The 115,343-nt window shown below is 27.8% G+C and carries 103 protein-coding genes, 5 pseudogenes and 1 other annotated feature (1 of these 109 cut by a window edge); of the genes and pseudogenes, 82 read left to right on the top strand and 26 right to left on the bottom strand.

What is annotated here, in order from left to right; translation table 11 throughout:
- Together CLSA_RS16385 and CLSA_RS24385 are read left to right on the top strand one after the other, a co-directional pair.
- On the top strand, positions 1 to 710 hold the 3' portion of the coding sequence (locus tag CLSA_RS16385) for a leucine-rich repeat domain-containing protein (protein WP_022747516.1). It extends 322 nt beyond the left edge of the window; the window shows 710 of its 1,032 coding nt (coding positions 323-1,032); its start codon lies off the left edge, out of view; the stop codon is at positions 708 to 710.
- A gap of 62 nt (positions 711 to 772) precedes the next feature.
- The gene (locus CLSA_RS24385) at positions 773 to 904 is read left to right on the top strand and encodes a hypothetical protein (RefSeq protein WP_022747515.1); all 132 of its coding nucleotides are present in this window, start codon (positions 773 to 775) and stop codon (positions 902 to 904) included.
- 157 nt (positions 905 to 1,061) lie between these two features.
- On the opposite strand, the gene CLSA_RS16380 is transcribed toward CLSA_RS24385, so the two are convergent.
- Entirely contained in the window at positions 1,062 to 1,655 is a 594-nt protein-coding gene (locus CLSA_RS16380) for a hydrolase (RefSeq protein ID WP_022747514.1), read from the bottom strand.
- A 496-nt stretch (positions 1,656 to 2,151) separates the two neighbouring features.
- On the bottom strand, positions 2,152 to 3,372 hold the full coding sequence (locus CLSA_RS16375) for a multidrug efflux MFS transporter (protein WP_022747513.1): 1,221 nt from the start codon (positions 3,370 to 3,372) through the stop codon (positions 2,152 to 2,154).
- A gap of 357 nt (positions 3,373 to 3,729) precedes the next feature.
- Here CLSA_RS16375 and CLSA_RS16370 point away from each other — a divergent pair, with 357 nt between their 5' ends.
- On the top strand, positions 3,730 to 4,293 hold the full coding sequence (locus tag CLSA_RS16370; protein WP_022747512.1) for a TetR/AcrR family transcriptional regulator: 564 nt from the start codon (positions 3,730 to 3,732) through the stop codon (positions 4,291 to 4,293).
- 553 nt (positions 4,294 to 4,846) lie between these two features.
- Entirely contained in the window at positions 4,847 to 6,559 is a 1,713-nt protein-coding gene (locus tag CLSA_RS16365) for a methyl-accepting chemotaxis protein (protein ID WP_022747511.1), read from the top strand.
- Positions 6,560 to 7,430: 871 nt separating this feature from the next.
- On the opposite strand, the gene CLSA_RS16360 is transcribed toward CLSA_RS16365, so the two are convergent.
- Together CLSA_RS16360 and CLSA_RS16355 are read right to left on the bottom strand one after the other, a co-directional pair.
- Positions 7,431 to 7,610 carry a hypothetical protein gene (locus CLSA_RS16360; protein WP_022747510.1) on the bottom strand — a complete coding sequence of 60 codons (180 nt, stop codon included), beginning with the start codon at positions 7,608 to 7,610 and terminating at the stop codon, positions 7,431 to 7,433.
- Positions 7,611 to 8,224: 614 nt separating this feature from the next.
- Entirely contained in the window at positions 8,225 to 8,509 is a 285-nt protein-coding gene (locus CLSA_RS16355; RefSeq protein ID WP_022747509.1) for a YciI family protein, read from the bottom strand.
- Between the two features lie 104 nt (positions 8,510 to 8,613).
- Here CLSA_RS16355 and CLSA_RS16350 point away from each other — a divergent pair, with 104 nt between their 5' ends.
- Positions 8,614 to 9,207, top strand: a complete 594-nt coding sequence (locus CLSA_RS16350) for a TetR/AcrR family transcriptional regulator (RefSeq protein WP_022747508.1) — start codon at positions 8,614 to 8,616, stop codon at positions 9,205 to 9,207.
- Between the two features lie 393 nt (positions 9,208 to 9,600).
- Positions 9,601 to 10,539, top strand: a complete 939-nt coding sequence (locus CLSA_RS16345) for an AEC family transporter (RefSeq protein WP_022747507.1) — start codon at positions 9,601 to 9,603, stop codon at positions 10,537 to 10,539.
- A 421-nt stretch (positions 10,540 to 10,960) separates the two neighbouring features.
- Here the strand turns inward: CLSA_RS16345 and CLSA_RS16340 are convergent, their stop codons facing one another.
- Both CLSA_RS16340 and CLSA_RS16335 read right to left on the bottom strand, forming a co-directional pair.
- Entirely contained in the window at positions 10,961 to 12,388 is a 1,428-nt protein-coding gene (locus CLSA_RS16340; RefSeq protein WP_022747506.1) for an MFS transporter, read from the bottom strand.
- Between the two features lie 170 nt (positions 12,389 to 12,558).
- A complete protein-coding gene (locus tag CLSA_RS16335; RefSeq protein WP_022747505.1) occupies positions 12,559 to 12,858 on the bottom strand; it encodes a hypothetical protein in 300 nt (99 codons plus the stop codon).
- Positions 12,859 to 13,568: 710 nt separating this feature from the next.
- Between CLSA_RS16335 and CLSA_RS16330 the strand changes: the two genes are divergently transcribed.
- The 4 genes from CLSA_RS16330 (at position 13,569) to CLSA_RS16315 (ending at position 22,554) form a co-directional block, all read left to right on the top strand.
- Positions 13,569 to 14,717, top strand: coding sequence for a methyl-accepting chemotaxis protein (locus CLSA_RS16330; RefSeq protein ID WP_022747504.1), 1,149 nt, complete (start codon positions 13,569 to 13,571; stop codon positions 14,715 to 14,717).
- A 409-nt stretch (positions 14,718 to 15,126) separates the two neighbouring features.
- A complete protein-coding gene (locus CLSA_RS22205; protein WP_022747503.1) occupies positions 15,127 to 20,397 on the top strand; it encodes an Ig-like domain-containing protein in 5,271 nt (1,756 codons plus the stop codon).
- 87 nt (positions 20,398 to 20,484) lie between these two features.
- Positions 20,485 to 21,342, top strand: coding sequence for a hypothetical protein (locus CLSA_RS16320; protein WP_022747502.1), 858 nt, complete (start codon positions 20,485 to 20,487; stop codon positions 21,340 to 21,342).
- 309 nt (positions 21,343 to 21,651) lie between these two features.
- Positions 21,652 to 22,554 (top strand): TFIIB-type zinc ribbon-containing protein, encoded by a 903-nt coding sequence (locus CLSA_RS16315; RefSeq protein WP_022747501.1) that lies wholly within the window; start codon positions 21,652 to 21,654, stop codon positions 22,552 to 22,554.
- A 493-nt stretch (positions 22,555 to 23,047) separates the two neighbouring features.
- Here the strand turns inward: CLSA_RS16315 and CLSA_RS16310 are convergent, their stop codons facing one another.
- The 5 genes from CLSA_RS16310 to CLSA_RS16290 all read right to left on the bottom strand — a co-directional run bounded on the left by CLSA_RS16310 (position 23,048) and on the right by CLSA_RS16290 (position 28,341).
- A complete protein-coding gene (locus CLSA_RS16310) occupies positions 23,048 to 24,286 on the bottom strand; it encodes an IS256 family transposase (protein WP_022743471.1) in 1,239 nt (412 codons plus the stop codon).
- 453 nt (positions 24,287 to 24,739) lie between these two features.
- Positions 24,740 to 26,914, bottom strand: a complete 2,175-nt coding sequence (locus tag CLSA_RS16305; RefSeq protein ID WP_022747500.1) for an HAD-IC family P-type ATPase — start codon at positions 26,912 to 26,914, stop codon at positions 24,740 to 24,742.
- Positions 26,915 to 27,011: 97 nt separating this feature from the next.
- Positions 27,012 to 27,254, bottom strand: a complete 243-nt coding sequence (locus tag CLSA_RS16300) for a hypothetical protein (protein ID WP_022747499.1) — start codon at positions 27,252 to 27,254, stop codon at positions 27,012 to 27,014.
- Positions 27,255 to 27,420: 166 nt separating this feature from the next.
- Positions 27,421 to 27,669 carry a hypothetical protein gene (locus CLSA_RS16295; protein ID WP_022747498.1) on the bottom strand — a complete coding sequence of 83 codons (249 nt, stop codon included), beginning with the start codon at positions 27,667 to 27,669 and terminating at the stop codon, positions 27,421 to 27,423.
- 237 nt (positions 27,670 to 27,906) lie between these two features.
- The gene (locus CLSA_RS16290) at positions 27,907 to 28,341 is read right to left on the bottom strand and encodes a hypothetical protein (protein ID WP_022747497.1); all 435 of its coding nucleotides are present in this window, start codon (positions 28,339 to 28,341) and stop codon (positions 27,907 to 27,909) included.
- A gap of 254 nt (positions 28,342 to 28,595) precedes the next feature.
- Here CLSA_RS16290 and CLSA_RS16285 point away from each other — a divergent pair, with 254 nt between their 5' ends.
- The 13 genes and pseudogenes from CLSA_RS16285 (at position 28,596) to CLSA_RS16235 (ending at position 42,066) form a co-directional block, all read left to right on the top strand.
- Complete coding sequence (locus tag CLSA_RS16285) at positions 28,596 to 29,846, top strand: DUF445 domain-containing protein (RefSeq protein WP_022747496.1); 1,251 nt, start codon at positions 28,596 to 28,598, stop codon at positions 29,844 to 29,846.
- A 176-nt stretch (positions 29,847 to 30,022) separates the two neighbouring features.
- Entirely contained in the window at positions 30,023 to 32,995 is a 2,973-nt protein-coding gene (locus CLSA_RS16280; RefSeq protein ID WP_022747495.1) for a cation-translocating P-type ATPase, read from the top strand.
- A 720-nt stretch (positions 32,996 to 33,715) separates the two neighbouring features.
- Entirely contained in the window at positions 33,716 to 34,303 is a 588-nt protein-coding gene (locus CLSA_RS16275; RefSeq protein WP_022747493.1) for a hypothetical protein, read from the top strand.
- 50 nt (positions 34,304 to 34,353) lie between these two features.
- Positions 34,354 to 34,883, top strand: a pseudogene (locus CLSA_RS16270) (hotdog family protein).
- 545 nt (positions 34,884 to 35,428) lie between these two features.
- The gene (locus CLSA_RS16265; protein ID WP_022747491.1) at positions 35,429 to 35,977 is read left to right on the top strand and encodes a hypothetical protein; all 549 of its coding nucleotides are present in this window, start codon (positions 35,429 to 35,431) and stop codon (positions 35,975 to 35,977) included.
- A complete protein-coding gene (locus tag CLSA_RS16260) occupies positions 35,964 to 36,350 on the top strand; it encodes a GntR family transcriptional regulator (protein WP_022747490.1) in 387 nt (128 codons plus the stop codon). Before CLSA_RS16265 ends, CLSA_RS16260 begins: the two co-directional genes overlap by 14 nt.
- Positions 36,347 to 37,243, top strand: coding sequence for an ABC transporter ATP-binding protein (locus CLSA_RS16255; protein ID WP_022747489.1), 897 nt, complete (start codon positions 36,347 to 36,349; stop codon positions 37,241 to 37,243). Before CLSA_RS16260 ends, CLSA_RS16255 begins: the two co-directional genes overlap by 4 nt.
- Entirely contained in the window at positions 37,224 to 38,276 is a 1,053-nt protein-coding gene (locus CLSA_RS16250; RefSeq protein WP_022747488.1) for a hypothetical protein, read from the top strand. The genes CLSA_RS16255 and CLSA_RS16250 overlap by 20 nt, the downstream gene beginning before the upstream one ends.
- Before the next feature lie 337 nt (positions 38,277 to 38,613).
- Positions 38,614 to 38,766, top strand: a complete 153-nt coding sequence (locus CLSA_RS22905) for a hypothetical protein (RefSeq protein WP_022747487.1) — start codon at positions 38,614 to 38,616, stop codon at positions 38,764 to 38,766.
- 186 nt (positions 38,767 to 38,952) lie between these two features.
- On the top strand, positions 38,953 to 39,597 hold the full coding sequence (locus CLSA_RS16245) for a lipoprotein (RefSeq protein WP_022747486.1): 645 nt from the start codon (positions 38,953 to 38,955) through the stop codon (positions 39,595 to 39,597).
- A 118-nt stretch (positions 39,598 to 39,715) separates the two neighbouring features.
- A pseudogene (locus tag CLSA_RS24090) lies at positions 39,716 to 39,853 on the top strand (aldo/keto reductase); the annotation flags it as partial.
- Positions 39,854 to 40,110: 257 nt separating this feature from the next.
- Positions 40,111 to 40,770: a chloramphenicol acetyltransferase gene (locus CLSA_RS16240; protein WP_022747485.1), complete on the top strand. Its 660-nt coding sequence runs from the start codon at positions 40,111 to 40,113 to the stop codon at positions 40,768 to 40,770.
- Between the two features lie 315 nt (positions 40,771 to 41,085).
- On the top strand, positions 41,086 to 42,066 hold the full coding sequence (locus tag CLSA_RS16235; protein WP_022747484.1) for a D-isomer specific 2-hydroxyacid dehydrogenase family protein: 981 nt from the start codon (positions 41,086 to 41,088) through the stop codon (positions 42,064 to 42,066).
- A 246-nt stretch (positions 42,067 to 42,312) separates the two neighbouring features.
- Here the strand turns inward: CLSA_RS16235 and CLSA_RS16230 are convergent, their stop codons facing one another.
- Positions 42,313 to 42,996, bottom strand: coding sequence for a YjjG family noncanonical pyrimidine nucleotidase (locus tag CLSA_RS16230; RefSeq protein ID WP_022747483.1), 684 nt, complete (start codon positions 42,994 to 42,996; stop codon positions 42,313 to 42,315).
- Positions 42,997 to 43,141: 145 nt separating this feature from the next.
- On the opposite strand from CLSA_RS16230, the gene CLSA_RS16225 reads away from it, so the two are divergent.
- The 9 genes from CLSA_RS16225 (at position 43,142) to CLSA_RS22200 (ending at position 50,027) form a co-directional block, all read left to right on the top strand.
- Entirely contained in the window at positions 43,142 to 43,831 is a 690-nt protein-coding gene (locus CLSA_RS16225; protein WP_022747482.1) for a Crp/Fnr family transcriptional regulator, read from the top strand.
- A gap of 157 nt (positions 43,832 to 43,988) precedes the next feature.
- A complete protein-coding gene (locus tag CLSA_RS16220) occupies positions 43,989 to 46,166 on the top strand; it encodes an HD domain-containing phosphohydrolase (protein ID WP_022747481.1) in 2,178 nt (725 codons plus the stop codon).
- Between the two features lie 388 nt (positions 46,167 to 46,554).
- Positions 46,555 to 47,343, top strand: coding sequence for an alpha/beta hydrolase (locus CLSA_RS16215; RefSeq protein WP_022747480.1), 789 nt, complete (start codon positions 46,555 to 46,557; stop codon positions 47,341 to 47,343).
- A 195-nt stretch (positions 47,344 to 47,538) separates the two neighbouring features.
- A complete protein-coding gene (locus CLSA_RS16210; RefSeq protein WP_022747479.1) occupies positions 47,539 to 47,748 on the top strand; it encodes an alpha/beta-type small acid-soluble spore protein in 210 nt (69 codons plus the stop codon).
- A gap of 344 nt (positions 47,749 to 48,092) precedes the next feature.
- Positions 48,093 to 48,263, top strand: a complete 171-nt coding sequence (locus CLSA_RS16205; protein ID WP_022747478.1) for an aspartyl-phosphate phosphatase Spo0E family protein — start codon at positions 48,093 to 48,095, stop codon at positions 48,261 to 48,263.
- A 105-nt stretch (positions 48,264 to 48,368) separates the two neighbouring features.
- On the top strand, positions 48,369 to 48,602 hold the full coding sequence (locus tag CLSA_RS16200; RefSeq protein WP_022747477.1) for a hypothetical protein: 234 nt from the start codon (positions 48,369 to 48,371) through the stop codon (positions 48,600 to 48,602).
- 125 nt (positions 48,603 to 48,727) lie between these two features.
- Positions 48,728 to 49,147 carry a CGGC domain-containing protein gene (locus tag CLSA_RS16195; protein ID WP_022747476.1) on the top strand — a complete coding sequence of 140 codons (420 nt, stop codon included), beginning with the start codon at positions 48,728 to 48,730 and terminating at the stop codon, positions 49,145 to 49,147.
- A gap of 140 nt (positions 49,148 to 49,287) precedes the next feature.
- The gene (locus tag CLSA_RS16190; protein ID WP_022747475.1) at positions 49,288 to 49,476 is read left to right on the top strand and encodes a hypothetical protein; all 189 of its coding nucleotides are present in this window, start codon (positions 49,288 to 49,290) and stop codon (positions 49,474 to 49,476) included.
- An 83-nt stretch (positions 49,477 to 49,559) separates the two neighbouring features.
- Positions 49,560 to 50,027, top strand: a complete 468-nt coding sequence (locus CLSA_RS22200) for a hypothetical protein (protein ID WP_022747474.1) — start codon at positions 49,560 to 49,562, stop codon at positions 50,025 to 50,027.
- Between the two features lie 304 nt (positions 50,028 to 50,331).
- Here CLSA_RS22200 and CLSA_RS24085 read toward each other — a convergent pair whose 3' ends face one another.
- Positions 50,332 to 50,736, bottom strand: a complete 405-nt coding sequence (locus CLSA_RS24085; RefSeq protein WP_236903391.1) for a LysR family transcriptional regulator substrate-binding protein — start codon at positions 50,734 to 50,736, stop codon at positions 50,332 to 50,334.
- A 65-nt stretch (positions 50,737 to 50,801) separates the two neighbouring features.
- Complete coding sequence (locus CLSA_RS24080) at positions 50,802 to 50,969, bottom strand: helix-turn-helix domain-containing protein (protein WP_236903389.1); 168 nt, start codon at positions 50,967 to 50,969, stop codon at positions 50,802 to 50,804.
- Between the two features lie 299 nt (positions 50,970 to 51,268).
- On the opposite strand from CLSA_RS24080, the gene brnQ reads away from it, so the two are divergent.
- From brnQ to adc, 9 genes are all read left to right on the top strand, one after another.
- Positions 51,269 to 52,615, top strand: a complete 1,347-nt coding sequence (gene brnQ / locus CLSA_RS16175; protein WP_041716306.1) for a branched-chain amino acid transport system II carrier protein — start codon at positions 51,269 to 51,271, stop codon at positions 52,613 to 52,615.
- Between the two features lie 346 nt (positions 52,616 to 52,961).
- Entirely contained in the window at positions 52,962 to 53,648 is a 687-nt protein-coding gene (locus tag CLSA_RS16170) for a response regulator transcription factor (RefSeq protein WP_022747472.1), read from the top strand.
- Positions 53,649 to 53,652: 4 nt separating this feature from the next.
- Entirely contained in the window at positions 53,653 to 55,065 is a 1,413-nt protein-coding gene (locus tag CLSA_RS16165; protein WP_022747471.1) for a HAMP domain-containing sensor histidine kinase, read from the top strand.
- Positions 55,066 to 55,195: 130 nt separating this feature from the next.
- Complete coding sequence (locus tag CLSA_RS16160) at positions 55,196 to 56,422, top strand: hypothetical protein (protein ID WP_022747470.1); 1,227 nt, start codon at positions 55,196 to 55,198, stop codon at positions 56,420 to 56,422.
- 77 nt (positions 56,423 to 56,499) lie between these two features.
- The gene (locus CLSA_RS16155; RefSeq protein WP_022747469.1) at positions 56,500 to 57,774 is read left to right on the top strand and encodes a hypothetical protein; all 1,275 of its coding nucleotides are present in this window, start codon (positions 56,500 to 56,502) and stop codon (positions 57,772 to 57,774) included.
- A gap of 597 nt (positions 57,775 to 58,371) precedes the next feature.
- Positions 58,372 to 59,781: an aldehyde dehydrogenase family protein gene (locus CLSA_RS16150; RefSeq protein WP_022747467.1), complete on the top strand. Its 1,410-nt coding sequence runs from the start codon at positions 58,372 to 58,374 to the stop codon at positions 59,779 to 59,781.
- Positions 59,782 to 59,873: 92 nt separating this feature from the next.
- Complete coding sequence (gene ctfA / locus CLSA_RS16145; RefSeq protein WP_022747466.1) at positions 59,874 to 60,527, top strand: butyrate--acetoacetate CoA-transferase subunit A; 654 nt, start codon at positions 59,874 to 59,876, stop codon at positions 60,525 to 60,527.
- A complete protein-coding gene (gene ctfB / locus CLSA_RS16140; RefSeq protein ID WP_022747465.1) occupies positions 60,528 to 61,193 on the top strand; it encodes a butyrate--acetoacetate CoA-transferase subunit B in 666 nt (221 codons plus the stop codon).
- Positions 61,194 to 61,268: 75 nt separating this feature from the next.
- The gene (adc, locus tag CLSA_RS16135; protein WP_022747464.1) at positions 61,269 to 62,009 is read left to right on the top strand and encodes an acetoacetate decarboxylase; all 741 of its coding nucleotides are present in this window, start codon (positions 61,269 to 61,271) and stop codon (positions 62,007 to 62,009) included.
- A gap of 726 nt (positions 62,010 to 62,735) precedes the next feature.
- Here adc and CLSA_RS16130 read toward each other — a convergent pair.
- Positions 62,736 to 63,305 (bottom strand): 3D domain-containing protein, encoded by a 570-nt coding sequence (locus CLSA_RS16130; RefSeq protein WP_022747463.1) that lies wholly within the window; start codon positions 63,303 to 63,305, stop codon positions 62,736 to 62,738.
- 282 nt (positions 63,306 to 63,587) lie between these two features.
- Here CLSA_RS16130 and CLSA_RS16125 point away from each other — a divergent pair, with 282 nt between their 5' ends.
- Positions 63,588 to 64,169 (top strand): NAD(P)H-dependent oxidoreductase, encoded by a 582-nt coding sequence (locus CLSA_RS16125; RefSeq protein ID WP_022747462.1) that lies wholly within the window; start codon positions 63,588 to 63,590, stop codon positions 64,167 to 64,169.
- Between the two features lie 120 nt (positions 64,170 to 64,289).
- Here the strand turns inward: CLSA_RS16125 and CLSA_RS16120 are convergent, their stop codons facing one another.
- From CLSA_RS16120 to CLSA_RS16110, 3 genes are all read right to left on the bottom strand, one after another.
- Positions 64,290 to 65,060, bottom strand: coding sequence for a SagB/ThcOx family dehydrogenase (locus tag CLSA_RS16120; protein WP_022747461.1), 771 nt, complete (start codon positions 65,058 to 65,060; stop codon positions 64,290 to 64,292).
- A 300-nt stretch (positions 65,061 to 65,360) separates the two neighbouring features.
- Positions 65,361 to 65,678, bottom strand: coding sequence for a hypothetical protein (locus CLSA_RS16115; RefSeq protein ID WP_041716305.1), 318 nt, complete (start codon positions 65,676 to 65,678; stop codon positions 65,361 to 65,363).
- Between the two features lie 44 nt (positions 65,679 to 65,722).
- Entirely contained in the window at positions 65,723 to 66,040 is a 318-nt protein-coding gene (locus CLSA_RS16110; RefSeq protein ID WP_022747460.1) for a hypothetical protein, read from the bottom strand.
- Between the two features lie 164 nt (positions 66,041 to 66,204).
- Here CLSA_RS16110 and CLSA_RS24615 point away from each other — a divergent pair.
- The 4 genes and pseudogenes from CLSA_RS24615 to CLSA_RS16090 all read left to right on the top strand — a co-directional run.
- Positions 66,205 to 66,282: pseudogene (locus CLSA_RS24615) on the top strand (HD domain-containing protein); the annotation flags it as partial.
- A gap of 70 nt (positions 66,283 to 66,352) precedes the next feature.
- On the top strand, positions 66,353 to 66,688 hold the full coding sequence (locus CLSA_RS16105) for a YnfA family protein (RefSeq protein WP_022747459.1): 336 nt from the start codon (positions 66,353 to 66,355) through the stop codon (positions 66,686 to 66,688).
- 411 nt (positions 66,689 to 67,099) lie between these two features.
- Positions 67,100 to 67,744, top strand: coding sequence for a membrane protein insertase YidC (yidC, locus tag CLSA_RS16095; RefSeq protein WP_022747458.1), 645 nt, complete (start codon positions 67,100 to 67,102; stop codon positions 67,742 to 67,744).
- A 203-nt stretch (positions 67,745 to 67,947) separates the two neighbouring features.
- Positions 67,948 to 68,319 carry a hypothetical protein gene (locus tag CLSA_RS16090; RefSeq protein WP_022747457.1) on the top strand — a complete coding sequence of 124 codons (372 nt, stop codon included), beginning with the start codon at positions 67,948 to 67,950 and terminating at the stop codon, positions 68,317 to 68,319.
- Positions 68,320 to 68,545: 226 nt separating this feature from the next.
- On the opposite strand, the gene CLSA_RS16085 is transcribed toward CLSA_RS16090, so the two are convergent.
- Positions 68,546 to 69,949 (bottom strand): peptide MFS transporter, encoded by a 1,404-nt coding sequence (locus tag CLSA_RS16085; protein ID WP_022747456.1) that lies wholly within the window; start codon positions 69,947 to 69,949, stop codon positions 68,546 to 68,548.
- 721 nt (positions 69,950 to 70,670) lie between these two features.
- Here CLSA_RS16085 and CLSA_RS16080 point away from each other — a divergent pair.
- On the top strand, positions 70,671 to 71,792 hold the full coding sequence (locus CLSA_RS16080) for a glycoside hydrolase family 113 (protein ID WP_041716705.1): 1,122 nt from the start codon (positions 70,671 to 70,673) through the stop codon (positions 71,790 to 71,792).
- A gap of 373 nt (positions 71,793 to 72,165) precedes the next feature.
- Here the strand turns inward: CLSA_RS16080 and CLSA_RS16075 are convergent, their stop codons facing one another.
- Positions 72,166 to 72,780, bottom strand: coding sequence for a manganese efflux pump (locus tag CLSA_RS16075; RefSeq protein WP_022747454.1), 615 nt, complete (start codon positions 72,778 to 72,780; stop codon positions 72,166 to 72,168).
- 386 nt (positions 72,781 to 73,166) lie between these two features.
- Between CLSA_RS16075 and CLSA_RS16070 the strand changes: the two genes are divergently transcribed.
- The gene (locus CLSA_RS16070; RefSeq protein ID WP_022747453.1) at positions 73,167 to 73,694 is read left to right on the top strand and encodes a flavodoxin domain-containing protein; all 528 of its coding nucleotides are present in this window, start codon (positions 73,167 to 73,169) and stop codon (positions 73,692 to 73,694) included.
- A gap of 388 nt (positions 73,695 to 74,082) precedes the next feature.
- Entirely contained in the window at positions 74,083 to 75,066 is a 984-nt protein-coding gene (locus CLSA_RS16065; RefSeq protein WP_022747452.1) for a magnesium transporter CorA family protein, read from the top strand.
- Between the two features lie 710 nt (positions 75,067 to 75,776).
- Here the strand turns inward: CLSA_RS16065 and CLSA_RS16060 are convergent.
- Positions 75,777 to 76,496: an ABC transporter ATP-binding protein gene (locus CLSA_RS16060; protein WP_041716303.1), complete on the bottom strand. Its 720-nt coding sequence runs from the start codon at positions 76,494 to 76,496 to the stop codon at positions 75,777 to 75,779.
- 264 nt (positions 76,497 to 76,760) lie between these two features.
- Here CLSA_RS16060 and CLSA_RS16055 point away from each other — a divergent pair, with 264 nt between their 5' ends.
- Complete coding sequence (locus CLSA_RS16055) at positions 76,761 to 77,105, top strand: SdpI family protein (protein WP_022747450.1); 345 nt, start codon at positions 76,761 to 76,763, stop codon at positions 77,103 to 77,105.
- A 168-nt stretch (positions 77,106 to 77,273) separates the two neighbouring features.
- Here the strand turns inward: CLSA_RS16055 and CLSA_RS16050 are convergent, their stop codons facing one another.
- Complete coding sequence (locus CLSA_RS16050; protein ID WP_022747449.1) at positions 77,274 to 78,209, bottom strand: DMT family transporter; 936 nt, start codon at positions 78,207 to 78,209, stop codon at positions 77,274 to 77,276.
- Positions 78,210 to 78,345: 136 nt separating this feature from the next.
- Between CLSA_RS16050 and CLSA_RS16045 the strand changes: the two genes are divergently transcribed.
- From CLSA_RS16045 to CLSA_RS22195, 3 genes are all read left to right on the top strand, one after another.
- A complete protein-coding gene (locus CLSA_RS16045; protein WP_022747448.1) occupies positions 78,346 to 78,900 on the top strand; it encodes a helix-turn-helix domain-containing protein in 555 nt (184 codons plus the stop codon).
- Positions 78,901 to 79,215: 315 nt separating this feature from the next.
- The gene (locus tag CLSA_RS16040) at positions 79,216 to 79,776 is read left to right on the top strand and encodes a hypothetical protein (protein ID WP_022747447.1); all 561 of its coding nucleotides are present in this window, start codon (positions 79,216 to 79,218) and stop codon (positions 79,774 to 79,776) included.
- Positions 79,777 to 80,717: 941 nt separating this feature from the next.
- Complete coding sequence (locus CLSA_RS22195; RefSeq protein ID WP_022747446.1) at positions 80,718 to 81,308, top strand: hypothetical protein; 591 nt, start codon at positions 80,718 to 80,720, stop codon at positions 81,306 to 81,308.
- A gap of 86 nt (positions 81,309 to 81,394) precedes the next feature.
- On the opposite strand, the pseudogene CLSA_RS22610 reads toward CLSA_RS22195, so the two are convergent.
- Positions 81,395 to 81,610: pseudogene (locus CLSA_RS22610) on the bottom strand (FtsW/RodA/SpoVE family cell cycle protein); the annotation flags it as partial.
- Between the two features lie 313 nt (positions 81,611 to 81,923).
- On the opposite strand from CLSA_RS22610, the gene CLSA_RS16030 reads away from it, so the two are divergent.
- The 3 genes from CLSA_RS16030 (at position 81,924) to CLSA_RS16020 (ending at position 83,728) form a co-directional block, all read left to right on the top strand.
- Positions 81,924 to 82,106 carry a hypothetical protein gene (locus CLSA_RS16030; protein ID WP_022747444.1) on the top strand — a complete coding sequence of 61 codons (183 nt, stop codon included), beginning with the start codon at positions 81,924 to 81,926 and terminating at the stop codon, positions 82,104 to 82,106.
- Positions 82,107 to 82,658: 552 nt separating this feature from the next.
- Positions 82,659 to 83,216 (top strand): NUDIX hydrolase, encoded by a 558-nt coding sequence (locus CLSA_RS16025; RefSeq protein WP_022747443.1) that lies wholly within the window; start codon positions 82,659 to 82,661, stop codon positions 83,214 to 83,216.
- Between the two features lie 107 nt (positions 83,217 to 83,323).
- Positions 83,324 to 83,728, top strand: a complete 405-nt coding sequence (locus tag CLSA_RS16020) for a VOC family protein (protein WP_022747442.1) — start codon at positions 83,324 to 83,326, stop codon at positions 83,726 to 83,728.
- Between the two features lie 221 nt (positions 83,729 to 83,949).
- Here CLSA_RS16020 and CLSA_RS16015 read toward each other — a convergent pair whose 3' ends face one another.
- Positions 83,950 to 84,801, bottom strand: coding sequence for a PdaC/SigV domain-containing protein (locus tag CLSA_RS16015; RefSeq protein ID WP_022747441.1), 852 nt, complete (start codon positions 84,799 to 84,801; stop codon positions 83,950 to 83,952).
- A gap of 369 nt (positions 84,802 to 85,170) precedes the next feature.
- Here CLSA_RS16015 and CLSA_RS16010 point away from each other — a divergent pair, with 369 nt between their 5' ends.
- From CLSA_RS16010 to CLSA_RS15930, 17 genes and pseudogenes are all read left to right on the top strand, one after another.
- Positions 85,171 to 85,872: a DUF421 domain-containing protein gene (locus CLSA_RS16010; protein ID WP_022747440.1), complete on the top strand. Its 702-nt coding sequence runs from the start codon at positions 85,171 to 85,173 to the stop codon at positions 85,870 to 85,872.
- An 84-nt stretch (positions 85,873 to 85,956) separates the two neighbouring features.
- Entirely contained in the window at positions 85,957 to 86,466 is a 510-nt protein-coding gene (locus tag CLSA_RS16005; RefSeq protein ID WP_022747439.1) for a GNAT family N-acetyltransferase, read from the top strand.
- Positions 86,467 to 86,561: 95 nt separating this feature from the next.
- On the top strand, positions 86,562 to 86,939 hold the full coding sequence (locus CLSA_RS16000; RefSeq protein ID WP_022747438.1) for a BlaI/MecI/CopY family transcriptional regulator: 378 nt from the start codon (positions 86,562 to 86,564) through the stop codon (positions 86,937 to 86,939).
- Positions 86,940 to 86,958: 19 nt separating this feature from the next.
- Positions 86,959 to 88,737, top strand: coding sequence for a M56 family metallopeptidase (locus CLSA_RS15995; RefSeq protein ID WP_158380595.1), 1,779 nt, complete (start codon positions 86,959 to 86,961; stop codon positions 88,735 to 88,737).
- Between the two features lie 401 nt (positions 88,738 to 89,138).
- Positions 89,139 to 89,675: a histidine phosphatase family protein gene (locus CLSA_RS15990; RefSeq protein WP_022747436.1), complete on the top strand. Its 537-nt coding sequence runs from the start codon at positions 89,139 to 89,141 to the stop codon at positions 89,673 to 89,675.
- Positions 89,676 to 89,697: 22 nt separating this feature from the next.
- Positions 89,698 to 91,176 carry an oligosaccharide flippase family protein gene (locus tag CLSA_RS15985; protein WP_022747435.1) on the top strand — a complete coding sequence of 493 codons (1,479 nt, stop codon included), beginning with the start codon at positions 89,698 to 89,700 and terminating at the stop codon, positions 91,174 to 91,176.
- A gap of 127 nt (positions 91,177 to 91,303) precedes the next feature.
- On the top strand, positions 91,304 to 91,564 hold the full coding sequence (locus tag CLSA_RS15980; protein ID WP_022747434.1) for a hypothetical protein: 261 nt from the start codon (positions 91,304 to 91,306) through the stop codon (positions 91,562 to 91,564).
- A 635-nt stretch (positions 91,565 to 92,199) separates the two neighbouring features.
- Positions 92,200 to 93,369, top strand: coding sequence for an ABC transporter substrate-binding protein (locus CLSA_RS15975; protein WP_022747433.1), 1,170 nt, complete (start codon positions 92,200 to 92,202; stop codon positions 93,367 to 93,369).
- Between the two features lie 15 nt (positions 93,370 to 93,384).
- Positions 93,385 to 94,278, top strand: coding sequence for a branched-chain amino acid ABC transporter permease (locus CLSA_RS15970; protein ID WP_022747429.1), 894 nt, complete (start codon positions 93,385 to 93,387; stop codon positions 94,276 to 94,278).
- 2 nt (positions 94,279 to 94,280) lie between these two features.
- Positions 94,281 to 95,338: pseudogene (locus CLSA_RS15965) on the top strand (branched-chain amino acid ABC transporter permease).
- The gene (locus CLSA_RS15960) at positions 95,338 to 96,108 is read left to right on the top strand and encodes an ABC transporter ATP-binding protein (RefSeq protein ID WP_022747432.1); all 771 of its coding nucleotides are present in this window, start codon (positions 95,338 to 95,340) and stop codon (positions 96,106 to 96,108) included. The pseudogene CLSA_RS15965 and the gene CLSA_RS15960 overlap by 1 nt, the downstream one beginning before the upstream one ends.
- On the top strand, positions 96,101 to 96,811 hold the full coding sequence (locus CLSA_RS15955; RefSeq protein WP_022747431.1) for an ABC transporter ATP-binding protein: 711 nt from the start codon (positions 96,101 to 96,103) through the stop codon (positions 96,809 to 96,811). The genes CLSA_RS15960 and CLSA_RS15955 overlap by 8 nt, the downstream gene beginning before the upstream one ends.
- 626 nt (positions 96,812 to 97,437) lie before the next feature.
- A complete protein-coding gene (locus CLSA_RS15950; RefSeq protein WP_022747430.1) occupies positions 97,438 to 98,610 on the top strand; it encodes an ABC transporter substrate-binding protein in 1,173 nt (390 codons plus the stop codon).
- Positions 98,611 to 98,625: 15 nt separating this feature from the next.
- On the top strand, positions 98,626 to 99,519 hold the full coding sequence (locus CLSA_RS15945; RefSeq protein ID WP_022747429.1) for a branched-chain amino acid ABC transporter permease: 894 nt from the start codon (positions 98,626 to 98,628) through the stop codon (positions 99,517 to 99,519).
- A 2-nt stretch (positions 99,520 to 99,521) separates the two neighbouring features.
- Complete coding sequence (locus tag CLSA_RS15940) at positions 99,522 to 100,580, top strand: branched-chain amino acid ABC transporter permease (protein ID WP_022747428.1); 1,059 nt, start codon at positions 99,522 to 99,524, stop codon at positions 100,578 to 100,580.
- A complete protein-coding gene (locus tag CLSA_RS15935; protein WP_022747427.1) occupies positions 100,580 to 101,350 on the top strand; it encodes an ABC transporter ATP-binding protein in 771 nt (256 codons plus the stop codon). Before CLSA_RS15940 ends, CLSA_RS15935 begins: the two co-directional genes overlap by 1 nt.
- Entirely contained in the window at positions 101,343 to 102,053 is a 711-nt protein-coding gene (locus CLSA_RS15930; RefSeq protein ID WP_022747426.1) for an ABC transporter ATP-binding protein, read from the top strand. The genes CLSA_RS15935 and CLSA_RS15930 overlap by 8 nt, the downstream gene beginning before the upstream one ends.
- Before the next feature lie 251 nt (positions 102,054 to 102,304).
- Here the strand turns inward: CLSA_RS15930 and CLSA_RS15925 are convergent, their stop codons facing one another.
- Complete coding sequence (locus tag CLSA_RS15925; protein WP_022747425.1) at positions 102,305 to 102,643, bottom strand: P-II family nitrogen regulator; 339 nt, start codon at positions 102,641 to 102,643, stop codon at positions 102,305 to 102,307.
- A gap of 568 nt (positions 102,644 to 103,211) precedes the next feature.
- Between CLSA_RS15925 and CLSA_RS15920 the strand changes: the two genes are divergently transcribed.
- Both CLSA_RS15920 and nhaA read left to right on the top strand, forming a co-directional pair.
- Positions 103,212 to 104,528, top strand: a complete 1,317-nt coding sequence (locus tag CLSA_RS15920) for a hemolysin family protein (protein ID WP_022747424.1) — start codon at positions 103,212 to 103,214, stop codon at positions 104,526 to 104,528.
- Between the two features lie 88 nt (positions 104,529 to 104,616).
- Positions 104,617 to 104,674: a sequence feature (sodium ion sensor (DUF1646 type); this cis-regulatory element may regulate processes involved in with the transportation of sodium ions), on the top strand.
- A 116-nt stretch (positions 104,675 to 104,790) separates the two neighbouring features.
- Complete coding sequence (gene nhaA, locus CLSA_RS15915) at positions 104,791 to 105,990, top strand: Na+/H+ antiporter NhaA (RefSeq protein WP_022747423.1); 1,200 nt, start codon at positions 104,791 to 104,793, stop codon at positions 105,988 to 105,990.
- Positions 105,991 to 106,022: 32 nt separating this feature from the next.
- Here nhaA and CLSA_RS15910 read toward each other — a convergent pair whose 3' ends face one another.
- Entirely contained in the window at positions 106,023 to 107,321 is a 1,299-nt protein-coding gene (locus tag CLSA_RS15910; RefSeq protein WP_022747422.1) for an Nramp family divalent metal transporter, read from the bottom strand.
- Positions 107,322 to 107,516: 195 nt separating this feature from the next.
- On the opposite strand from CLSA_RS15910, the gene mntR reads away from it, so the two are divergent.
- The 7 genes from mntR (at position 107,517) to CLSA_RS15875 (ending at position 115,327) form a co-directional block, all read left to right on the top strand.
- Positions 107,517 to 107,981, top strand: coding sequence for a transcriptional regulator MntR (gene mntR / locus CLSA_RS15905; RefSeq protein WP_022747421.1), 465 nt, complete (start codon positions 107,517 to 107,519; stop codon positions 107,979 to 107,981).
- Positions 107,982 to 108,242: 261 nt separating this feature from the next.
- Positions 108,243 to 108,827: a phosphatase PAP2 family protein gene (locus CLSA_RS15900; RefSeq protein ID WP_022747420.1), complete on the top strand. Its 585-nt coding sequence runs from the start codon at positions 108,243 to 108,245 to the stop codon at positions 108,825 to 108,827.
- Between the two features lie 173 nt (positions 108,828 to 109,000).
- Positions 109,001 to 110,056: a DUF5050 domain-containing protein gene (locus CLSA_RS22605; RefSeq protein WP_140395313.1), complete on the top strand. Its 1,056-nt coding sequence runs from the start codon at positions 109,001 to 109,003 to the stop codon at positions 110,054 to 110,056.
- Positions 110,057 to 110,811: 755 nt separating this feature from the next.
- A complete protein-coding gene (locus tag CLSA_RS15890; protein WP_022747418.1) occupies positions 110,812 to 111,858 on the top strand; it encodes a galactose ABC transporter substrate-binding protein in 1,047 nt (348 codons plus the stop codon).
- A 415-nt stretch (positions 111,859 to 112,273) separates the two neighbouring features.
- Positions 112,274 to 112,687 carry a bacteriohemerythrin gene (locus CLSA_RS15885; RefSeq protein WP_022747417.1) on the top strand — a complete coding sequence of 138 codons (414 nt, stop codon included), beginning with the start codon at positions 112,274 to 112,276 and terminating at the stop codon, positions 112,685 to 112,687.
- 905 nt (positions 112,688 to 113,592) lie between these two features.
- Positions 113,593 to 114,453: a YitT family protein gene (locus CLSA_RS15880; protein WP_022747416.1), complete on the top strand. Its 861-nt coding sequence runs from the start codon at positions 113,593 to 113,595 to the stop codon at positions 114,451 to 114,453.
- A gap of 505 nt (positions 114,454 to 114,958) precedes the next feature.
- A complete protein-coding gene (locus CLSA_RS15875; protein ID WP_041716301.1) occupies positions 114,959 to 115,327 on the top strand; it encodes a hypothetical protein in 369 nt (122 codons plus the stop codon).
- Positions 115,328 to 115,343: the final 16 nt, after the last annotated feature.

Below are 115,343 nucleotides of genomic sequence, written 5' to 3'. Positions count from 1 at the left end.
AGGGATTTGATATTGATAAATCGACTGGTACAATAGCAAAATTTAGCCGAAAGGATGCTTTAGTAATTATACCAAGAGAAATTAATGGTATTAAGATAAAGTGTATAGGAGGTTATGCATTTAGAAACTGTAGGAATTTAAAAAGCATAACAATTCCAGACAGTGTAGAAATTATAAATAAATACGCATTTTCAAATTGTAAGAGTTTAACAAGTATAACACTTCCAAATAGTGTAGTAGAAATGGGGGATAATGTATTTGATGGATGCTCTAGTTTAACAAGCATAAAAATGCCGGATAGTCTAACCAAAATGGGAGTAAGTGAATTTTCAGCTTGTAGTAATTTAACAAGTATATCTATACCAAATGGTGTAAAGATAATAGATAAGTGGACATTTTATGCATGTCCGAACTTAACAAATGTAATAATTCCAAATAGTGTGACAACCATAGGACAGTCTGCATTTTTTCGTTGTACAAAGTTAACAAGCATAACAATTCCAAATAGTGTAACAAGTATAGATGACACTGTATTCTCTGGTTGCCACAATTTGACTAGTATAATAATTCCAGATAGTGTGAAGAGTATAGGACGTCAAGCATTTTATGGTTGCAATAATGCACTGTTTTATATTGATGGTGAAAATATAAAACAACAATTAATTAAACAGGGTATACCTACAAGTAGAATTATATTAAATGTTAAATAGCAAACAGTAATTAAATAGATGCATTTATATTTATAATACTTCATTTAAGTATTTCTTAACGAATGGGCAACGATGTTTGCTGTATGACAAGAGATAAAAAATATAAGGTAAAGAAAAAGCTTTATGAACTAGAAGAAAGACTAGAAAGTAAGTTGACTCTTTTGCGTAGCATTGCATTTAGAATATTTGTATAGGTATTTCTTAAGTAAAATTTGTTCCATTTTTGCTTGTCACCAGTTTGTCTGGGAGCATGCAGCAATGGAACAAATTTTATTGTTAGAAATCCATAGAAATATCCTATAGCAATCGAGCAAAAGAATGAACTTGCTTTCCGTTGATTACCACCTAACTTTATTTTAAAGATGAAATTACTTCTTCAGTTATTCTGATTTTACCTATTCTAGGGAAAATGTGGTCACAAACATAACTATGTTCTTGTTTAGTAGCAGCAGTCATTGCATCTTCAACAAAAATTTGATTATAACCATGTTGATAAGCTTCTCTTGCTGTAGTATCTACACCAATTCCAGTGGAAATACCGCATAGTATGATAGTATCAATTCCCCTACGTCTTAATTGTAAATCAAGGTCAGTACCGTAGAAAGCTCCCCATTGTCTTTTGGTTATAGTGTAAGCATTTGTGAATTTTTCTAATTCAGGTACATAGTTGTCCCAGCCTTTTGAAAAATGCATGGTATTACTTTGTAAATCAACACTTGGATGAACCATATCTTTTCCATCTAAAGAGGAAACTCTAACAAGAACTACAAAACCTCCTTTATCAGTAAATGTATCAATTAACTTGCACGAATTTTCAACAACTTGAGCGCCACTATGAGGAGCACGTTCACTATTTACAATTCCATTTTGTAGATCTATAACTACAAGTGCTGTTTTTTTTACATTGATAAATTCAGTTTCATTTATTAATTTTGAATCTTCCATTTTCTTTTCTCCCATTCCAATAAATTAGCTATTTTTTATTATTGTATCTCATTTACCATGTTTTGTCTTACATTACTTTACTTTGGGTTTTAAGTTAAATTACAGGTACAAAGTTGTCATGTATATTTTTCACAGGCAAATGGACTTGTTGTTTTTGGATTGTGTTTTATAATGATATTGGCTGTTAAATTTTATTTAATCATAATGTCCTATTTGTTTTTCAGTGACTTTATAGTTAACTATACTAATGCTTTGAAATATAGTGTACATTAGAAATAAGGGAAATTCTTTTGCGTAGTGTTGCGTTTATAATATAGCTGTAGCATTTCTTCATCATAGGTTGTTCAATTCCTGCATGTCATCAACTTGTTTGAGGAGCATGCAGGAATTGAACAACCTATGATGTTAGAAATTCACAGTTATATTATATAGCAACCGAGCAAAAGAATTCCCCTTATTTCGGTAAGTTACTACATAACGTAAGATCACAAGTTGCTTATTTTGCTAAATGTCCGACATGATTGCAATTGTCTAAATTAAGTTTTTTATAAACTTTGAAATAAACCCAAATTGCATTTAGAAATAATAATGCACTAGTAACAAAAAATACATATCTTATTCCAAAACATCCTGCTATTTGTCCACCTATGATTGAACCTGAAAAAGTTCCCAAATATGCAGCAGACATATTAACTCCAAAAATTCTGCCTGTAAGGTTATATGGTGTAATTTTCTTTATTAAAATATTAACAGATGGAGTAAGTCCGCCAGCAGTTAATCCTAATAAAAAGCGAAGTACCATTAGTTGCCAAGTGTTTTTAACAAAAGCTTGCGGTATAAAAGTTATTGCTGCCAATACAAGACATACAAATATAATTTTGTGTGCTCCTATTTTATCAGATAATTTTCCAAGTCTTGGAGCAGCAATTATATTTGCCAGTCCTGAAGCTGAGAATGTTATTCCAGCAAGTAATGAAATGTGAGCTGCATTGACGGAAAGCTGAGTAACATATACTGTTATAATTGGTTCTACTGAATACAATGCTAAATTTAATATGAAAAAAGTTACAAAAAGTGTGATTGTTAAATTTTTTTGAGGAATAGTATTCCATATATCTTTCATACTAAGTACTTCTTTATCTTCACGAGTGAAAGATTCCTTTACAAATAGACAGGTTGTAATAAATGCAATAAACATCATCGTTCCTGTTATGAAAAATACACTTTGCAAACCAAATGTTTCATCTAAAAAACCACCAATAGTTGGTCCAAGCAAAGAACCTGCAATGTTTGCTGTCGAAAGTGTTCCTAAAGCATATCCTGCATGTTCTTTGTCTGCTTGAGTTGCAATCAATGTAGTGCAGGCTGTACTATAACCACCAACAGTACCTTGCAATAATCTAAGTATTATTAATACATAGACATTTGGTGCAAAACCCATGCAGCCTATAATTATTGTCATACCAAGACTTGCTCTTAATAGCATTGGTTTTCGTCCAACTTTATCAGCAGCTTGTCCCCAAATGGGTGAAAAAATAGCTAAACTGATAAAAGTAATACCAAAAGCAATTCCAGAAAATTTTGAAATCAAATCTGTGTTTTCAACTCCAAGATGCTGTATAAAAAGGGGTAATACTGGAGCAATCTGGCTCATGCCGACACCTGTTACAAACATGCCAAACCAACACGCTATTAAATTTCTTTTCCACAATTTCATAATATAGTCCTTTCTTTTCTGATAAGTCAATTAAGGTATATCGCAAAGTGACAAATTAACATGCTAGTTTATTGTGCATAATATTTTGATTATTAAGCTCCTTTAATAGTCCACAATGATGTAAATATATAATTAAGTAAAATCAACATCGTACTCTGGACTTTTAAACTTTTTTATATACCTTAAACATAGAATTATATAAGAATAATATAAATCTTAATTTATTATTATAATATATGAATTTATAATATAAGAATAAACTATAAAATATAGTTTGTAAACTATAATATGTAGTTTGATAAAAATATTTTATCATGTTAAACTATTTTTATGAAATAAACTAATGGGGAGGATAAAATGGTTCAAAAACGAAATTTAACCAAGGAAAGGATTATTGAAGCTGCTTTTTTATTGGCTGATGAAATTGGGCTAAATCAAATTACATTTCAAAAGCTTGCAAAAGAATTGGACATAAAATATCCATCTTTATATAATCATTTCGCTAATATGGATGATCTTAAAATAAAAATGACTATATCTCTTTTAAACGATTTAAATTCGAATTTGATGCAAAGACTAATAGGTAAAAGTGGTGAAGATGCTATAAAGGAGTTTGCATATGCATATAGGGATTTTGCGTTTAAAAATAAGACTGGTTATGGACTTTATGTTAATGTTCCAAGCACAAAAGATGAGGAAGTAAAGAATTTATCAAAACAAACTAGCTCTATAATTCACAAGATTTTAGAGTATTATAGTACAGACAATACGTTTGTCATTCATAAAAGTAGAGCATTTAGGAGTTTATTACATGGATTTGTTTCGTTAAGTTCTCATGGATATTTTCAAAATCCAGTAAATTTAGAGGACAGTTTTAAATTTATGATAGATGATTTTATTTCATCTATTTCTAGAAATTAAATAGTATTTTATATACATAAACAATTGTAGAATATGATATCATTCAAAATATAAATTTCATTAGTACCGGATTTTGCTCATTCCGGGCTGGATAAGTATATGTAATTAAGTTACACATAAATTTAAATAAAATAAAGATCAACATGTAATAGGATTCGAATACATGTTGATCTTTATTTTATTGTTAAGGGGAAATATTTTATAAAAAACTTTTCTTAAATGTTTAAATTTATTATAGTATTTTCTTGTGTCAGAATTATGACATAAGATTTTTAATTTCGGCTGGGATTCACATAAGTTCTATTCTTATTGCAAATCACTATAATTACCTTTTATTATTAAATTTATGAAATCTTTTAGTATTACAATATATAAATAGAATTTTAAAATATAATTAAGCAATTGTTAAAAAAACAATTTTAAGCTGAGAAATATGTCGAATTTATAAAAAATATGTTATAATAATAATCAGATAAAGGAAGTGTATACCTTTTCTGAAAAATAATTTTAAAATGTAAAATACAATATTTTTGAAAATTCTAGGGGGAAAAATATGAAATGGTTCAGTAATTTAAAATTGAAATTAAAATTGGGACTCAGCTTTTTTATTGTATCCTTATTTATAATAGTGGTAGGTGTAGTGCTAACTTATGGTATGGATAAGATAAATTCTAATTCTAATGCTTTATATTCAGAAGATTTACAAGCATTAAGAAGTTTGCAAACATATAATGAAAATTCATTGCAATCACGTTTGCAAATACTTAATCTTGTTAATAGCAGGGATTCAAGTCAAGTTAATGAAACAAGAACAAAAATAAATGATTTGAGAAAACAAAATAATGAATTGTTAAAGAATTATGAACAAACTAATTTAACTGACGATGAAAAGAACATATACGAATCACTTAAAAGTGAATTAGCTGATTATAGAAATTCATCTGATAAAGTAATGGACTTAGTAGCTGATGGAAAATATGATGATGCGATGAATGTTAGTAAGGAAGGTACAATCATTAGAGAGAAACTAACAGATAATCTTGATAAATTAATTGAAATTATTGATAATGAAGCTGCACAAAGAAATGATTCTAATAATGCTGTGTTCAAAAAATTTAAATCTATAGGTAATGCTATAAGTGTTTTAGGATTCATTACAGCAATTTCATTTGGGCTTATTATAGCTAAGGCAATTTCTAAAAATTTCGAAAAAGTTGCTATTTTTGCTAGAAATTTAGAAAATGGTGATTTAACTCAATCAATAGACATAGATACAAAAGATGAAATAGGCGATATTGCGAAAGCATTAAATAATGCAAATACAGAAGTAAGAGAGTTAATAGAACAAATAGTAGATGGAGCTAATCATATAAGTTCATCAGGGCAGGAATTATCTGCTACTATACAAGAAGTTTCATCAAAGATGGAAGAAACAGACGAAGCAGTTGAACAAATATCAAAAGGTGCTCAAGATTTAAGCGCTATTACAGAAGAAGTAAGTGCATCATCTCAAGAAATTGGAGCGAGTACAAATGAACTTGCGAACAGAGCAAGTGGTGCTGCTGATTCAGTAAATGAAATAAAGAAACGTTCTCTTGAAATAAAGACAAAGGCTATAGAAAACATGAAGCAGTCAGAAATAATTCGTGAAGAAAAGAGAATTAATATTGAAAAGGCTATTGAAGATGGAAAAGTTGTACAAGAAGTTAAGTTAATGGCTGATGCAATAAGTGATATAGCATCACAAACTAATCTGCTTGCACTAAATGCAGCTATAGAAGCAGCAAGAGCTGGTGAACAAGGCAAAGGATTTGCTGTAGTTGCAGAGGAAGTAAGGATGCTTGCAGAACAAGCAGAACAGGCAGTTTCAAACATACATAAGATGGTAAAGCAAGTAGAAGCTGCATTTGAAAATTTGGCACAAAGTGGTGAAGAGGTACTAGAATTTATAGCTGAAAAAGTAACACCAAATTATGAATTTCTTATGAATACAGGAATTCAATATGAAAAAGATGCTGATTTTGTTAATGAGATAACCAGAGAATTTGCAGATTCAGCAAGCCAAGTTAATGAAGTAATAGAGCAGATAAATAAAGCAATGCAAAATGTTTCTGCAACAGCAGAAGAATCAGGTGCTAGTTCTGAAGAAGTATTCAATAATATCAACAAAATAACAGAATCGGTTAATAATATTGCACAATCAGCACATAATCAATCAGAACTGTCTCAAAAACTTAACGAAATGGTGAGAAAATTTAAAATATAGATATCCAAATCAAGACTTAGATTTATGTAATAACTAACTGAAATAGAGTTCATGCATTTGTTTCAGTTACTGAAAATTTTGATAGATGCTTCTAAGACTGCAAGTTGTACCCACAATGCTTGCTTCACAAACATGTTGTGAACAAGCACATGTGGAACAACTTACAATCTAAGAAGCATAGCTATCAAAATTTTTAACGTAACACTACACAAATACATGACCTCCATTTCTATTTTTGGATATATATTCAAAGCATAAGTTTAATTCTTAAATCTATGTAATAGCTACCCGAAATTCCATACATTTTTATTCCACAGGATTTATGCTATAAGTTACCAAAAGTAAGATGATTATTTTAATCGGTTGCTGGATAATTTAGTTGTGGATTTCTAACAGTAGAAGTTGTTCCATTCTCGCATGTTCCCAAGGCAAGCGCTCACTGAGAAAGTTCGAAGAACGAAATGTAAAATTTCTATTCTCACTTTTGTGACAAGCAAGAATAGAACAACTTTTGCTGAAGAAATACCTACAGCTTACAGTCAAATTATTAACGCAACACTAAGTAAAGTAATCCCCTTACTTTCTAGTATAGAATGCATTTTTTGAATTTTATGGTTAATATCTACACTAGAAATGAGAAATATTTTTGTGTAGTAAGCCTTTAAAAATGAGTTGGTAAGGCTTCTTAAGTAGTGAATCCAAATCTGTAGATTTGGAGTGAATCACTTATTCAGCGAACGAATGTGAATCGAGTTTCCTTTTTAGTTATCCACTTTATCCTGTCACACTGAACAGTGTTGATAATATAGCATATAATAATAGAACTCTTAAAAAGGAGTTCTATTAATTCATGATTTAAGAATATTGCTAATTACTTCTTTTGTTTCTTTTTAGTAGAATATATTAACGAATCAATCATTGTTCCTACTAACATACCTAAGCTCATACCAATATTTAAATTTCCAAGTATTTTTCCTAAAATCATTCCTGACGACATTCCTATTAGCATATAGAAAACTTTATATTGAACATCATTATTTTTTTCATCCATTAATTTAACCTCCTATCTTGTATAGTATAAATTACTATTTATATTATCATAATGATTTACTATTGGCTATTTGTTTAATTATATACTACATAACCACAAATATTCAAATATTTAGCATAACTATATATAAATCGATTCGCTAAATCTAAAGTCCTTTAATTTTATGTCGGAATGACATGTATGAGATTGTATTAATATGTTCAACATTGGATTAAATCACATGAGGTTATAATTTCACAAATAGAATATGATTTCTAGTTGAGATATTAACCAAAAGTAAGTTGAGTTCTTAAATTGAATATCTATAGAAAGATGTGATTAAACAAACTAAGAATTAGATTTAAACTTTGAAATATATTCTATTCCAGAAAGAAAGGGTACTATTTTAATGAGTGTTGCGTTTATAATTTAGCTGTAGGTATTTCTTCATCAGAAGTTGTTCTATTTCAGCTTGTCCTCAACTTGTTTGAGGAGCATGCTGAAATAGGGGCAACTTTTGATGTTAGAAATCCACAGCTAAATTATCTAGCAACCGAGTAAAATAGTACCCTTTCTTTTGCTGCGTTATATAATAAGTATTATTTATAGTTTAGATATCTATTTATACATGATATTTAACAAAAAGATTTAAAGTTATCATCATATTTTGTAGGTATAAATTCTGTAATTTCATAAGTAGCAACTTTTTCTTTGTAAAAAGGATCTTCCTTTATTATAGTATTAACTTCATCAATATTTTGGGCGTTACAAAGGATGATTCCTCCTGTACGTGGATTTTTTCTTCCTGAACAAATAAATTTTTCTTCTTTATAGTATTTTTCTAAGAAGCTTATATGAGTATCTAAATATTTTTCTACTTCGATAATAGGTTTGATATATGTAAGATTTAATATAAACATGTTGCATCTCTCCTTTAAATATAATATTATAATAATGACTGTGGTCGGTGACTATGGTCATTATTATATATTAATAATATAAGATAATCAAGGAAGGAATAAATATGTTAAGAAAAGAAAGAGCTATTTTGACTAAAAATAAAGTTTTTGAGACTGCTATTGAATTAATAAGAACAAAGGGATATGACAATGTTACAATAAGCGAAATATGTGAAAAAGCAGGAGTTGCAAAGGGTACTTTTTATGTTCATTATAAATCTAAAGAAGATATTATAAAAGAAAGCTACTATTCAGATATGAGTGAATTTGTTTTGAAAAATTATAAAAGATTAATTTCAGAAGACAATGATATGAGCATAAAAGATAAAATCGAAAAGTTTCTTATATCAGAATTTGAGTTTACCAATTATGTTGGATTTGAAATGACATGTCGTGCTTATATAACTAATTTAACTGAATGTATATCAAAAGAGACTAAACATTTTGAAAAACGAGATTTCACAAAAGAATTAAAAGATTTGATTTCAGAAGGAATTGATCAAAAAGTTTTTGATACAAACCAAACAAGTGAAGAAATATTTTTATATCTAGAAAGCTTTGTAAGGGGATTTATGGCTTCTTGGTGTTTTTCAAATTCAGAATTTGATATTGTTAAAGATGGAGAAAGATATATTAAAGAAATTTTAAGAAAATTGTAGTGATTAATTATGCAAAAAATTTTGCTGATAAATTTTGGACTATATGTAATAAAATAAAGTTTTACACTTAATTAACCAATAAATACAATGTCATAAACTTAAAATGTTTAAGTAAATTCATGTTTAATGTTTAGTAAATATAGTAAGAAGAGGATTTATCGATAAATGTTGCTTTGTAGGACTCTTTGATTAATGGTAAAATTAAGGACGCAGCTAGTAATGTGCTTGTATCTAAACGATCAAAAGAGATAACTAATTTGTATTACTTGAAAACTTCATTGCTACACATATAGGTGGTAATACAAAAGAATGTTTGAAACGAGTTGGAAACGCTGCAGTTGATAATCTTTTTGCTGTAATAGACAAAATAAAATAATTGTAAGGAGTTTTAATATGAATTTATTTTTACAGATGCTAAACTTACAATTTGCGATGTTCATTCTGATTATGATAGGTATAATTGCAAAGAAGTGTAAAATTGTTAATGGTGAATCACAAAAAAGCTTATCTAATTTATTAATTTATTTCATACTACCATGTAATATTATTGAATCATTCAAAGGAGAAATAACAACAGATTTAATTAGTAATTCTCTTTCAGCATTTTTAATTTCTGTTGTTATTCAAGTTGCTTCTATATTTTTAGGAAAACTTTTATTTGCACGTTTTTCAGACGAAATGAAACCTGTAATGAAATATGGACTTATATGCTCAAATTCTAGTTTTATTGGTTTACCAGTTATTAATAACATCTACGATTCAATTGGTGTTCTTTATGCGTCTATCGCTCAGATACCAATTAGAATTACTATGTGGACTTCTGGGTTAAGTGAATTTGCTGGCAAAGTGGATGAAAATGGTAAGAAGCAGCATGCTTTTACAAAGGAAACAATAAAAAGCTTAATTATACATCCGTGTATTGTTGCTGTATTCATAGGACTTTTAATTATGGCTTTTAATATACAGCTTCCTAATTGTATAGATAGAAGTATTGTTTTTATGAGTCAGTGTACAATTCCAGTATCTATGATAGTGATAGGATGCATATTGTCAGAGTGCAAAGTGAGCCAGCTTTTTGATAAAGCTATATTATATTTTACTTTTATTCGCTTGTTAGCGTTTCCTTTACTTGTTTTTGTTTTATTAAAGTTATTGAAAATAGATTCTCTTATAATAGGGGTATCTGTCTTGTTAACTGGAATGCCAGCAGGAACAACAACGGCAATACTTGCTGATAAATACGGTTGCGATGCTGCCTTCGGCTCAAGGGTTATATTTATTTCAACTATGTTTTCTATTATTACCATACCAATTTTATGTGCATTATTTTAATAGCAACTTTATATTTTATAATTGAAATGTATATTATGATAGGCAATGACTTACTTTTATGTATATAGAACGGTGTGATTAAACAAAGTTTTACAGGTGACAAATCGTTATAAATCAATATGTTAAGTAGTTATTTCTTACATAATTTGTTGCATAAAATATATTCTATTCCAGAAAGAAAGGGTACTATTTTACGGAGTGTTGCGTTGATAATTTAGCTGTAGGTATTTCTTCATCAGAAGTTGTTCTATTTAAGCTTGTCCTCAACTTGCTTGAGGAGCATGCTTAAATAGGGGCAACTTTTGATGTTAGAAATCCACAGCTAAATTATCTAGCAACCGAGTAAAATAGTACCCTTTCTTTCGGTTGATTATAACATAAGTCTAAATTCAAAGTTTCTTATATATATTGTATCCAAAATTTATTTTGAGATAGCACTATTTTTTTCAGAATGAGGAAGCATAAATACTAAAATGAGTGCTATTACTAAAATTAGAATTCCAAAGTAATAGGTATCCCTTTGTGCAAGAAGATAAGTACCATTACTATTTAAAGTAGTGTTTTGAGTATAAACTAGTTGACGTGAAGTTAGAATTACACTGCTGAATGCAACTCCTAATGTTTGTCCAAGATTACGCATAGTTGCAAGCATACCAGAAGCAATACCAGCATGATTTCTTGGAACTGAATTTAAAATTGCTGTATTTATGGAAGAAACACTTAGTCCATTTCCTATTCCCGTGCCTAGAAGTATAGCAATTATTATAGGGTAACTTGAAGATTCTTTTAAGGAGCTCATAAGAAGGCAGCTTATGCATATGAAGATTAATCCAATACATGATGGTAAACGTGTTCCGTGTTTATCAGTCATGCTTCCTCCAATAGGTGACATTATCATCATTGCAAGTGGAGAAGCAAGCATGACAAGTCCAGATGCATCAGATGGCATTAAGAGTATGTCTATTAAATAAAATGGCATGAGATAAATAAAAAGCTGTTGAACTAAATATGAAAGCATACATACGACATTTGCCATAGAAAATGTTTTGTTTTTAAAAAATTGTAAAAACATTAGTGGTATTTTTATGCGTTTTTCATGATTGATGAATATATATAATCCCAATATGGTTAAAATCATACATCCTATAAAGTAGAAGGATTTTAATCCCCAGTTACTGCTGAAATTAATAGCTATAGAAAAAGAACCTACTGATATTGCGAATAGTATAGCACCAATCCAATCCATATGTTTATTTTTAAAATCATCTGCTTTATCATCAGGCATAACAAAACAAGTTGAAATAAATCCTAAAAGACACAACGGAACATTAAAATAAAAAATAGAATGCCATGTAAAATGAGTTAATAGAAAACCACCAATTGTAGGGCCAGCAGCGAGTCCAATGGAAATAAATATGGAATTAATGCCTAGAGCCTTACCACGTTCATTTGAATTAAAAGTACGGCTGACTATTGCCTGGGTAATAGAAATCATAATACTATATCCTAATCCTTGCAAACAGCGGAAAAAAATCAATGTTCCTAAGTTTACTGATAATAAAGGAGCTGCTAAACACACTGCACCAAAAAATAAAAAACCAATCTTAAATTGCCGCTTGTACCCATAAAGTTCAGCTGTACGTCCTAGAATGAGTAGAGTACAGCATGGTATAAGTGAATATACAAGTGGCAGCCAGCTAACACTATTTTGATTTACACCAAATTCTTTTGCTAGAGTTGGAAGAGCAAGATTCAAGCTGTTTATAGAAAATGATGCTACTAGGTTTGCCATACTCGTAACTGCGAAAATCATCCATTTACTATAATTACTTTGACATATTTTATTCATTTTAAAAGATCTCCTTTGTATGAATATATTATCTCTCCTTATTGATTATATGTAATAGATATCTAAAAGTTTTAAAGAAATAGTAAGTTGCGTATTCAATCAGAGAATATTATAGCGAGCTATTTTTATTCAAAACAACTCGCAGTTTTTATAAAAAATATATAGTTATATTAAATATGCTTATTAGTTAATTGAGCATCATCAACAACTTTTTTGCTTAAACATATACTTAATCCCAAGATTACTGAAGCTGCTATGGAAGTAAACATATTTAGCATGGATCCAGTTAACCATAGGGCTATTATAAAACCTAATATAAATATAATTGTTGATAATAAATATGATTTCCATCCCTTAGTTATATTTAATTTAGAATTTATTTTGTAAGTAACTTTGAAATTTTCATCAATTTGAAGATAAATATAAATAGTTATTAATACTATCATTATTCTTAAAATTCTATTATACATTTACTTGGCTCCTTTATAATTTATTTATTCTGTAATCTAATGAGAAGAGTATATTTTTCATGTATAAATTAAAAATATTTTAATAATACATTCACCTCCTAATCACATGATTATAGTTAGCGATGGAATTATTATAACATAATTTACAAAATATGTTATAAGAAAAATTGATTAAGAATGAGGATACATAAGTAATAATTTAGGAAGCTTAAATAGCTTATAATAATTAAAAGAGTAATTAATTTAAGATAAATATTAAAAAAACAGTATAATAATAAAAAATAGAGGTGTATCAAATAGAAGTTATTTTCTATTTGATACATTTCTATTTTATTGGTATATAAACAAATTAAAATTATTAATTGTAATGTAACTAATAAAAATTAGAAATATGTTTGGTTACGTATATGGTATAGAGAATAAAGTATAATAATGTCGATATACTTTTGAAATCAAGTCTTATTGAAATAGAAAAATAACTATACTTGTGGAAAAAAATAATATTTTGAATAACTTTTTTAAAAAATGCTATTATTCACAAGAAAATTTTGCTATAATTTCGTATATAATTTAATGTTAAGAATACACAAATAAATTAATTTTACCCAAGCAGAATATGAATTTAACTAATTATGTGATTGTTATTGATTATATATTATTTAATAATTTAAATTGTAATCTTAAATATGGGTAGAAAAAAGGAGCAAGATATGATTTCTATAAAAGCATTAGAATATTTAAAAGGATTAGCTGAAATACAGGCAGATAGTATATCTGGAGGAATTTTATATTTATTTATCAAGAATGATGCAGTAATTTGGAGAAAACAATCAAAAGATTTTAAATTAAATATATTTAATATTGGTGATAGTGTAAGTGTCAATGGAGTAACAGCAAGAGCAGAAAAAGAGAAAAGAACAGTAATTGAAAATGTACCACGTTCTCTTTATGGAATGAGGCTTAGAATTATAGCAGAACCAATGGTTGATGATTCAGGAGAAATTGTTGGGGTATTTTCTATGGTATTTCCTAGAATTCATCCTGTAGGAAGTGCATTTAAAGATTTTGCACCGATATTAGCTTCAATGTTTTCGGAAGGTGTATTTATATATACTACTGATTTAGAAAAAATTATTAATATACAATCTTCAAAGAAATTTGATATACCTGAATTAGCTTTTGAAGCGAAATTTAATGAAGATTTTATTGCGTATAAGGCAATAAAAGAAAAAAAAGTTATTTCAGAGAAATTACATGAATCAAAATATGGAGTAGAAACTTTAATGATAAATTCACCATTATTTGATGAAGAGACAGGAACAGTTGTAGCTACCTTAGGATTAGCTGTACCAAAGGGAACTGCAGCAAATTTACGATCTATGTCAGAGAATCTTGATAGAGGGCTTACACAAGTAGCAGCAGCTATAGAAGAATTAACAGCATCAGCATCTACTATACATACCAACGAACAAAAACTTAATGATGAGATTAATGAAATAATTATTCTTTCAGAAGAAATTAATAAAATATCATCATATATAAAAGAAATTGCAGATAAAACAAAGATGCTTGGATTAAATGCAGCAATTGAATGTGCTAGAGCTGGAGAGGCAGGAAAGGGATTTGGTGTTGTTGCAAATGAAATAAGAAAATTATCAGAGCAATCCAAGAGTACAGTTCCAGAAATTAATAGATTAACTGATATTATTAAGCAAAAAGTAATGGAGGCAAGTGAAATGAGTAAAAGCTCATTGTCTTCAAGCGAAGAACAAGCAGCAGCTTCAGAAGAAATTACAGCAAGTGTAGAAGAAATATCAACATCAGCGGAAGAATTGAATAATATTGCACAAAATTTATAAAGAAAACATGGAGTTGTTGCGTTTTGCAACAACTTTTTTTAATATCTAGGAAAGTATAAAATTTTGAAAGTCAGTTATATCAATATGTTGAGCAGTATCAAATGGGAAAACGTGTTACCACTAAGGGGAATAGTTCAGATGCTTTTTATTAATTCATTTATATATTCTTGTAAGAGTTTTGTAAGAAGTTAATTGTATAATAACAAAATTGGGATGAGTTAAAAATTTAGGAGAAATAGAAATTTTAAATTTAGACTTATAATTTTAAGTTAATAATATTTTACACAAGAGATGTTTAATCAAAAATAAGAAAAATAGTGTATAGATAAATATCTCATATTTATTAATAAAGTGTAAAAATAAAATTGATATATCTAAAAATTCAATTAAGGAAAGGATTATATATTTTATGAAAAGTAAAAAACTAAAGAAAATTATAGCTATTGCTATAGTAAGTTCAATTACATCAACTCTTATGCCAGTAGCAGCATCTGCAGAATGGTTACAAAATTCAACTAGCAATTGGAGTTGGACAGAAAGTGGTGAAAAAACAACAGGGTGGAAACAAGTTGAAGGAACTTGGTATTATTTTGATAATAATGGAGATATGAAAACTGGTTGGGTTCAATCAGCTGATTCTAAATGGTATTATCTAAATTCTAATGGTGCAATGAAAACAGGATGGTTACAAGAATTAGATGGGAAATGGTATAAATTAGGATCTGATGGAGCAATGAGGACAGGTTGGGTTCAAGAATCAGATGGAAACTGGTATAAACTATCAACTAGCGGAGCAATGCAAACAGGTTGGATACAAGATTCAGATAATAAATGGTATTTTGCAAGTTCATCAGGAGAAATGCAAACAGGAGTAATTCAAGTAGATGGAAAGCCGTATGTACTCTCACAAACTGGAGATATGTTAGTTGGGACAAATGTCTCAACCGAAGGAAATATATATACAACAGATGCTAATGGTGTAATTATACAAGGAAATTCATCAAATAGAGGTATAGAATTTAATAAAAAAGGTGACCCTTTAGCACAAGGTCAAGGATCAGGTGATGGAAAACAATCTACAACAACATCAAATACACAATCAAGTAATACAGATACAACAACTACTAAAAATAACGATAATAACTCAAGACATCATAATTCATCAATTAACATAACAAAAATAAATGAATTAAATGATATTAATGTTGCTAACGGAACAGAATTAAGTAAAATTAATTTGCCAAGTAATGTTACTGTAAAATTAGATAATGATAAAGAAATTAGTGTGCCGGTAATCTGGAATGAAGGAAATTCAAATTATAACAAAAATATAAGTGGAACATATACATTTAGTGGAACGCTAAAATTACCAAGTGGAATAAAAAATTCTTCTAATTTAAAAGCGACTATAAATGTAAATGTAGGTGCAGCTGGAGTGACTAAGAAATCATTAGCGAGCATACGTTCATTGCCAGATGCAAATGTAAATAATGGAACATCATTACATGAACTTAGTTTACCAAGAAATGTACGTATAACATTAAGTGATAATACAACAACAAGTGCAGCAGTAACATGGGATGAAGGAACACCAACTTATGATGGAAGTGTATCAGGAACATATACGTTTATTGGGCAATTGGCATTGCCAGATGATATAACAAATCCTAATAATTTAACAGCAACTGTAAATGTTAATGTGGCGTCAGCTAATACTGGTGATAGAGAAGTGCTTAGAGTACGTCCAGTATCAGATATAAATGTAAATAATGGGATTTCATTAGAAGATCTAGACTTACCAAATAGAGTTCATTTAACATTAGGTGATAATACGACAACAAGTGCATCAGTAACATGGGATGAAGGAACACCAACATATGACGGAAGTGTAGCAGGAACATACATATTTAGTGGAGAATTAACATTACCAGAAGGAATAACAAATCCTAATAACTTAAAAGCAATTGCACAAGTAAATGTGGCATCTGCTGAAATGGAAAAATCAGTAATTGGTATAAATCCAATACAAGATGTAAATGTAAGTAATGGAACATCATTAGATGCAGCAAACTTACCAAGTGATGTTATTGTGAGATTAGATGATAATACAACAACAAGTGCAGCAGTAACATGGGATGAAGGAACACCAACATATGATGAAAGTGTAGCGGGAACATACATATTTAGTGGAGAATTAACACTGCCAGAAGGAATAACGAATCCTAATAATTTAAAAGCAATTGTACAAGTAAATGTAGCAGCTGCTGATACACAAAGATCTGTAGTAAGTGTGGATACAATACCAAATATAACTGTAAATAATGGAACATCATTAGATGCAGCAAACTTACCAAGTGATGTTATTGTGAGATTAGATGATAATACAACAACAAGTGCAGCGGTAACTTGGAATGAAGGAACACCAACATATGATGGAGAAGCAGCAGGAACATATAGATTTGATGGAACATTAACGTTGCCAGAAGGAATAACGAATCCTAATAATTTAAAAGCAACAGCAAATGTAATAGTAGCAAATCCGATGATAGCTACAGGAATGACAGTAATTGTTGAACCAAAAACAACTCCAGAAGATGGTAGATTAATGTTAACTGTAACTCCAGAAGCTGAAGATGCAAATCATAAAGTATACTACAGAATTTTAGATGGACAACCAACTCCAATGAATGTTGGAGCAGTAATAAATCCAACAGATTGGACAGAATTATCTGATACGCTTCCACATGAAATCAGTGCAGAAAATGGTATGTATGTAGAAGTAGTAGAAGTAACAACAGATGATAATAAAGTTACTAAATGGGGAAAATCATCAGAAACAAATGATGGATATGTTGCACCAACAGTACCAACAGCAAAAGTAAGTAACTTAGCATTTACAGATACTGATGTTAATGCAAATGAAATGGGTGGAACGCTAACATGGACAGCACCAACAGATGAATCAAATGTGACAAGCTATGCAGTTTATTCATCAACAGATGGAACTACAAAAGGTGAACAAATAGGAAGAGATGTAGCAGTAGGAACAAATCAATTAGTAATTCCAGCAGATACAGAATATACACCATATGTAATAGTAGTAGCAAAAAATGCAGTAGGTGAAGCAGAATGTGCTAATTACTCTAGTGTTAGAGTAACAGATGTTGCTCTAACAGCACCAACAGTGACTGTGTGGGACTTAACATTTACGGATGCTGATACTGATACAAACCAAATAGGTGGAATATTAAGATGGACAGAACCAACAGATGTATCAAATGTGACAAGTTATGCAGTTTATACATCAGTAGATGGAAGAACAAAAGGTGGGCAAATAGGAGAAGATGTCCCAGTAGGAACAAATCAATTAGTAATTCCAGAAAATACATTATATACACCACATATAATAGTAGTGACAAAAAATGCAGCGGGAGAATCAAGGTTCTTTACCGGTATATTAGTAAGGGATTTAGCACCAACAGTACCGACAGCAAAAGTAAGTAATTTAGCATTTACAGATACAGATAATGATTCAAGACAAATGGGTGGAACATTAACATGGAATGCACCAACAGATGAGTCAAATGTAACAGGATATGCAGTTTATGCATCAACAGATGGAACTACAAAAGGAGCACAAATAGGATCAGATGTATCAAAAGGAACAAACCAATTAGTAATTTCAGCAGATACAGAATATACACCATATATAATAGTGGTTGCAAAAAATGCAATTGGCGAAGCAGTATCATCTAATTATGCTAAAATTGGGGTAACGGATGTTATGCCGACAGCAGTAAAAGTTAGTAATGATTCAGTAACAGGAGCAACTGCTGGGGATGCAAAAATAACAGGCTTAATTTCAGGAAGAGCGTACAAAATAACAGATAATTCAACTGGAATATCGGAATATACAAAAGCAGATGGAACATTGACAGCAGATGTATCACAAGAATCAGCTTTAGGAGAAGGTATAACAGAAATAACTGGATTGACTAATGGAACGACTTATAAAGTAGAAGAGATAAAAGTAAATAGCGTAGCACAATTAAATGACATAACTGTAGTAAACGGAACTCAATTAGACTCATTGGAATTACCAAATAAAGTAAGTATAACATTAAGTGAGAATAGAGTAATAGATGCAGGAATAACATGGGATATAGCAAGTGCAAACTATTATGGAGATATAGATGGAACATATACATTTAATGGAACAATAGCATTACCTATAGGAGTGATAAATCCAAGTAATTTCAATACAAAAGTGAATGTAATAGTAAGTAAAAATATAACACTTAATAAAACTGCTACAGCAAATTCATGGAATCTTCAAGTTGAGGAAGCACCATCAAAGGCATTTGATGGATATACAAATACTAAGTGGTGTTCAACTAAACCAGGAGATAATTGGTTAGAATTAGATTTAGGTAAATCTTATGAAATAGGAAGATGGGTTGTAAAACATGCACATGCAGGAAACGAACCTGCTACTTGGAATACAAGCGACTTTAAATTACAAAAAAGAAGTGATGATGGATTAAGTTGGATAGATGTTGATAGTGTAACCGGTAATACAGCTGATATTACTGATAGAAATGTAAACCCATTCACTGCTAGATATGTGAGATTATATGTAACAAATCCAGTTCAACCTGGAGAATGGGCAGTAGCAAGAATAGATGAATTTGAATTGTACAAAGATCAAAATCCAACAGTACCAACAGTGAAAGTAAGTAATTTAGCATTTACAGACACAGATAATGATTCAAGACAAATAGGTGGAACATTAACATGGAATGCACCAACAGATGAGTCAAATGTAACAAGTTATGCAGTTTATGCATCAACAGATGGAACTACAAAAGGAGTACAAATAGGATCAGATGTATTAAAAGGAACAAATCAATTAGTAATTCCACAAAATACAGCATATACAACAAATATGATAGTGGTAGCAAAAAATGCAACTGGTGAAGCAGCACAAGCTAATTATGCTAATATTAGGGTAATGGATGTTGCACCAACATTAACGGCACCAACATTAGTAGCTCAAAGTAATGCAAATGTTGATAATGATATTGAGATTACATTCACAGATAATGAAGCATGGCGTAATGCGGTTACAGATGTACAAATAGATGGTCAGTCTGTCGGAACAGGAAACTGGACATTATCCGCAGGAAAATTAACTTTAACTACGCATAAAGCAGGAAATAAAAAAATTAAAGTCATTGCAACAGGATATACGGATGCAATAATTACACAATATATAGCTTTTGATAATTTAAGTATTGATAAAAGTACAGTGAAAGTTGTTCCAAATGATCAATTACCAAATGGCGAGGTATTAGCAGCAGGTCATACTTCAACTGTTACTATTACTGCAAAAGATAAATATGATAATCCAATATCAAATAAGCAATTTAAATTAGATATGAATGTTACAAATAAAAATTCTTCTACACGTGAAGCCTATACTATAAACAATATTTTATTAAATGGGTTTCAAGCTTCGTATTCCGCTAGACTTGGTTTAGACTCAACAAACGATGATGGTGAGTCAAGTTTTGAAATTTCTATACCTAATCAAGTTGATGCTGAGGATGGATTTACTATTGATATTAAGGATAAGGATACTAACTCTCAAATTGGTCAAAGAATAAGTTTTTTTGATTAACCAGGTTAATATAAGTAGGAAGAGGAGGCAATTTTGCCCTTTCTTAAATTTATCAATACAAAATATTTTTGTAGGAGGTATTAAATATTGATCAGCGAAATTATTATAGATGAGAATAGACATGATTATAGAGAATTAATTCCTAAGGAGTTTTTTGATATAAATAAAGAAAAATATATTATAATAGGAACAAAATCTAAAAACGAACCATTAGGGATACTTATATGCGAATTAATAGATAAAAATGGAGTTATATTATTTTCAAAAATAGATAAATCAGTTCATAGCAGATATGAAGAAATTGCAAATTCTTTATTTCAGGCATTAGAAAGATTGCTTTTTGAAAAAGGTATACAATATGTTTTTTGTTTTCATAATGAGAAAATCAAAGATAATTATTTTAAAGAAGTTCTTGAAAGCAGAGAGTGGTTGACATCAGAAGATCAATATGAATATTTAATAAATCCTAAAAAAATTACGATGTCATCAGTACAACCTAAGTTAGATAAAAAATTTCAGTTACTTAATTTAGGAAAAATGAACATAGATAATTTAGAATTACTAATTAATCAAATTAATAAAACAGTTAATAGTAGTGAATTAATACCATCCTTAGAGTTAATTGATTTATCCAAAAGTTATTTTTTAATATATGAGAATAAAGCAGTTGGCTGGTTTATTGTTAATAAAAATGAAGATGAATTAGAAGAAAGATTACTTATATCTCGTTTTTATGTTATTAATAAATTTAGAGAATTCAAAGTATCCAATTCTTTTGTAAAATATGCTATGTATCAAGTATATTCGAGTTATAAATATAAATATCTTGCTCTAAATGTCTTAAAAAATGACAGTAAGCTAAATGATATTATTAAAAAAGGCTTTTTAGGAAAAGTGGAAGAGAAAAAAACTATATTAAGATCTTTTAAGAAGTTAAATAAATAATACTAATTACAAGAGTAGTAATATTAATAAAATATACAAATTAAAATTAATTAAACGTAAGTTTATACATTTATTAATAATTAAAATATTAAGAGCAAACAATTAAAAAGATTATTTTACAATGAAATAAATCACAATATATTATTAAGGAGTTTACTAACAATGTAGGCTCCTTAATTCGTTTATTATTTTGAATATAATTTAATTTTAGATTTAAATATTAAGATAGTAGTTATTTCTTTTATTGCCAAGATTATTATACATACTGTAAAATATTATATACAAAAGAATAACAGGAGGAATAATTACATGTACTGTGAGAAATGTGGACAAAAGAGTGAAGAAGGAGATTTATACTGCAGTAAGTGTGGTAATAAACTTAATGAATCAATATATAATAGCCACAACATTATTAAAAGAAAACCAAATGCAAAAATTTTTGTAGGAGTAATAGTTTTAATTATTATTGGAATTGGTTCAACTATATTTTTTACTAATAAATTTAAGATGAGTGAAAACAAAACATTAAGCAAAACAAATAGTGGAGTTACGCAACCAAGTGCAGATGATACATCATCCGATTCTAAAACACAAACTAATACAGAAAATGAATCATCATCTTCAACAAGTACACAAAATTCTAAGAATGATGAAAGAGCATCTAAACAAAAAAATGCCAAAGATGCTAAAGAAAAATTTGCATCTTTATTACAAGATACAACATGGCTTACTAACAATGCAGAATATAAAAACAGTGGTTCTGTTAAATTCTTAATTTTAGATATTAATCAAGATGGAGTTCCAGAAATGTTATTATCTAATCAATCAGGTTCTTTAGCAAGCTGGGCAATATATGTTGTTACATATAACAATAACAATAACAATAATAATGTAAATGTCCAAAAAATAAATACAAGTCATGGAGGATTTGCTGGATATTTAAGTGATGAGAAAGTATTTTTAATAAATGGAGAACAGATGGGATATGGCTGGGGAACAGCATATAAATTAGATAATGATCAATGTGTACAAGTATATAAATGGGCAGATAATGCTGGAACTGGAAAAGAATTAGAAGGTAAAATAAATGATGCTAGCGTATCTCAAGCAGAATACAAAGAATTTACTAAGAAATTTCAAAATGCAGATTCTAACTATAAAGAATTTTATGATATAAATACAGAAAACATTAATAAATATTTACGCAATTAACTAGATAACAAGTTATGTGGTAATCAACCGAAAGAAGCTGTATTCTTTCTAGTGTAGAAAATATCTTAAGATATAAATATATAAGTACTTTAGAAAAAATACTTTTTTACAAACAGTTTGAAAGTTAAAAGAATATGAAGAGAAGACTGTTATAAGTTTGTTTATCCAGTGATTACATAAAATTGAAATATGTCGATAAATAAATTACTAATGAGGTAACTGAAAAATACGGCTGAATAGGTATATATGTATATTTTTGAAGGTCATTTATGTATAAGAAATTGTTACAAGACTATTAGAAGTATTACTGTCACCGGGACTCTAGATAATTTTGTGTTATTAGTATATTTGTTATTTAAATATTACTGGAAATTTTATGGTCCAGTAATATTTTTTTATTTTTAGTAAATGCTAAAAATATGTTTTATATCCATTTATAGTATTAGTGAAAAATCAGATATTATACATAAAGTTTAGCAAAAAGTACAAGCTATTAAGCTAATTCATCATTTAATTGTTCTTCAAATACTATTGATAATTCTGCTAAAGTACGACCCCAATTTGGTGTTGGTTGAGTCCACTTTTCTATAATTTCCATAGTAGCTAGATAAACACATTTACTTAAAGATTCATCGGTTGGAAATACAGTTCTTGATTTAGTATACTTACGTATTTGTCTGTTAAATCCTTCAAGCGTATTAGTTGTATATATCATTTTTCTTATTTCAGGAGAGAAAGTGAAGAATGTTGATAGGTGACTCCAATTGTTATACCACGAATCTATTACAATAGCATATTTATCTCCCCACTTATCCTTTAAATTATCGAGCTGCGCTAGCGCAAGTTCCTCAGTTGAAGCCTTATAAACACATTTTAAATCTTTAATAAATTCTTTCTTATCTTTTGATGCTATATACTTAACTGAGTTTCTTATTTGGTGAACAATACATGTTTGAATGTTAACTGATGGAAATACAGTTTTAATGGCTTCTGGTAACCCCTTTAATCCGTCCATACATGCTATAAGGATTTCTCGTACGCCTCTATTTTTAAGATCAGTGCATATCTTTAACCAAAACTTAGCACCCTCAGCTTCATCTACCCAACTTCCTAAAATTTCTTTGTATCCTTGCATGTTGTATCCTAAGCATATATAAACAGCTTTATTCATAATCTTTCCATTGCTTCGCACCTTGAAATACATAGCATCCAAATACACTATTGGATAAACTTTATCTAGTGATCTATTTTGCCACTCAACAGCACTTTCCATAACTTTATCTGTAATTCTAGATACCATAGAAGGTGATATTGTTATTCCATATAAGTCCTCTATTTCTGCTTGAATATCACTTGTGGTCATTCCTTTTGCGTAAAGAGAAATCACCTTTTTATCTAATTCTGTACACACAGTTTCGTATTTCTTTATAATTTGTGGCTCAAATTCAGCATTCCTATCTCTTGGTACGTCTAAATCGACGTCACCGAAGGAACTTCTAAGATTTTTGGTACTATATCCATTTCGATAATTCTTTTTTGTAGAATCATTAGTTTCTGCTCTTTGATATTTATTTCTTCCAAGGTGTTCTTCCATTTCACCTTCTAAAATATTTTCTAACACATCTTTAACTAATCTTTGAATTAAACCATTTTTACCCATGACATCATCGATAGTCTTACATTTCTTTACCTCAGCTTTGTAATCAAAGTCATCATCAATTGGTTTTGACATACATATTCCTCCTTTATTCTTTATGTATATTATTCCAAAACTACCAACTGATTATGTAAAAAAACAGTAGATAGTTTTGTTTTTTACACAAAACTATCTACTGTCCCCTGTCACCTGATTTGTTTGTCTAAACTATTTATAAAAAATATAAGGACTTTCTCAGCAGGCTCATTACTAACTAAATTTATGCATTGAAATATATTCTGAACTAGAAAGAAATGGTGCTCTTTTGTGAAGTGTTACATGGAGAAAAGGACTGTAGGATTTTTTTGGCAAAAGTTGTTCCATTCTTGCATGTCATTAACTTGTTTAAGGAGCATGCTGGAATGGAACAACTTTTGCTGTTAGAAATCCACAGACATTTTCTCTAGTAACCGAAACAACAGAGCACCATTCCTTTCGGTTAGTCATCACATAACTTCAAACTTCAAGATATCCATAAATCAAACGTATTTAATTTAGCAGTTTTATAGGATTATCATTTTGTTTTAAGTAGAATCTGTCATCTATTTTGCTTGGTTTTATATATCTAATTCTTTGGTTAAGTAATAATACTAATAATGAGTTCAGTGTATTTAGAGATTTTGCTGTAAATACATTGAGGTTTCCACAAAAAGCAATTAAACCAAGAACTACATTATACAAATTTGAAAACAAAATAGTTCGAGTAATAGCACTATAAGATTTCTGAGACAAAGATATTAAATCTGCGATTTTTGTTAAATCATTATCGTATATAATACAATCAGAATGCAGTTTTACTTTGTTGCAAGAACTATTAGCAAAACTTATACTAATATCTGCAGCTTTCATAGCTAAAACATCATTAATGCCATCACCAATCATCATAACTGTATTGTGAGTACTTTTATGTTTAACTATGTCAGCTTTTTCAAAGTAATTTACATTACTATATATTTTAGTTATACCTAATTGATTACCTATTTGTTTCGCTTTAACATTGGAATCACCTGTTATTATGGATAAATCATTTATATTATTATATTTTAATCTATTAATTAAATCTTTAGAGTCATTTCTTAAAATATCATCCAAAACTATAATACCTACAAGTTTTTGGTTTATAGCTATGAATATAGGTATTAAAAATTTGTTTTGGTAATTTATATATTGTTCATTTCCTTTTGAAAGATCTATGTTATTGTTCTCCATCAACTTTTTATTTCCAATTAAAACTTCATTGCTATTGTAATTTGCTTTAACACCTTCAGATGGTATAAGTACAGAACTATCAATTTTGTTAATATCAATATTTTTACATGCATCTTTTAAAGTTACAGAAATAGGGTGAAAGTTCTCATATTCACAAGTAGCACATATTTTAAGAAGTTCCATTTCTGAATAATTATCATCAAATGAATCTATAGATATAATCTTCATCTTACCATATGTTAAAGTTCCAGTTTTATCAAACATAATTTTATTTACATTTAATATATTTTCAAAAGTATTTGGATTTCTAAGATAAATATGATTCTTATTTAATAATGATATATAATTTTTAATTCCTGAATTTAATGCTACAGAACTAGCTTTAGGGCTCAATGCAAGTAATGTAGAAAATGCGCTTAATATAGTGTTTGTAAATATTGAACTTAGGCTAGAAGCTATTAATGCAACAGGAGTCATTTTATCTTGAAATCCTTTAGTTCTATTGTGAATATAAAGTTTTTCAGGTGAAATATCAACTTTTTCTGTTAACTGTGGTAGTGTAGTAATTTTAATTTTTAAATAACCAGAAATTATTGCAGTGCCTTCATAAATTTTAAGACCCTTTTTAGAATGGAAAATTGTTGATTGTCCAGTGAAATATAAAGTATTTATTAAAGCATTACCGTCTTCTATAATTCCTTCGGCAGGTACAACTTCGCCCTTATAAACATAAATATAATCTCCGATTTTTAATGAATCCAATGAAATTAAAATATTATTATCATTGTTTGATTTGACCCAAGCCATCCTATAATTGTATCCAGAAGAATCTAACAAGGCTTTTCTGCTTTCAACTTCAGATGAAAATTTAATATAATCATTTAAAGCTTTAAACATAAGAACCAAAACGCCTCTAGAGCTTTCTCTCAAAATTGTAAAAGATAAAGCAGTGAGTTCTAATAAAATATCTTCATCTGTTGGTATACTTTTAGCAAGTTTTTTATATAGTTTTTTTAATAGAGGATATCCTCCAATAATAGTTACTAAAGAAGCAACTTTTAGTACATTTAAATTTCTACTTGCTGAAAATTTCCCATAAATAGAACTTTTAATTTTAAGTACAAGGTAAAATGTAGACCAAAATAGGAATTTTATTTTTGCTGCTTTTCTGTTTTTCATGGAATGAAAATATTCATCAAAATTTTTTAATCTAGCATCATCTTTAGCTAAGGGACATGAAAGAGCATTTTCTATATTTTCTTTAAGTATTTGTAAGGTAGTTTTATGTATATCGTATAAAATTAATATTGATCCAGTATTTTTGGTTACTTTTGTATATTTTACTCCGTAGAGACTGTTTGTGTATTTTTCTATGTATTCCGAAAAATCTGTATTGTAGTATATATCTAATGATTTAAATCTGACTCTTCCTGGCAAATTACTTAAACACTCCAATATAAATCACCTCTTTAATAATAAAATTACGTACATAGAAAAAATAATATCTTACAATTAAATATATTGTTCAGGTGATTTAAGCAAAATATTATTTTTAAAATTGCGTCTTAAATTTATTTAATTTATCTTCTAGTGTATTTGTTTGTTTTTTTAATTGTTGTACTGAAGTCATTACACTATCATCTTCATCATTATTAATATCTATCATATTATAAGGATAATTTGATTCATTAATAGATTCAGCCTTTTTTCTATAATTTTTTATAGAGCTATATAATGAAGTTCCGATTGATCCAAAAATTACTCCAAGAAACAAAGTTTTTTTATTTAATTTCATTTAAAAATACCTCCATCTAAAATACGAATATATTTTTGAATTATTTCCAGTAAAGTGTAATTTATTCATTAAGTTATTTATTATATATATTGAAAGTTGAAATCTATATTAAAACTAAGTACTATCTCACTAAATCCATGAATAAATCATTTTGCAATATATATAATCAAAGTTTTTTAAACATAGCATATTTCATTACACTTTTGCCTACATGTTCAGTACCAGTTTTTTCTGTTTCATTAAAAAAGTAAGTATTTATTTGAGCAGATGTATTCATAAACATTTTAATGATATCTTTTTCAAAGGAAGGATTAGATTTTATACTTTCTAAACCAAAAGATATAGCTTCATTAACTCTTATTTCTATATCTGATAATTTTGTTTCAAGTGTCACTAAAGTCTCTTTTTCCTTCATAATGATGATTTCCTCCTTGGTATCATATAAGATTTTATGCTGAAAAATAACACGGAAGCTATAGCTTATTTATAAAGCTAAAAGCTTCCGTGATAACATTTTTTAAAAATAGTTTCTCGGAAGAGGATTTTGTTTATATATAGAAAATTATAATGCAGTCAAATCTGTGCATAACTTTTTGAAGTAAGTGAAGTTCAAGTATGCGAAGCAGATTATTTTATTTATAATTCCAATGTTTTAGGAGTGACTGTTTGACATTACAGTAGCTCTTTTTTTCTTACTTTCATATTGAGCTTCAGCAACAATATCTTCTAGGCTTTCTTTTGCATAAGACATTTTTTCAGAAGCATAATCAGCCATAGTAAAGACTGTACCTATAGTTTTAATAGTAAACTTTTTCATAGGAGATGCAATTCTATCCTTAAAGGAAAAGTCACTTTTATTAGAATTATTAAACATCTTATTTGCTTCTTTATCTTCAACCATTGAATTGATTTTTTCCATAAGTTCTTTCATTGTATTATTTATAGTTTCAAAATTATTTTGAGTTTGTTTAATATAAACTTCTTTATTTTGATTTTCTTTTTCAATAGTATCTAATTTTTGTATTATAGAATCATATTTTTGTTTCAATTCATTTATTTCTTGACTCATTTGTTCTATGTTTTCCATTAATAATACCTCCATGTTTACATTGTTTTATATTATCTTAAATAATAAAATTATCGATAAAAAACTAACTATAAAAAGTTAACTCATAAGATTATTTATTCCAAATAATACATGTAAATATACATCATACTTTATTTCATATTTACAATTCACTATTTTTATAATTATTTTAGTATTAAGTGTAACCAATTTACTAAAATTTATAAATAAAAACTAAATTACATATAATATACTCACTACAAAGGAGGGATAAAATGAAAATAAAAACAAATCATAAAGCTTTAATATCATTAGTTATTATGTTAATTGGATATATGTACACGTTATTTTCAAGGAATAGTATAATGATAATGCTTTTGCAAAGTGGATTTGAAGCAGGACTAGTTGGTGGCCTTGCAGATTGGTTTGCAGTGTATGCACTTTTTCGTTATCCATTTGGTATTTCAATACCTCATACAGCATTACTGCCAAACAATCGTGATAGAATAACTGCATCATTAGTTTCAATGGTTGAAAATAATTTGCTTAATAAATCAAGTATTATAAATAAAATTCATGAATTAAATGTTGTAAAAAAATTTTTGGAATTATGTAAAGATAAAATGTATTCTAATGAAGTTCAATCAGGAATAAATTACATAACTAAGAGTGTTATATATTCCTTTTCAACAAATGAAATTTCTGAATATATACATAAGACAATAATTAGGTATTTAAATGGATTGGAATCTAGAAAAGTTACACATGTATTAACTAATTTATATTTAAAGCATAATTATGAAGATAAAATTCTTGATTTTTTGCTAAATAAACTTGAAGAAGTAGTAAATAGAGAAGATATAGAGAATAAAATTTCAAAGGCAGCATTTACAGCTATAAAAAATTTCAAAGCGGATGGAATACTTGAGCATATGTTAAAAAAAGGTTTAAGTGTTGCTGGTGAAGAAAAAGTGGGAAGTATAATTAAAGAATTTATCATTTTAATTATAAATGAATTAAAAGATGTAGACAATTCTAATAGAGTGATGATTATTGAATGGATACGTGAGAATATAGATAAGATCAGTAATAACGAAAATATCATGCAAAAGATAGATGAGTATAAAGAAAATCTAATTAGCAGTGATTATTTATATGACTACATAAATAAAATTGTAAATAAAGTTCAGAGTTTATTATTAGACTATATTGATAATGGAAGTTATATAGAAGAAACAATATTACCATTATTAGATAATTTGATAGATAATATTTTAAAAGACCCTGTGCTTATTACTAAGTTAGAACTATATGTTCAAGGTCAGGTATCAGATTGCATTAATAATAATCATCAGAAAATAGGAAAGCTTGTTAAAGAGAATGTAGAGAAGTTAGATAATGAAATGCTTATAGATTTGATTGAAGATAAAGTTGGAGATGATTTGCAGTGGATAAGGGTAAATGGAGCAATTTGTGGATTTTTGATTGGATTGGTACTAGGATTTATTAGGATAATATCGTTGTAGAATTGTAAATATGAATAAATATTTCATGGTAGGAAATAATTTAATTATGTTTTAGAAATACAAAAGAAAATAATAAGGCACATGAAAGACAATAACAAGTCCCAAATAGGCTTGGCAGATGGACCTGTTATTTCCTTGAATGTACCTAAGACAAAAACGAATGGTAGGGTGATAGAATGTCTTTAATGTGTAGCGCAACGGATAGTGATGTGACATATAAAAGAATAAGAGTATATATACAATCTATTTATAAAAATTTAGAAAATGCCTTAGAGCTAGAAAGATTATCTAGCAGAATAACAGGTGTAAAATATTGCAAGGCAAATCCGATTACAGGAAGATTATTAATTGTATATGATGATGAAATAACAGATGAGCGCTTGATGAAAAGAGAAATTTATAAGTTTGTTTCGCAAAAAATAAATTCAAACATGATTAAAGATATTCAAATAGAAAACTCATCAATGAATCAAAAAAATGTTAAAGCTCAGAATATAGAAAAAATAAAAAATAAGAGAAGACCTATCTCAATTTCTAATAACAATGTAAGTTATGGAAGTGCATATCATTCTATTAAAATATGTGATATTGAAAAAAATTTGAACACTGATTTTATAACGGGTTTATCTAAAACACAAGTAGATAAAAAACTAAATGAATTTGGATTAAATGTGATTTCAGAAGGCAAAAGGAAATCAATAATTGCAATATTTTTTAAAAATCTTAATATATTCTCTACTAAATTGCTAGTAGGAGCAGGAGTTGTATCGCTTATATTTGGGCAATTTGCAGATGCAGCAGCTATTTTAAGTATTACTGCAATTGAGACAATACTAAGTACAGTTCAGCAGTATAAAGCGGAGAAGTCCTTATACTCACTTAAGGAAATGATCGTGAAAAGTGCAACTGTAATAAGGAATGGAAAACAACAGATAATTGATGCAAAATGTCTTGTCCCAGGAGATATAATTATAGTAGAATCTGGGCAAAAAGTGCCTGCTGATGCTAGGCTGATAGAGTGTTATGAATTAAAAACTTCAGAATCAACTCTTACTGGAGAAAGTACACCGGTTTGTAAGGATTTAGAGATTTGTGATAAGAATACAGAATTGGCTAATAGATATAATATAATTTATATGGGAACTAATATATTATATGGAAGAGGTAAGGCTGTAGTTATAAATACTGGCATAAATACAGAGATAGGTAAGATAGCATATATGCTTCAAAATATTAATAATCAATCTGCACCTATTGAAAAAAAGATAAGAAAGTTTACAAATAAAATTACAAAGATGTCCTTTGCACTTTGCATAGGAATAAGTGCTTTAGGATTTTTTAGAGGTGCATCTTTGGCTCAAGTATTTATTTTGGGAATCAGTTTTGCAATGGGAGCAATACCTGAAAGCTTACCAGCTGTGGTTACAGCAATAATGGCGTTTTCAGTTCAAAGGATGACAGCAAAAAATGCAATTGTAAGAAAGTTGCCAGCAGTTGAGACTCTAGGATCTGCAAATGTAATATGTTGTGATAAAACAGGAACTCTTACTATGAATGAGATGACTGTAAAAGAAATTTATATTGATAACAATTTGTATGAAGTTACAGGGTCAGGATATAATTCTAAAGGAGATATAATACTTAAATCTGGAGAAGTACATAAAAAGGAATGTTTAGATAAAATAATTAAAGCAGGTGTTTTGTGCAATAATTCAAATATTTCAAAATGCGATGGAAGATGGCAGATTCATGGAGACCCAACTGAAGCAGCATTGTTAACTGTTGCATATAAAAATAATACAAATGTAGATGATATAATAAATGAGCATGAGAGAATAAAGGAAATACCTTTTGATAGTTCAACTAGATATATGACAGTATTGGTTGATAATAAAGAAGAAGTGGAATCTTATTGTAAAGGCTCATTAAGTAAAGTTTTAGATAAATGTACGAGAATTTATGAAAATGGTGAGGAAAGATTAATTACTTCCGCAGATAAAGAAAATCTTCATTACAAATGCGAAGAAATGGGAAGAAAAGCATTAAGAGTTTTAGCATTTGCTTATAAAAGGGCGTGCAAAGATAATATAAGTATAGATAATAATTTTGTATTTTTAGGATTGGTTGGTATGGAAGATCCTCCAAGAGAAGGAGTACAAGATTGTATTAAAAGATGTATATGTGCAGGTGTAAAAGTTGTAATGATAACAGGGGATAATAAAACTACTGCATCAGCCATAGGAAGAAAGATAGGACTTTTAAATGATGGTATGATATTGTGTGGAAATGAATTAGAAGAGATGAGTGATGACGATTTAACTGCTATAATTAATAAAATAGAAGTTTTTGCAAGAACATCTCCAGAGCAGAAGTATAAAATAGTAAAAGCTTTCAAGAGAGCAGGAAATGTAGTCGCAATGACAGGTGATGGAGTAAATGATGCGCCTGCTATTAAGGAAGCAGATATAGGAATAGCTATGGGAGGGAATGGAAGTGATGTTGCTAGAGACACAGCAGATATAATTCTTACAGATGATAATTTTGCAACAATAGTTGCAGCGATTGAAGAGGGAAGAAATGTTAATCTGAAGATAAAAAGCTGTGTTAGATATTTACTTTCAGGTAGTTTAAGTGAAGTGTTATCTATTTTATTAGCATGTATTATTACTAAAATGCCATTGTTATTATCACTACAAGTATTATGGGTAAATGCTGTAGCTGAAACAATATTAGGTTCGTCATTAACGCTGGAAAAGCCATCAAAGAACATGATGAATTATTTACCTGTATCAAAAGAAAAAAGTCTTGTTGACATAGAACTTAAGAAAAAAATAATAAGAAGAGGAGTAGTAACAGGGATGTTAACCTTTGGCATATTCCAAGGTTCATTAATGATGGGATATGGATTGAAAAAGGCAAGAACATTAGCATTTACTAATTTAATTCTTTCACAAATAGTAAATGTATATGATTGTAAATCAAATAAGAAGTGCAAAAATAGATATATGAATGCTGCATCTGTTGTTTGCTTAATAATGCAGGGAGGAATATTGTATTTTTCACCGATTAGATCATTTTTTAAAACAACTCGATTAAATATTTTAGATTTATTAATTCTTTCTGGAACAACCACATTATCAAAGATTTAAAAAAATGATGTCATGAAGTATAACTTTTTGACATCATTTTTATTTCTATATTTATTGAAAAGAGTTCCTTAAATAAAATAGCTTTTTAAATATTTTTTATTCTTTAGGAAATTATCATAGAGTCAAATCTGTAAATAAATTTGGGAGTATTGTAATTACAACGGTAGTAAAGGTAATTTAAATATAAATAAAATGTTAACACAGAAAAGCATAGTCTGCAAAGCAGATTTTCTTATTAATTTTTGCGATATAGTCTATTCTTTTTGCACATTATTTTGATATTTAGTACAACATATTTTATTAATTATTTGAAATGTAAAAATATGGATGATATAATAAGAATTATGTATATAATATCTGTTGCAACAGATATAGGGTTACGCAATGAGAATAGAGATTAGGGAAATACCAGCCGAAATTAGATACATATTTGTTCTATAGAACTATGAAAATTTCGCTGAAGGGTTCTAAAAGATATTGTTACTCAAACCTGAATTGCTACTTTTATAAATGTTCAATTAGTAAGATTACTAATTATAGATATCTAAATCAAAACTTAGATTTATGGAATAGCTAACTTAAATAGAGGGTGCTCTTTTCTCTAGTAACCGAAACAACAAAGCACCCTTTCTTTGGGTTAGTTACTACATAAGTCTAAATTTAAAGATAATTATCTATGTAAATATATAGTCAAAAATTATCAATGTAGGTGATTTAATATTGAAAAAGATAGTTAAAACAATTATAATACTCTTTATACTTTGGATTATAATACTCTTTATATGCATTTCAAGGAAAAATATATGGGAAGCTGGTATAGCTGGAGCAATTACTCCATTGCTTGGTGCTTTGATATTTTCTTTACCATCGTATTTATGCTGGGAATCAATGCATAATATTAAAAATAAAAATATTAATGCTTTTAGAAATGTTTATGAAAGAAACAATAGAATAAATGGATATAAAAAAGACAATGGAAATGAAACGATAGGTAATATAACAATAAAATACAAATTTCCTAGAATAGTAGCTGGAATTTTACTTTCTTTTGTGTGTGTTGAATTATTATGTGTATTTTTTATTGAATCATCGACTATTATAACTAATAAGTTTAAAACTACAACAGGAATAGTACAAGATGTGGAATACCATATTCATACATTAAAAGGCAGACAGTATGTTACTTGCAAGGTAAATGGAATAGAATTTGATAAGCCATTTGACTGGCATAATGGAGATGATGTAGAAATAACTTATCTACCAGTATCAAAAGAGATTATTAAGTATTGTAAAAAGTCAGAAACATAAATCACGTGAAAATAAATAACAAGTCCAATGTGATTAAAAAGGAGAATAGAATGATAGATTTATTTAGAGCATTTGCTACAAAAGAAGATTTTTTTATGATGGTGCATTTATTGCTAAGGTAAAGTATCAACGATTTAAACCAAAATCAAATAATGAAACTTATAAAAATGAAATTGTAAAAAGTAACAAAAGACTTTGTGTAATAAATTGTAATGGATATGTCGGCAATGAAATTGTAGAAACATTGACAGTTTATTTAATGATGAATGTAACAGTAAAAGAATCAGCAGCAGAAATTATCAAAGAAGAGGGAACTTTATGGCGTAATTTTTCAAAACAAGAGATTGCAGATTTTAGTCATTTAACTGGTGATACGAATTCTATTCATCTTACAGAAAATCCAGTTGTACAAGGGTTACTTATTCTTAAAGAACTTTGTGATACTACTAAAAGTAATAATATAGAAGTTAAATATGTTCATCCTGTTTATGGAGAAAATCCGGTTTATATAAAGCGTGATGGAAACACTATAATTGGATATAGTGGTCAAGCATTGTGCTTTCAAGCAGCATTACTTTAGATATATTAATTTTTTGTAAGATTTAAAGAAGTAATTTATAAATTGAAAATAAGGCACATGAAAATAAATAACAAGTCCAAATTTGCCATGGATATTTTTCATCAGGCAAGGAGACAAATTGACCTCATAGTGGACCTATTAGGGAAATTTGCCGACGCAGCATGATGGAAAATAGATTGACAAATGGACTTGTTATTTTTTTTATTTTGCATTGAGTAAAATTTTTAGGTGCATGAGAGAAAATAACAAGTTCAAAATGTTATGATTATTTTTCATAAGACAAGAAAGCAGATTTATCTCGGGGGGAGATATTACAGGAATCTGCTAATTCAGCATTATTAAAAATTGGCTTGGCAGATGAGCTTATTATTTTCTTTCATGAGCATTGTAATAATTTTAGTTAAATATATTATGTTTTAAATGGCAAGTTTCTTGAAAAAATATTTAACCATGGAAAATTATTCTTGACTTATGGAAAAATATGTGCGTATAATATTGGTGTACTAGTGATACTAGTACACCTAGTACGGATAGGAGGATATAATATGAAAAAATCAATTATAGCAGCTGGAGTTGGAGCTTTTGTTGTAGTTACAGTAATGCTTTGTACAAATTCAAATGGAAAAATGTATCAAAAGCAAAAGCATTTTGACACTGTTAATGATGTGCTTACTCAAATGGAAGATAATAAAATTGTAGTGTTTGATGAGTATGGAATGGGAAAAGAAACAGGTGAATTTAAGGAATGTCTTTCAAAAAGAAAAAGACTAACTGACTCACAATTGAATTTTAATAAAATAGAAATAGAGAAAGTAGAGGAACTTGATGATAAACAAAAGGAGTTAATTATAGATGATTATAATAAAGCTCAACAAAGATTATCGCTACCTTATAAACCTACGAAGATTCAACCAGTAAGGTTACAAATTAAATCAACTCCTCCGGAGCAATATATTGACAATGATAATGAAACAAGTGAATGCACTCTTGATTTAGTAATGGTTGATGAGGGTGAAGGAATGGTAATTGACTATTGTGTTGCGCAGTTTAATGAAGATAATGACAACGGGGCAAGAAGACATGTTAAAGGTTGATCCTAGGAGTAGTACTCCTATTTATGAACAAATAGAATTAGGTATTAAGGAACTAATACTAAAGGGAGCTTTGCAAGGGGGAGATAAAATACCTTCAGTAAGGGAAATGGCAGGAATTCTTACAATAAATCCAAATACAATAAGCAAAGCTTATGGAGAGCTTGAAAGAGACGGAATAATTGAAACTTTAAGAGGTAAAGGAACTTTTGTAGTAGATAATTTTAAAAGTAAGGTGGATGAAAATAAGATGCAGCATATTTCAGAAGAATTAAAAAAGATAATACTAGAAGCAAGTTACAATGGAATGAATAAAGATTCATTTGTTGAATTAGCACTTAAGATATTTTCTGAATTAGGAGTTGATAATAAATGATTGAGGTGAATAATTTATCCTTTGAAATAGACGGAAAACAAATTTTAAAGGAAGTCAATTTAAAAATAAATAAAGGTACTATATTTGGAATAATTGGACCAAATGGTGTTGGTAAAACTACTTTACTTAGATGTTTAACTGGAATATATAAGCCTACGTGCGGAAATATAAATTATGATGGGAAAGAAGTTTATGATAACGGAGAGGTTAAAAGTCAAATAGGATATGTAGCGGATGAAAACATCATGCAGACAAAATTCAAGGTTAAAGAAGTATTGAAGTATTACCAATATACTTATGATAATTTTGATGAAAAGAAGTTTAATGAATTAAATGAGATTTTTAAAATACCAACAAATAAGTTTATTTTTCAATTATCCAAAGGAATGAAAATGAGGCTTTCTATAATGCTTGCATTTTCAATTCATGCTAAATATTTAGTACTAGATGAACCAACATCAGGCTTGGATGCAATACTTAAAAATAAATTATTAAAGATATTCCTAGATGAAGTTTTTGAAAATGGTACAACAATAGTTATAAGTTCACATCATTTAGGTGAATTAGAGAGAATATGTGATGAAGTAGCTATTTTTGATGAAGGCGTTATATCTTATGAAAACTCGGTGGAAAATATGAAAAATAAGATTAAAAAAATTCAAGTTGCTTTTGATAAGCCAGTCAGTGAAGAGGATTTGAGACTAAAAGGAACATTTAAGATATCTAAACTTGGTAGAGTATTTACAATTGTAACAGATGAATATGATGAGCAATTAATAAAAGAATTAGAAAAATTAAATCCATTATTTATAGAGGAGATAGATTTAAGCTTAGAAGACATATTTATTTACAAAGTGGACAAGGAGGATAATAATGAGAAAATATTTGAATAAAGGATTGCTTTATGAATGGTTTAATGCCAGTAAAGTACCTATTGTGATTGGACTTATAACATGGGGATTTATTGCACATATGATTTTAAAAGATAATATAAGAGATATATGTCAGGCTATTGGAACGGCAGAATCAAATAATTATGAAGTTAATAATTTGGATGCATATGTAATATTAGTATTTATATTCCTGGCAATATACATCTTTGCTAATGGGGCTAATAAAAGAAATACGATGATGTTTTTGTGTAGTGGACCGTATACTAAAAAACAAATAAAAGTTAATGAATTAATATGTTTACTTATGACTCTTGGGCTATTTGTAATAATGTATATATATATGGCTGTTACGATGTATGTACAAAATTATGAATTTATATCGATTGTAAATGGATATACTCAAGTTATTTTTATAGAGATCCTTAGATTATTGCTATTTGGTACGATTGGAATACTTTTATTGATTGAAATAGATTTATTATTTTCAAATTCAATAATAGCTTATTTTGGAATGATAGCATTACTATTATCAACAATGGTTATTTGGCTAAAGCTTAGAATAATCATGAGTTATCTTCATATACTTACGCCTATAATGAATGCGATTTTTAGATATCCAGTGCGTAGATACAATGATCATGCTAATATGTTATTTTATGGAAGGCCTTATTATAGTGGCGAATGGGCAAAAACATTTAAAGGAATTGCAGTTTTAATAGTTATAATAGCAATTATGCTAGTAATATTTAATATATTTGAAAAGAAATATAAATTAGAAGCGTCAAGCAAGATATTTTCATGTAAAGCTAATGAAAATATGATAGTTACTTATATATCTTTAGCAATAGGTTCATTTGCAGATTTATTAATTGTGGATGAAGTACTTTCTAATAGATTATTTAGAAATGCAAGAATGCAACCATATGTGAGCTTTGAATCATTTGAGATGTTAGCAACTGATTTAATTATAATAGGTGTAGTAACTTTTATTTCATATAAGATAATTAAGAAAATTTTGAAAGCAATAGGTTAATTAAGTCATATGAAAGAAAATAACAAGTCCCCAATAATCTTGGTAGAAGGATTTGTTATTTTTTAAAAAAGAGAAATCTTTCAAAAATGAAATGTTCATGAAAGATAAATCAATATTAAATTTTCAATTTTTAACTTAAAATGGTATTATGGAAATACAAAATATAACTAGATTTGCAATATCAGTGATATTATGCTTTGCTGTATGCAAAATATACATTGAATCTTTGGTTTATCACTTATTTCATGTATTTAATTTGACAATTATTTAAGTTATAGTACACGATTAAATAGAAAATTTAACTATAAGGATTTAAAGAAGAAGGGGGTAAATAAAAATGGGGAGCACATTTATTAGGGAGTACAAATATTCTATTTTAATGATTATTGTAGGAATCATTTTAATTTTGATAGGCATAGATAGATCAGGAAACTACCTTGTATTAAGTAAAGCAGTGGCGATTTCTTTGCATTATATTGGAATAGGATGAAAGATACTGGTAGCATTTTTTTGTAAGTCGTTTTATTGAATTAAATAATTTGTGTGGTAGATTTTGATAAGATATTATCCAAGGATTTTTGTACTATCATAGCTATATATAATGATTTAGAGGTTTATGGTATAATAAGTATAATATTTACATTATATATATTCACAATAGAAAAGGAGAATAGAATTGAAGCGTATACAAATTATTTTATCAGTAGCAGTTATGCTAATAACATTAAGTGGTTGTGGGAATCAAAAAGTACAAAGTAATGATAGTACAAAAGATACGGCTATTACAACTGATAATCAAGAAAACACTACTACTGATATAAAGGATAATAATGTTGCTGCACAAAAAGATAGTGACAATACAAATAGTAATAAAAAAGATAGTACAAACACAAATACTAATAAAACAGAAAAGAGCACAAATAATAATACCAGTTCACAAAATACTTCTAAAGAAAGTAACAAAGATCAAAAATCATTTTATGGTAACTGGGAATTAAAAAAAGTAGCTGGGTATGCAAAGGTATCGGCTGGTGCTGATGACTCATTAATAGGGGAGAAAATGAGCTTTTCTAGTCAAGTAGCAACTGTTGGGGATGTGTCTTATAATAACCCAAAATATACAACGACTAATCAAACACAAAACACTATAGTCAGTGATTATCATACTAATCTTTCAAAAATAGGTGTTGATACTGATTCTATTACTGAATTAGATATATCGAACCAAAATGGTGAAGGAGCTACTTTATTTATTAAAGATAACGATACTTTGCTTTATTTTGTTGAAGGCGTATTTTATGAGGTAAAAAGAATATCGTAATGATATACAAATAAAAAAGTAACTTACGAAATAAAATGTACCTTTTGTCAAGGTCAGTTAAAAAAAGTTTAGGTAACGTTAAGAAGATGATTTCTGTATTGAACAGGAGTCATTTTTTTCAATTTCACAAATAGTATTAAGATGGGATTTGCAAATGGGGGTTACCACTATTCCTAAATCAACAACATTATCAAGAATAAAAGAAAATATGGATATATTTAATTTTATGATTTGTAATATAGAGATAAATAATTAAAAATATGATGATAAGAAGTGCTGAAGATGGTACTTCTTATTTTTATTAAAAAAATTGATTATGTACACTCCGTGATAAATTAACATTTTTATCACTATAAAAAATATTAGAACATTTTTAAATTTTTATAATTCCACTTATAATTTAATATTTAATGGTATTTTAGTTTAATTAAATAGATAAAATGAATAGAGAGATAAGTTTTAGGCACATGAAATTGTTATTTTTTTATGTGCCTTAAGGAGGAAGTTTAGTTTATGTTTCATGTAGTTAATCTTGAAAAATGGGAAAGAAGGGAACATTTTAAATACTATATAGAACAGCTTAAATGTGGTTATAGTATTACTGCAAATCTTGATGTTACTGTATTTAAAAAGTTATTGGAAAATAATAATTTAAAATTTTATCCTTCATTTATTTATTGTGTTACTTATAACATAAATTTGATGCCAGAATTTCGTATGAGGTATGGAGAAGATGATAAATTAATAATATATGATATGGTTCATCCTAGTTATACAATTTTTCATAAAGATGATAATACTTTTTCAGATCTTTGGTCATTGTATGATAACGATTTCTATAAATTTTATGATAACTATAAATGTGATATTGAAAAGTATTCAAATATTAAAGGCGTAAAAATAAAAGATAATCAGCCTAAAAATTTTTATTGTATATCTTGTGTTCCATGGCTTAGTTATACAGGATATTCAACATATACTAATGATTCTAGTCCATCATTAATGCCAATAATAACGTATGGAAAATATCATGAAGAGAATGGAAAATGGATTATGCCATTTACTGTGACAATATCACATGCAGTAGCTGATGGATATCATGTAAGTAAGCTTATAAATAGCATTCAAATGACAATAGACAAATTTGATACAATGTTATTAAAAAAATTATAAAATCTATAGATAAATAGTTTGAAATTTAGAGTTATGTTTACTGAAATTAGGGATATGTTTTTGTTGCGGTTTCTAAGGAATCATAACCATAAAAATTCCTAACGAAACGCTTCACAAAAACATATCCCTAATTTCTAGTTTTACTATAAATTCAATGTATAAATTTAAGCACTAATTTGTTTGTTTCCATAGGGTTTTTCATTGAAATTCAAAGTTGTTTATCTATAGTAGTGTTAAAATGAGATTGAATTTATATTCAAAGTAGTATAATATGATTTTAAATAATTGGAAATACCAAATAAAGGAGATTTAGTAATGAAGATTGTAGTTTATAGTGTACTGGATATGGAAAAGCCTTATTATGAAGGACTTGAAGAAAAACATGGAATAGAGATTGTATTTACTAATGAACCACCAAAAATGGAGAATATAAAATTGGCTCATAATGCAGATGCAGTGTGTATAATTACAACTCCAGTTAAATCGGATTTGATAGATGCTTTTTATAAAGAGGGTGTTAGATATATCTCCACTAGGACAATTGGTTATGATCATATTGATATAGAAAGAGCGAAGGAGATAGGTATGGGTGTAGGAAATTCAGAATATTCGCCAGATAGTGTTGCGGAGTATACAGTTATGCTTATGCTCATGGCAGAAAGAAATATTAAAACAATTATTAATTCTTATCAGAATCAAGATTTTTCGTTAAATAATGTACAAGGATGTCTTTTAAAGAACTTAACAGTAGGGATTATTGGAACAGGAAAGATTGGAATGCAGGTTGCAAAGATGCTTCAGGTATTTGGCTGTAGAATTATTGCATATAGTAGACGTGAAAAAGAAGAAATGAAAGGAATTTTAAATTATGTATCTTTAAATGAACTATATGCTGAAAGTGATATAATTTCGTTGCACATGCCGGCTACAGACGAAAGCTTTCATATGATTGACAAAGATGTTATCAATTCTATGAAAGACAGAGCAATCATTATAAATACAGCTAGAGGTAGCTTAATTGATACAGATGCTTTAATTGAAGCAATTGAAAATGGAAAAATTGGAGGAGCTGCTTTGGATGTAATAGAGGATGAAACGGAATATTACTATAAAGAATTCAAGAATAAAGTTATACCCCATAGAAATATGGCGATACTTAGATCGATGCCAAACGTAATACTTACGCCGCATACAGCTTTTCATACAAGACAAGCTCTAGATGAAATGGTTAAAAACTCAATTGCTAGCTGTGTTGCTGAATTAAGTGGAGATAAGAATCTATGGAAAATTGTGTAGAGGATGAATTTAAAAGTAAATGATTAAATAATTTTTATAATAAGGCACAATTAAAAAATAATTGACTAGTATGAATGCAGATTTAAGTCAGATTGAGTTAGTATACTAATAGACTTAGTATGAGCAAAATTTGCTTCATTGTCTAATACGAAATATGCAATTCATCTTTGTTTTGTTATTTTTTATGTGCCTAATTGAAATAAAAAGAACACTATTTTTTCTCTTAGTTAACACATAACTTTAATTCTAAATTATATCTATGAGATTCATTAGATTAGAAATCTCATAAGTAGGATTTAGTTCACTTTTATTTTGTATATTATTTGGATTATACCAGCATGTATCTATACCGAAATTTATTCCACCTTGTATATCAGAAGTTAAACTATCTCCTACCATTAATATTTTGCTTTTATTTGTATAATTTATATTCCTTAAAGCATGTTCAAATATTTTTGAATCTGGCTTTGATATCCCAACTTCTTCAGATACGACTATACATCGGAAGTATTTGGCGATAACGGAATTTCTTATTCTATTGTCTTGTACATCCTTAAGGCCATTTGTAATTATAATAAGTTTATGGTTATTATAAAGACTTTTTACAAGTTCCATACTATCTTCATATAAAAAGGATGCATTAGCTAAATGTTTTATATAGCTTTTTGCGAATTTATTTTCATCAAATTTAATATCTAGCTTGTCTGACAATCTTTTAAATCTATCTACTTTTAATTTTTTTTGCGTGATAAGTCCATTCTCAAATTCTTTCCAAATAGCTGTGTTTATTTCTTGATATATTTTTAAGTGATAATTCTCATTATAGTCTATATTAAATTCAATCATAGTATTTTTTATTGCATCTTTTTCAGATCTTTTGAAATCAAATAAAGTTTCATCAGCATCGAATAGTATAATTTCGTATTCCATAGTTTTCCTCCGTATAAGTTATTAAATTTTTTATTAAAAATATTATATTTTTAATAATTAATTATTTTTACTTTACAATTCCTTATAAATAAAATATTATATTTGCAAGAGTTTGAACATGACATATGTCATGTTGGGAGGGATAATGAAAAGAATTTTAAATATTAATCTTTTAAATCATTATATTTCAAAACATAATATAGAAAATATATTTGATGCAGATTTAATTAATCATATGGAGCTTCACTTTTATGAAAAAGGGGAGTATATATTAAAAGCACAAACTAATTTAGAATATTATTATATTCTTGTAGATGGAAAAATTAAAGTTACATATCTTTTTGAAAATGGTAAGTCAATGCTGTTAAAGTTTTATAAAGATTTTAATTCTATAGGAGATTTAGAACTTTTAAAGAATTTGCCTATAGCTTGTGATATTGATGCAGTAGAAGATAGCTATTTAATAGCGATATCTTCAAATTTGCTAAGAAAATTATATTTGGATAATCCTAAGTTTTTGCGTCATTTGATAGATTCATTAAGTGAAAAACTTTATGTAACTGTTAATAATACTTCATATAATTTTGTATATCCACTTATAAATAGATTAGCTAGTTATTTAGTTGAGAATTTAACCGAGAAAAACTATATAGTTTTAGACTCGTCATTCTCAGAAATTGCTCAATTTTTAGGAACAACTTATAGGCATTTAAATAGGACTTTAAAAGAGCTTGAAGAAAAATCAATTATAAAATGTGATAATAAAACAGTATCCATATTGGATGAAAATAAACTGAGAGAATTATCTAAAAATTTGTATATAAAATCATTATAATTTATAAAAATAAAATTTATATTATAAAAGTTATAGTGAATTGAAGATAATTTAAATTAATTTTAATGAAAAATACATAGCTTTTTAATATTTATGAGATTAAATATATAGCTTTAAGGAAAATTCTATTAAAAATAATTAATAGTGAGGGATTAAAATGAGTGACTCAAATAAACTTGACATCATAATTAAATTGTTATTGAACTTAATAAAAGATAAAGAAATTGAACCATACCCATCTAAAGAGTTGTTGGAGGTTGAAGGATTTGAATCTCTTTATAATACTATACTTGAAATTCGAAATGCTGTTAATTTCATTAGTCGTGGAGAAGTGGGATTCGAAATTAAAGAAACTGGATATTTGCCTGATGTAGCTAAAAACTTACAAGTTTCTATGAAAAACTTAGCATGCTATATAAAAGCAGTATCTTTAGGAGATTTTTCTAAAAAAATTGATTCAAAAGGAGAAATTGCTGATTCTTTTAATCAAATGACAAAGCAGTTAGAATTAATTTTTAATGAAATATCTGACCTTGAAAGTGAAGCAACCGAAGCTAAGAAACATTTCGAACAAATATTTAGCACAAGTCCAGAGACAACAGTAATAACTAGATTAAATGATGGGTTGATTGTAAATGTAAATCAAGTTTTTTGTGAAACATTTGGCTATGAAATGAAGGATGTTATCGGAAAATGTCCAGAAGAGATAGGTATTTACAAAGATTCTTCAGATAGACAAAAACTCATTAATGAGATAAAAACAAAAGGCTACTGCAAGAATTTAAAAGTGATTTTAACAAAAAAAGGTGGAGAACCAATAGTTGCTCTTATTTCTGCTAAGATAATAAAACTTAAAGGAATATCACATTTAATTCTTGTAGTTCGTGATATTACATTTAGAAATAAGCTTGTAGATGCATTAAATCAAAGTGAAAAAAAGTACCGATTATTATTTGAAAATGCTATGGAAATGATTATGGTTTTTCAAAAAGGAAAAATAAAAATTTGCAATCCAATAGCAGAAAAAGTTACTGGTTATTACAGAAGTGAATTGATTTCACGTCAAGCTAGTTATTTTATTCACCCAGATGATAAAGAACGTATTATTAATGATCATACAAAACTATTGAAAGGTGAAGCAGTTGAAGATGGTAGCAATATTTTTAGAATTGTTAAGAAAGATAACACCATTCGATGGATTGAGATGAAATCAATTAGGATTGAATGGGAAAATGAAGATGCAACATTAAATTTATTATCTGATATAACAGAGCGAAAATTGGCAGAAGAGGAAATTGAATTTTTAAGTTATCATGATCAGCTTACAGGTTTATATAATAGAAGATTTTATGAAAAAGAAATTGAAAGATTAAATATGGATAAGAAATATTATCCTTTAAGTATTATTATGGCAGATGTAAATGGATTAAAGTTAACTAATGATGCCTTTGGACATATAGCAGGAGATAGGCTTTTAGTAAGTATATCAAAAATTTTAAAGAGAAAATGTCGTAAAAATGACATTGTTGCACGAATTGGTGGAGATGAGTTTGTTATTTTACTACCTAATACTGATGCTGAAGATGCAAGGAGCATCATTAATCGTATCGACGAAGCAATTACGAATGAGGATACAGAAAATATTGTTTTATCAGTTTCAATGGGTCTTGCTGTAAAAAAAGACGTTTTTGATGATATTCACGATGTTTTCAAGAAAGCAGAAGATAATATGTATAAATATAAACTTTCAAAAAGTGAAAATATGAAGAAGAAGACTATAGATCGTGCAATTGAGAAGCTGTACAAAAATAAGATAGAAGCACAGCATTCTAAGAATGTTAGTATAATATGTGGAGCTATAGCATATGAATTAAAATTAAATCCAGATCAAATTAAGAATATTAAAATTGCAGGATTAATGCATGATATTGGTAAAATTACAATTGATGAGGATATAATTAATAAGCCTGGTGAGCTAAGTAAAGATGAATGGGATATTGTAAAACGTCATCCGGAAATTGGTTATCATATTTTAAATACTGTAGATAAATTTTCACAAATAAGTAGATTTGTATTAGAGCATCATGAACAATGGGATGGTAGCGGTTATCCGAAAGGTTTGAAAGGAAATGAAATCTCATTGCAATCAAGGATTATTGCTATTGCAGATTCGTTCGATGATATGACTATTGAACGACCTTATAAAAAAGCTTCAACCGTAGAAGAAGCTATAAATGAAATAAAACAAAATGCAGGAATAAAGTTTGATCCATTTATTGTGAAAGTATTTATAGATAAAGTTGTGAAGAAGATACAAAGAACATATGATAATTAAATATTTTTATTATTTAAGGCCGTTGAAAGAATAATATTTATAAATGAAAAAACCATGCATTTACAGAATTTAATTTTCTAATTTATGCATGGTTATTAATTTTATAGAGGTATTTATGAATTTTGCAGCACCCATATATATGTGCACAAATAATACAGAAGTATTTATGACTAACTATATTTTTTATTAGTATGATATTATTTTAGCAATGAAACTTTTATCTTAAACTTAGACTTATAATTTAGCTAGCTTAGATAAGGAATATTTTGTATGATTAATAATATATGATTGTTAATAGTTAATTTAAAGAATTCAACTTTAAATTAACGCAGCTTAGTACTATTTAAATGCAATTAAAGCAATTTTATATAATATTTGGAGGATGGATATGATATTACGAGGAAATGTTTTTTCAAAAATACTTGAAATGCAAACAGGAATAACAATAGTAACCCCTAATGAGTTAAAAGCTGATGGCAGCTATAAAGTGGCTTATTTATTACATGGATTATGTGGTAGTAATGGTGATTGGGCCGACTTTACTATGCTGCCAGTATACTCTGATAATTATGATGTTATCTTTATTATGCCAGAAGTTTTTAGAAGTTTTTATACAGATATGAAATATGGTGCAAAATTCTTTACTTATATTACAGAAGAATTACCACTTATATGCAAAAGCTTTTTTAACATATCATCAAAAAGAGAAGATACAATGGTGATTGGTGGTTCTATGGGAGGATATGGAGCATTAAAATGTGCATTGTCAAAACCTGAACAATACGGAGTTTGTGGTGCATTTTCTTCAGCTTGTTTATTTTTAAAAGAAGGATTAGAGATCCAAAGATATGATGAAAATACAGAAGAATTTAAAAAAACAAAGAAGATATTTGGGGAACAGATTTTAAACGATTTTAAAGCAATTTTTGGTGATAATTTAGAATGGAATCCTGATTATGAAATATTAGAATTAGCTAAGAAATCAAATGAGAAACCACATAAACCTAAGATATATACTTCATGTGGGAGTCAGGATTATTTTCGTAAGGATAATATGAGATTTAGTAACGAAATGAAAAAACTTGATTTTGATTTTACATATGAAGAATGGAATGGTGTTCATGACTGGTATTTCTTTAATGAAGCATTAAAGAAATTTTTAGAAAGATGTGTGTAATTTCAATAAAAATGGATTTTATATTGCAATTGCAGTGATTTTTTTATTTAATAATAAAATATATATAAATAGCTAAAGTTATCTAATACAAGGTATCCATGCTACATTTACTAACATTTTTGTAGGTTATAATTTATTAGAGTGGTTAATATATTAATGCCGGCAAAATATTATAACTAATGGAGGTAGATAGATATGGCTTCAAATAATAGTGGAAGAAATAGAACTTTAGTTCCAGAGGCAAAACAAGGATTGAATAGATTAAAAACTGAGGTAGCATCAGAAGTAGGATTAAGTGATTATGAAAATGTAGATAAGGGAAACCTTTCATCAAGACAAAACGGAAGTGTTGGTGGATATATGGTTAAACATATGATAGAAAGCTACGAACAAGGTCTTAAATAATAAATAAATAAGAGGATGCACTAAGTTATATTCTTAGTGCATCCTTATGTATTAAGCGGAACTTCCAATTAAAAAGTTAATTTGCCATAACATTTATTTTAATAAGATATTAACTAATAAATTTCGAATAATATATAATTTTTGATTTTAATAAAATTTAACTATGAAAATAAAAAGTAAGATAATGTTTGAAAAGTTCTCAACTCAATGAGAGCTTTTTTTATATGAAAAAATAAGAAATTACATAATTATATGTGCTTTTTACAAACTGTGTTACATAAAGTTACAAATTAAGAATAATACTCGTCTTTTTAGTTATAATAAATAGCGAAAGGAGGTATATTATGGAAAAAATTAAAGAAATAAACAAAAGGATTTGCCAAATGAGACAGTCATTGCAGGATTTAATTAATGAAAAAACTAATTTATTAGATCCAGAAGTAATAACTGCAAGCCAAGAACTTGATAAAGCATTGAACGAATACAATAATTTAATTAGTAGAGTAGACAAGTAGTTGAGTTCGGGGAGGAATTTTTTATTCCTCCTTCATGTATTTGTAATATTTGGGAGGATTATTTTTATTTTTCTAGAATTTAATTTTTAGAAAGGTGGGGGAGATATGACAAGTAAAGAAATAGAATTTATAGATATAACTAATAAACAATATGAATCATTAATAAAAATGCAAATGCAATCATATAAGGAAATATTAAATTGCTGTAAAGAGAATATAAATGATTTAGAAAAAATACAAATGCTTGAGGAGTACATATCACAAATAAACGAGAACGTAATAACCGAACTTGAAGGAATAAAAGTTTATAATAAAATTTTTATGGAGTCAGTTAAATAAATTGATAGATCTTCATCTTTAGAGCATTAATATTTTTATAAAATACTTGACCATTACCTTGGGTGGGAGTGTAAACTAATATTAGATCGTATTTTAAAATTAATTAATCTAGAGGAGGACTAAATATGAACGCTAAATATGTTGTTATTATTCAGTGTGATATTGCACATAGAAGGTGCAGTGGATTTGCATGCACAAATGCTTTTTATAATAAGGACGAAGTTTTTAAAGATTATGATGACAATACAAGATATATTTCTTTTACTTGCGGGGGATGCTGTGGAAAGGGAATTGCATCTAAATTAGAACATTTCTCTAATAAGGCATATAAAAAGAACAATATTAGGAAAGATGAAGTAGTTGTTCATTTATCATCTTGTATGGTAACTGATAATCATCATTATGATAAATGTCCACATTTAGACTATATTAAGAGTATAGTTTTAAAGAAAGGTTATAATAATATAATTGAGGGTTCTTACATAAGTATAAATGCAAAAAAGAAAAGAGAACAAGGCCTATACAATTGTTATGGGCAAGAGTAATTTTAAACTTTAAATTGACACAAAACTTTTATTAAACTGTGACAAAATTGTGACACAACGGATTTATTATGTATTCATACCAATAAAAACTTGTAGATATAAAAAATTCAAAAACAATAAAAGTAATGGAGTTGATTGATATGAATAGAAAAATGATAATCAATAAAATAATAACAGCAACAATAGTTGGTGGTGTATTAATTTCAACTGGAACTGCGGCCTTTGCTGTAACAAATAGTGATAGCAATTCAACAAGTACAGCTAGATATGAATGTAGAATGGGAAGAGGAATTTCAACAGATAGAATTAAATCAGAGCTGATAAATTAGCCACTGTTGGAACTATTACTGAATCTCAAGAAACTTCTATAGTAAGCAAAGTAAGTGAAGAACAAACAGAAAAACAAGCTGAAATGGACAAGATTAAAAATATGACAGATTCTGAACGTCAAGCTTATTTTCAAAGTCAAAAGAATACAGAGAAAGGTAATTTCCTAAGTGCTCTTGTGACTGACGGTACTTTAACTCAAGCCCAAGCTGATGAAGTAAAGAGTGAAATGGCTCAAGATAATATTGGAAAGGGTAATAGAAAGGATTGGGGCTTATCTTCTGAAAAAATGAAAACTAAGCTTGATGCTTTAGTTACATCTGGAACTATTACTCAAGATGATGAAACTAAAATTATAAATTACTTAACACAAAAACAAAATGATAGAAAAGCTGAGATGGAAAAAGTTAAGAATATCAGTAAAAGTGATCGTAAAGCTTACTTTGAAAGCAATAAGACTACAGGAAGAACTGATATATTTAGAGACATTGTAACTTCTGGAATTATAACTCAAGATAAGGCAGATGCAATTAAAGCTTCTATGCATGCTTAAAAAAATCATACTCAATCTCAAGATACAACAAATAATCAATAATTAAGAATCAGTTGCAAAATGCATTCCCTTACTTTCGGTAATTTATAGCATAAGCCTAAATTAAAAGTTGTTTATCTATAGTAAAATGATTTGTTAAAATTCATTTAATCATATTTTGGATAATTATAATTTATTATGAATTCATACATTTTCTTTACAGCGGGTGACATAGATTCTGGGTTCAATGCGGATATACCAATAATTCTACTTGCAGCGGGTTTAATTGGATAGGTTTTTACAGGATATGAAATGTCTTGCATAACTAACTTAGGATTAAACAGATTCCAAATCCATGACTTACCAAAGATACTGTTGATAAATCATCCATAACATGATAATCTGATTTTATTTTTAGATGATGAGTTGAAAAATAGTTTTGAATATCAGAATCGCAGCTTGTATGCTGAATTACGAATGCTTCATTTTTTATTTCATCAAGTGATATATAATCTGAATGAGAAACTGGAAAGTTTTTTGGAATAACACAAACAAGTGTATCGTTATATAAAGAATGAATAGGAAGTTTTCCTGCACTTGAAACAGATAAAAAACCAAGATCAACAATGCCAAGTTTAATCCATTCAATTATATCAATATAAGTACCTTGAAAAATTTCAATCGAAATATTGGGATAAAGTGAGTTGAAATCTCGAGTTAAAGATGGAATCCAGTTAGTACAGACACTATTAAAGCAGCCTATTTTTACACTGCCTCTTTCTAATCCATTAACTTCTAAACTTGCTTCAAAGATTCATTACTATTTACAACATTTCGAAAGGCGGGAAGTGAATTTTTACCATAAGATGTTAGTGTAACTCCATTTTTGTTTCTAATGAATAGAGAAAAGCCTAATTCTTCTTCTATCTTGGAGATTGCATGGCTTACTGCAGAAGGTGTCATATGCAACAATTCTGATTCTTTTTGAAAACTTTTCTGTTCATAAACAGTTATAATAATTTTGTATGAAATCAATTGCATGTGCATTTTTCCCTTTAATTGAATAAAGTTCATGTATAGTATGAAAAAAATGAATTTTACTAATTTATATAAGTATATTATAATAGAAAAATGAATCAGTTATTATCAAAAGTTGGAAAGAGAAACAGTAAGGCACATAGACTTATTATTTTTTGAATGTGTCTAAAGTAAAAACGATGAAAATTTTTGGTAATATAAAAACAGAAGAGGGGGATTATTCCATGAAAGAAAAACTAAGTTTTAATCAAAACTTATTGATAGGTTCATTATTATTCGGACTATTTTTTGGTGCAGGTAACCTTATTTTTCCTGTACAAATGGGGCAACAAGCTGGAAATCATACTTTTGCAGCGACTATTGGATTTTTAATTACAGGTGTAGGATTACCAATGGTAGGGATTGTTGCATCAGCACTTTCAAAAAGTGAAAGTTTATTTGATATGGCGAGGCCAATCAGTTCTCGTTATGCAAGCATATTCACTTGCCTATTATATTTAACAATTGGGCCATTATTTGCAATTCCACGTACTGCTACAGTTGCATTTGAGGTTGGGATTCATCCATTTATTGCTGATGAAAATTTAAAATTGGGACTAATTATTTTCTCATTGATATTTTTTCTTTTTACACTTTATTTTTCCTTAAAACCAGGACAAATTTTGGATTGGGTAGGTAAATATCTTACGCCTATTTTTTTAGTACTTTTATCTATTTTATTAATTGCAACATTTATAAACCCAATGGGACAAGTAAGCGAATATGCGGCTCAAGGAAATTATGCTGCACAGCCATTATTTACGGGTTTATTGGATGGATATAATACGATGGATGCTTTAGCTTCTGTAGCTTTTGCTGTTATTATAATTTCTAATATACAAAAGTTAGGTATTAAAGATTCTCGTTTAATTGCTGTTGAAACATGTAAATCAGGTTTAGTTAGTGTTGTTGCTATGGCTGTTATTTATTCAGCATTAGCTTATATGGGAGCTACAAGCTTAGGAAGTGTAAGTCGTGCTGATAATGGTGGAAGTATTTTATCAATGGTAAGTAATTATTATTTTGGAGTACCAGGAAAATTATTATTAGCGGCTATTATAGGAATTGCGTGTGTAAAAACAGCAATTGGTTTAATTACTTCATGTTCTGAAATGTTCAGCGAAATGTTTCCAAAATCACTTTCATATAAGAAATATGCTATTGTATTTACTGTTTTTTCTTTTGTGATTGCAAACTTTGGATTAAGTAACATTATTCAGTTATCTATACCAGTACTTATGTTTTTATATCCATTAGTAATTACTTTAATAGTATTATCTTTATTAACTCCAATTATTAATAAACAAAGTGATATTTATAAATGGACAACAGGATTGACAATTATTGCAGCTTTCTTTGATTTATGTAAAGCGCTTCCAGAATTCATGCAAGAAAATTCTGCAGTTAAGCAAGTTGTTAATTTTGCACATTTATATTTACCAGGATTTGATTATGGATTCGGTTGGATATTACCAGCAGTTTGTGGATTTATAATAGGACTAATTATTTGGATTTTTCGTGGGAAAAAATAATGTATTGTAGATGACATTTTCAATGATATTTGAATTAAGTAGTACATATATTCATAAACTTAAAATTAATTTTTATTATAGCAATTTTAATATTATTTTATTTTGATTAAATAGGGAGTAGCTTTTATGCACTCCTTATTTTTGTTGCATGAAAATAATATTTTCTCGTTACAAACTTATAGTTCAATTATTTAGCAATAGAAGAATACAGCATCTTTCGGTAAGCTATCACATGCTCCTAAAGTCTAAATTATTTAATCATAATTTATTACATAAGGCAACATCTTTGTAACAAATAAATGTTAAAATGGTAATATGAGACACAATCAAAACTTGAGGTGAAGATATGGAGAATAACAAGATATTAGTAGTAGAAGATGATAAAAGTATAAGAGAAATGCTTACTTTTGCTCTTGAAACAGAAGGATTTAAAGTTGAGAGTGAGAAAAATGGAGCAGAGGCGTTGAAGCGAAATAACGAATTTAAACCTAATTTAGTTCTACTAGATTTGATGCTTCCTGATATAAATGGATTTGAAGTATGCAAAAAAATTCAACAGGAAAGAGATATTCCAGTGATTATGGTTACTGCTAAAAATGATATTGTAGATAAGGTATTGGGCTTAGAAATAGGTGCTGATGATTATATTACTAAGCCTTTTCATATTAAAGAAGTAATAGCTAGAGTTAATAAGTCACTTCAAAGAATAGAGAAATCTATAAAATTAGAAAAAGAGAAAAACTTAATAGAGATAGGAAAAGAATCTTATATAGATGAGGATGGAAGAATTGTAATTAAGAATGGAGAAGAAATAAGTTTAAGACCTAAGGAATTTGATCTATTGCATTTATTAGCAGTTAATAAGGGGAGAGTATTCTCTAGAGAAGAACTTTTGGACAAGATATGGAGTTATGATTATTTTGGAGAACTCAGAACTGTAGATGTACATATTAGAAGGATAAGAGCAAAGATTGAAGATAGTGAAAATAAATACATAGAGACAGTATTTGGCGTTGGATATAAGTTGAGGTAACTATATGAAAAATAGAAAGCTAAGAACTAAAATAACAATGAGGGTTGGAATTTTATTAATTTTAGGTGGTGTTATTTTAAATATAGTTGTAAAAAATATTATAGATTATAGCAGTAATAATACTATAAAAAATGATATGACTATTCAGCAAAATAATTCTACAGAGTTCATTAATCAATACTTTATGATAAATGGAAAAGCTTTAGATAAACAAACTTTTATAAGTAATTCTCCTATGATAGCAATGAAATTATCAGAGTATGATAATTCAACTATAGGCATTTATGATGTTAATGGAGAACTTCAATATCAAAGTGTAAATGGTGAAGTGAATAAAAGTATAAATACACATATAGAACAAGCTAAGAATAATAAAGCATACATATATTTTACACAAGAAAATAATGAGTACAAAGGATATTTTGCATATCCATTTTACTTTAATGAAGAATTTTTAGGAATAGTTGAAATTGTTAGAGATTATAAAGAGATTGTTACTAATAATAGAAATATATATTTACTCTTTACATTAGTAGAGAGCTTTTTCTTTTTAATAATTCTGATTTTAACTTATCTTATAATGAGAAAATCCACAAGGCCTATTGAAAATTTATTAAATGGTGTTAGGGAAATTTCTAAAGGTAATTATGGATATGAGGTATTAGAACACACAAATAGGGATGAAATAAGTGATTTAGCTTATGAGTACAATAAAATGAGAAAAAAGATCAAAAAGCAAATAGAATTAACACATCATTTAGAGAAAAATAGGAGAGACTTTTTTTGCAATATTACTCATGAATTAAAGACACCTTTAACTTCAATATCTGGATATGCAGAACTTTTGCAGTCTAATTTTGATAATGAAAAGTTTAGGAAACAGGCAATAAGCTCAATCGAAGAAGAGAGTGCTAAACTAAATAGTATGATTTCTAGTATATTAGAGGTTTCAAGAGGGCAGATTTTGAGTAAAGAAAAAAGTGAATTTAATATTGGAAAAATGTTAAATGAAGTTTCAGAAGAAATGAAAATTAGAAATAACAATAGTATAAAAGTTAAATTGAATATTGAAACATGCAATATTATTGGAATATATGATGAAATAAAAAGTCTTTTATTGAATTTACTTGAAAATGCTTATAAGTATTCAATTGAATATGGAGAGATAGAGATTATAGGACAAAAAGAAAAAGGAAATTACAATATAGCAATATCTAATAAAAGCAGCAATTTAACTGCAGACTTTAAAGAAAAAGCTTTTGAACCATTTATGAGAGGGGAAAATGCAGAAGATTCAGATGGTAATGGGTTAGGGCTATATATATGTAAGTTAATTGTAGAGGAACATAATGGAGACATAATAATAGATATTACAGATAATGTTGTAAAAGTTGATGTAAAGTTAACATGTTTGTAACAACTTGCACAATTTTTGAAACATGTAAAAGGTAATATGTATTTGTAAGGAAGATTTGAAAATGAATTTACATAATTCTAATCAAAAGAAATCAACTGAAAGTTCTTAATTTCATTAGGGGGAAGTTAAATTGAAGTATGTAACTAAAACAATCCTAATAGGATGTATTGCAATAGCAACTTTATTAAATGGATGTTCTGAGACAAAAGTAATTAAAATATCAGATGATGTTAAAAAGGAAGTCTTTGCAAAATCAGAGGATAGTAAAATCAGAAGCGAACCAGTATTGAAAAAGAAATTGAGTGGATTGGATAATCAAGAAATATTATTCTGGATTGATGATGAGAATATTTTAACAAGAAGTCGACCTACACCTTTTGAAGAGGAAGAGGAAAAGGTGATTTTGTACAGTTATAACTTGGAAAGTGGGGAGAGCATAGAAATATTAAATGACAGTAATATAACTAGAATATATGATTATTGGAATGGACAAGGACTTATATTATTAGGAAATAAGAAACAAGCATTTGTATATAATCCAAAAGAAAGAAAGCTTGAAGAAGTGTTAGATATTGATAAGGAATTTAAAGATGGTATACCAGGTTGTAAAACTCCAAAGGAGAAACAAGATTTATTTATTAATTATAAAGTAAAGTTTATTGATTTCAATTATATTTCTTATGAAAGCAAAATAGTATCGAGAGATGAAATGGGCATGGCAGATAGAGCAGAATACACAGTACTAAATTATAAAGATAATAAAAAATATACTGTAGAATCACGTGACTCTATGGCGGCGCTGAGTTCGAAACTTGATTTAACAGAAAGAAATATTTATATACAAGAATTAGATAAAATAACTAAATTAAATTTAGAAACAGGGGAAAAATCATCTATGAAATTAAGTGTACCTCGTATTACAAATGTATTTGAAGATGGAACTTTATTTGTTGAGTGCACAGAAGAAAATGAAAAAGGCATTAATAAAGAGAAGTGGTATAAAGTAGATTTTGATAAAAAAGAAGTAATTAAATATGAAGAAAGTTTTGGAGGAAAAGACTTATCAATTAATGGGATTGATTTTAAAAATAAATTTGTTGTATATGGATATCTTGAAAAAAGGAATAATATAGAGCAAAGTGTAACTATGTATGGAAAGTTAGAGGGGGATAAATTCATTGTAAAAGATAAATTATTTAAAAATAATGAAGAAAATGGAAGCGACATGTCAAAGGAAATTATTTTTAGTCCTAATCATAATAAATTTATTGCTGGAGTGATAGAAACAAGCAAAGAAAATTCGTCACAAGGCCAACAAATATTGAAGGATGATGAATATCTCTTTGAATTAGAATAGATTTTATTATGACTAAAGTGCCACGACAAGGGGCGTATAATACCTTGTACACAATATGTAAAAGGGAGAAAATTAAAATGATAAAAAATTTCAAAAAAGACTCACGTAAAATTTCTAAAAAAGCTATATTGAGTTGTGTAGTAATCACAGCTATGGTAGCTACAAGTACTTCTGTAGTTAAGGCCGCAGAAATTAACAATGGGATGGCAACAGTTTCTAGTAATGAAGAAACTACAAATGGAAAATATAACTTTATTATTGATGAACCTTCAAAATATTATGATAATATAAAAAAGGTGGAAGAAATTGCAGGATTTAAATTTAAGGTACCAGACTTTGTTCCAGCTGGAAATAGTTTAGAATGTTTTCATATGAGAAAGCTTTCAAATAATGATAATGGAATACAAATATTCTTTAATAATTCAAATAGTAAAGTATCAGGTATTAAATTTTATGCATTAAAAAAAGATCCTGTAAATGGATTAAAGGAAATAGAAGTATCAAAAATGAACAGTTCAAAAGATCCACAAGTAGATGTGGAAGAACAAACTATGAAATTAGGAGAAATAAATGGGACAAGTTTAACAATGTCAATTACTAGACCATCTGAAAAATTATCAAATGGTCTAGCAGTAGGAGAATTTAAAGAAACTAACAAGTATTTTATTTGGGAAAATGATGGATTATATTATTGTATATCATACAATTTAGTAACTAAGAGTGAAGATAAGGATAGTAAGGAAAGATTGAATCTTTCGGAAGATACAATAGAAAAAATATCAGAATCTATAAAATATCCAGAAGAAGTAAAGAATGTAGACTATTCAGTACCAAATCGTGAGCTTTCAACTGAAGTTGGAGTTATGAAGATTTATGATAATGAAGATTTAGAAAAAGCTAAAAGCCTTCTTGGATTTAATCCGAAGCTTCCACTAAAGATTAATGATGATATAAGTATAAATGATTCAGTAGTTGGAATTTCAGGTGATTCTGATATTGAAAATAATAAAATTAATTATGAACTTAACAGCTTTTATTCTAATTCAAATGGTTCAATAACTTTTAATGCAAGCAAAAGCTCAAAAGAATATGATGATATAGAGAAGAATGGATATTTTAATAGAGAAAATTGGAAAACTAAAGAACTTATGCAAGTTAAAGCTGAAAAATTAAATATTAGCAATAAAGAAGTTCTCAAATATGAAGAAAAAGGAATAGAACCAGAACAAGGATCAGATGTAAGTTATCTTTGGAAAGAAGATGGGGTTTATTATGATGTTATATTCTTTAAGAATATTGAAAACTCTGATGAAATAATTAAAAATTTTATTAATTCCAAATGTATAGATTAGTACATTTATATTGAAGAAAATGATAAATTGAATTATAAATATTATTATAAGAAGCTATTTTCTTTAACATATAGATATTGTGAATATCGTAATATTCAGAAATGAATTTACGATATTTTTTTTGATAAATTGTAAAATACAAAATTATTATTTAAGTATTTAGTCCTAAATTTAATTTATTATTTTATTAAATTAATTTAATATTAAAAAGATTATAGAAGGATGACAGTATTAAGAAATTTAATGTTTAACTTAGAAATGAACAATAACATTTCTAAGCATATTATGTTAATTATACTTAGAGATAGGAATGGAATGAACCGAAAAACACGTTTATCACAGAATATATAAACGTTAAATCATTTCGAAATAAATCGATACAATTTGTTTTAGATTTATAGGACTAAAATAGATTGCCCAATTATGGCTTGGCAACGTTTTATTTGATTGTGTTTAATTATTTTGAATAAAAAGGTTGAAAAACCATTTGTTGGTGATAATATACTTCATATAGGGATTAAAAAACAATTTAATATCTATAACATTTTATAAAATAACAAATTGTCAATTAATTTTTAAATTTAAGGAGGAGAAACTATGAATAATAATCTATTCGTGTCACCAGAAACTAAAGATTTAAAATTAAGAACAAATGTTGAAAATTTAAAATTTAAGGGTTGTGAAGGTGGCAGCACATATATAGGGGTTTTTGAAAATGCTGAAACTGCTATTGATGAAGCTGTCAATGCACAAAAAAGATTATCTCTTTATTATACAAAAGAACAAAGAGAAAAAATTATAACTGAAATAAGAAAAGTTACATTAAAAAATAAAGAAATTTTAGCCCAAATGATTTTAGAAGAAACACATATGGGAAGATATGAAGATAAAATATTAAAACATGAATTAGTAGCTAAATATACTCCAGGAACAGAGGATTTAGCTACTACAGCTTGGTCTGGAGATAATGGACTTACAGTAGTGGAAATGTCACCTTATGGTGTTATAGGAGCAATAACTCCATCAACAAATCCAACTGAAACTATTATATGTAATAGTATAGGTATGATAGCTTCTGGAAATGCTGTAGTATTTAATGGACATCCAGGTGCAAAAAAATGTGTTGCTTTTGCTGTAGATATGATAAATAGAGCAATTATTTCATGTGGAGGTCCACGAAATCTAGTAACAGCTATAAAAAATCCAACTATGGAATCTTTAGATGCAATTATAAAACATCCAGCAATAAAACTTTTGTGCGGAACAGGTGGACCAGGAATGGTAAAAACACTTTTAAGTTCTGGTAAAAAGTCTATAGGCGCAGGTGCAGGAAATCCTCCTGTTATTGTAGATGATACTGCTGATATAGAAAAGGCAGGAAAGAGCATCATAGAAGGTTGTTCTTTTGATAATAACTTGCCATGTATTGCAGAAAAAGAAGTGTTTGTTTTTGAAAATGTAGCAGACGATTTAATTAAAAATATGCTTAAAAATAATGCTGTGATTATAAATAAAGATCAGGTATCAAGATTAGTAAATCTAGTATTACAAAAAAATAATGAAACTTCAGAGTATACTATAAATAAAAAATGGGTAGGAAAAGATGCAAAACTATTTTTAGATGAAATAGATGTTGAATCTTCTTCAGATGTTAGATGTATAATCTGTGAAGTAGATGCAGATCATCCTTTTGTAATGACAGAGTTAATGATGCCAATACTTCCAATTGTGAGAGTTAAAGATATTGATGAAGCTATAAAATATGCAAAGATAGCAGAGCAGAATAGAAAGCATAGTGCTTATATATACTCAAAAAATATTGAGAACTTAAATAGATTTGAAAAAGAAATAGATACAACTATTTTTGTAAAAAATGCAAAGTCTTTTGCAGGTGTAGGTTATGGTGCAGAAGGATTCACAACATTTACAATTGCTGGATGCACAGGTGAGGGAATAACTTCAGCAAGAAATTTCACAAGACAAAGAAGATGTGTGTTCGTAGGCTAATATATTTACAAACTTAATGCATAAGACTGCATTAAGTTAATTTATAAAATTCCTGTAAAATATTTAATGATATTTAGAGAGGAGAAATAAATTTGAATAAAATAGTTAAATTAGAAGATTTGAAACATGTTTTTAAAGATGGTATGACAATTATGGTTGGCGGATTTTTAGATTGTGGAACACCTGAAAATATTATTGATATGTTAGTAGATTTAAATATTAAGAATTTGACTATTATTAGCAATGATACAGCATTTCCAGACAAAGGTATAGGAAAATTGATTGTTAATGGGCAAGTATCAAAAATAATTGCTTCTCATATTGGAACTAATCCTGAAACTGGTAAAAAGATGAATAATGGTGAAATAGAAGTTGAACTTTCTCCACAAGGAACATTAATTGAGAGAATTCGTGCAGCTGGATCTGGATTAGGAGGTGTATTAACACCAACTGGATTGGGAACTATTGTAGAGGAAGGTAAAAGAAAAGTTACAATTGGTGGTAAAGAATATTTATTAGAACTCCCACTATGCGCGGATGTTTCAATTGTAAAAGGTAGTGTTGTAGATGAGTTTGGAAATATTTGCTATAGAGCTACTACAAAAAACTTTAATCCTTACATGGCTATGGCTGGAAAGATAGTAATAGTAGAAGCTGAAAATTTAGTGAAATGTGAACAATTAAAAAGAGAAAATATAATGACTCCGGGTGTATTAGTAAATTATATAGTGAAGGAGGCTGCTTAATTGATTCAAGATAAGACTATCGCAAAAAAAATTATAGCTAAGAGAGTTGCTAAAGAATTAAAGGAAGGACAGCTTGTAAATCTAGGAATAGGTCTTCCAAGTTTAGTCGCAAATTATGTACCAAATGAAATGAATATAACGTTTCAATCAGAAAATGGTATAGTTGGTATGGGGAAGATAGCAGAACGAGATAAGGAAGATGAGGATATAATAAATGCTGGTGGACAATGTACGACATTACTTCCACATGGTGCATTTCTTGATAGTTCAATGTCTTTTTCATTAATTAGAGGTGGACATGTGGATGTTGCTGTTCTTGGAGCGCTAGAAGTAGATGAAAAAGGAAATCTGGCTAATTGGATAGTTCCTAATAAAATTGTTCCTGGAATGGGTGGCGCTATGGATTTAGCAATAGGTGCAAAAAGGATAATTGTAGCAATGCAACATACTGGTAAAGGAAAACCTAAGATATTGAAAAAATGTAATCTTCCACTTACTGCGAAATCTCAAGTAGATTTAATAGTTACAGAACTTGGTGTAATTAAAGTAATAAGTGATGGTTTACTTTTAAAAGAAATTAATAAAGATACAACAATTGATGAAATTAAATCTTTAACAGAAGCTGATTTAATTATTCCGCCTGATATAAAGACTATGGATGTATAAAAACTTATTATTCAAAGTATGTAATTGAAAGCTTTTGTATTAAATCTAAAATAGAGAAAAGAGAGTGAAGATTTTATGTTAGAAAGTGAAGTATCTAAACAAATTACAACACCACTTATCGGTCCAGCATTTCCTAGAGGTCCATATAAATTTCATAATAGAGAATATTTAAATATTATTTATCGTACTGATTTAGAAGCGTTGAGAAAGATAGTTCCAGAACCACTTGAATTAGTTGGACCATATGTTAAATTTGAAATGATGGCCATGCCTGATACTACGGGATTAGGTTCATATACTGAATGTGGGCAAGCTATTCCGGTAAAGTTTAATGGTGTTGAAGGAGATTACCTTCATATGATGTATCTGGATAATGAACCAGCTATTGCAGTTGGAAGAGAAAGCAGTGCTTATCCCAAAAAACTTGGCAAACCAAAGTTGTTTGTTGATTCAGATACTTTAGTTGGGACTTTAAAATATGGTAAGTTACCAGTTGCAACAGCAACAATGGGATATAAACATAGCCAACTTGATCTAAAAGAAGCCTACAATCAAATTGCCCGTCCTAATTTCATGTTGAAAATTATTCAAGGTTATGATGGAAAGCCAAGAATATGTGAGCTCATTCGTGCAGAAAATACAGATATAAAAATTCATGGCGCTTGGACTGGATGTGCGCGTTTACAATTATTTAGCCATGCATTAGCTCCTTTAGCAGATCTGCCAGTATTAGAAGTTGTATCTGCATCGCATATTCTTACAGATTTGACACTTGGAACACCTCATATTGTATATGATTATCTTTCAAAAAATTAGAAATGATATTTATCAAATATTTTAGATAAATCAATAGCCATTCTGAATAAAAACTATATTCATTCAGAATGGCTATTTGTAGTACTATCTTGGATATTAACTAGATAGCTTTTGCTTCCATACAGAGATTTATCTAGTCTGTAAGACTAATATTTGCATTCTAACATAATTAACTAATCCATATGTTTTTTATTCATCTACATATATAAAATTGTTTATATCTGTATTTATTTGAATTTCTTCAATAAAAAAATATAATAGTAAAAAGTATATTACTATTATTGTAAAATTAAGATAAATAGGTGTATTAAATAAACAAAGTTGAGAATTTTTTTGATATATTTGAGAGTTTTTACGTTATAATAATTGCAAATTATGTTTTATATCTGATGTTTTTCATAATTAAGATATGTATATAAGAAAGATGAGAATAATAATTTTTATTCAATTATAGTATCATTTAAATTAAGTGTAATAAAAAAACTAATGGATGTATAAAACTGTATTAAACAATTTAAGATAGATGAAATCTAAGTTTTTTGCTTATTATAATTGTAAAAATTATGAATGTGCCTTAAATTTGGGTATAAGAAATTAATAGTTTTAAATAAAAACCTTATAATTAAAATTTATATTATATTTATTTTAAAAATTCAATATAAAATAGTAAATAAGCTATGTGAAATTTAGAAATCTTTTTGCGCGCAATAATTAAGATATTCTATATTATTTAACTATATAACCCTTAACTTTTTGTATTCCATAATTGCTTACTCTTTTTTTATATTGTGAATCACTTTCTCCAGGTGCTCTTTCAACAAAAACATCTAATCTATTACCTACGCTAAAATATTTATCAGAGCCCTTATCATTAACAGTAACTTGTCCATAACCGTCTAAATATAGTTGTGTATTTTGGGGTATTACATTGTTAGCAACGCCGCCACGTGATAACGGTTTGTTTTGACAAGTGACTGGACCAGCACTACTATTTTCTGATTCAAGTGATGTATAAAACGTGAGTATAAACTCTTGCCATTCAGGTTCATTTTTTTTCTTTTCGTTTTCTATTTCCTGCTCCCTTTGTCGTTCTAATTCTTCTTGTTTAATTCTTTCAACTTCAACTTCAATTGGTTTCTTTATCAATCCAATTTTATTCTTAGGTACTGCAGCTATATTTTTATCTTCTACAACCTCTGTTGCTAAAGAGTGAAATGGTGTTACTGTGCTCATATCAAAAATGTTAAAGAATATTAGGCAACTTGATAAGCACATTAGCCTCTTTACTTTTAGCATTCGACCACTCCTTTGTTGATATATTTAATGCAACATAATAAGCTCTATTTATAAATTATATCATAAATGGCATTAAATGGAAAATATATTTTTTAAAATCAGTAAAATATAATGCACATAATTGCGAAAATGAATAGGAATAATCATGGATTCAGCAGAAAAAAATTAAAAAGTTTTTAATACAATTTTTGCAGAGATGATAAGACAATCAATGAATAGATTACTATAGTAAATGCTCATAATAAATTAAATAGTAAATATTATAGAAAGAAGGAACTAATTATGAATAACTTAATAGTTTTAGCACATCCAAATCCAAAAAGTTTTGGAAAGGCAATAGCAGATACTGTAGTTGAAGCATCTAAAGAAAAGGGAGCTAATGTGAGAGTTAGAGATTTATATGAAATTGGATTTGATCCAATACTTAAACCTTCAGATTTTGAAGCATTAAAAAGAGGAACTGTATCTGAAGATGTAAAAGTAGAACAGGAACATATTACATGGGCAGATGTTATTACCTTTGTTTATCCAGTTTGGTGGGTTTCTGTTCCAGCTATATTAAAAGGATATGTGGATAGAGTATTTTCATATGGTTTTGCTTATGAGTATGAAGATGGGGTTCAAAATGGATTATTAAAAGGCAGGAAAGGTTTAGTATTTTGTACTACAGGAGCATCAAATGATATGTATTCTGAAAATGGAATGCATAATTCAATGAGACAGATTATGGGTGAAGGAGTATTTAATTTTAGTGGTATTGAGAAAGTACAGCATACATTCTTTGGAGGAGTTCCATATGTTACAGATAAAATACGTCAAGATTATTTAAATGAAGTATCAAAGATAGTAAAAGAAACATTATAGAATAAATTTTACCGCATAATTCAGAAAAATGAATTTGCGGTATTTATAGTATAGTTTCTAGTGAAGTAACCGAAACAAATGCATGACATTTATTTCGGTTAGTTGAACGATAAGTGAAATCTATATACTTGTATCGATTTTACCTACTGCTGCTAAATAAATTACAAATTCATTTTCACCATCAAGATCTAGCATGTTATCTATCAATTTTTGATCATATATTCCTATTGCACAAGTGCCACATTTAATTGCTTCACTAGCAATGTAAAGATTTTGGCAAACATGACCAACATCGATTAATATTTTCTTATGAGCCGTTATATCGAATTTCCATTCAGCTCTGTAGGGGATAGTACTCCAGGCAAATACAACAGCACTTTTTGATGCAAAATTAGGTACAAAAGGTTGTTTAGGAGTTGCTTGATTAACTTTTTTGTCTATATTTTTTACTTCATACATGAATACTAAACTATGTTCTAATGGTAAATATCTATATATTCCTTCATTAAGGTTTTCTACATTTTTTATAATCAAATATGTTTCAAAAGTGTGAGATGCACCACCTGATGGAACAGTTCTAAAAGCAGTATGATTATCTCCCATAACTTTTTGTATTCCTTGTGTAGACCATAGTAAGAAAGAAAGTTCATCTAATGATATGCTTTCATTGGAATATTTTCTAATACTTCGTCTGTCATTTATACAATCGAATATATTAGATTTTAACAACATATCTTTATTAACTTTAGGAAGTTCTATAATTTGAGAATTATCTTCATAATGCTTTTGAATAGATGGTTTAGGAACTTTCTTTTGTGCATCTGTTTTTATTTCATCTAATATTTGAAAATTAGCTTTTAAAAATTCTCTATTTTCTTTATATTTTTCCATTTAAGTACTCCTTTTTCATAAGTTTTATAAAACAATTATCTAAAAATGTTTGCGCTATTATTTAATTTTTATGTTTGTATAGTTCATAAATAATTTCGTATAAATTGTAGCATGTATTTTTTATAAAATATGTAACAAGTGTTACTGCAAATTTTACGTAGAAGGTAAGCTTAGAATTTAAGGATAGATAATTTTTGAAAAGTTTACTTTTGATTTATTTATAAATTTATACTGTGTATTGACTCGCGAAATTATTGTAAAAACAAATAAAGTAACAAAAAGGCACCTTAAGGGTACCTTTTAATAAATGGTTATTTCACCTTCACCGATTACAACTATTGTATAGTCGGGATGGAGTGGTTTTAAATTATATGTTTTTGATTGTGGTCTTAATCGTATTGCTTGTATAAAATTTGGTTTAGAGTCAAATACAAGTATGTAGATACGTTCGTTAAAAGAATTATTTTCAACAGTATATTTGGTATTTGGGGATAAGTTTAAATCAGCTAAGGTATAAACACCTTCTTTAATAACTCGAGGTTGAGCTAAGGAAGGGACTATGTTTATGTTAAATGATAAGCATAAGAAAAACAAAAATATAAAAATAAATTTCTTCATATAAATATAGCCACCTTTCTATTTATTAATTAAGTAAAGATTATTTATGATATAATGACTTCATCTTTACCAACTATAATTAGTACATATCCAGCAAGTAAAGGCTCTAAATTGTATTTATCAGACATAGGCTCTAATTGTATAAGTTGTTGAATAATTTGGTTTGAATCTAAAAGTATTACAAAGGCATATTCGCTTGGAGAATTGTTTTGTATAGTATGAGAAGTATCTGGATGCAAATCTAAACTCTTTTCTGTATAAATTCCCTGCCTATAGGATTTTGGCTGAGCGACAGAAGTGATTGTAGTGATAATAGATGATAAAAATAAAGTAATGCAAAATATAATGAAATATTTTTTCATTAGATTAACCACCTTTGATAATTCTAATATTTTTTATTTAAATTACTTAATTGTATTATTCGAAAATGAAAGAAATATATTCAAAATATTTAGTAAAGTATCAAAAGGGTAAAATACTATTGTACAATAATAATATATTGGTTATTAAAAATAATTTATAGCATAGGTTGGATACAATTGGAGCTATTGGTATTGCAAGAACATTTGCATATGGAGAAAGTAAAAATAGAGCTATGTATATTTATTTAACTATTGTTTTTAATATTTTAAAATTGTGCGGTTAAAAAAATGAGTATTAAGGAGTATAAGTATATGGAAATCATAAAATCTATGTTTTATTTTATATTAGCAGGAATATTTGAAATCGGAGGCGGATACCTTATATGGATATGGTTACGTGATGGAAAAAGTTTTTTATATGGAATTGTAGGAGCAATAGTATTGATTTTATATGGTATAATTCCTACATTTCAACCTGCAAATTCGAATTTTGGTAAAGTGTATGCGCCATATGGTGGAATATTTATTGTATTATCAATTTTATGGGGATGGAAAATTGATAATGTAACACCTGATAAATTTGATTTGATTGGAGGAGCTGTAGCATTAATAGGTGTTATTATAATTATGTATGCACCTAGAAGTTAGAAGTTCTTATAGATATTCAAACTGCAAATCTAATATATAACTAATTTAAGGTATTTAAGTTAATATAATATTTTATATATAATTGCAAATGATACATAATATAGTATAATATACACATATATAACTTGTGAGGTAACTTTATGAAATCAGAATTAATAAATATTATACAAATACTTTTTGTTTTAATGTTTTTTATAGGTGTTATTACTTATGTGATTACATATTTTAAAAGCTGTATAAAAAAGTTTGAATATAAATATATAAAGAAGATTTATACTAAATTTTTAGAGTATTCAAGGCTCATGATAATAAGAGATTATATTTCTTTTCAGAAATATGATATTTGGCGGTATTGTACGCAGTTTAAGATGAAATGATGTTTTTTATATCTTAAATTTTAGGAGGAAAAATATGAACATCATTTTTAATATATTTAATAATTCACTTAATTATTTTTTTAATATTACAGGAGATTTAGGGATAGCAATCATATTGCTAACAATATCAGTAAAGTTTTTACTTGTTCCACTTTCATTTAAACAAAAGCTTAGGATGAAAGAGCAGCAGGAAGTATCTAAGGATCTAGAAAGAATAAAAGAAAAGTATAAAAATAATAAAGAAAAATTAGATGTTGAAACTAGAAAATTCTATGAGCAAAGTGCAAAAGGAATGATAGGCTCATTAACAAGTTTACTTCAAATACCTATATTTTTTACTTTATATAATGTAGTTTCAAAGATGCCCATGCAGGTTGGAAGTATGATTGTACCATGGGTGATGAATTTGAAGGCGACAGATAATTTGTTTATTGTACCTATAATATATATGATTTCTGTTCTAAGTCCAAACATATTATCATATATGCCTTTTTTAAGAATAGCAACTCAATCTAAATTAAGTAAAGTTAATATTATAATACCTGGTATTATGAGTGCTTTAATAACATTTAAAGCGCCTGTTGCATTAGGTATATATTTAATAACATCTAGTTTGTTTTCATTTATTGAAGAAGTAGCATTTAGGGTGTATGTTAGAAGAAAAGAATTATATGTATAAAGAAGTTTAAATAAAAAGCTTATCATGTTGGAGAAGATTTCTTATTTTTAAGTGAAATATAGTGTGAATTCAATTCAATAATATGAGATAAAAAATAAATATTATAAAAAATACCACATGATTTAACACGTGTGGTATTTTTTGCTGTGGTCTATTTGTCAAAAAATTATAAAGAGTATTAATATGAGTAAGAAGGTGTTTATTTGAAAAAAACTAGAGTAGTGATTTGGGTTATAATATTAATCATATTAGGAACAGTTATATATAAAGAATCAGACTTTTCTGAGTTAGCTGTAGTAAAAGATAATATTACATCAAGGCAGTCAAATATATTAAGTGGAAGTTTTAATGTAAAAAAGTCTAATAGGTTAAAAGTGAATTATAGTTCAAATATTAAAGATGGGGTCTTAAAATTAAGTTTAATTGATTCGAACAAAAAAGTAATACAAGAATTTGCTGTTAACTCAAAATCTTCTCAGGAATTAACTGTAGATAAAGATGAGGAGTATACCATTTTAGCAAACTATAATGATTTTGTTGGAGATTACAAATTAAGTGTGAGTAAGGTAAATTAATGATTTGTAAGAGATTAATTTTATTCATATTCAATTGAAATGATAGTGAACGAGAGAAGTAGAAGAAAATTAAATGGAAGGTTGTTTTACATTAGCTTGTCCTAATGATTATTTTGACAAACTAATGTATGAGCAACCTTCCATTTTTTGTTTTATATTTAAGTTTTCTTAAGTACGATGAAATAAATGCATATTTAAATTTATTTCATTAAAACATAAGTCAAGATTATTCCATCATTTTTACTAATGTTTTATTTAAAGCTAATAGGATTAATCCTATTAATATTGAAACAACAGCTATTCCACCGAATATTTCTAAGTGCCCTAGAGTTTCTGTGTATGAAGCGATAACTCCTGCTAATTCATTAGCAATAAAACTACTTAATAACCATACACCCATTAGGAATGATGCAATCTTAGCTGGAGCTAATTTGCTTACCATTGAAAGTCCTACTGGTGAAAGACAAAGTTCTCCCATAGTATGAAGATAATAAGCACCTACAAGCCATAGCATGTTAGCTTTTATTGCAGTATCTTGTACATTTCCGCCTCTTTGCATTACAGCGCCTACCATTAGTATGAAACCGATACCTAGCATTATCATACCGATTGCCATTTTTGTAGGAATGCTTAAATCACCTTTTTTTCTGTTAGCTAATTTAAGCCATAATTTTGACACAGGGATTCCAAATAGTACTATAAATAATGGGTTTAATGATTGGAACCATGAAACTGGAACTTCCCATCCACCAACGTTTCTGTTTACATATTGTTGAGTATAAATGGTAAGTGAACTTCCAGCTTGTTCAAAGCCTGTCCAGAATACTACAACAAAAGCTGTTAATATACATATAACAATAGTTCTATTCTTTTCTTGTTTAGTTAAAGGTTTGTTTGCATCATTTTTATCTGAAGACTTATTAGCTTTAACTACTGGGGTTTTACCAATATCTCCAAGATATTTATTTGATAATAGATTAAATATTACTTGTCCTATAACCATACCGATACCAGCAGCTAAGAAACCATATCTAAAACCATAATGTATAATTTCTCCTGCTTGTTTTGTTGCCATTAAATTTTCTGCTAAAGTACCACATACAAGTGGAGCAAAGAATGATCCTAAGTTTATTCCCATATAGAAAATAGTGAAAGCGGCATCCTTTCTTTTATCTCCTTCTGGATATAAATCTCCGATTAATGTTGAAATATTTGGTTTAAAGAAACCATTACCAATTATAAGTAAAAATAATCCGATATATAATGCTGTCATACTTTGATGTGAGAACAATGTAAATTGTCCTAAAGCCATTATTATTCCACCGATGGTGATAGCTTTTCTATGTCCTATATATCTATCTGATATATATCCACCAGCTAGTGGAGTAAGATATACAAGTGATGTAAATATACCATACATCTTTACTGCGGTAACTTTATCAATACCAAGTCCACCGCTTACAAATTCGGTAGTTAGATACATTACAAGTAAAGCTCTCATACCATAGTAACTAAATCTTTCCCACATTTCAGTACAAAATAACATATACAAACCAGGTGGGTGTTTCATTTTGCTTGTTTTATGATCTGAAACTTTATTCGTAGTCTCATTTGATTGTTTAAGTTCCATAATTAATCTCTTCTTTCCTAGTTTTTTCTAATATATACATGTAATTTTATCAATTAATTTGACATTTTGCAAGTATAAAGTTGCATTTTCGTGAATACATAAATAATTTCTTGCAATTTTTTTAGGTATAAATTTATACAAATATGAAATTTTATTAGCATATATATTATAAAAATATCTAAAAAAACGCGATTTATATTATAAATAGTTATCTACTGTATATTTTGAATAAGTAAGCTTTATGAATAAATTTGAAGTATTTCTTGCAAATTCATTGTTGTTAATAATTCGAAAAAATGAAATATATAGATGCAGATTCTCATGATTTACACAGAAAAAATAATTATTTATCATAAATGTCATTGGATAAGTATTAAATTATTAAAAAGCTTTATTTGAAAAAATGATGTAATAGGTGATGCTGTAGGTGATGTGGAACAAAAAAAGAATTATGCTTTATCATTACAAAAGGTGATATTTATTATAAAAATTAACAAAAACAAGCATGTTTTTAACATTTTATTAATTGTATATTTTTAAATATGCTATAATGTCAATGTATTTATAAAGTTTAAGATACAAATTTAATAAGTTAAAATAAAAAAATAATAGGTCAGAATGATTGGTTATTATATATATTTTGCGTTACTAAATTTGGATAAGTTTAATTTTTATAATTGAATTTATAGATAATTTTTATAATACAAAGGAGGTAGAAATGATTAATAAGAGGAAGTGGGTAATTGCAATAGTTATTATCTTAAGCATATTTTCACTTGCGTTTTATGCTTATAAAATTAATGTCAATTCAAGAGGATATATTAATACGATGATAAACAAAATAGAAGGCAAAACATTAGATTCAAAATTTCAAACAAAGATTAAATCAGGAAATTTATCTACAGACTATAATATTGATCAAGTGCTTCAAGATATAGATAAACTTCAGCTAAATACTTTAAATGTTCCAGTAGTAATAAATATTGATAATAGAACTTCTAGTAATATGGCAATAGATAGTGGAAGTGAGAAGCGTGCTATAGAATTAATTAAAAAATTGAGATTTAAGAAGATAAATATAATATTAGAGCCTTATCCATGGATAGAAAATGGAAGTGTAGGGGAAACGGAATGGAAACCAGATGATTTAAATAACTTTTTTTATAATTGGAAAAATAATGTTTTGGCAAATTTAATCAAAGATGTAGCTGTACCGTATAATGTAGATGCATTAAACATGGGTACAAGTTTTGTATATATGGAGCAGGATGAAGACAGAATGTGTGATTTAGTTGATTATGTTCGAGCACATTATAAAGGACTAGTTACATATAGAACGAATTTTTGGATTACTGCACAAGATTTTGCACCCGAATTAACAAAGAAATATGAAGACAAATTGAATAATAAGATATTTTCAAAAGTAGATTTTATATCTGTAGCAGCATATTTTCAATTAACTAATAATGATACTAATACAGTAGATAATTTAGTAAGTGCATTACAAAGTACAGAAATATATAATAGAAAACAAAATGTAGAACAACAAATAAAGAATTTTTATGATAAATGGAATAAACCAATTTTCTTTGGAGAATTAGGATTCCCAAGAACTAATAAAGCATCAGTTGAGCCATATAATCCCTTAGTTTCTAATGTTGTTAATAATATGGAACAAGCAAACTGCTTTGAAGCATATAGAAGAGTGTTTGAAGATAAGCCATGGAATCTTGGCTTTTCTGTATTTGCTATAGGAGAAACTAGTTCTGATAAGATGTATTATCCTAGTGAAGAAAGTACGCAAATCATTAGGAATTGGTATTCTAATACAAATGTCCAATAGATTTATGTAGTAGCTAACTGGAATAGAGGTAACACTACACAAATGAATCACCTATATTTCTACTTTTGGATATATATTCAAAGCATAAGTGTGAGGTATAAATTGGATATCTATATAGAATTCCTCATTGAGAATTTAATATATAACAAACAGAGAAATATGTATCTAATTTGGGCTTAGATTCACATAAGCTCTATTCACATTGTAAAACTCTATGTAGATAAATAACTTTGAATTTAGACTTATATGATAACTTGCAGAGAGAAGCTGTATTCTTTTTATCAGTTGCTATAAATGCAACACTACGAAAAAGAATACAGCTTCTTTCTAGTTGAGATATATTATAATGCATAAGTCTAAATCTCTATAAAAATTAGTTAATTAATTCAACGATACCAAGTATTATGAGTAGTAGACCTGAAAATAATGCTGCATATTTTCCACAAAGTTTTCCGAGAACATGATTACCTAGGGATTCCCCAAATAAAAGTATAAAAAGACTCAATATAAATGTAGATACTACGGTAAGTTCAATACTAACACCTGTTATGCTTGCAGCTAGCCCAGTACCCATGTTATTAAAAGTCAGACCAATTGCTACAAAAAAAGCTTCTTTAATACTTATACTTCCAGAGTTATCTAAGTCAGATTTTTCTGCATATTCAATCATATCTGTAACATCTTTTAAAGCGAGCTCTTTTGAATTATTGTTATTTCTAAGTTTTAGTATACTTTCAATTGAAAAATATGCTCCTAATATAATAATAATTGTAGCACCTATTATATTAGCAAAATAGAGTGGTAAAAATGTTGTTATATAAGCTCCTATTAACATAGATAAAAGTGTTCCGATAGAAGTTACAACTGCAATTACAAGATTGGCAATCATTCCTATTTTTATTTTTTTTATTCCGTAAGCTATTCCCACAACTAAATTATCTAAATTAGATGAAAAACTATATAGTAATGCTGATAAAAATAATATCATATATGTTCCTCCTTTTACATCCATACTTTAATATATGGAGGTAAATTAATAAGGTGATTGAGAAGCTTTAGATAAATAAGATGGAATTTAGAGCTCTGTGATAGCAAACTGAAAGAAGGAGAGATGTTTTAATTATTTAAGATAAAAGATAATTGACATTATTTGGTGATTCAGTTGTAAGGTGTGTTATAATTTAGAAAAATATGTAATTGATGTTTTTTAGGCAATAATTAATGGATTTATAATTTAGATTATTAAATTAATATATTATTAAGTTATTAAAATTATAAAACTTTATTATATTGTAAGTGTATAAGGATTTGAATAGGGCAGATTTAATAAAATATCTTAGGGCAATTAATCATTCAATTTAGAAGGTGAAAATAATGAAAATTGTAGTAATATATAAGTCAAAAACAGGTTTTACGAAGAAATATGCAGAATGGATATCTAAAGAGTTGAAAGCAGATATATTTAAATCATCAAAAGCAACCAGGGAAATGCTTAATGAGTACGATACCATAATTTATGGTGGAAGCTTATATGCTTCAGGTGTTATTGGTATAAAACTAATAACAAAAAACTTTGATAAGCTTAAGAATAAAAAGATAATAGTTTTTGCAACAGGGGCATCATCATCGAAAGAAAATGTAATAAATGAAGTTAAAGATAAAAATTTTACACCAGAGCAGCAAAAACACATCAAGTTTTTCTATTTTAGAGGTGGATTTAACTATAATGAATTAAATTCTTTTGATAAATTTCTTATGACACTTATGAAGAATAAGATAAAGAGCAAAAAGAAGGAAGACTTAACAGATGAGGAAAAAGAGATGCTTGATGCATATGATAATCCTGTAGATTTTACAAATAAGAAGTATATAGAGAAATTAATAGATTATGTAAATTCGTAAAATTAAAATTATTTAAATATAAATTGCTTCTTGATTGCATGTATTTTGGTACCAGAATGAGAATAATTGAATAAAATAAATGAGATGAGTAATTTTATTTTGTTTTTTATAAATTTTGGGAGTTTAATATTTTATGATTAAAAATCAAAATACATCAAAATTTTGAATTATATTATTATACTTTAAAAGGCGTATTTAAAATCAATAAATATATGAAAACTATAAAAATATTTTTATTTATTTAAATAAAAAGGGTGGGTGAATTTGAGTGGATGACTATCTGTCCCAAAAAAATTATAAAAATTTAATATTAAAAAAGGGAAGATTAAGTCCTAATACTCGTCTAACCTGATTTAATAATCTTCCCTAAAAATGGAGGGAGATTATTATGTTTACATTGCCATTTAAAAGTGATAAAAAGAATGATGTTACTTTGATGAAACTAAATTCAGAAGTAAAGATTATTGAATTCAATGGACTTAAATGGATTGATATTATAAGACCTACCGAAAAAGAGATTACAATGCTTGAAGACATGTATGACTTCCATGAACTTCTTTTGGAGGATTGTATGACTGAACATCAAAGATCAAAGATAGATTCTTATGAGGACTATAGTTTTATTGTTCTTCATCTTCCAAGATATAAAAAAGAACTTTTCAGACTTGATTCTGAGGAAATAGATATATTTATAGGTCATGATTATCTTGTAACCCTTCATGAAGGAGAGCTTAAACCGTTGGTTAAGCTAGCACGAAAATGTCAATTAGAAGAATCTGTGCGAAAAGAGTACATGGAAGAAGGGTCAGCTTTATTACTCTATGGAATAACTAAAACGTTATTTGATTATTGTTTTCCTATGCTTGATAAGATTGGAAATAACGTCAATGAAATTAACAGACAAGTCTTTTCTAATCGTTCAAAATCAATGCTTGAAACAATATCTAGAACTAAAATGCAAATAATAAATTATAGAAGTGTAATTAAGCCATTAAGGCCTGTTATGATAACACTGGAAAAAGTTATTGAAAAATATCTTCCTAAAGATATGGATTTATACTTTGATGATATTACTGATAAGATAGAAAAAATATGGGACATGTTAGAAAATTATAAAGAAGTTATAGAATCGGCAGATAATACATTTGCAGCACTTACTAATCATACAATTAACAGTCTTATGCGTACGTTTACTATTATTCAAGTTGCTATATTACCTATGACTCTTGTTAGTGGACTTTTTTCTATGAATGTGCAGGGAATTCCGATGCACGATTATGAGTTTGCATTTTGGATTGTTTTTGGAATGATATTTATTCCAACACTATTTATTGGCGTCATATTACTTCTTAAAAGAGATAAGTGGTTTTGAAAAGAATTATAGATATCCAAATCAAGACTTTAGATTTATGTGGTGATTTACCGAAATAATATATATATTTGTTCCATCGGACTTATGAAATTTTCGCTGGAAGATTCTAAATGGGAGCTTGTGCCCATTTCCGCATGTTCCAAATATTCATTTTGACAAGCAGTAAATGTAACAAGCTCCAATTAAAAATCTTCAACAGCTCAATTTCAAATGCTTCTTTCACAAATATATATATGATTTCTAGTGGAGATATTAATCACAAATAAGTTGAGTTCTTAAATTGTATATCTATATAGATAAACAATTTAATTTTTAGATTTATGAGATAGTTAACTTTGTATGAACTATTTGGTAAAATGAGCTACGAGCCAGAAGACCTTCTAATAACTTTTTAGATATAAATGATTTCTGAAGATATATACATATATCTAAATAAGTAGTATTTTAGAACTTTAGTAGAATCACTATTAACTATATTTATGCTTTAAAATAGAAAGAAATGGTGCTCTTTTGTTGAATGTTACATTGATAAAAGAACTGTAGGATTTCTTCAGCATAAGTTATTCTATTTTTGCTTGTCATTAACTTGTTTAAGGAACATGCTGGAGTGGAATAACTTATGCTGTTAGAAATCCACAGTACGTTTATCTAGTGACTGAAACAATAGAGCACCATTTCTTTTGGTAAGTTACCACATATTTTATTTATAACTAATTCAAAACATGCACGTTATTAGAAGTATTAATTTTTTCTTCTACTATTTGTCCATCTTTTATTTGTATTATTCTTTGTGTTTCATTTGAAAGCTCTTTGTTATGAGTTATTAGAACTATAGTTTTTCCTTGATTTTCATGAATCTTATGGAATAAGTTCATAACTAATCTTCCAGTATTAGAATCAAGAGCACCTGTTGGTTCATCTGCAAGTATAATTTCAGGGTCATTTGCAAGAGCACGTGCAATTGCAACTCTCTGCTTTTGACCACCTGATAACTCATTTGGAAGGTGAAACATTCTATCATCAATTCCGACTAGTTGTAAAAGTTCTTTGGCACGGTTTCTTCGTGTTCTTTTATCTACGTCAGCATAAAGCATTGGTAATTCAACGTTTTGTATTGAGTTTGTTCTAGGTATCAAGTTGGAAGATTGAAACACAAAACCTATTTTTCTATTTCTTATTATAGATAAATCTTTATCACTAATTGTCCTAATATCTATACCATCGAGAATATATTGACCTGAGGTTTGTCTGTCAAGGGCACCTATAATATTCATTAATGTACTTTTTCCAGATCCAGATTCACCAACAATAGATACGAATTCCCCCTTTTTTATATTGATATTAATATTTTTAAGGATGTTCAATTGGTTCGGCTTTCCAATGTAAAAGCTTTTGGTGATGTTGGTCATTTCAATTACATTATTATTCAACAAATTCCCTCCATTTTATTGTATCAATAAATTAACTCTATTTTATTCATATGATTATATATAAAGTAAGTTTCTAACTTTGCATTATTTATTTAATACTAATTTTAAAATTACAAAAGCTGTTAATTATAAAGTGTGTTATAATAAGAGAAAATTTAAAAATATTATAAAAAATAAATTATGATTGTTTGTTTATCTATATTAAGAGGTAAAATTATAACTAAGTAATAGCTAAGAGATGCATTAGTAAGAGAGGAGAAATATATGAGTTGTATAACAATAGCAATAATTTTTATCTTGCTTGGATTTATTTTAATAAAGTATCCGCCAAAAGAGATAAATGGTATTTACGGATATAGAACACCTTTATCAAAGAAAAATCAGGATACTTGGGATGTAGCACAAAAATATGGTGGAGTTAGTATGTTGATACTTGGAATTGTTAATGGCATTTTTGGAATTTGGGCAATTATTCAACCAATAGCTATCAATAATGAAATTGTACAACTAATAGTTATATTAATAGGCGTTATAATGATGATTGTTGTGGATGAAATGCATTTAAGAAAACTATTTAACAAAGATGGAAGTAGAAAAAATAATAGTTAAGTATTTTACATATTAAAAAAGAGAAATAATTATTTTCTGCATCAATATATTTTTCATTCACTGTATCAGTCATAGACATCTGATGATGCAGTGAATTTCTTTGTTAACAAAAAATATTATTAAAATCGTAAATTAATTATTTCTATATATTTAATATAAAATTGCATCTTATGATCTAATAAGGCTATTCAAAATCATTCCAATGACTACAAGAAATATTCCGATTAAGCCAAGAAATGTTGGAATTTTATCATGAAAAATAAATACTCCTCCAAGTAATGTGAATATTACTTCACCGGATTGTGTTGATTCTATTACAGCTAACTTATGAGTATTGCTGCTTACTATATCAGTTGCTTTAAAAAATAGTATTGTAGCAATAATTCCTGAAAAAACAGCAACTATTAAAGATTGAACTACTTGTCCTTTACTTGGTAAACCAACAGATAATATGCCGAATGTTGATATTATTATCCAAAATGGCATACTGCATAGTGTCATGCCAAATACTCTTTGAAATGTATTAAATCTGTTATCACAGACCTCCATCATTTTGCGATTACCAAGTGGATAAGAAAATGCAGCTAAAATAACAGGGATAATTCCTAAAAGTATTTCTGATAAAGATAGATATTTTGAATCTTCAAAGTGCATTAAAAATATGCCCAGCAAAATTATTGAAGACATAAGTAGAGATTTTTTAGGAATTTGATTTCTTGTTTTGGTAATTCCATTTTTACTATTGACAGTTCTATAGAATAATGGAGACATAAGTGCACCTGCGACTATAGTTATTTGCCAAGTACCAGCAACTAACCATGAAGCTCCATACATAGAAGCAAAACTCAAAGGAGCATAAAATAATCCAAAGCCTACTGTGCTCCAAGCTATCCATTTAAATGGTTTTTTTATTATATCATTTAATACATGAAATAATTGATTTTTTATAATCATGATAATAAATAAAATTGGTAACATAAAAATGTATCTAAGAGATGAGCTCCAAAGCCAGCTGCCACCAGAAATATTCATTTGTTGATTAAGAATAAAAGTAAATGCAAAAAAGAAAGATGCTGCGATTCCTAATATAAATGCTTTTACCATTTTAAAACTCCTTCATAATAAAAATAAACAAAATAAATTGTATATGTTATATTATACAAGCGTATGTTATATTACACAATAGTTGAATGAAAATATGTTATAATATACAAAAGCTATAAATTAAAGGGGATAAGTTATGAAGGATTTGAATTTAATCATAGGCAATAAATTAAAAGAGATACGTAATAAAAGAAACTTAAGTTTAGATGAAGTTAGTAAATTAACTGGAGTAAGCAAGGCGATGTTAGGTCAGATAGAGAGAGGTCAGTCAAATCCTACAGTATCTACGTTATGGAAAATTGCAACTGGCTTAAAAGTATCATTTTCATTATTCATTGATGAAAATCAAGATGATTTAAAAGTAATAAATCAAAATAATATTGATCCAATAATAGAAGATGATAATAGAATGAAGTTGTATCCTATATTTCCATTTGATGTGAAAAGTGGGGCTGAAATATTTACTATAGAGTTAGAAAGTAATTGTAATCATATATCTACTCCTCATAGTGAGGGTGTTGAGGAATATATTATAGTCACTGAAGGTGAAATCGAAATGGATATAAATAATAGAAAATTTGTATTACAAAAAGGAAATTCAATTAGGTTTATGGCGAATCAACCTCATTCTTATATGAATACAAGTCAAAATAAAGCTGTATTTCAAAATATAATACGTTATTTAAAATAATTTGGGTACATGAAAGAAAATAAAAATGAATATTAAAAAAATAAATCAGATATATAAAGTAATTGCTTTTGATGTCTGATTTTTAACGTTTAGAGGATAAAACATTTACATAACTTATGTATTATGCAAAAATGTGAGTGTACAAATCTAGAGATGTATACTTTTTGAAATTTAAAATATTCTTTAAAGAAATATATAATGTATTAAAATTTAATATAGCAATTTTGTGTAAGTATTATCACACTATATATAATAATTTTATGTAATCAATTTATATTATGAATTTAAAATAAAGATTATGAGGAGAGTATAAAAATGAGGAAGGTTAAAAATAAGATTATAATGGCAGGTTTATCCTTAGGAATATTAGCAACAACATTAGGTTCAGTATCAACTACAGTTTATGCAGCTAGTAATGTCAATGCGTCTTATACAACTAGTAATGGAATTATAACAACTAAAGTTAATGGTAGTGATTATAAAACTACTAATGATAATAATATCTATGGCGATATGAAAATAGATATTAATGTATTAGATATTGCAAATAAGATAGAGAGTATGATGAAGAATAGAAATTTTAACGGAAATAATGCAGCATATTGTAAAGGTCTTATGGAAAGTGCATTTTATGCAGCTAATAGTCAATACAATGTAGTTGTTATGGATTTGTCACAAAAATATAAATGTAATATTTCTAATATAAAATATTATGGTACTTATCAATATGGAGGAACTAAATTTGGTGTTTGGGTTTTCTCAAAATTACAACCTAAGGGATCGTATTTTGAAAATGATGGAAGAAGAGGATGGGACCACTGGGCTTGTGAAGGCTGGCAAACACAAAGTGGTAATGTTATGTGGTATAACAAATAATATATATTTAATAGCTAACCTAAATAGAGATGATGTATTTATTTAGGTTACTGAAAATTTTGATAGATCTCAATTTATGTGATGAATGTATTAATCTATGATTATATAACATTAGAAAATTGACCATATTATTGAATTATTATTCATGATATGGTCCTTTTGTTATATAAAAAATATTATATATATTGAAAATTGAAATCAACATTAAAACTAAGTACTATCTTACTAAATCCATGAATAAATAATTTTGCAATATATATATTAAATTAAATTAAAAAAATATTCTTAATAAAGAAAATAAAATATAGAACTATATATTGATTCTAATGAAAAAACAATGTTATTAGTATAAAAAGAATATTTTTAACAATTAAAGTGAAAAAAATAAAAAAAGAATGAATTATTAGATATAATTTCTTTTGATGTCTAATTCTTTGCGTTTAAAGAAATATGCATTTACATAAATTAATTATTATGTGAAGATATAGTTGTACAATAACTATTTGATTATTTTTTCTTTTAATATCAAGTATTAACAAGTTCTAGTTTAATTAATGAAGTATTAATATTAGCTTAACTTAAAATCTATATTATGTTCTTTAAGAAGCTAAGGATATAGATATGATTTAATAGAATTAAATTTAATTTAAAAATATATTTTGAGTATTAACGTTAGTAAAATATATTATTTTCAGTATAAGTAATTAAAATAGTTGGCATTAATTTATATATTTAATACATTTTAATTATTGTACATGTATTATTTATGAAAGAAATTTATAATCAAATTAGATTTAGTATATTTAAAAGTTTAGTTTATTGTACAAAGCTCACAAAGTGGTCAAGCTAAATTTAAGATTACTATGTGATGTATATAATATTTAATTTGACAGCATTAGCTTAAGCATAAATATAATGAAATTTGTGGGGAGAGTGTAAAAATGAAAAAAGTTAGAAGTAAAGTAATGACATTATGTTTATCTTTGGGAATTTTAGCAGGTACTGTAGCAGCACCAACTGCAGCTTTTGCAGCTACTAACAATGCAACTTATAAAGTTAGCAATGGTATAACAACAGATTCTGCTGATAGCATTAAAGGTACTAAGGGTACAAACACTAGCACTGACAATATCTATGGAGTTAGTAAGGCATGGGCTCCAGGTGTGAATTTTAATGTAAATGTAGATGTATTAGGGATTGCTAATAAAATAAGTGGAGCAATAAACGCTAGAAATTTCAATGGACAAAATGCGGCATTCTGTAAGGGCTTAATGGAAAGTGCATTTTACGCAGCTAATGGTCAATATAATGTAGTTGTTATGGATTTATCTCAAAATTATAAACATAATATTTCAGGCGTGAAGTATTTTTCGACTTGCCAATATGGTGGAACTACATGGGGTGTTTGGGTATTCTCAAGACAACAACCTAAAGGTTCATATTTTGAAAATGACGGAAGAAGAGGCTGGGACCACTGGGCTTGTCAAGGATGGCAAACACAAGATGGCAATGTAATGTGGTATAACAGATAAATTTCATGTAAAAAATATTTAAATTTTTCTTTTCCTTTTTATAATATTCGTTCACATATTTATTCCATATTATAAAATAGAGACTGTTACACAACTAAAAAATTAGTTGTATAACAGTCTCTTTTTTTAATACCAACATTTAATACGATACCTAAAGACATAAAATTTGCAAGAATTGAGCTTCCAACATAACTCATGCATGAAAGTATAATTCCTGCAACTGGCATAAGCCCAATAGTCATGTTAATATTTTTAAAGATTGAAAACAAGAAACCAGATGCTGTGCCAATGCAAATGAGTTGTCATAATTATATAATAAAAAACAATGTAAAAAGCTTATTATGTAACTAACGCAAAAGCAAAGTAGGGTTAAGATATAATTAATAAATGGTTAATTGAACAACTATAAGAGAGGTTAAATATAATATTATAGGAGAGTAATTCATATACGTTACAAAATCTAAATAAGAAAAATTTAGCATTAAGATTAGTATGGAATATTCCTTGAATAATAAACCTGAGATGTAAGGTACAGTATGATTATTGTTTTAAGGAGAATATTCACTACATTATGCATTAATAACTCTTAATTATATGTTTGAAGGAAGGAAAACAATGTATTCAATTAAAATCTATCTTAGTAATGGTGTAATAATTGACTTTACATGTGAGCAATATGAGGTGACAAAAAATAGATTAACAGGAGAGGTATCAGGATATAGATTTGAAAATGCAAGTAAGTGCATTGCTTTTTTAGATATGTCACAAATTACAGCTATTACAGCTGAGAAAATTTAACGTTAGCCACATTCAAAAAAATAGCAAGTTCATTTGTTGGCCTATTTTTAATCATATTAAGTAGCAAATTGGACTTGTTATTTATTTTTATGTACCTTATAGGGTTCCACATTGATAGCAAGACATATAACTTGCTGCAAGTTCAGAAATATCAGTTATTTTTTTATTTTATAAGTTTGAATCTCAACGAGGAACCCTATATAGATAAACAACTTGAAATTTATAGATATTATTATAGATTACCAAAAGTAAAGGTGCTTTATTGCTTGATTACTATAAAATAAGGTTATGGATTTTTAAAAGTAGAAGTTGCACACATTTTTTCATGTTTCTTAGGCAAGCTGTTGACAAGCACAAATTTAACAATTCCTACTACTATATGTTTATTAAATTATAAAGTAATCTTTAATGTTTGGAAGGTTAATAAGAGTGAATAATTGCATAATACTTAATTTACCTAATATGCTATAATGACAATATGTTTAAAAGCATATTTTTTAGAAATAAATAATTTTATAATATAAATCAATAAAAAAAGAAGGTAGGGAGAAAATGAATTGGACTGAATCAATAAAGAGTTATATGCCTTTTAATGAGCAAGAGAATAAGGATAAAGAAATAACAATAAAATATTCAAATATGTTTGATGATATATTAACTAGAAATAATGAATTAATACATGTTACAAGTTCTGGATTTGTAGTCAACAAAGCAAGAGATAAAGTTTTAATGGTACATCATAATATATATAATTCATGGTCATGGACAGGTGGGCATGCAGATGGTGATAAAGATTTACTATCAGTTGCAATTAAAGAAGTTAAGGAGGAGACTGGAGTAAAAAATATTGTTCCAATTAGTGATAATATCATATCTTTAGATATTTTACCTGTATTAGGACATATAAAAAACAAAAAATATGTAGCACCACATTTGCATATATCAATTGCTTATTTAATTGAAGCAAATGAAAATGAAATACTGGTTGTAAAGCCGGATGAAAATAGTGGTGTTAAGTGGATACCAATAAGAGAAATAGATAAGTATTCTAATGAATTGCATATGAAAAAAGTATATAAAAAAATAGTATCTAAAATCGAAACATCGTAAATAAAATTGTTTATATATTAAAAGAAGTTATAAAAATAAAGTGAAGTTTAAAACAAGAGCAAATTATTCATTATTTTTGATTAAAGCAAGGAAGTAGAGGAGATATTATGAGTATAAAAATGATGCACCATGTTTGTATACAAACAGAAAAATATGCGGAGTCACTTGAATTTTATATTAAAGTTTTGGGATTTGAATTAGTTAAAGAAACTGAAAATTTTCATAATCGTGATTACAATACATGGCTGAAATTAGGATCGTTTATGATTGAATTACAAACTTCTAAAAAGGGAGAAAAATTAAAGAAGTGGGACTCATCAAATGAAGGAATAGTACATATGTGTTTTTTAGTTGATGATGTTAAAAAAGAATTTGAGAGAATAAAAAATTTGGGTTATGTTAATTTTAAAATTAAAAATGGGAAAGAGATATATAAAGTTGAAGACGGATATTTATTAAAAGTTAAGGCTCCTGAAGGTACTGAAATTGAAATGAGAGATACACAGATATAGGATTTTAAGATAATTATGGATATAAAAATTAAGTCTTAGAGTTAAGTGATAGATAACCGAAATGAGAAATATTTTTGTTACAAGGACTATGAAAATATCGCTTAAAGGTTTTAAATAGATGGTTGCATCCACTTTAGTATGTTTCCAATGTTGAGTGTGACAAACTAAAGTGGAACAACTACCTATTAAGAACCTTAATCAGCTCATTTTCAAAGAAAAGTTTATTTTTTTATTAAAAATTCTGCATGATCTCCTAATACGTGATTTATTTGTATGCTGACTATTATGTTATCTTTATCCATATAGGTATATGTACCTTCTTTAGGAGGTTGGATTTTTCCATTAGCTCTATAGAAATCAGCGCTTTGAAGCATGTTATTAAGTTCAGAGGATTCTAAAGTTAAAAGCGTATTTTTTTGAACATCAGATAGTTTTTTATCTTGAGTAAGAACTTTAACATTATTAGAATCTTTTAATTTATTTAATACATCTCTTATATCTGCATAATCAGAAAGTCGTATGCTATTTCCTTTCTCTAAATCTACATTAGTTGTATAAAAAACTGAAAGTGGATATGCGGTTCCTTCGAGGTTGCTATATCCAGTATAAACTATTGACATATATTTATCATTTTTGAGCTTTATATCATAGTTTACATCAATAGTTAATTTATCAATGTTTGCACCTTCCTGAATATAAGTGTTTAAAATGTTTAGTGCTTCATCTTCTAAATCTTTATTAATTGTATTAAGTTTTTTTGAATTATCAGAGTTTTGAAGTTGAGGATAATTAATTTTAACATCATTTTTCTTATAAGCTTTATTAGTTATTTGATATATATTCGATTTATTTATTGAATTTGCAGAAGAATATTCTTTTGTATCTGGGTTATCAGCATCACTACTTGTTTTAAATGCTTTATCGGAAAGGTTATCTTCTTTAATATCAACAGCGCTAGAAGTTGTAGTTGAATTTTGGGTGGAATTTTTATTATAAGAATTATTGCAGCCACCTAATACTGTAACAGTATTAAATGTTATAAGCATCAAAATCACTACTAATTTAGCATTCATATTTGAATTTCTCCTTTTTAAAATCTATTAGCTAGAATATTTAATTTTATTTGAGATGTTTATACAATTACGTATAAAATTCAACTATATATAGTATTGCCTTTATATACGAGAAAATATCATCTGCTATTAATTTTAGTATGTGGATATTATAATTTTTTACAACAATCAAGGAATAAGCTTACCATTTTGGGTTAAGTTGCTGTGTCATAACATTAAACTTCAAGTTTTTTAACTATATATAGGATTTCGGTAAGTTACCACATAAATCTAATTCTTGATTTGAATATCTATAAGTGTATTGTAAAAATAATATTATACAATTAAAAGGAAATAATATAGGTAGTAATTGTTGAGGAAGTGTTGAAAATGAGAGAATATTTAATTCTTTTTTGTAGATCAGTTATTGCTTATTTTGTTTTACTTTTTTTTACTAGAGTTATGGGAAAAAAACAAATGTCTCAATTAACTTATTTTGATTATATTGTTGGGATAACAATAGGTTCTATTGCAGCAGTGGCCTCGGTGGATAAAGATATTAACGTATTTGAAGGAAGTTTTTCTATAATTATATGGAGTATACTTACAATATTGATTTCCGAAGTAACATTAAAAAATATTAAAATAAGATTATGGTTAGACGGGGAACCTCTAGTAATTATTAATGATGGAAAAGTTATTTATAAAAATATGAAGAAAGCTAGATATAATATAGGAGATTTATTAATGCAGCTTAGAGATAAAGATGTATTTTATATTACAGATGTGGAAATGGCAGTCTTAGAGCCGGATGGTAAACTAAGTATTTTGAAAAAAGCACAGAAATCTACATTGACTGCAGAGGATATGAACATTAGAAAGCCTAAGCCAGGAATGATGGTTGATATAGTATTGAATGGAAATATTTTATCTAGACATCTACAACAAATTAATAAAGATGAGCAGTGGGTGATTAAAAAATTAAAATCAAAAAATATTAATAATATTAAGGATGTAATATTTGCTGGAATACAAGCAGATCAAAAGATGTACGTGGTTACTTATGATGATTCAATCGAAATTGATTTATAAAATGTAAGTAAGAGTAAGAGTAAGAGTGACGCAACTACTTGGTTGTGGTATGTAAAGGAGAAATCTATAAATGGGGGCAGGTAATTGAGTAAAGGAATATTGGAAACAGAAAGATTATATTTAAAACCTTTGTCTTTTAAGGAATTATTATATATAAGTAATGATAATATTAATAAATTTGAAGCAATTATTGAAGCAGAAGGAATATTTGATTCTGTTAGATCAGCAATATTAAAAAAATTAGAAAAGATGAAAAATATTAATGAAGAAAATCATAGATGGTATACATATTGGTTAATCATAAATAAAGGTAATAAAAAAGCAATAGGTTTCATTGGATTTAAAGGATTGCCAGATAAAAATGGTTATACAGAGGTAGGATATAGTATTTCATGTAATTGCAGAAGTAAAGGTTTTATGACAGAATCATTAAAAACATTGATCAAGTGGGCAAGAAAATCTAAAGCCTGTAAGGGTGTAATTGCAAGAGTTATAAACAGCAATATAAGTTCAAAGAAAGTACTAAATAATTGTAATTTCAGATATGTTAGTAAAATTCAAGATATAGAAAAGTATGTGGTAATATTTTCATAAAATTGAAAAAGGTACTTGACAGCATTGGGTTACAGATGTAGACTATAGATATAGGTTACGTCTGTAGCCCAAACTGGATATAAGGAGGTATAGGTATGGATGAATATTCTATCAGTGAATCTGAATGGAAAATAATGAGTGTTTTATGGAAAACACCTAATATTGAATTAAGTGAAATAGTAGATAAACTCACGGAAAATGAATGGAGTTATTCCACTATTAAAACTTTATTGAAGAGATTGGTCAATAAGAATGTTGTAATAGTTGATAAAAGTCATGGAAAAAATTTTAGGTATAAGCCAGCAGTTGAGGAACATGAGTGTAAAATAAAAGAAGCTAAAAACTTTCTTTCAAAGGTATTTGATAATTCAATTTCATTGTTTGTTTCAACGCTTGCAAAAGAAAGTAATTTATCTAGGAAAGAACAGCAAGAATTGATGAATATTATAAATAAAATGGAAGATGATGAATAACGTGAATTTGTTATTAAATATGACAATTATTACAACAGCTACTTGTATTGGTATACTATTTATTAAAGCTATATTCAGAAATAGAATGTCAGCATTTTTACATTATTATATTTGGATAATTCTCTTAGCTAGAATTGCTTTACTCCCTATTGTTCCAGAAAGCTTTGATAATATATTTAGTTTTACGCAAAAAAATGAAAGTGTAACTAAACAATCACAAATGGTAGAGGAATCATTTAAAGATTTACCAGCTAGTGACCAGTCAACTCAAGCTAATACCACAATAGAATTTCCCGAAATTCAAAATAATGTGGGAGATATTATTAGAATTTATATAATGGATGTCTGGTACACAGGAGTGGCATTATTATTATTATATTATTGTTTTGCATTTATTCATTTTACTAATAAAGTGAGCAAAATCCCAGTATGTAAGGAAGAAAAAATACTAGAAATTTTAAAAGAGTGTAAGCGAAAGTTGAAAATTAAAAAACATATAACACTCAAAATTTATGATGGCCCAGCAATGATAAAAGGTTTTTTTTCACCAGTTATTCTATTAAATCATAAGTATGATAACAATGAAATAAAACAGATATTGATACATGAATTATGTCATTTAAAACACAATGATATACCAATTAACTTTTTTACGTTCATAATTTTATGTATTAATTGGTATAATCCAATCGTTTGGATTAGCTTTTTTACATTTAAAAAAGATACAGAAATGTTATGTGATTATAAAGTAATAAGTTTTATAAAAAAGAAAAGAGAATATGCAATTCTACTTATGAAATCAGCAATGAATCATAATAAATTAATACCTACAACAATTCCAATTCAAAATGGAAAAAAAGAAATAAAAAGGAGAATTCAATTTATGGCTAATTTTAAAAAACCTACAATTACTTATAAAGGAATAATGTCACTTACTGTTGCAGCAATATTATTTGGAAGTCTTATGATTCCAAGGGTTAACGCATTAGCAGATAATATTAATGAAAGTGCTACTCAAAACAGCAGTGGAAGTCAAGAACAATATGTTGATGAATATGAAGCTGCGGTAAATAACTTTGCTGACTCAATATCTTATGATAAAGATACTAAAACTATGAAATTTACTGTGCCAGAAACAATACCAGATGGATATAAGTGGTATGTTCATATCTCCGGACATGAAACAATAGATGGTGTTGGGCCAGGAGTGTTTCATGCATTTGAAGACGAAAGCTATAATTACAAGTGGGAAAATGGAAAAACATATTCATATCAATTTAATGAAAATCCATTAATCTCATGCACATTTATGGTAGGTCTTATTAAGGATAATTCTCATGATATTAAAGATGCTCTAGATGTAACTGTTGATAGCGAAGGAAAAGTCGTCAAAGTTAAAAAAGAAATTAAAGAAGCAGTTACTAAATTACTTTCAACAATGGCTTATGATAAGGATAAGAAAGCTGTAAGTTTTACAATTCCTCAAACAACACCAGATAACGATAAATGGTTTATTCATGTGAGTGGACATGAAACAACACAAGATGGTCAATACGGAGTGTTTAATGCATTTGAAGATGAAAGCTATAATTATAAGTGGGAAAATGGAAAAATATATACGTATAACTTTAATGAAAATTCATTAGTATCGTGTAATATTAAAGCAGGTATTATAGAAGGAAATTCAAAAGATGTTCAATACCCTATAGATATAAATATTAATTCTGATGGAACAATAAGCTATAAACTTGATGGACAAACAGAGATATTTAAAATCTCTAATCCAGAGAACAAGTAATTATTATAATACCGTATTCTAGAATTTTATAAGTGTAAGTGCTAAAAGTATAAAATGTTAGCACTTACACTTATTTTTATAGATAAATAACTTAAACTTATGCGGTGAATAACCGCAATCATATATATGTGATTTTCAGTTGAGATATTAATCACAAATAAGTATAGTTCTTAAATTTGATATCTATAATAAATTGTTAAGTATTGTAATAAAAGAATACATTTATGTAAAAGTATATTATAATAAGTTTATAGTTATAAGTGTAAAAATTTAGTATAAGCAATTTAAGATTGGAAACATAATAAATGATACATAGGATTTTCGTTAGTTATCACATAAGTCTAAGACCTAAGTTGCATATATGTAAATATTTATAGATTAATTATATATTTGGAGGAAATATGAATATAGGGTTAGTGAGGCATTTCAAAGTTAATTGTGATGCAAACATGTTTATGACATCAAATGATTTTGAAGAGTGGGTAAAAGAATATGATAATAGTGATGTTATAGAAAATAAATTTGAAATATTAGAAAATATAAATTGGAATAAGTGTTTTTCAAGTGATTTATTAAGAGCAATTAAAACAGCTAAAACTATTTTTAAAGGTGAAATAAGAGAAAGTAATTTGTTAAGGGAAGTACCTATGTCATCAATATTTAAAACTAATCTAAAACTACCTTATGTGTTTTGGTGTATAGCTTCAAGACTCGCTTGGATTTTAAAACATAAATCTCAAGCAGAAAGTAAAGTAGACACTAAAAGACGAGTGAATGCTTTTCTAAACATCATAGAGAAATATTCAAATGATAATATATTGATTGTTTGTCATGGTTTCTATATGCACACATTTCAAAAGGAACTTAAAAGAAGAGGATTTTGTGGAAAAAGCGTAAAAAGACCTAGAAATGGAACATTATATTTATATAAAAATTAGATAAAAGAACAGGAGATAATTTATGTCAAAATCTATTGCAAAAAATGCAGTTTTTAGTGCTATATTAAACATATGTAATATAGCATTGCCAATAATAGTAATGCCAGTTGTGTATGGAGCAATAAAGTCAACATTAAATGGATATTTAACTATGGGAGAAACTTTTACAACATTTTTTATGGCTTTTGCAAGTTTTGGAGTATATCAATATGGATTAAGAGAAGTCAGTAAGGTGCGTCATGATGATAAAAAAGTTAGGCAGACAGTTACAAGTTTGTTCTTAATTACTACTTCTGCAACAATAATAGTAACAATTGCATATGCACTATATATAATCTTATATCATAATAATGATCCTTATTTTTATACTTGTATGGTTATGGGTTTAAATCTGGTTTTTAATCTTTTTAATGTAGAATGGATTAATGAGGCTTTAGAAAATTATAATTTTATAGCATTAAAGACAATGATAGTTAAAATAGTATACAATATATTGACTTTATGTTTTGTACGAACAGAAGGAGATTTTTTATTTTATATATATTTAACTTTAGGAATAAACTTCATAAATAATATAGCGAGTTTTATATATGTTAAAAGAAAATTTAAGTTTGATTTTTCCAATTTAGAGATTATAAAGCATATAAAGCCAATGTTTTTTCTTGTAATACTTACTAATACTTATTTTTTATATACGTGGCTTGATAAAACCTTTATTGATACAGAAATAGGTTCAACACAAGCAGGATATTATGGTGTAGCTCAAAAGGTAGAGACGATGGTTACTGTATTGATGCTTACAATAACTCAAGTTTCAACGGCGAGGCTTTCTAATTATTTGGGAAATTATTCGAAAGAAACTTATTTGAATCTATTAAATAAAATAATAAAAGTATATTTCATGTTATTATTTCCAGCATCAATAGGTCTATTTTGTGTATCAAAACAAGTAATCATTATAGTTGGACGTGGAGAACAGTTTTTGCCAGCAGTTCCTATAATGATGGCATTTTCAATATATATGCTGAGTACTGGGATTGATAGTATTATTGCAAATCAAATAATTTATTTATTTGGGAAAGAGAAAAAGAATACTATGTTAACTTTAATTGGTGGGGTAGTAAATTTAATATTAATTGTTTTTTTAATTTATACAAATATGTTTACAGCAACTACAACAGTTTTAGCAACTTTGATTGCAAATATTGTAGTTATAGCTTTAGAATATAGGTTGATTAAAAAAGAAATTAAGTTAGATATACATTTATTCGAGTTTCGCAATATGAAATATTTATATTATTCATTAGTATTTATTCCAATAACTTTCTTTATAAATAAATATATACTGAATACAATTGCTTCTTGTGTTCTTGATGTAACTGCGTGTGGTGGTATTTATTTCATAATACTACTTATCACAAAGGATAAGGTATTTTTAGAATTATTAAATACAGTGATTAAAAGAGCAAATATCTTATTAAGAAGAAAAGAAAGTATATAACTTTAAATTAATTTGATAATGAATATTTATTTTTTTATAAGGCTATATTAATAAAATATTAATATAGTTGACAAACAACTGACAAAAACTAATAATAAAATACTTAGTAGAGAGGGCGTTTGATAATATGAAAAGAGAAAATAAAGAATTAGAAATTATGAATACAATAACATCAAAAGACAAAAAGATATTAAGTAGAGCACTAGATGGAATAAAGGGGTGGAGCTTTAATCCAGTAGCAGTTGTTACTAATGGAATAGAAGATTATTATTTTATATGTAAAGTTAAAACTATAGTAGAAAATTTGCAGATGAAGATGGCAAGAATATACATTAAAATTCAAGAAAATAATGAACCTAGATTATTGAGTATAGAAGAGATAGTATAAAAGATTTATAATAATAATTTAAAGAGGTATTTCAAGATGTTTTTTGACATTTAGGGATACCTTTTTTTGATGTTGGAATAATCCTCAATTTATAACGGAATTTAAATATACAATAATTTAATTTTATATTAAAAGTGAAATATCTGATTGGAATATTATCAATCAAGTTAATAACATTTATATTTTTGCGTAGTATATTCATTCATAATAAATGCCCCCTTGTTTTACATAAAATTCTATAACACCACAATATTTCATTTTGAAATATTTAAGATAGTATGTAAAAAGTGTATTTAAATGCGGAATTCTAGATTACAATATATTCATTTTGTAGAGTTATTTTCATAGTAAAATTACAATTAATCCCACGTATTGACATATCAATTTATATGATATAATATATTCATAGTTTAGTAAGTTATAATTTAATAATAATAATGAATTATTTTTGATAAATTACTAATTAAATGCAAAAATAGTTGTTGGTTATAAATAATTATGAACAATTTACTAAAATTTAATAAATTAATTCAAAATACATAAAAGTGGATAAGCTTTCAATATTTTTTTGAATGTGATAAAGCTTAAACATTTTTAAGTACATAAATAAAATTATTTATAGGGGGCTAATTTGTATGAAAAGAAAAATTTCTTTGCTTTTGGCGCTAGTTATGTCAACTTCATTTATGCTAGCAGGTTGTGCGTCTAAAAAGGATACAAAAGCAAATGTGGACAGCGACGTTATAAAAATTGGAGTATTCGAGCCAATGACAGGTGCTAATGCCGCTGGAGGGGAACTTGAAGTTGAAGGTGCAAAACTTGCAAATGAACTTTACCCAACAGTTCTTGGCAAAAAGGTAGAATTAGTTTTTGCTGATAACAAGTCTGATAAAGTTGAAGCAGCTAGTGCAGCGGCAAATCTTGTAGAACAAGAGCATGTTAATGCAATTATAGGAAGCTGGGGAAGTGGAAATTCCATGGCAGCAGGAGATATTGTACAAGAAGCAAAAGTTCCAGCTGTTGGGGCATCATGTACAAACCCTTTAGTTACAGCAGGTAACGATTATTATTTTAGAGTTTGTTTTATAGATCCATTTCAAGGGACTGTTATGGCAAAATATGCTGCTAATACCTTAAAAGCTAAAAAAGTAGCACTTCTTCAAGAAGTATCAAGTGACTACTCAGTAGGTATTTGTAAATTCTTTACGGATGAGTTTAAAAAACTTACAGGAGATAATGATGCTATTGTAGCTAAAGCTAACTATAATACAGGAGATCAAGATTTTACAGCTCAGCTTACAAATATAAAGAGTACCAATCCAGATGTAATATTTGCACCAGGTAATTTTACGGAAGGTGCTATGATAATAAAACAAGCAAGACAACTTGGTATTAAAGCTCCAATAATTGGAGGAGATACTTGGGAAACACCAGAGTTTTTAGATATAGGTAAACAAGATGTAGAAGGAACAGTATTCTCAACATTCTTTGCGAGCGAGACTCCTATAACTGAAGAATCAAAGACTTTTCTTGATGCATATAGAAATGAATATAATAAAGAACCAGCAGCAGTATCAGCTTTATCTTATGATGCATATTTAGTAATTTTAGATGCTATAAAGAGAGCTAACTCTACAGATCCAGTAAAAATTAGAGATGAAATTGCAAAAACTAAGAATTTCCCTGGAGCAGCTGGAGTAATCACTATAGATGAAAACAATAATGCAGTAAAAGATGCAGTTTTAAAGGTAGTCAAAGATGGTAAATTTACTTATCTTGATACCATAAAACCTGAAGAAAATTAAATTAGGGGTGAAATCATGACATTAAGTACATTTATGCAAAACTTAGCAAATGGAATTTCTCTAGGAAGTTTATATGCACTTATTGCTATAGGATATACTATGGTTTATGGTATATTAAAGCTTATAAACTTTGCACACGGAGATATATTTATGATGGCTGCTTATTTCGCATTTTTCGGAATGGCAACATTTGGACTACCTTGGTATGTTTCTTTTATCGTAGCAATAATTTTAACAGCATTACTTGGAATGGGTATAGAGTTTACAGCTTATAGACCACTTAGAAATGCACCAAAGATTTCGGCGCTGATTTCAGCGATTGGTGTATCATTCTTACTTGAAAACTTAGCTGTCGTGTTATTTGGAGGAAGACCAAAAGCATTTCCAGATATAAAATTATTTACAGACGTAGTAGTTATAGGTGGGGTTTCAATTCAAAATCTTACTTTTATAATTCCAATTGTTACTATAATAATATTATTCGTTTTATTACATCTAGTTAATAATACAAATGTTGGTATGGCAATGAGAGCAGCGTCTAAAGACGTTGAAACTGCAAGACTTATGGGTATAAATGTAAATAGAATAATTTCTTTTACTTTTGCTATAGGTTCAGGATTAGCAGCTCTAGGATCTATGATGTGGTGTGTTAAATATCCACAAATAGTAGCTCTTATGGGAATGATGCCAGGATTAAAATGTTTTATAGCTGCGGTTATAGGTGGTATAGGTGATATCAAAGGAGCAGTTATTGGAGGATTCATTCTTGGACTTACTGAAATTATGTTAGTAGGTTTCTTCCCAGGATTAACAGGATATAGAGATGCATTAGCATTTATATTATTAATAATAATCTTGCTATTTAAGCCTACAGGAATAATGGGCAAAAATTTAACAGAGAAGGTGTAAAAATGAACAATAAAAATAAATTTTTGAATATAGCTCTTATTGCAATTGTATTTTTACTCTTATTTGTTGCAAATAACAGCTTAGACTCTTATAAAATTAGAATTTTAAATTTATGTGCAGTATATACAGTTCTTGGATTAAGCTTAAACTTAATAAATGGATTTACAGGTTTATTTTCATTAGGACATGCAGGGTTCATAGCAATAGGTGCTTATACAACTGCGTTACTTACAATGACTGAAAAAGTTAAAACTCAAAATTTCTTTATGGAACCATTAATTGCACCATTTAATCATTTGCAAGTACCATTTATTGTAGCATTATTAATTGCTGGACTTTTATCAGCATTTATAGCATTTTTAATAGGTGCTCCAGCTTTAAGACTTAAAGGAGACTATCTAGCTATTGTTACTTTAGGTTTTGCAGAAATCATAAGAATAGTTATTACTAATATTCAAGGTTTAACTAACGGTGCTTTAGGACTTAGAGGTATTCCCATACAACAAATTTATATTGGAGTTTTGGAGCAGCAATTGTAACTATAATAATCTTAATGTCATTTATAAACAGTTCTTATGGAAGAGCTTTAAAAGCTATAAGAGAAGATGAAATAGCAGCAGAAAGTATGGGAATAAGCTTATTTAAACATAAGGCTATAGGATTTGCTGTAGGTGCTTTCTTTGCCGGAGTTGGCGGAGGACTACTTGGAAACTTAATGGGAACTATAGATCCTAATATGTTTAAATTCAGTCTTACATTTAACATACTTCTTATAATAGTTATCGGTGGTATGGGAAGTGTTACAGGAACAGTGATTTCAGCTTTCATTGTAACAATACTTGGAGAAGTTTTAAGATTCTTAGATATGGAAAAACAATTTGATTTTGGTATCTTTAGCTTTACTGGAATACCAGGATTAAGAATGGTTATATTCTCAATATTACTTATGATAATAGTATTATTCTTTAGACACGGAATAATGGGAACAAAAGAATTTTCATGGAAATCGATATTTAAGTATTCAAATAAAAAACCTCTAGAAGAAGGAGGAAATAAATAATGGCATTATTAAGTGTAAAAAATGCAACTATGCAATTTGGAGGTCTTACTGCAGTTAGCGACTTTAACCTTGAAATAAATGAAGGTGAGATAGTTTCACTAATCGGACCGAATGGAGCAGGTAAGACTACAGCTTTTAATATGATCACAAATGTTTATACTCCTACTAAAGGAAAAGTGATTTTTGATGGTATAGATATTACTGGAATGAGACAAGATAAAATAACTCAAACTGGTATAGCAAGAACTTTCCAAAATATAAGACTTTTTAAAGATTTAACTGTACTGGATAATGTACTCATTGCAAATCATGTTCATATAAAATCAAATTGCTTTGAAGCAATGCTAAAGCTGCCTAAGTATAGAAAAGAAGAAAAAGAAATGGTTAAGAAGTCCCTTGAACTTTTAAAAGAATTAGGACTTGAGGATTTAAAAGATGAAAAGGCAAGTTCACTTCCTTATGGTAAGCAAAGAAAACTGGAAATAGCAAGAGCACTTGCAACTAATCCAAAACTTCTTCTTCTTGACGAACCAGCAGCAGGTATGAATCCAACAGAAACAGATGAACTTACAGCTTTCGTTAAAGAAATTAAAGAAAAATTTAATTTATCTATCTTCATGATTGAACATCATATGAATATGGTTATGAGTTTATCAGATAGAATACAAGTTTTTGAATACGGAATTACTATAGCTAAAGGTACGCCTTCTGAAATACAAAATGATAAGAAGGTTATAGAGGCATATTTGGGGGTATCTGAAGATGATTAAAATTAATGATTTAGTAGTAGCTTATGGCGGTATAGAAGCACTAAAAGGTATAAGTTTAGAAGTACCAAGCGGCAAGATAGTAACTTTAGTTGGTGCTAACGGAGCAGGAAAAAGTACTACGCTAAAATCTATAGTAGGTCTTGTAAAACCTAAAAGCGGAAGTATAGATTTTGAAGGTACAGATTTAACAAAGCTTAATACTGAACTTATGGTTAAGAAAGGTATTGCTTTAGTTCCAGAAGGAAGAAGAGTTTTTGCCGACCTTACAGTATTAGAAAATTTAAAAATAGGTGCTTATACAAGAAAAGATACTAAGGGAATTGAAGAAGATTTAGAAAAAGTATATTCATTATTTCCAAGATTGAAAGAAAGAACTTGGCAATTATCAGGTACACTTTCAGGAGGAGAGCAGCAAATGCTTGCTATCGGAAGAGCACTTATGTCAAGACCAAAGCTAATAATGATGGATGAACCTTCTCTAGGACTTGCACCTATAGTTGTAAAAGAATTATTTGGAATAATAAAGAGAATCAACGAAGAAGGAATGACAGTTCTACTAATAGAGCAAAATGCAAATGCAGCTTTAAAAATAGCAGATATAGGATACATCATGGAGACTGGAAGAATCACATTAAGTGGAAGTGGTAAAGAATTACTTAGCAATGATGAAATCAAAAAGGCATATCTTGGTGAAGCTTTGTAATACGAAATTTTAATATAAAATATAAAAACAACAGGTCAAATTCAATAAGAGATTGACCTGTTGTTTTATTGTAAATTTACAATGATGCAATTATTGTAAAAAATAAAATTCAATTAACTTAATATTTGTACAATTCGAAATTATTAAGGTATATTATTTAAATTATTAAATTATTAATATAAAATATTTAAATTGTTTATATGTATTGTGGCATATTATTATAAAATTATAAAAAATAATTTTAAATAATTTATAATTATTTTTTATATTTTATGGAAATCAACTAACGCTTTGTTGCTTCTGAAATGGCTCAACAAAGCGCTTTTTTGTTATAAAATATTCTGAGTTTACACTGTACAAATACAAATGTCTTTCGTAGGTTGACATATCGGTAAATATAGGATAATATTATGCTATGTTAATAATCGTCGAATTAAATTGATAGATTAACAATATTGTAATTAAAGGGCTAACTAATATAAGCAATTTCTATAAAATAATAAAAAGGACATGCGTTATATTAAAATTACAAGTATTGGTTTTTATGTTAATTGAAATTATTTTATTAATTTATTTTTTATGACGTAAATAAGACAATAATATTAATATTAGGGGGGCTAATTTGTATGAAAAGAAAAATTTCTTTGCTTTTAGCACTGGTTATGTCAACAACTTTTACATTAACGGGTTGTGGAGCTAGTAAAGATAAAACAAAAGCAAATGTTGACAGCGATGTCATAAAAATTGGTGTATTTCAACCGATGACAGGTGCTAATGCTGCTGGTGGAGCATTAGAGGCAGAAGGTACAAAGCTTGCCAATAAAATTTATCCAACAGTTCTAGGAAAAAAAGTAGAATTGGTTTTTGCAGATAACAAGTCTGATAAAGTTGAAGCGGCTAGTGCAGCTGCAAATCTTATTGAACAAGAACATGTTAATGCAATTATAGGAAGTTATGGTAGTGGATTTTCAATGGCAGCAGGAGATATAGTACAAGAAGCTAAAATTCCAGCTGTAGGGGTTACTTGTACAAATCCTTTAGTAACTGCAGGTAATGATTATTATTTTAGAGTTTGTTTTATAGATCCTTTTCAAGGAACTGTTATGGCAAAATACGCAGCAAATAAACTGAATGCTAAAAAGGTAGCAATTCTTCAAGAAGTTTCAAGTGACTATTCAGTAGGTATTTGTAAATTCTTCATGGACGAGTTTAAAAAACTTACAGGAGATAATAATGCTATTGTAGCTAAAGCTAACTATAATACAGGAGATCAAGATTTTACAGCTCAGCTTACAAACATAAAGAGCAGCAATCCAGATGTAATATTTGCACCAGGTAATTTTACGGAAGGTGCTATGATAATAAAACAAGCAAGACAACTTGGTATTACAGCTCCAATAATTGGAGCAGATACTTGGGAAACACCAGAATTTTTAGATATAGGTAAGCAAGATGTAGAAGGAACAGTATTCTCAACATTCTTTGCAAGTGAAACTCCTATAACTGAAGAATCAAAGACTTTCCTTGATACATATAGACAAGAAAATAATAAAGAACCAGCAGCAGCTACAGCATTAGGATATGATGCATATATATTAATTTTAGATGCTATAAAGAGAGCTGATTCTGCAGATCCAGTGAAAATTAGAGATGAACTTGCAAAAACTAAGAATTTCCCTGGAGCAGCTGGAGTAATCACTATAGATGAAAACAATAATGCAGTAAAAGATGCAGTTTTAAAGGTAGTCAAAGATGGTAAATTTACTTATCTTGATACCATAAAACCTGAAGAAAATTAAATTAGGGGTGAAATCATGACATTAAGTACATTTATGCAAAACTTAGCAAATGGAATTTCTCTAGGAAGTTTATATGCACTTATTGCTATAGGATATACTATGGTTTATGGTATATTAAAGCTTATAAACTTTGCACATGGAGATATATTTATGATGGCTGCTTATTTCGCATTTTTCGGAATGGCAACATTTGGACTACCTTGGTATGTTTCTTTTATAGTAGCAATAATTTTAACAGCATTACTTGGAATGGGTATAGAGTTTACAGCTTATAGACCACTTAGAAATGCACCAAAGATTTCGGCGCTGATTTCAGCGATTGGTGTATCATTCTTACTTGAAAACTTAGCTGTCGTGTTATTTGGAGGAAGACCAAAAGCATTTCCAGATATAAAATTATTTACAGACGTAGTAGTTATAGGTGGGGTTTCAATTCAAAATCTTACTTTTATAATTCCAATTGTTACTATAATAATATTATTCGTTTTATTACATCTAGTTAATAATACAAATGTTGGTATGGCAATGAGAGCAGCGTCTAAAGACGTTGAAACTGCAAGACTTATGGGTATAAATGTAAATAGAATAATTTCTTTTACTTTTGCTATAGGTTCAGGATTAGCAGCTCTAGGATCTATGATGTGGTGTGTTAAATATCCACAAATAGTAGCTCTTATGGGAATGATGCCAGGATTAAAATGTTTCATAGCTGCGGTTATAGGTGGTATAGGTGATATCAAAGGAGCAGTTATTGGAGGATTCATTCTTGGACTTACTGAAATCATGTTAGTAGGTTTCTTCCCAGGATTAACAGGATATAGAGATGCATTAGCATTTATATTATTAATAATAATTTTGCTATTTAAGCCTACAGGAATAATGGGCAAAAATTTAACAGAGAAGGTGTAAAAATGAACAATAAAAATAAATTTTTGAATATAGCTCTTATTGCAATTGTATTTTTACTCTTATTTGTTGCAAATAACAGCTTAGACTCTTATAAAATTAGAATTTTAAATTTATGTGCAGTATATACAGTTCTTGGATTAAGCTTAAACTTAATAAATGGATTTACAGGTTTATTTTCATTAGGACATGCAGGGTTCATAGCAATAGGTGCTTATACAACTGCGTTACTTACAATGACTGAAAAAGTTAAAACTCAAAATTTCTTTATGGAACCATTAATTGCACCATTTAATCATTTGCAAGTACCATTTATTGTAGCATTATTAATTGCTGGACTTTTATCAGCATTTATAGCATTTTTAATAGGTGCTCCGGCTTTAAGACTTAAAGGAGACTACCTAGCTATTGTTACTTTAGGTTTTGCAGAAATCATAAGAATAGTTATTACTAACATTCAAGGATTAACTAACGGTGCTTTAGGACTTAGAGGTATTCCTCATACAACAAATTTATATTGGAGTTTTGGAGTAGCAATTGCAACTATAATAATCTTAATGTCATTTATAAACAGTTCTTATGGAAGAGCTTTAAAAGCTATAAGAGAAGATGAAATAGCAGCAGAAAGTATGGGAATAAGCTTATTTAAACATAAGGCTATAGGATTTGCTATAGGTGCTTTCTTTGCTGGAGTTGGTGGAGGACTACTTGGAAACTTAATGGGAACTATAGATCCTAATATGTTTAAATTCAGTCTTACATTTAATATACTTCTTATAATAGTTATCGGTGGTATGGGAAGTGTTACAGGAACAGTTATTTCAGCTTTCATTGTAACAATACTTGGAGAAGTTTTAAGATTCTTAGATATGGAAAAACAATTTGATTTTGGTATCTTTAGCTTTACTGGAATACCAGGATTAAGAATGGTTATATTCTCAATATTACTTATGATAATAGTATTATTCTTTAGACACGGAATAATGGGAACAAAAGAATTTTCATGGAAATCAATATTTAAGTGTTCAAATAAAAAACCTTTAGAAGAAGGGGGGAATAAATAATGGCATTATTAAGTGTAAAAAATGCAACTATGCAATTTGGAGGTCTTACTGCAGTTAGCGACTTTAACCTTGAAATAAATGAAGGTGAGATAGTTTCACTAATCGGACCGAATGGAGCAGGTAAGACTACAGCTTTTAATATGATCACAAATGTTTATACTCCTACTAAAGGAAAAGTGATTTTTGATGGTATAGATATTACTGGAATGAGACAAGATAAAATAACTCAAACTGGTATAGCAAGAACTTTCCAAAATATAAGACTTTTCAAAGATTTAACTGTACTTGATAATGTACTCATTGCAAATCATGTTCATATAAAATCAAATTGCTTTGAAGCAATGCTAAAGCTTCCTAAGTATAGAAAAGAAGAAAAAGAAATGGTTAAGAAGTCTCTTGAACTTTTAAGAGAATTAGGACTTGAGGATTTAAAAGATGAAAAGGCAAGTTCACTTCCTTATGGTAAGCAAAGAAAGCTGGAAATAGCAAGAGCGCTTGCAACTAATCCAAAACTTCTTCTTCTTGACGAACCAGCTGCTGGTATGAATCCAACAGAAACAGATGAACTTACAGCTTTCGTTAAAGAAATTAAAGAAAAATTTAATTTAACTATTTTTATGATTGAACATCATATGAACATGGTTATGAGTTTATCAGATAAAATACAAGTTTTTGAATATGGAATTACTATAGCTAAAGGTACGCCTTCTGAAATACAAAATGATAAGAAGGTTATAGAGGCATATTTGGGGGTATCTGAAGATGATTAAAATTAATGATTTAGTAGTAGCTTATGGTGGTATAGAAGCACTAAAAGGTATAAGTTTAGAAGTACCAAGCGGCAAGATAGTAACTTTAGTTGGTGCTAACGGAGCAGGAAAAAGTACTACACTAAAATCTATAGTAGGTCTTGTAAAACCTAAAAGCGGAAGTATAGATTTTGAAGGTTCAGACTTAACAAAGCTTAATACTGAACTTATGGTTAAGAAAGGTATTGCTTTAGTTCCAGAAGGAAGAAGAGTTTTTGCCGACCTTACAGTATTAGAAAATTTAAAAATAGGTGCATATACAAGAAAAGATACTAAGGGAATTGAAGAAGATTTAGAAAAAGTATATTCATTATTTCCAAGATTAAAAGAAAGAACTTGGCAATTATCAGGTACGCTTTCAGGAGGAGAGCAGCAAATGCTTGCTATTGGAAGAGCACTTATGTCAAGACCAAAGCTAATAATGATGGATGAACCTTCTCTAGGACTTGCACCTATAGTTGTAAAAGAATTATTTGGAATAATAAAGAGAATCAACGAAGAAGGAATGACAGTTCTACTAATAGAACAAAATGCAAATGCAGCTTTAAAAATAGCAGACATAGGATACATAATGGAGACTGGAAGAATCACATTAAGTGGAAGTGGTAAAGAATTACTTAGCAATGATGAAATCAAAAAAGCATATCTAGGTGAATCACTATAAGCATATTGAGAACAGTCTATAAAAAATATATATGATATAAAAATAAGTTTAATAAAAACTGTAAAAAGATTCATTTGAATCCTTTTACAGTTTTTATTATGTGAGAAAAATATATAATTGTTAATGACTGAAAGATTAATTTAATATAACTTTAAGACTAAATCCACAGACTTATTTTATAGCAATCGAGCAACAAGAGTCCCATTACTTTCGGTGAATTACTACATAACTCTAAGTCTAAAGCTGTTTATTTATAATGCATCTTCTCCATGTTCGCTAGTTCTAATTATTATAACATCTTCAACATTGTAAATAAAGATTTTACCATCATCATAATTATCAGTACTGATTTCTTTTAAAACTTTTTGTATTATTACATCAGCAACATTTGAAGGTACAACTATTTCAACTTTTATTTTTGGAAGCAAATGTACATTATATTCTGCACCTCTGTAAATTGTTTTATATCCTCTTTTATTGTCATACCCTCTAATATGAGAAATCATAATATCATTAGCTTTACAGTCATATAGGATTTTTTGTAAATCTTCTAACTTTTCGTTTCTAATAACAATTTCTAGTTTCTTCATACCATTACCTCACTTTCTCTATAGTATATTGATTGGGTATCATCTTTAAACCCTAACAATTATTTAATTTTTATATTATAGATAAACAACTTGTGATTTAGACTTATGTGGTAACTTGTTGAAAGTAATCTCCTTACTTTCTAGTATGAAATATATTTGAAGGCTTAAATCTGATTCGTAGTTTGTTTACATATATCTGGATAATTATAATGAAGTTCAGGTGATGTTACTAGTTGTAAATCTGGGGGTATACATTAATGTTAATTTCATATTTATGAAAAATTTCAGAGCTTAAAATTGAAAATGTATATTATTATATAATTTGGTGCAATGTATATTATGATATAAATTAGCTACATGAAAATAAATAATAGACCAAAGTTCGTATCATATGACTCACTATACAAGGAGGCGAATTCTGTTTATAGCGGATATATTAGTAGAATTTGCCGACATACTATGACGCGAAATATGCATGTATACTGGTCTGTTATTTTTTGGATTGTGTCTTAACTAGATATAAGGATTATTTAAAATAGATATGATGACTTGGGAAGGGGCCAGCAAAGTGAGGATTTTATTAAACATAATAATTATATTTTTACTTGTATTTATGAATGGCTTTTTTGTTGCAACAGAATTTGCAATGGTAAGAGTAAGAAAATCAAGAATAGAGACATTAGTACTTGAAGATAATAGAAGTGCAAAACATACTTTACGAGTTATAAAAGATTTAAATTCATATTTATCGGCATGTCAGCTAGGAATAACATTAGCATCATTAGGCTTAGGATGGGTAGGAGAACCAGCGGTTGCAGATATGTTGCGACCATTTTTAAGTTTATTTAATTTATCAGAAAGTGCACTGCATTCAATTTCATTTGTTGTAGGATTCTCAATAATAACAGGCTTTCATATTGTACTTGGAGAGTTAGCACCCAAAACATTAGCTATTATAAGTTCGGAAGAGATTGCTATGCATACAGCATTACCTTTAATTATGTTTTATAAGGTGACTTATCCAATAATGTGGACTTTTAATCATAGTACGAACTTGGTTTTGAAAATATTTGGAATTTCCCAAGTTGATGAGCATGAGGCAGCTCATACAGATGAAGAAATAATGTTATTAGTCGAAGAAAGCTATAAACATGGGTTAATAGATAAAACTGAATTAACATTTGTAGATAATATATTTGATTTTTCAGAAAAAACTGCAAAAGAGATAATGATACCACGGACTGATATGGCATGTATTTTTCTAGAGGATTCTTTTGATGAAATAATAGAATTTGCACTAAATGAACAATTAACTAGATATCCAGTGTGCAAGGAAAGTAAGGATAATATTATTGGGTTTGTACATATTAAAGATTTATATAAACAAAAGATTGAAGGTAAGAGTGAAAATATAGAAAGCATTATACGAGAGATAAAATTTGTTCCAGAGTCTATGTCAATAAGTGCTTTATTAAAGGTGTTTAAAAAACAAAAAGCACAAATGGCTATAATTATTGATGAATATGGAGGGACTTTTGGATTAGTGACTATCGAGGATATTTTAGAAGAAATCGTTGGTGAAATTCAAGATGAATTTGATGAGGAAGAAGTAGAAAAAATTAAGAAATTAGAAGAAGGAGATTATATTGTAGATGGAAAAGTTCTTGTTGAAGAGATTAACGAGTTATTAGATATTGAGATGGATAGTGAGAATATTGATACTATTGGAGGATGGATTTATTCACATTTAAAATCGTATCCCAAAATTAATGATAAAGTCACATATGAGAATTATGAGTTTATAATATCTGAATGTGACAGAAAAAGAATAAATACAGTTTTAATTAAAAAATTACCTCAAAATGATGAGAGTGATGAAAGTTAAGATTAATAGCTGTGGAATATATTATAATATTTACTATTCTAGTAGGATATGATACAATGTATAATATAAAATAAATATGATTATGTACGGTTGGACAAATGTTATAATTTGTTTTCAAGCAATGTTAGTTTCTGGGGTGGGAAGCTCGATTTGGGTTTTCTGCCTTTTTTTTATTGTCAATTTTTATGATTGGGAAAATTATATAAATAAATTTAGTAGTAATTTTTGTGTTACAAATAATAATATATGAGGAGTGTTAAATATGAAATATAGAATTTATAACAAAATTTTAAATCCATTTATATACTTTTTAAAAAATGAATCTTCCAGTGGAATAGTGCTTTTAATTTGCTCAATTATTGCAATAGTAATTGCAAATTCAAGCTTTGCTGAAAGTTATGAAGGTATACTTCATACTTATGCAACTATTGGATATAAGCAATTTTCTTTATCCATGTCAGTTCTTCATTGGATTAACGATGGGCTTATGGCTATATTTTTTCTTGTAGTTGGGATGGAAATAAAACGAGAAATGGTGATTGGAGAACTTAAATCTTTTAAAAGAACTATTTTACCTATATCTGCAGCAGTAGGAGGGATGATTGTACCAGCAATTATTTATTCATTATTTAATTATGGAAAAGTAACTATTACAGGATGGGGAATTCCAATGGCAACAGATATAGCGTTTGCTTTAGGAATACTTTCATTAGTAGGTAAAAAAGCACCTAAAGGAATTGTTGTATTTCTTACAGCTTTGGCTATAGTTGATGATTTGGGAGCCATCATTGTAATTGCAATATTTTATACGAATCAAATTATTTGGAGTGCATTTTTTAGCGGCTTATTTATTCTTTTTATTCTTATATTGGCTAATAGATTTAATGTAAGGTATAAATCTGTATATATAATTTTAGGAATTATATTATGGATTTGTCTTTTGAAATCCGGTATACATTCAACAATTGCAGGCGTGTTGCTTGGCATGACTCTGCCTATTGGAAAAAATGCTAATGAGTTTAATAAATCGATTTTAAGTAGATTTGAACATGTTTTATCACCATGGTCTTCATTTGTAATAATGCCAATATTCGCATTAGCAAATGCAGGTATAGAGATTGATATTAACAGTTTTTCTACAACAATATTTTCTCCAGTTAGTTTGGGAATTATATTTGGGTTATTTATAGGTAAGCAGATAGGTATTTTTGGAGTTTCATATATATTGGTAAAATTTAAAATTGCAAAACTTCCAGCTAAAGTTACAAAAAAACATTTATATGGTGCTAGCGTCCTTGGTGGTATTGGGTTTACTATGTCAATATTTGTATCGTCTTTATCCTTTTCAGATATTGATACATTGTCTTTAGCTAAAACAAGTATTATGATTGCTTCTATTTTAGCTGCAATAGTAGGTTCAATAATTTTTAAAATCTTAGAATTTAGAAAGACTTCGAGATAATAGGTATTTACTCGAAGCTTTTCTAAAGAATATCAAACATTACCTGTAAATGTTAGGTATAAGAGAAGTATATTCAATAATATTATTGTAGCAGATATTAAAATACCAAATAATCTTACAAAGCCATTGTTAACTAAAGCACCCATTAAGTCTTTACGTTTTGCTATAATTAACATCTGAATAATTGGAAATGGCAAGATAAAACTTAAGGCTACTTGGCTTAAAACAAGTACATTCATTGGATTTACTCCAATTGCAATTATAAATAGTGCTGGCATCATTGTTATAAGTCTTCTAATGTTTACTGGAATGCTTATATTAACAAATCCTTTCATAATGGTTTGTCCTGCTATTGTTCCGACAGCAGAAGAAGATAACCCTGATGCGAGTAATGCAATTCCAAAGGCACCACTCGATAATGAACCTAATAATGGTTGCAAGGAAGTGTGAGCCTGTTCTATTGTATCAACTATCAATCCATTTTTATTAAATACAGCAGCAGATACTACAACCATTGCAGCATTTACGATAAAAGCAATATTCATAGCAATTGAAACATCAATTTTTTCCATTTTTAAATGCTTTAATTTTCCCTTAATTGATGAGTCTGTACATCTATGCTGAACTAACTGTGAATGCAAATATATTACATGAGGCATAACTGTTGCACCCAGCATTCCTACAGCAATTAATAGTGCATCATTATTAGGGAGTGATGGAATTATTGTATGAACACCAACTTGAACCCAATCTGGTTTAGAAAGAAACAATTCTATTGTATATGCAATGCATATTATTGCTACTAGTATCGATATTATTATCTCAATAACCTTTTGGCCGTACTTTTCCATATAGCAAATAAAAAATGTTATTAATCCTGTTAAAAGACCTGCATATATCATTGGTATATTAAATAATAAATATAATCCTAGTGTTCCTCCAAGAAATTCAGCTAGGTCAGTTGCCATAGCTCCTATCTCTGCAACAATCCAAAATATCCAATTTGCGTTTTTAGGAAATACCTTAGCACACATTTCTGGAAGATTATGTCCTGTGGCTATTCCGAGTTTTGCCGACATTATTTGCAAAAAAATAGCCATTAAATTACTGAATAAAACAACCCAAATTAGTGAATAGCCAAATTTTGATCCACCACTAATGTTAGTTGCAAAATTGCCTGGATCTACATATGCCACACTTACAATAAAAGCTGGTCCTAAAAATTTAGATAGTTGTCTTAGTTTACTTGTATTAGAACTTAATTCTTTTTTCTCAGGCAAAAGCCTGGGAACAGATACATCAGCATTTCTTAAACTTCTTTCGTTTTCCAAGATAATACATCACCTTTCTCACTTTACTTTTCATAGGATAAAAATAGTTATTGTAACTTAACTTTCTTAGCCACGACTAAATTTTTTTATACTATAAACTATGTAATAATATTTTAAATGTTCCATTCAAGTAATTTTTTTGATAAATTAGCATATAATTTAGTAAACAAATTATAATTAAAAGTAGGTATGAGCATGATTAAAAATAATTTTTATACTTTTAATGAATATATGAAAAAAGAAGATAATTCACTTACAGCGTCTATGGAAGATTACCTTGAAATGATATATAGATTATCCTTAAAAGCAGGCTTTACTAGAATTCATGAGATTTCTAACGCACTAAATGTTCAACCACCTTCTGCTACAAAAATGGTGCAGAAGTTATCAGAATTGAAACTTCTGAAGTATGAGAAATATGGAATAATAATACTTGAAGAGAATGGTAAAAGACTCGGAGAGGTGCTTCTTAACCGTCATAATATTATAGAAAATTTTTTGAGAATACTTGATGTTTCTGATTCAGAAATATTAGATGAAACAGAAAAAATTGAACATACTATAAGTAAAGAAACAACTAAATGCTTTCAAGATTTTGTGCAGTTCATGAATAATAATCCTGATATCATTAATAAATTCAAGACATATAGAAATTCTTAAAAATGATATAATTATATTTATTTTTAATATTTTTTATTGAAAATAAAAGTAATGTTCAAAGACTATTTTTTATTTGTAAATGAATTTAACTAAGAAATTGCAGCACAGGCTTATTGATTGTGTTGCAATTTTTTTAGTATAACTTGCAACACATAATAAAAAATGATGTAATAGTATGAAAGCGATATTGTTAAAAGTAGAAGTATGTAAAATATATTAATTAGAAGGAGAATTTAACTAAAAGTGGAGGAATAACAACTAATGAGAATTCTAAAAAATTTCATCAATATAATATTTAGTAAAGTTACATATTTAAATATATCTAAAAAAATAAACAAAATTGATAGATATATATTATTTTTAATAAAAAAGTATTTAGAAAATAAATATTTAGACATATTAATGCCTATTATAACTAGATTAGGGAACCTAGGTTTGATTTGGATACTAGTGGCAACTGTGTTGCTGCTAGATAAACCATATAGAGTAATTGGAAATATAGTAATAATAACATTAATCATTAGTACAATTATTGGAGAAGTAATAATAAAAAATTTAGTTAGGCGTTTTAGACCTTATAATAAACTTGATAATATAAAACTTTTGATAAAAAGACCAATATCTTATTCTTTTCCTTCAGGACATACTTTATCTTCGTTTGCAGTAGCAACTGTTTTATCTACATTTTTTAAAGAATATGAATTAATCTTTATAAGCATTGCTTTTTTAATTGCTTTTTCAAGGGTATACTTACATGTACATTATCCTACAGATGTTATAGCAGGAATTATACTTGGATTAGTAGTAGGATTATTATGTTCAAAATTAGTTTTTACAGTTGTATAGATATCAAAATTTTTTAACGTAATGCTTTAGTAATTTTTTCTTAGCTATTATAAAATAAAAGATTAGTTCGATAATATGTATTATAAAAGTTTTAGCAATTAGTTATTATAATTTATAAAATTAATATATGAAATTGATCGTAAACATGAATATAATGAAAGATGGTGTTATTTTTGAAAAAAGTTTTATTATCATTATTGTCTCTGGGGCTATGTACAAGTTTGTTGGGTTGTGGAGCTACACAATCTACAAGCCCAAATAATCAAAATGACAGTACTCCAAAACAGATAACTGTAAATAGTAATTCTACTTCTGGTGGAAGTACTGATTCTAATTTAGACAAGGAAGCATTTAAAAATGGATATACTGCTTTTTCGTTAAAAGATTCAGCTATATATACTAGCTTATTTCAAATAAACGGAAGCTCATTATTTTTTCCAAATTGGGATGATAATAATAATCTGTCTGTTTTAAAAGAACCTTATCCTAATAATGTAATAAATACTTCAAATGTTAGTGATTTTTTTAATTATCCAGTTAGCTCATTAGTAATAATAAATAATGTAGCTTATTTTTCTGATGGTAATAATAACAGCACTTTATCATCAATAGATACAACAAGTAGAGCATACAAACCTAATTTAGCTTCAGGAAAAGTTACTAATATGATAACTGTAAATAATATTATATATTTTGTAGATCAAAATGACGGAAATAAACTTCATGCTTTTGATACAACAAATAATTCAGATAAAATTATATCTTTTGATAATGTTGGAAACTATTTGGTAGATGAAGACACTATTCTTTATGAAAATAAAAGTGATAAATCAACTTTATATAAAATAAATGCAGATGGAACTCAAAAGCAAAAACTATCTAATTTTTCGGTAAATAGTTTTGCACCTTATTCAGGACAGATATTAGCTATAAATTCTTCAGACGATAATAATCTTTATTCAATAAATTTAACTGATTTATCAACAAAAAGGTTAGCAATAATGAATGGAGAAGATATGAAAATTTTTAATGGAACAATATATTTTATAAATGTAACTAATAATAGACATCTTTCTAAAATGACAGTAGATTTAACTCAATCAACTCCATCAGTAAATTTTAGTGATATTTCTGATTATGAAGTAAATGAATATTATCCAACTAGCAAAGGAATATTTGCCAGAAAAGGAGTTAATGTTAACAATGGTTACATATTCTTGCCAGCGTAAATAGGAATTTATATTTTATAGTGTTTATAGATATCCAAATCAACACTGAGGCCACTAAAAAAGTCCCAATATTTTTTGTACAAATCATTTGGCAAAATAAGTAAGGTGTCAGAAGGCCTTCTAATAGCCTTGTAACAACTTTTTAGATATAAATGACCTGAAAAAATATACATATATATCTAAATTAGTAATATTTTTTAGTGGCCTCATCAACACTTAGATTTATGTAATAGATAACCGAAATAGAGGTCATGCATTTGTTTAGGTTACTGAAAATTTTGATTGATACTCATATAATACCGATATTTAAAAATTCTTGAATAAGTTAAGTTACAATTAATTAACAGTATATATATGTTTATTGAATTTAAGATATTATCTATACTAGAAATTAGGGATATGTTTTTGTGAAGTGTTTCGTTAGGAATTTTTATGGTTTTATTCTTAAGTGAAATTCCAAATCTATGATTTGGTTAATTGAACTTACTCAGTGAACGAATGTGAGTCGAGTTTCCTTTGGAGTATTGTTCCAAATATGCTAGTTCAAAGCTTGAATTTGAGGCTAGCATTTTGGATGCAACTTGTGCTCTTAGAATAATCCATGAAAATTCCTTAGAAACCGAAACAAAAACATATCCCTAATTTCGGTAAATTACCACATAACTATAAGTTTTAAGTTGTTTATGTATACTTGAATAAGTATTTATATTTATAAGAATAATAATACTATGAGATAAAAGGAGGCTAAACTTATAATGAGGTTATTAAAAAAGACGCTGGTATTTATAGAGACGATAATTATTATAGTTACTATGATATTTTTATATAATGATAAGATTTATGCTAAGACAATAGATGAATTACAGAAACCAGTTAGAGTTGGAGTTTTATTATATAGATTTGATGATGTTTTTATTTCTTTAATCCGCCAAAGCCTTGAAGAAATTCAAAAAAATAATCCAGATAAAGTTGAATTTACTTTTTATGATGGTAATAATGACCAATCAGTACAAAATGAAACTGTTGGTACATTGCTAAAAAATAATAGTGTTGATTTTATACTATTAAATGTAGTAGATGAAAAAAGAGCTGAAGAGCCTATTAATATGATAAAGGAATATAATATTCCAGTAGTTTTATTTAATAGAGAACCATATAATATCTCAACAATTCAATCATATGGAAAGTCATATTATGTAGGAACAAATCCACCAGAAGCAGGAATATTACAAGGAAATATTTTAGTTAATGCATGGAATAAGAATAAGGCTGCTATAGATACGAATGGAGATAATATACTACAATATGTTATGTTAATGGGGCAGCGTGATAATAAAGAAGCAATAGCAAGAACACAATATTCTGTATCTACGATTAATGATAATGGAATAAAAACACAAGAGCTTGCTCTATCTGTTTGTGATTGGGAGAGAAGTATAGCCAAAAGTAATTTTGAACAACTGTTTTTATATTATGGTAATAAAATTGAAGCAATAATTGCTAATAATGATGAAATGGCAATAGGAGCAATTGAAGTGCTACAAAAGTATGGATATAATAAAGGTGATGATACAAAAACAATAGCAGTAGTTGGAGTAGATGCTATACCAGAAGCTCAGGAATTAATAAAAAAAGGAGAAATGATAGGTTCTGTTCTCCAAGATCCATCAGCTATTGCAGAGGCATCTTATCTTATAGGGATGAATTTGTTTTATGGGAGAGAACCTCTTGATGGAACACAATATAAATTTGATCAAACAGGAGTTGCAGTTCGGATACCATATAAGGAATACTTAGGATAATTTTAAGTTAGCCATGTAATTGACATATTTGTCGTGTAATATGTGTAATATAATATATTTACAAAGTTATTTACTCCTTATTAAATATAATTATTCATAAAAAGAATGACATACTATGATAAGTAAGTCATTCTTTTTATATAATTTTATTAAAATTTCAGTAACAAATGTGCTCTAAACACATATATGTTTAGGGCACATTTGTTACTTATTATCTTATTAAAGCTCCATTTGCAACCAAAGTATATTCATTCACAGTTGTATTAGCTAGCATAACATCTGAACTATCTAAATAGTAGCAAGTTTCACTTTTATTTATTTTTTGAGAAAGGTGAGTAAATATAATTGCATAAATTTGTATTGTATGATAATATTTACTTAGTAATAATTATTATTGATAAAGGGAGACGATAAAATGGCTTTTGAATGGAAAGAAAGATATAATTTAAATATAGGAGAAATTGATAAACAACATAAAAAACTTATGGAAATAGGTAAAAGAGCATATGAGATTGCTATAATAGATGATGAATACGACAGATACGATGAAATAATGACAATACTTGATGAACTTTTAGAATATACAAAATATCATTTTGAATATGAAGAAAATATGCTAAAACAATATAAATATGAACATGTTCACGCTCAAGAAGAAGAACATGAATACTATATATACAAAATAAATCAAGTATCTTCTAGAGAGGATATAGATGATAATCAAAGAAAAATAATATTAGAGATTATAGATTTCTTATCACAATGGATTAGTAGTCACATCATGTTAGAAGATAGGAAATATGCAATGTTCTTAAAAACTATTAAATAGATAAAATAAATTTTATAAAAATAAAATTAATCCTATAGATATCCAAATCAAGACTTAGACTTATGTAATAACTAACCGAAATAGAGGTCATGCATTTGTTTCGGTTACTGAAAATTTTGATAGATACTTCTAAGATTTCAAGTTGTTCGGCATATGCTGTGAACAAGCATATGTCGAACAACTTACAATCTTAGAAGCCATAGCTATCAAAATTTTTTAACGTAACGCTACATAGAAGCATGCCCTCTATTTCTACTTTTAGATATATACTCAAAACATAAGTGTTATTTATAAATTGAATATCTATAATAAAATGTGATTAAGCAAAGTTTTCAGCTAGCAAATGGTTAGAAAGCAATATATTAAGCGATTAGTTTTTCTATAATTTATTCTATGAAATAGACTTTCTCACACCTTTCTCTATATACATCTCTCAATTAAGTTGCTAATACATCCCATGAGTTACAAGTTGTGTTTATATACAAGGGAAATAACAAATAATTAACAATAGATATTAGCTTATAATTCAAGTAATTTGAAATGTTCGGTTATTTCCTGTATTATTAATATATGAACTTAAATATATATTTTTGCTTGATTATATATGAGTATTTTACTCAACTATTTTAATTTAGAATATACATCTAACAAATTAAGTAAAAATATAATTTTAATTAAATGATAAATAATTCTAATTAAATAGAGGTTAGAAAGGTAAAAAAATTTAAAATTCAATTGAAAACAATAATATTTTATTTAATTATTATTGATTCTCGATTAACTAAATATGATACAAGCTTATATGTTTAGTTTTAATACAAAAATGCTGAATAAATTTATATGCCAATAAGAAAAGTGGCTTAGTCACTTTGCTGAAATAATTTATTATACAAGGAGGATATGATATGAAAAAGAAAAAAGATAACAATATTTTTTCCACGGTCAGTAGAATAATTTTTTTAATATTAGGTTCAATTTTAGTATCTATAGGGCTTGAGACGTTTTTAATACCTAATAACATAATTGATGGAGGAATGACAGGTATATCTATTATGGCAAGCCATATAACAAAAGGCAAACTAGGAATGTTTCTTGTTATATTTAATTTGCCTTTTATTATTATAGGCTACAGGCAAATTGGAAAGACATTTGCTCTTTCAACAATATTTTCATTAATATGTTTATCGATTGGTGTAACATTTCTAAATCCAGTTCCTGGAGTAACACAAGATATACTTCTAGCAACAATATTTGGTGGAATTGCGATGGGTGCAGGAGTAGGATTGATTATAAGAAATGGTGGTTCATTAGATGGAACTGAAATAGTTGCTATAATGTTGGAAAAAAGAAGTGCATTTTCTATAGGAGAAATAGTAATGTTTTTCAATCTTTTCATAATAGGAAGCTCTGGTTTCATATTTGGATGGGATAGGGCAATGTACTCTTTATTAGCATATTATATTGCTTTTAAGACTATAGATGTTGTTGTTCAAGGTCTTGATGAATCAAAAGCAGTAATTATTGTCTCAGAAAAAAATAAGGAAATAAGTGATGCAATAATGTCTAGGCTTGGAAGAGGAATTACGTTATTAGATGCAAAAGGAGCTTATACTGGAAATGAAACAAATGTTATATATGTTGTTCTATCAAGACTTGAAATAGCAAAGCTTAAAAATATTGTACATGGTTTTGATAAAGGTGCATTAATTACAATTTCGAGTGTTGAAGGTACTGGAAAGAGGTATGTAAAGAAAGCCATACATTAATGTCTTTACAATCTAGGAATTATGATGAATGGTACTGAAATTTATGTTTACAGATTTGATAATAATGCGTTGCAACTAAAATAAGTCAAACTGTAATTAAGCTATATTAAAAAAAGGTTTTTAGATAATTTGTGTACTTTAAACATAATTTGTTAAGGTAATGTACAGAAAACTAGATTATTATATAAATATAAAAAAGTTTTCATTTTTATTTAATGTAGCAGATAATATAAGTAGTGTCTGCTACGCTTCTTATTGAGGATAAAAATCTTATATTAATTACCTTCAGAATACTGTATAGGTGTAAGTAGTAATTTACATATAAGTGATTAATATTTATGCCTATTTTTTGTATATATTAGTCATATAATATGGAAATATATTATTATTTTTTAAGTTTAAATAAGTTAAGTTCTTCTAAAATTTTTTTAGAGGAATTATTGGACATATAGTATCATTTTCAACATAAATGAATATCGTGATATATAAAGGAGCTGATTCAAAAATGGAATTTGAAAAAAATGATTATTACAGAGATCTTGAATCTGTACAAGATGAATGCAAAAAATACTTATATTATCACGTTATTTTAACTATGACAGACGGGAATATATTTGATGGAATTATTGAAGATGTAGATGGAAACAACATTACTGTATTATCTGGAGAGGATGTAATGGAACCGGAAAACGAAACTGAATCTAATCAGCAACGACAATATAATCCTTATGGGTATAATTATGGCTATAATTATGGTTATCCAAGAAGAAGATATAGAAGGTTTAGACGTAGAACTTTTCCACTTGCTACTTTAGCTGCATTCTCATTATTACCTTATATTGCACCTCCAACATATCCTTATTATCCTTATTAATAGGTGCTTAATGAAT

It is taken from the genome of Clostridium saccharobutylicum DSM 13864, assembly GCF_000473995.1.
In the GTDB taxonomy this organism is placed as follows: Bacteria; Bacillota; Clostridia; order Clostridiales; family Clostridiaceae; genus Clostridium; species Clostridium saccharobutylicum.
This window is presented reverse-complemented; position numbering and strand designations above follow the sequence as displayed.

Bases quoted from the DNA above. Each gene is read 5' to 3' on its own strand.
- CLSA_RS16350 (WP_022747508.1), top strand. From the start codon at position 8,614: ATGTTAAGAAAAGAAAGAGCTATTTTGACTAAAAATAAAGTTTTTGAG.
- CLSA_RS16365 (WP_022747511.1), top strand. From the start codon at position 4,847: ATGAAATGGTTCAGTAATTTAAAATTGAAATTAAAATTGGGACTCAGC.
- CLSA_RS16230 (WP_022747483.1), bottom strand. From the start codon at position 42,996: ATGGAATACGAAATTATACTATTCGATGCTGATGAAACTTTATTTGAT.
- CLSA_RS15950 (WP_022747430.1), top strand. From the start codon at position 97,438: ATGAAAAGAAAAATTTCTTTGCTTTTAGCACTGGTTATGTCAACAACT.
- CLSA_RS15995 (WP_158380595.1), top strand. From the start codon at position 86,959: ATGACAATTATTACAACAGCTACTTGTATTGGTATACTATTTATTAAA.
- CLSA_RS15945 (WP_022747429.1), top strand. From the start codon at position 98,626: ATGACATTAAGTACATTTATGCAAAACTTAGCAAATGGAATTTCTCTA.
- CLSA_RS16190 (WP_022747475.1), top strand. From the start codon at position 49,288: ATGAATAGAAAAATGATAATCAATAAAATAATAACAGCAACAATAGTT.
- CLSA_RS15940 (WP_022747428.1), top strand. From the start codon at position 99,522: ATGAACAATAAAAATAAATTTTTGAATATAGCTCTTATTGCAATTGTA.
- CLSA_RS15955 (WP_022747431.1), top strand. From the start codon at position 96,101: ATGATTAAAATTAATGATTTAGTAGTAGCTTATGGCGGTATAGAAGCA.
- nhaA (WP_022747423.1), top strand. From the start codon at position 104,791: ATGAAATATAGAATTTATAACAAAATTTTAAATCCATTTATATACTTT.
- yidC (WP_022747458.1), top strand. From the start codon at position 67,100: ATGAACATCATTTTTAATATATTTAATAATTCACTTAATTATTTTTTT.
- CLSA_RS15875 (WP_041716301.1), top strand. From the start codon at position 114,959: ATGGAATTTGAAAAAAATGATTATTACAGAGATCTTGAATCTGTACAA.
- CLSA_RS16045 (WP_022747448.1), top strand. From the start codon at position 78,346: ATGAAGGATTTGAATTTAATCATAGGCAATAAATTAAAAGAGATACGT.
- CLSA_RS16055 (WP_022747450.1), top strand. From the start codon at position 76,761: ATGAGTTGTATAACAATAGCAATAATTTTTATCTTGCTTGGATTTATT.
- CLSA_RS16315 (WP_022747501.1), top strand. From the start codon at position 21,652: ATGTACTGTGAGAAATGTGGACAAAAGAGTGAAGAAGGAGATTTATAC.
- CLSA_RS16310 (WP_022743471.1), bottom strand. From the start codon at position 24,286: ATGTCAAAACCAATTGATGATGACTTTGATTACAAAGCTGAGGTAAAG.
- CLSA_RS16105 (WP_022747459.1), top strand. From the start codon at position 66,353: ATGGAAATCATAAAATCTATGTTTTATTTTATATTAGCAGGAATATTT.
- CLSA_RS16165 (WP_022747471.1), top strand. From the start codon at position 53,653: ATGAAAAATAGAAAGCTAAGAACTAAAATAACAATGAGGGTTGGAATT.
- CLSA_RS15890 (WP_022747418.1), top strand. From the start codon at position 110,812: ATGAGGTTATTAAAAAAGACGCTGGTATTTATAGAGACGATAATTATT.
- CLSA_RS16075 (WP_022747454.1), bottom strand. From the start codon at position 72,780: ATGATATTATTTTTATCAGCATTACTATATAGTTTTTCATCTAATTTA.
- CLSA_RS16290 (WP_022747497.1), bottom strand. From the start codon at position 28,341: ATGGAAAACATAGAACAAATGAGTCAAGAAATAAATGAATTGAAACAA.
- CLSA_RS16370 (WP_022747512.1), top strand. From the start codon at position 3,730: ATGGTTCAAAAACGAAATTTAACCAAGGAAAGGATTATTGAAGCTGCT.
- CLSA_RS22205 (WP_022747503.1), top strand. From the start codon at position 15,127: ATGAAAAGTAAAAAACTAAAGAAAATTATAGCTATTGCTATAGTAAGT.
- CLSA_RS16200 (WP_022747477.1), top strand. From the start codon at position 48,369: ATGACAAGTAAAGAAATAGAATTTATAGATATAACTAATAAACAATAT.
- CLSA_RS16330 (WP_022747504.1), top strand. From the start codon at position 13,569: ATGATTTCTATAAAAGCATTAGAATATTTAAAAGGATTAGCTGAAATA.
- CLSA_RS16215 (WP_022747480.1), top strand. From the start codon at position 46,555: ATGATATTACGAGGAAATGTTTTTTCAAAAATACTTGAAATGCAAACA.
- CLSA_RS16345 (WP_022747507.1), top strand. From the start codon at position 9,601: ATGAATTTATTTTTACAGATGCTAAACTTACAATTTGCGATGTTCATT.
- CLSA_RS15885 (WP_022747417.1), top strand. From the start codon at position 112,274: ATGGCTTTTGAATGGAAAGAAAGATATAATTTAAATATAGGAGAAATT.
- CLSA_RS15960 (WP_022747432.1), top strand. From the start codon at position 95,338: ATGGCATTATTAAGTGTAAAAAATGCAACTATGCAATTTGGAGGTCTT.
- CLSA_RS15975 (WP_022747433.1), top strand. From the start codon at position 92,200: ATGAAAAGAAAAATTTCTTTGCTTTTGGCGCTAGTTATGTCAACTTCA.
- CLSA_RS15925 (WP_022747425.1), bottom strand. From the start codon at position 102,643: ATGAAGAAACTAGAAATTGTTATTAGAAACGAAAAGTTAGAAGATTTA.
- CLSA_RS16050 (WP_022747449.1), bottom strand. From the start codon at position 78,209: ATGGTAAAAGCATTTATATTAGGAATCGCAGCATCTTTCTTTTTTGCA.
- CLSA_RS16025 (WP_022747443.1), top strand. From the start codon at position 82,659: ATGAATTGGACTGAATCAATAAAGAGTTATATGCCTTTTAATGAGCAA.
- CLSA_RS15900 (WP_022747420.1), top strand. From the start codon at position 108,243: ATGAGAATTCTAAAAAATTTCATCAATATAATATTTAGTAAAGTTACA.
- CLSA_RS16375 (WP_022747513.1), bottom strand. From the start codon at position 3,372: ATGAAATTGTGGAAAAGAAATTTAATAGCGTGTTGGTTTGGCATGTTT.
- CLSA_RS15985 (WP_022747435.1), top strand. From the start codon at position 89,698: ATGTCAAAATCTATTGCAAAAAATGCAGTTTTTAGTGCTATATTAAAC.
- CLSA_RS24080 (WP_236903389.1), bottom strand. From the start codon at position 50,969: ATGACACCTTCTGCAGTAAGCCATGCAATCTCCAAGATAGAAGAAGAA.
- CLSA_RS16300 (WP_022747499.1), bottom strand. From the start codon at position 27,254: ATGAAATTAAATAAAAAAACTTTGTTTCTTGGAGTAATTTTTGGATCA.
- CLSA_RS16150 (WP_022747467.1), top strand. From the start codon at position 58,372: ATGAATAATAATCTATTCGTGTCACCAGAAACTAAAGATTTAAAATTA.
- CLSA_RS16240 (WP_022747485.1), top strand. From the start codon at position 40,111: ATGTTTCATGTAGTTAATCTTGAAAAATGGGAAAGAAGGGAACATTTT.
- CLSA_RS16070 (WP_022747453.1), top strand. From the start codon at position 73,167: ATGAAAATTGTAGTAATATATAAGTCAAAAACAGGTTTTACGAAGAAA.
- CLSA_RS16340 (WP_022747506.1), bottom strand. From the start codon at position 12,388: ATGAATAAAATATGTCAAAGTAATTATAGTAAATGGATGATTTTCGCA.
- CLSA_RS15880 (WP_022747416.1), top strand. From the start codon at position 113,593: ATGAAAAAGAAAAAAGATAACAATATTTTTTCCACGGTCAGTAGAATA.
- CLSA_RS16030 (WP_022747444.1), top strand. From the start codon at position 81,924: ATGTATTCAATTAAAATCTATCTTAGTAATGGTGTAATAATTGACTTT.
- CLSA_RS16170 (WP_022747472.1), top strand. From the start codon at position 52,962: ATGGAGAATAACAAGATATTAGTAGTAGAAGATGATAAAAGTATAAGA.
- CLSA_RS16260 (WP_022747490.1), top strand. From the start codon at position 35,964: ATGTTAAAGGTTGATCCTAGGAGTAGTACTCCTATTTATGAACAAATA.
- CLSA_RS22200 (WP_022747474.1), top strand. From the start codon at position 49,560: ATGGACAAGATTAAAAATATGACAGATTCTGAACGTCAAGCTTATTTT.
- CLSA_RS16280 (WP_022747495.1), top strand. From the start codon at position 30,023: ATGTCTTTAATGTGTAGCGCAACGGATAGTGATGTGACATATAAAAGA.
- CLSA_RS16000 (WP_022747438.1), top strand. From the start codon at position 86,562: ATGGATGAATATTCTATCAGTGAATCTGAATGGAAAATAATGAGTGTT.
- CLSA_RS16380 (WP_022747514.1), bottom strand. From the start codon at position 1,655: ATGGAAGATTCAAAATTAATAAATGAAACTGAATTTATCAATGTAAAA.
- CLSA_RS16360 (WP_022747510.1), bottom strand. From the start codon at position 7,610: ATGGATGAAAAAAATAATGATGTTCAATATAAAGTTTTCTATATGCTA.
- CLSA_RS16355 (WP_022747509.1), bottom strand. From the start codon at position 8,509: ATGTTTATATTAAATCTTACATATATCAAACCTATTATCGAAGTAGAA.
- CLSA_RS16285 (WP_022747496.1), top strand. From the start codon at position 28,596: ATGAAAATAAAAACAAATCATAAAGCTTTAATATCATTAGTTATTATG.
- CLSA_RS16110 (WP_022747460.1), bottom strand. From the start codon at position 66,040: ATGAAAAAATATTTCATTATATTTTGCATTACTTTATTTTTATCATCT.
- CLSA_RS16085 (WP_022747456.1), bottom strand. From the start codon at position 69,949: ATGGAACTTAAACAATCAAATGAGACTACGAATAAAGTTTCAGATCAT.
- CLSA_RS16195 (WP_022747476.1), top strand. From the start codon at position 48,728: ATGAACGCTAAATATGTTGTTATTATTCAGTGTGATATTGCACATAGA.
- CLSA_RS16130 (WP_022747463.1), bottom strand. From the start codon at position 63,305: ATGCTAAAAGTAAAGAGGCTAATGTGCTTATCAAGTTGCCTAATATTC.
- CLSA_RS16015 (WP_022747441.1), bottom strand. From the start codon at position 84,801: ATGAATGCTAAATTAGTAGTGATTTTGATGCTTATAACATTTAATACT.
- CLSA_RS16335 (WP_022747505.1), bottom strand. From the start codon at position 12,858: ATGTATAATAGAATTTTAAGAATAATGATAGTATTAATAACTATTTAT.
- CLSA_RS16065 (WP_022747452.1), top strand. From the start codon at position 74,083: ATGTTTACATTGCCATTTAAAAGTGATAAAAAGAATGATGTTACTTTG.
- CLSA_RS16120 (WP_022747461.1), bottom strand. From the start codon at position 65,060: ATGGAAAAATATAAAGAAAATAGAGAATTTTTAAAAGCTAATTTTCAA.
- CLSA_RS16255 (WP_022747489.1), top strand. From the start codon at position 36,347: ATGATTGAGGTGAATAATTTATCCTTTGAAATAGACGGAAAACAAATT.
- CLSA_RS15970 (WP_022747429.1), top strand. From the start codon at position 93,385: ATGACATTAAGTACATTTATGCAAAACTTAGCAAATGGAATTTCTCTA.
- CLSA_RS16250 (WP_022747488.1), top strand. From the start codon at position 37,224: ATGAGAAAATATTTGAATAAAGGATTGCTTTATGAATGGTTTAATGCC.
- CLSA_RS22195 (WP_022747446.1), top strand. From the start codon at position 80,718: ATGAAAAAAGTTAGAAGTAAAGTAATGACATTATGTTTATCTTTGGGA.
- brnQ (WP_041716306.1), top strand. From the start codon at position 51,269: ATGAAAGAAAAACTAAGTTTTAATCAAAACTTATTGATAGGTTCATTA.
- adc (WP_022747464.1), top strand. From the start codon at position 61,269: ATGTTAGAAAGTGAAGTATCTAAACAAATTACAACACCACTTATCGGT.
- CLSA_RS15935 (WP_022747427.1), top strand. From the start codon at position 100,580: ATGGCATTATTAAGTGTAAAAAATGCAACTATGCAATTTGGAGGTCTT.
- CLSA_RS22905 (WP_022747487.1), top strand. From the start codon at position 38,614: ATGGGGAGCACATTTATTAGGGAGTACAAATATTCTATTTTAATGATT.
- CLSA_RS15980 (WP_022747434.1), top strand. From the start codon at position 91,304: ATGAAAAGAGAAAATAAAGAATTAGAAATTATGAATACAATAACATCA.
- CLSA_RS24385 (WP_022747515.1), top strand. From the start codon at position 773: ATGGGCAACGATGTTTGCTGTATGACAAGAGATAAAAAATATAAGGTA.
- CLSA_RS16220 (WP_022747481.1), top strand. From the start codon at position 43,989: ATGAGTGACTCAAATAAACTTGACATCATAATTAAATTGTTATTGAAC.
- CLSA_RS15930 (WP_022747426.1), top strand. From the start codon at position 101,343: ATGATTAAAATTAATGATTTAGTAGTAGCTTATGGTGGTATAGAAGCA.
- CLSA_RS15990 (WP_022747436.1), top strand. From the start codon at position 89,139: ATGAATATAGGGTTAGTGAGGCATTTCAAAGTTAATTGTGATGCAAAC.
- CLSA_RS16010 (WP_022747440.1), top strand. From the start codon at position 85,171: ATGAGAGAATATTTAATTCTTTTTTGTAGATCAGTTATTGCTTATTTT.
- CLSA_RS16155 (WP_022747469.1), top strand. From the start codon at position 56,500: ATGATAAAAAATTTCAAAAAAGACTCACGTAAAATTTCTAAAAAAGCT.
- CLSA_RS16040 (WP_022747447.1), top strand. From the start codon at position 79,216: ATGAGGAAGGTTAAAAATAAGATTATAATGGCAGGTTTATCCTTAGGA.
- CLSA_RS16235 (WP_022747484.1), top strand. From the start codon at position 41,086: ATGAAGATTGTAGTTTATAGTGTACTGGATATGGAAAAGCCTTATTAT.
- CLSA_RS16115 (WP_041716305.1), bottom strand. From the start codon at position 65,678: ATGAAGAAATTTATTTTTATATTTTTGTTTTTCTTATGCTTATCATTT.
- CLSA_RS16225 (WP_022747482.1), top strand. From the start codon at position 43,142: ATGAAAAGAATTTTAAATATTAATCTTTTAAATCATTATATTTCAAAA.
- mntR (WP_022747421.1), top strand. From the start codon at position 107,517: ATGATTAAAAATAATTTTTATACTTTTAATGAATATATGAAAAAAGAA.
- CLSA_RS16205 (WP_022747478.1), top strand. From the start codon at position 48,093: ATGGAAAAAATTAAAGAAATAAACAAAAGGATTTGCCAAATGAGACAG.
- CLSA_RS16020 (WP_022747442.1), top strand. From the start codon at position 83,324: ATGAGTATAAAAATGATGCACCATGTTTGTATACAAACAGAAAAATAT.
- CLSA_RS16125 (WP_022747462.1), top strand. From the start codon at position 63,588: ATGAATAACTTAATAGTTTTAGCACATCCAAATCCAAAAAGTTTTGGA.
- CLSA_RS16265 (WP_022747491.1), top strand. From the start codon at position 35,429: ATGAAAAAATCAATTATAGCAGCTGGAGTTGGAGCTTTTGTTGTAGTT.
- CLSA_RS16210 (WP_022747479.1), top strand. From the start codon at position 47,539: ATGGCTTCAAATAATAGTGGAAGAAATAGAACTTTAGTTCCAGAGGCA.
- CLSA_RS16295 (WP_022747498.1), bottom strand. From the start codon at position 27,669: ATGAAGGAAAAAGAGACTTTAGTGACACTTGAAACAAAATTATCAGAT.